This is a genomic window from Cellulosimicrobium sp. KWT-B (assembly GCF_002127155.1).
Taxonomy (GTDB): domain Bacteria; phylum Actinomycetota; class Actinomycetes; order Actinomycetales; family Cellulomonadaceae; genus Cellulosimicrobium; species Cellulosimicrobium funkei.
Genome location: NZ_NEDO01000003.1, coordinates 1 through 115,343 on the forward strand (window position 1 = coordinate 1; position 115,343 = coordinate 115,343).

Below are 115,343 nucleotides of genomic sequence, written 5' to 3' on the forward strand. Positions count from 1 at the left end.
ATACCGAACCCGGAAGCTAAGCCCTTCAGCGCCGATGGTACTGCCCTGGAGACGGGGTGGGAGAGTAGGACGCCGCCGGACAACCCTTCACCGAAGGCCCACCCCACACGGGGTGGGCCTTCGGCATTTCCGCGCCCAGCACGCCGACTCGCTGGTGCCGCAGCACGCCGTGCAGAGCGCGTGCGAGAGCCGCCGACCGGACCGGACGCCACGGCGCGTCGGTCGCCCGGAGGACGTCGGGCTGTCGCATCGCGAGCGGATCGCCGGTGACACGGCAGGAGCCTCGTCGTCCCGTCGTGGGAGGATGGCCTGCGCAAACTTCAGAACGAGAGGGAACCCCGGTGAACGACACCCCCCGTGAGCCCGAGCCGGATCGTCCGTCCGCGGGCGACGACCGCGGCGGTCGCCGCGACCGTGACGGCCGGCAGGACACTCCCCGTGAGGGACGTGGCCGACAGGGCGGCGCGCCGTTGGGCGACCGCCGCGGCGGGCCCGCCCGGGGAGCGGGCCGAGGCGCCGGGGACCAGCGGGGCCGGGGCGAGGGCGGATACCGTGGTCGGCGCGACGACGACCGTGGCCGCCCGGGCGGTGACCGGCCCGCACGGGACGGGGCGAGCCGCGGTACCGGCGGACGCCCGGACCGCGACCGTCGCGACGGGTCTCGCGGCACCGGTGACACCCGGAGCGGCGACCGCTCCGAGCGTCGGGGTGCGTGGGGCGAGCGTGGCGACGCGTCGCGTGGTCCGCGGAGGGAGTACGGCGCAGGCCGTGACGACCGGTCTCGTCCTCGCGACGGTGACAGCGGGTCGCGCCCGTGGCGTGACGGTGCGGACCGTCCGGCGCGGGGCGGCGACGCGGGTCGGGCTCGATTCGACCGCGACTCCGCGGGCGGGCGCCGGGGACCGGGCGGACCGCGCGACGATCGCCGCGGCGGTGACCGTCCCGGCGGTGAGCGCCGAGGTCACGCCCCGCGCGCCGGTGCGGGTCGCGACCGCGAGGGCTTCGACCGCCGTCCCGAGCCCCGGCACCCTGCCGGCCCGGACCTGCCCGAGGACGTGCAGATCTCCCAGCTCGACCGCGCCGCGCGCGGCAGGCTCCGGACGCTGAGCAAGGACACCGCCGAGGTCGTCGGGCGCCACCTCGTCATGGCCGGCCGTCTGATCGACACCGACCCCGAGCTCGCGTACGAGCACGCCCAGGCGGCGGTGCGCCGGGCGGGTCGCGTCGACGTGGCGCGCGAGGCCGCGGGCCTGACGGCCTACCGGACCGGACGGTACGCCGAGGCCCTGCGCGAGCTGCGCACGGTGCGCCGTCTCAACGGGTCCTCGGAGCACCTGCCGATCATGGCCGACTGCGAGCGCGGTCTGGGGCGGCCCGAGCGCGCGCTCGCCCTCGCGTCGTCGGACGAGGCCGCGACCCTGGACGACGTCGGCCGGACCGAGCTGGCGATCGTCGTGAGCGGCGCGCGCGTCGATCTCGGCGAGCTCGACGCCGCGCTCGCGGCGCTCGACAACGTGCCGCCGGTCGGCCGCGGCGGCGAGCTCGGCGCCCGGGTGCTCCAGGCGCGCGCGTCCGTCCTGGAGCTCGCCGGCCGCACGGAGGAGGCCGCCGAGATCCTCGCCGGCATCGACGCGCGCCTGCTGGCGGCCGCGCTCGGCGAGGAGGACGAGGACGTCGTCGTCTACGACCTGAGCGAGGAGCTCGAGGAGGCGGACGAGGGTGCGGACGGCTCGGAAGAGCCCGACGCCACGACCGACGAGCCCGGCGGCGCTCCTGACGCGGACGAGGCCGGGCCGGTGTCGTCCGGCTCGGACGAGCGCGAGACGGACGAGGGCGAGACGGACGGGGGCGACCGGTGAGCGCGGGCCTGCTCGCGAGCGACGTCGCGCTCGCCGACCGCTACGACCTCGCGCTCGTCGACCTCGACGGGGTCGCGTACCGCGGGCACGAGCCGATCGAGCACGCGTCCGAGGGCCTCACGGCCGCGCGGGGGCGCGGGATGCGGCTCGTCTTCGTGACGAACAACGCGTCCCGCGAGCCCGAGTCGGTCGCGGAGCAGCTCACCGGTCTCGACATCCCGACCACGGCGGACGAGGTGATGACCGCGGCGCAGGCTGCAGCGGCCCTCCTGCGGACCCGGCTCGAGCCGGGTGCGCGCGTCCTCGTCGTCGGTGGCGCGGGTCTGCTGACGGCGGTGCGCGAGGCGGGCTTCGTCGTCGTGGCGAGCGCGGACGACGAGCCGGACGCCGTCGCGCAGGGGTTCGCGCCCGAGCTCGGCTGGAGCCAGCTCGCCGAGGCCGCCTACGCCGTCCAGCGCGGTGCCTGGCACGTGGCGAGCAACCTCGACCTGTCCCTCCCGACGGCCCGTGGGTTCGCGCCGGGCAACGGGGCGCTCGTCGGGGCGGTGCGGGCCGCCACGGGCGTGACGCCTGACAGTGCCGGCAAGCCGTCGCCCACGATGTACGGCCTCGCGATCGACCGGGCGGGCGCTCGGGCGCCGCTCGTCGTCGGCGACCGCCTGGACACCGACCTCGCGGGAGCGCGCGCCGGGGGTTACCCCGGTCTGCACGTCCTCACAGGCGTGAGCACCGCGCGGGACGCGATCCTCGCGGAGCCCGGGCTGCGGCCGCACTACGTGGGCGCGGACCTGCGCAGCCTCCTGGAGCCGCACCCCGCGCCCGAGCGCGGCGCCGAGGGCTGGTGGACGTGCGGGGACAGCGCGGCGCGCGTCGACGACGGCGCACTCCGCCTGGACGTGCGCGGCGCGGCGACGATCGACACGGTGCGAGCCGCGGCGTCGGCGGCCTGGGCGGCGGTCGACGACGGCCTGTCGGTCGACCCGGCGAGCGTCCCCGACCTCCCGGTGGGGACGCACTGACGGCACGGGGGGCGGATCACTGCGGCGGCGCACGGCGCGCGGCGTGCTTCCGGCACCGCGCGCGGTCGTCCGTGGGACGCTACCGGTAGCGTGGTCCGCGGTCCCCGGGACGACGCCCCGGGCGACGAGCGACCAGACAGGAGGCAGGACATGTCGGACGGTCCGCAGCGACCCGTGCCCGGTCCGCCTCCGGGCCGCGCGGCCGACCCGGGCGCCGGCGACGCCGAGGGGTCGCTCGAGCCCGTGCTCGCCCGTCTCGCCGAGCTGGACGGCCTCGCGACCACCGACCACGTGGGGGTGCTGGAGGCCGTGCACGACGCGCTGGTCGCCGAGCTGGCCCGCGCGGAGGACTGAGCGTGGGGGAGCGGGACGGCGCCCGGCTGGACGGCGAGCTCGTCCGGCGCGGGCTCGCACGGTCGCGTCGGCACGCGGCGGAGCTCGTCGCGGCGGGCCGGGTGACTCGTGCCGGGACGGTGCTCACCAAGCCGTCGACCGGCGTCAGCCCGGAGGACGTCGTCGAGGTGGCCCCCGACCCGCACGACCCGGGCTACGCGTCCCGGGCCGCGTTCAAGCTCGCGGGCGTCCTCGACGCGCTCGACGCGGTCACGGGTGAGGGCTCGGTGGAGGCGGGGACGCTGCCCCGCGGCCCGGTGGTCGCCGGCGCGCGGTGCCTCGACCTCGGCGCGTCGACCGGGGGTTTCACCGACGTGCTGCTGCGGCGCGGCGCGCGCGAGGTCGTCGCGGTCGACGTGGGCCACGACCAGCTCGTGCCCGCGCTGCGCGCCGACCCGCGCGTCGTCGTGCACGAGGGGCTCAACGTGCGCGACCTGTCGCCCGAGCACGTGGGGGTCGTGCCCGACGTCGTGGTCGGCGACCTCTCGTTCATCTCGCTGGCGATGGTCCTGCCCGCGGTGGCCGGCGTCGTCGGGCCCGGGACGGACCTCCTGCTGCTCGTGAAGCCCCAGTTCGAGGTCGGCCGCGAGCGGCTCGGCAGCGGCGGGGTCGTGCGCGACCCGGCGCTGCACGTCGAGGTCGTCGCCGCGGTCGCGCGGCACGCCGCGCTGGTCGGCCTGCGGCCGCTCGCCGTCGTGCCGAGCCCGCTCCCCGGTCCGAGCGGCAACCGGGAGTACTTCTGGTGGCTGCGCGCGGGCGACCCGGGCCGGGCCGGCGGCGCGGCGTTCGAGGACGAGGCGCTCGAGGGCGCCGCGGCGCAGGCCGTCGCGTGGCAGCCGCGGCCCGGCGGCGGCCCGCCCCCGGTCGTCGCGGTCGCCCGCGCCGTGGCTCCGTCCGTCGAGCTGTCCGCCGAACCGCCCGCCGAGCCGTCCGCCGAGACGTCCGCCGAGACGTCCGCCCGACCTCCCGCCGGGGCCGTCCCGCCACCGGCACCGCACGCCGCACCGGGTGCGACCGAGACCACCGACCGAGCCCTGACCGGAGGAGCAGCGTGACGCGACGCGTCCTGATCGTCACCCACGGCGGCCGCCCCGAGGCGGTCGTCGCGCTGCACGAGGCGGTGAGCGAGCTCGAGCGCGCCGGGTTCGAGGTGACGCTGCACGACGACGACCTCGCGGAGTCGTTCGGCGACCACATGGCGCGCACGCGGGCGCGCGAGGGCGTCGCGGAGTCCGAGGTCGTCATCGTGCTCGGCGGCGACGGCACGATCCTGCGGGCCGCAGAGCTCACCCACGGCACGGGCGTGCCGCTCCTGGGCGTGAACCTGGGCCACGTCGGGTTCCTCGCGGAGAGCGAGCGCGAGGACCTGCGCGCGGCGGTCGGCCGCCTCGCGGCGTTCGACTACACGGTCGAGGAGCGCACGATCGTCGAGGTCCGTGCCTACCTGCCGGGAGAGCCGGAGCCGCTCGTCGGCTGGGCCCTCAACGAGGCGACGGTGGAGAAGGCGCAGCGCGAGCGCATGATCGAGGTCGTGCTCGGCGTCGACGGCCGCCCGCTCTCGTCGTTCGGGTGCGACGGCGTCATCACCGCCACCGCGACGGGGTCGACGGCGCACGCGTTCTCGGCCGGTGGGCCCGTGATGTGGCCCGAGGTCGACGCGGTGCTCGTCGTGCCGCTCGCGGCGCACGCGCTGTTCGCGCGCCCGCTCGTCGTCGGTCCCCGCTCGACGATCACGGTCGACGTGCTGCCGGACTCGGCGTCGTCGGGCGTCCTCACGTGCGACGGCCGCCGCCGCATCGACCTGCCGAACGGCTCGCGCGTCGAGGTGCGGCGCTCGGACACGCCGCTGCGTCTCGCGCGCCTGAGCACGGCGCCGTTCACGGACCGGCTGGTGTCGAAGTTCTCGCTGCCGGTGGTCGGGTGGCGCGAGCGCGCGGCGAGCGTCGCCGCGACGGCGGGCACCACCGCGGAGCGCGCCGCCGCCGCTCCGGGCGGCGCGGGCGAGACGGCCAGGCTCCCGGGCGACGGGGGCACCACGGACGAGGAGGAGTGAGCGTGCTCGAGGAGATCGCGATCGAGAACCTCGGGGTCATCCGGTCGGCGCGCGTCCCGGTCGGCGCCGGGCTGACGGTGATCACGGGCGAGACGGGTGCCGGCAAGACGATGGTCCTCACCGGCCTCGGCCTGCTCATGGGCGGCAAGGCGGACCCGGCGACGGTGCGCCCGGGCGCGGCGAGCGCCGTCGTGGAGGGCCGGGTGCGCGTCGCGGACCGCCCGGCGGTCGCGCAGCGCGTCGACGACGCGGGCGGACAGGTCGACGACGACGGCTCGGTCGTCATCCTGCGCACGGTCGCCGCGGAGGGCCGCTCGCGCGCGCACCTCGGCGGGCGCAGCGTCCCGCAGGGCGTCCTCGCCGAGATCGCCGACGACCTCGTCACGGTGCACGGCCAGTCGGACCAGCTCCGGCTGCGGACCGCGAGCCGACAGCGCACGGCCCTCGACGCGTTCGCCGGGCCGCAGCACGCCGAGCTCCTGGGGCAGTACCGCGAGGCGTGGGCCGAGCGGTCGGCGCTGCAGGCGCAGATCGACGACATCGAGACGCGCGCCGGCGAGCGCGCCCGCGAGGCGGAGCTGCTGCGCCTCGGGCTCGCCGAGGTCGAGCGGGTCGCGCCCCAGCCGGGCGAGGACGTCGAGCTCACCGCGCTCGTCGCGCGGCTCGGGAACGTCGAGGAGCTCCGGGTCGCCGCGCAGCTCGCGCACGACGCCGTCGCGGGCGACGAGGCCGCGGAGCCGCAGGAGAACGCCGTCGTGTCGGTCGACCGCGCGCGCCGCGCGCTCGAGTCGGTGGCCGGGACGGACCCCGCGCTCGCCCGCCTCGCCGAGCGGCTCGCCGAGGTGGGGTACGTGCTGGCCGACGTGGCCACGGAGATCTCGGGCTACGTCGAGGACCTGGCGGCGGACCCGGCGGGTCTCGAGTCCGCGCACGCGCGCCTCGCCGAGCTGGGGACGCTCACGCGCAGCTACGGGGAGACGGTCGACGACGTCCTCGCCTGGGCGAGCGACGCGGGGCTGCGGCTCCTGGACCTGGACGACGGCGGGGAGCGGCTCCAGGCCGCGACGGCGCGCCGCGACGAGCTCGACGCGGAGCTGGACCGGCTCGGCACGGCGATCACGGCCTCGCGCGAGCGGGCCGCCGCCGAGCTCGCCGCGGCCGTGACCGACGAGCTGCGCGGGCTCGCGATGGGCGGGGCGAGCCTCGTCGTGGACGTCGAGCGGGCCGAGGAGCCCGGCCCGTGGGGCGTCGACGCGGTGACGTTCTCGCTCGTCGCGCACGCGGGCGCTCCCGCCCGCCCGCTGGGCAAGGGGGCGTCGGGCGGCGAGCTGTCGCGCGTCATGCTCGCGATCGAGGTCGCGCTCGCGACGGCCGCCGTCGACGGCACCGGCCAGGTGCTGCCCACGTTCGTGTTCGACGAGGTCGACGCCGGCGTCGGGGGCAAGGCGGCCGTGGAGGTCGGGCGGCGGCTCGCGTCGCTCGCGCGGCGCACCCAGGTCGTCGTCGTCACCCACCTCGCGCAGGTCGCCGCGTTCGCGGACGTGCAGCTCGTCGTGACGAAGGCGTCGGGCGAGGGCGACCCGTCGACCGCGGTCACGGTCACCGGTGTGCGCGAGGTCACGGGGGAGGAGCGCGTCCGCGAGCTCGCGCGGATGCTCTCGGGCCAGGAGGACTCCGACGCGGCCCGCCGCCACGCGGTGGAGCTTCTGGAGTCGTCGGTCGTGGGACGATAGGGCACGATGAGACTCACTCTGCGCAAAGCCTCCCTGCCGGAGGCCGGGTCCGGCACGCTCGGCCCGGCCAAGGTCGACGCGCGCACGAAGGCGCTCACGAAGCGGCTCAACCCGGGCGACGTCGCGGTGATCGACCACGTCGACATCGACCGGGTCGCCGCCGACGCGCTCGTCGCCGCGAAGCCGTCCGCCGTGCTCAACGCGGCCAAGTCGGTCTCGGGTCGCTACCCGAACCTCGGCCCCGACGTCCTCGTCGAGGCCGGCATCGTGCTCGTCGACGACCTCGGCCCCGCGATCATGGCGATCCCCGAAGGACGCGTGGTGCGGCTCGACGGCGGCAAGGTCTACCTGGGCGACGACCTCGTCGCCGAGGGCGTGCTGCAGAGCGAGGAGACGGTCGCGCGCAGCCTCGAGGAGGCGCGCGCCAACCTCTCGGTCGAGATCGAGTCGTTCGCCGAGAACACGATGAACTACCTGCGCCGCGAGCGGGACCTCCTGCTCGACGGCGTCGGCGTCCCAGACATCCGTACGTCCATCGAGGGGCGTCAGGTCCTCATCGTCGTGCGCGGCTACCACTACCGCGAGGACCTCGCGACGCTGCGCCCCTACATCACCGAGTACCGCCCGGTGCTCATCGGCGTGGACGGCGGCGCGGACGCGATCCTCGACGCGGGGTGGAAGCCCGACATGATCGTCGGCGACATGGACTCGGTCTCCGACCGCGCGCTGAGCAGCGGCGCGGAGATCGTCGTGCACGCCTACCGCGACGGCAAGGCGCCCGGCCTCGAGCGCGTGCAGGAGCTCGGCGTCGAGCCCGTCGTCTTCCCGGCGACCGGCACGAGCGAGGACATCGCGATGCTCCTCGCCGACGACAAGGGCGCCGAGGTCATCGTCGCCGTCGGCACGCACGCGACGCTCGTCGAGTTCCTCGACAAGGGCCGTGCGGGCATGGCGAGCACGTTCCTCACCCGGCTCCGGGTCGGCGGCAAGCTCGTCGACGCCAAGGGCGTGTCGCGCCTGTACCGGCACCGGATCTCCAACCTCCAGCTCTGGCTCCTGTCGATCGCCGGGCTCCTCGCCGTCGTCGCGGCGCTGTGGTCGACGGCGGCGGGCCAGACGTTCTTCGGGATCGTGGGCGCCCGGTTCGACGACCTCTGGTCGTGGATCGGGACGCTCTTCTCGGGCGGCGGCTGATCCCGCCGGGCCGTCGTGGTCGACGGCCCGCGCACGTGCCTGCGGCCCGTGCCCTCCGGCGGCCAGCGCCGACCCTGACCCTTGCCAGCACGCAGCAGCTCGAACCGAAGGACACCACCGCACAGTGATCGACTTCAGGTACCACATCGTCTCGTTGATCTCGGTCTTCCTGGCGCTCGCCGTGGGGATCATCCTCGGCGCGGGCCCGCTCCAGGGCGCGATCGGCGACCAGCTCACCGGGCAGGTGGAGCAGCTGCGCACCGAGCGCAACGAGCTGCGCGACCAGCTCGACCAGGCGAACGTGACGCTCGGCGACGACGCACGGTACATCGAGGCCGCAGGTCCGCAGCTCGTCGCGGGCTCCCTCGAGGACCGTCGCGTGGCCGTCGTCGACCTGGACGGGGCGGACGACGAGCGCGACGACGCGATCGCCGCGCAGCTCGAGACGGCGGGTGCGTCCGTCGTCGGGCACGTGCGCCTCACGGACTCGTGGACGAGCCAGGACGAGGAGAGCGCGCGGCAGACGGTGGCCGAGGGTCTCGGCGACAAGCTGGGCGATGTCCCGCAGGACGCGACCCCCGAGCAGCGCCTGTCGCGCGCGCTCGCGTTGTCGCTCACCGGGGCGGCGCCGTCGAGCACGGAGGAGCGCAGCCCCGAGGCGCTCGAGCTCGAGGCGCTGCTCGAGCGCTTCGCGCTCGTCGACGTGGTCTCCGAGCAGACGCTGCCGGCGGACGTGGTCCTGCTGCTCGGGGGCTCCGCGCCCTCGCCGGCCACCCCCGCCGCGGAGGGCGAGGAGCCGCCCGCACCCGACACCTACGCGGTCGACATCGAGGTCCAGGTGGCCGTCGCCGCGCAGGAGGTCGCCGGCGCCGCGCTGGTCGCCGGCCCGACGGCGGTCTCGGGCGACGTCGTCTCGACGATCCGCGCGAACGAGGACCTTGCCTCGACCGTCTCGACCGTCAGCGGCATCGAGGCCGAGCCGGGCCGGATCAACGTCCCGCTCGCGCTCGCCGCGCGGCTCGCGGACCAGGTAGGGCAGTTCGGGTTCGAGGAGAGCGCGACGGCCGTCCTCCCGCCCGCGGTCGAGCTCCCGGCGGTGACGCGCACGACGGCGTCCCCCACCGGCGCGCAGGACGCCGCGGCGGACGACACCACGGGTGAACCGGCCGGTGACGGGGCCGACGTCGAGCAGGCCGGCGACGGCGCGGGGGAGGGCTGACGTGGGGCGCGCGCTGCGCACGTTCGCGGCCGCCGGCGTCGCCGCGACGGTGACGGCCGCGGCACGCCGCACGGCCGGGTCGCGCGCGCCCGGGGGCGCGGAGCGATGGACCCGGACTAACCACCGGGGCGAGCCGATCAGCCTGCTCGAGGGCCCGGCCGTGGCCGCCGGCCTCGTCGCCGGCACGCTCGCGGCGGGAGGCGACGCCCGCACGCGCGCGGCGGTCGCCCTCGCGACGGCGAGCGCGGGCACGTTCGGCCTCGTCGACGACCTCGCGGAGGACACGACGAGCCGCACCAAGGGGCTGCGCGGCCACCTCGGCGCGCTCGCGCAGGGTCGGGTCACGACGGGTGCGCTGAAGATCCTCGGGATCAGCGGCGTCTCGCTCGTCGCGGCGGCGGTCGGCACGCGACGCACGGGCGGTGCCTTCGGGCACCTCGTGGACGTGGGCGTGAACGGCGCGCTCATGGCCGGCACCGCGAACCTGCTCAACCTCCTCGACCTGCGGCCGGGGCGCGCCCTCAAGGCCGCCGGCGCGGCGTCGCTCCCGTACCTCGGCACCGCCGCCGCGCCGACGACGGGCGCCGTCCTGGGTGCAGCCGTCGCCGCGGCCCCGGGGGACCTCGGCGAGCGCGACATGCTCGGCGACTGCGGCGCGAACGCGCTCGGTGCCGCGCTGGGCTCCCAGGTCGCGTTCACCGCGCCTCGCCCGGTGCGCTGGCTCGCTCTGGCGGGCGTCGTGGGGCTCACGCTCGCGAGCGAGAAGGTGAGCTTCTCGAAGGTCATCGAGGGCAACGACGCGCTGCGGCGCGTGGACGCGTGGGGCCGGCGCCCGGCGTGAGCGCGCGGGCGGGGCGGCTGCGCGCCGCCACGGGCACCCTGGCGGGCGCCGCCGCGATGATCACGCTCGTGACGATCGCGAGCCGCCTCGTCGGGTTCGCACGGTCGCTCGTGCAGTCCGCCGCCGTCGGCACCGAGGGCGTCGGGTCGGCGTTCACGGCGGCGAACCTCCTGCCGAACGTGCTGTTCGAGGTCGCCGCGGGCGGCGCCCTCGCCGGCTCGGTGGTCCCGCTCCTCGCCGGGCCCATCGCCCGGCGCGCGGGCACCGAGGTCTCGCGCATCGCCTCGGCCCTGCTCGGGTGGACGCTCGTCGTGCTCGTCCCGCTCGGGGCGCTGCTCGCGCTCCTCGCGGAGCCGATCGCGTCCCTCCTCATGCTGCCGAAGCATCCCGAGCTCGTCGACGTCACGGCGACGTTCGTGCGCGTGTTCGCGCTCCAGGTGCCGCTCTACGGGCTCGCGGTCGTGCTCGGGAGCATCCTCCAGGCGCACAAGCGGTTCTTCTGGCAGGCGTTCTCGCCGCTCCTGTCGAGCCTCGCGGTCATCGTCGTCTTCCTCGTGTTCGCGGGTCTGGCGGGGGGCGACCAGAAGGACGTCGCCGCGTTGTCGGGCCAGGCCATCGCGTGGCTCGGCTGGGGCACGACGGCGGGCGTCGCCGTCCTCGCGCTGCCCCTCGTGCTCCCCGTGCACCGGCTGGGCGTCCGCCTGCGCCCCACGCTGCGCTTCCCGGGCGGCGAGGCGGTCCGGGCGCGCAACCTCGCGTTCGCGGGTGTCGGGGCGCTCGTCGCGCAGCAGCTCTCGGTGCTCGCGATCATGGGCGCCGCCTACCGGTTCGGACCGGAGCAGACCTTCCCGACGTACTGGTACGCCCAGCAGGTCTACCTGCTCCCGTACGCGGTGCTGGCGTTCCCGCTCGCGACGAGCACGTTCCCGCGCCTCGCGGAGCACGTCGCGCACGCCCGGCACGACGCCTATCGGCGCCTGCTCGCGACCACGACGCGCACGCTGCTCGTCGTCGCGGGGCTCGGCGTCGCGGCCCTGATCGCCGCGTCGGCGGCCGTCGAGGCGGTCTTCGCCCGCATCGCGACGGGCTCGGTCGACGGGCTCGGGGGAGCGGTCGCCGCGATGGCCGTGGGCATCGTCGGGTTCTCGCTGATCCTGCACCTGTCGCGCGCGCTGTACACGATCGACCGCCAGCGGGTGGCGGTCGTCGTGACCGCCGCGGGCTGGCTCGTCGTCGCGGCGACCGCCTACGTGCTCCCCGCCCTCACGGGCGCCCGCGACCAGGCCGGGGTGCTCCTGCAGCTCGGCCTCGCGACCGCGGTCGGGATGTCGGTCGCGGGCGCGGGGCTGCTCCTCGCGACGCGGCGCCACGCCGGCCCGGAGGCGACGCGCGGCGTCCCGCGCACGCTCGTCGTCGTCGCGGTCGGCGTGGCGCTGGGCGCGCTCGCGGGCTCGGCGCTGTCGAGCGTCCTGCTGCCCGACGACGCGGGCTGGCTGCCCGCCGTCGGCGTCGGCGCCCTCGCGGCCCTCGTCGCGGGCGTGGTCGTGGTCGGCGTCTCGCTCGTCGGCGACCGCGCGGCCCTCCTGGGCGTCCTGCGGCGCGGGACGCCGGGCGCAGGCGACCCGGCGGCTCCCGGGGCGGGCGACGCCGTCGGGCCCACGACGGACACGCCTGCGGGGGACGAGCCCGCGGCGGGCGAACCCACGACGGAGGCACCCGGCGACACGCCGCCGAGGTGACGCGCCCGTGACGCATGCCCGGACGCGCGCCGGGTCGCGCGTCGAGGCGAGGGACACCTCGCCGTGCCGCCCGGTGTGAGCGGGCCGACCCTCGGGTCCGCGTGCCGTCGTCGGGCACGCTGTTAGGATGGAGTTCCGTGGCAGATCACCTGAACCGGCCCTCCTCCCGCCTCAACGCCTCGGGCGCTCGTACCGAGCACCGCACCGCGCACGTCTTCGTCACCGGCGGCGTCGCCTCCTCGCTCGGCAAGGGCCTCACGGCGTCCAGCCTCGGTCGTCTGCTCCGCTCGCGCGGCCTGCGCGTCACCATGCAGAAGCTCGACCCGTACCTCAACGTCGATCCCGGGACGATGAACCCGTTCCAGCACGGCGAGGTGTTCGTCACCGAGGACGGCGCCGAGACGGACCTCGACATCGGCCACTATGAGCGCTTCCTCGACGTCGACCTCGAGGCGTCCGCGAACGTCACGACCGGTCAGGTCTACTCCCAGGTCATCGCGCGCGAGCGGCGCGGCGAGTACCTGGGCGACACGGTCCAGGTCATCCCGCACATCACCGACGAGATCAAGACGCGCATGCGCGCCCAGGCCGGTGAGGACGTCGACGTCATCATCACCGAGATCGGCGGCACCGTCGGCGACATCGAGTCGCAGCCCTTCCTCGAGGCTGCCCGCCAGGTGCGCCACGAGCTCGGCCGGGACGACGTCTTCTTCCTCCACGTGTCGCTCGTGCCGTACATCGGCCCGTCGGGCGAGCTCAAGACGAAGCCCACGCAGCACTCGGTCGCGGCGCTGCGGTCCATCGGCATCCAGCCCGACGCGATCGTGCTGCGCGCGGACCGGGTGGTGCCCGAGCCGGTGAAGCGCAAGATCGCCCTCATGTGCGACGTCGACAACGAGGCTGTCGTCAACGCGATCGACGCGCCGAGCATCTACGACATCCCGCGCGTGCTGCACGCGGAGGGCCTCGACGCCTACGTCGTGCGCCGCCTCGGCCTGCCGTTCCACGACGTCGACTGGGACGGCTGGAGCCAGCTCCTCGAGCGCGTGCACCAGCCCGCCCACCGCGTCGAGGTCGCGCTCGTCGGCAAGTACATCGACCTCCCGGACGCCTACCTCTCCGTCACGGAGGCGCTGCGCGCCGGCGGGTTCGCGAACGACGCCAAGGTCACGATCCGCTGGGTCGCGTCCGACGAGTGCCAGACGCCCGAGGGCGCGGACGACGCGCTGCACGGCGTGGACGCCGTCCTCGTGCCCGGCGGGTTCGGCGTGCGGGGCATCGAGGGCAAGCTCGGTGCGCTGCGCTGGGCGCGTGAGAACAGGGTGCCGACCCTCGGCATCTGCCTCGGCCTGCAGTCGATGGTCATCGAGTACGCGCGCAACGTGCTCGGCATCGACGACGCGTCCTCGACCGAGTTCGACCCGGGCACGTCCCACCCCGTCATCGCGACCATGGAGGAGCAGCTCGCGATCGTCGGCGGCGACGGCGACCTCGGCGGCACGATGCGCCTCGGCTCCTACGAGGCCGCGCTCACCCCGGGCTCGGTCGTCGCGAAGACCTACGGCGCGGAGCGCGTCACGGAGCGCCACCGCCACCGCTACGAGGTGAACAACACCTACCGCAAGCAGCTCGAGGAGGCGGGGCTCGTCATCAGCGGGACGTCGCCCGACTCGTCGCTCGTCGAGTTCGTCGAGCTCCCCGCGGACGTCCACCCGTACTACGTGAGCACGCAGGCGCACCCGGAGTTCAAGTCGCGCCCCACGCGCTCGCACCCGCTGTTCAGCGGCCTCGTCCGCGCCGCGCTCGAGAACCAGGCGGACTGAGTGGCCGGCGAGCACCCGGTCGTGGACGCGCTCGCGCCCCGACCGGTCGTCGAGACGACGCTCGTGCACGAGGGTCGCGTGTTCGACCTGCGGTCCGACGTCGTCGACCTCGGCGACGGCGGCCGCGTCACGCGCGAGTACCTCGACCACCCGGGTGCGGTCGCGATCGTCGCCCTCGACGCGGACGAGCGTGTCCTGCTGCTGCGCCAGTACCGCCACCCGGTGCGGCGCGAGCTGTGGGAGGTGCCCGCGGGCCTGCTCGACGTCGTGGGCGAGGACGGGCGCGTCGCCGCGGCTCGCGAGCTCGCCGAGGAGGCGGACCTGCGGGCGGCCCGGTGGGACGTGCTCGTGGACTACTTCACGACGCCCGGCGGGTCCAACGAGGCGCTGCGGGTGTTCCTGGCGCGCGACCTGTCGCCCGTGCCGGACGACGAGCGGTTCGCGCGCGAGGCGGAGGAGCTCGACATGGAGCTGCGCTGGGTCCCGCTCGACGAGGCGGTGTCCGCCGTCCTGGAGGGCTCGCTGCACAACCCGTCGGCGGTCGTCGGGATCCTCGCGACCGCCACGTCGCGCGCGGGCGGCTGGGCCTCCCTGCGCCCCGCCGACGCGCCGTGGCCCGAGCGCCGCGGGGGCTGACGCGACGTCGCGGGCGGGACGGCGTCGGCACCGAGGACTAGTGTTCTGCGTCGTGCGCGACCACGACGACCTCCCGGAACGTGCCGAGGCGCTCGTGCGCGTCCTCGGGCCGGTCCGCGTGCCCGGGCCCGACGGCCGGGCGGTCGCCCCGCGCGGGCCGCGTGCGGCGGCGCTCGTGGTCGCGCTCGCGCTCGCGGACGGTCGGACGCTCGGCGTGGCCTCGCTCGTCGAGGACCTGTGGGGCCCGGACGCGCCCCAGGACCCGCGCGCCGCGCTGCAGAGCCTCGTGTCGCGCCTGCGGCGGGACGCGGCGCCGGGGACCGTGCTGTCGCGCGCCGGGGGCTACGCGCTCGGCGCGCCGAGCGACCTCGAGCTCGCACGCGGGGCGCTCGCCCGCGCGCGCGGCGCGCTCGCCCGGGCGCGGGAGGGCGGCTGGGCCGCCGACGGCGTCGCCGCGGCCGTCGCCGACCTGCGCGGCGCGCTCGCGTCGTGGACCGACGAGGAGCCCGGCACGGGCGTGCCCGGTCCCGTCGCCCAGGCGCTGCGCACCGAGGCCGCGCGGCTCCGGGCCGGACTGACCGCCGCCCTGCGGTCGGCCGCCGCGGCCGCCGGGGACCCCGTGACCGTGACGGCGCTGGCGTCCGCGGCGCTCGACGAGGACGCGACCGACGAGGACGCCGCGCGCGACCTCATGACGAGCCTCGCGGCGTCGGGCCGGGAGGGCGAGGCGCTCGCCGCCTACGCGCGCCTGCGGCACGCGCTCGTCCGCGAGCTCGGCACCGACCCGGCCCCGGACCTCCAGCAGCTCGCCGCAGACCTGCTCGGCAGGTCGTCGTCCGCGCCCGACGCCCCTCCCGACGCCCCTCCCGACGCCCGGTCCGACGCCTCGCCTGACGCCGTGCCCGGTCCTCGGGCCTCGCGCGGCGGTCCGGGGGACGGCGGGGGACCCCGCCCCGGCGGCGAGCCCCCGGTCGAGCCGGTCGGTCGCACCACGTCCGTGCGCGGCCTGCGGGCGGCGCCGGACGCGCTCGTCGGCCGGGACGAGGACGTCGACGCCGTCCGGGACGCGCTCGCGCGGGCAAGGCTCGTGACCGTCCTCGGCCCCGGTGGTCTCGGCAAGACGCGCCTCGCGCAGGAGGTCGCGCGGCGCACGGCGGCGACCGGCTCGGTCGACCTGGTGGTCGTCGTCGAGCTCGCGGGCGTGCGCTCGGACGCGGACGTCGTCGTGGCGCTGGCCGACGGCCTGGGCATCTCGCCGCCGGCCCGCACCGGGCGGCTCGCCGACCGCCTCGCGGCGCCCGAGCTGCGCGAGCAGGTGCTCGACCGGGTACGCGGGCGCGCGGCGCTGCTCGTGCTGGACAACTGCGAGCACGTCCTCGACGGCTCCGCGCGCTGGGCCGCCGACCTGCTCGGCGCGGCGCCCGGGCTCGTGGTGCTCACGACGAGCAGGTCGCCGCTCCGGCTCGCTGCCGAGCTCGTCTACCCGCTCGAGCCGCTCGGTGCGGCCGCGGGCGACGGTCCCGCCGTGCGCCTCTTCGTCGAGCGTGCGCACGCGGTCCGGCCGGGTGCGAGCCTTCCGCCGGCCGTCGTCGCGCGGCTGTGCGACCGCCTCGACGGGCTGCCGCTCGCCATCGAGCTCGCCGCAGCGCGCGTGCGGACCCTGAGCGTCGAGGAGGTGGAACGTCACCTCGACGAGCGCTTCGCGCTCCTGCGCTCCGGGGACCGGACCGCCCCGGACCGGCACCGCACGCTCGAGGCGGTGATCGAGTGGAGCTGGAACCTGCTGGGCCGGGCCGAGCAGGACCTGCTGTGCCGCGTCGCCGTCTTCCCGGACGGCTTCTCCGCCGAGGCGGCGCAGGCCGTGTCCGACGCCGGGAGCCGGGCGCCGTCGCGGGCGCCGGCCTGGGAGGTCCTCGACGGGCTCGACGGGCTCGTCGCGCAGTCGCTGCTGCGCGTCACCGAGGACGACGGCGTCGTGCGCTACCGGATGCTCGAGACGGTGCGGGAGTTCGGCGCCCTCCGGCTCGAGGCGACCGGGACGACGGCCCCGGCGCGCGAGGCCGTGCAGCGGTGGGCGGCCCGCCTCGCGACGCGGTGCGCCGCCGCGCTCGTGGGCGGGGACCAGGCCGCCGCGGCGACGGACCTGCGCCGCGAGCAGGAGAACCTCGTCTTCGCGCTCCGCGAGGCGGTGCAGGACGAGCGCCCCGACGTCGTCGTGCGCGTGTTCACCGCGCTCACCGGGTCCTGGCTCCTGCTCGGCGTCGAGGACCAGGCCACCGGGCTCGTGGAGGTGGTCCTCGACTCGGTCGTCGGGTGGGACGTGCCGCCCGGCGACGTCCAGCCCGCCGCGCTCGCGCTCGCCGCCGTCGCGGGGGCGAGCGCGTTCGCCCGGCCCGAGCTGACGGCCCGCGCCCTCGGCCGCCTGCGTCGGCTGCTGCGACGCCCCGAGGCCGGGCCGCGGACCCGTGCCCTCGCCCGCCTGCTCACCGTCCGCAGCCCGGAGGAGATGGAGGCGACGCTCGCCGGGCTCCGCGCGTCCGACGACGCGTTCGTGGCGATGCTCGCCGAGTTCACGACGGCGCAGACCGCGGAGAACGAGGGCCGGCTCGCCGAGGCCCGGCGCTGGGGCGAGCGCGCGCACGACCGCGCGGTGGCCCGCGGCGACGTCGCCGCCCGCGCCACCACGGCGATGTTCCTCGCGTCGTGCGCGAGCGAGGCGGGGGACGCCGTGGACGTCGGGCGCTGGGCGCGCGCCGCGCGCGGCCACCTGCGGGCCCTCGGCGCGACGGCGACGCTGCAGCAGCTCGACTGGGTCGAGATGTCGGCCGCGGTGACGCTCGGGGAGACGGAGCGTGCCGAGCGGAAGCTCGCGGCGCTCGCGGGCGCGGTCGAGCACGGTCCCGTGGGCCCGGACGTCCCTGCGGACGTGCGGTCCGTCGTCGCGATGGCGCGCGCGGAGGTCGCGGCGCTGCACGGCGACGACGCCGCCGCCCTCGAGCTCTACGGGCAGGCCGCGGCGTCGTTCGACGGCGACGCGCGCTGGTCGCCCTGGTACGTGCTCCTCGTGTCGTCGTGGCTGGTGCGTCTCGCCGGGACGGGGGCGGGTGCCCGACCAGGGGCGTCCGAGGCTCGGGCGCAAGCCGCGGACGTCGCCGCGGAGCTCCGCGAGGTCGTGCTCGCGATGCACCGGGCCCGGCCGCACTTCGTCGACTACCCGGTCGCCGGGACGGCGTTCCTCGCGCTCGGTGTCGCCGCGGTGCTCGACGCCGGCCGGCACCCGGGGCCGGGAACGGGGGAGGGAGCCCTCCTCGTCGCGCTCGCCGAGCGGATGGGCTCGCGCCAGGACCAGCCCGCGCTGCGGCACGAGAGCGCGTGGGCCCAGGTCGCCGGAGCGGCGGGCGCGGACGCGGCGGAGCGCGCCCGGACGAGGGCTCGCGAGCTGTCCCGCGCGGACCTCGCCCGGCAGGGCTTCGCGCTGCTCGCCGCCGCGGACGCGGTCGACGACCCGACCGCCGCGGGCGGCCCGGACGACGACGGGGCCGGCGCCCGTCGGGGCGCCGACCCCGCCTGACGACGGCTCGGCCGTACGGCGTCAGGCCTTGCGCATGTAGGCCCGCACGGTGAGCGGTGCGAAGACCGCCACGATGACGGCGGCCCCGACGAGCGAGACCACGGCGTCCGAGCCCAGGCTGCCGGTGTTCGCCAGCTCGCGGACCGCGGTGACGAGGTGCGACACCGGGTTCACGGCGACGAAGCCCTGGAGCCAGCCCGGCATCGTGTCGGGCTGCACGAACGCGTTCGACAGGAACGTCAGGGGGAACAGGACGATCATCGAGATGCCCTGCACGCTCGACGCGGTCCGCGCGACGACGCCGAAGAACGCGAAGATCCAGCTCACCGCCCACGAGCAGACGATGACGAGCACGCCCGCGAGCACGACCGCCCCGAGCCCGCCGCCGGGCCGGTAGCCCATGACGTAGCCCATCGTGAACGTGAGCGTCGTCGCGATGAGGTACCGGACGGTGTCGGCGAGCAGCGCGCCGGACAGCGGTGCGATCCGGGCGATGGGCAGCGACCGGAACCGGTCGAACACGCCCTTGTCCATGTCCTCGCGGAGCTGGGTGCCCGTGACGACCGACGTCGTGATGACGGTCTGCACGAGGATGCCGGGGATGATCGTCGGGAGGTAGCTCCCGACGTCGCCCGCGATCGCCCCGCCGAAGATGTACGTGAACATCAGCGTGAAGAGGATCGGCTGGAGCGTCACGTCGAACAGCTGCTCCGGCGTGCGCTTGATCTTCAGCAGGCCGCGGTAGGCCATGGTCAGGGTGTGCTCGGCGGTCGCGCGGAGCGACGGCCGGTCGGCGAGGACGCGGTCGGCGCCCGCCTCGATCCGGCGTCGTGCCGTCGGGACGGCCGGTGCGGTGGTCGTGGTGGTGGTGCTCATCGCAGCGCCGCCTCTCGTGTCGTGGCCGGGCGGTCGCCGCGCGGGCCGGGGCCGGGGTCCGTCGGGCCGGGGTCGTCGTCGGCCGGGGTGTCCGCCGCGGTGCCGTGCCCCGTGAGCGTGAGGAAGACCTCGTCGAGGCTGGGCTTGTCCATGCTCAGCGAGCCGACCTCGATCCGGGCCTCGCGCAGGCGCACGAGGAGGTCGGTCACCGAGCCCGGTCCGGGCACGGGGACGGTGAGCCGTCGGGCCTCGGGGGAGACGGTCGCGGTGAGGCCGAGGGTGCGCTCGACGATCTCCAGCGCGGGCCCCACGTCGTCGCCGTGGGCGAGCGAGAGCTGCAGCGACTGGTCGCCGACGGCGTCCTTGAGGTCGTCCGCGGTGCCCTCCGCCACGACGCGCCCGCGGTCGATCACCGCGATGCGGTCCGCGAGCTGGTCCGCCTCGTCGAGGTACTGCGTCGTCAGCAGGACCGTCGAGCCGCTCGCGACGAGGTCGCGGATCGTCGCCCACATCTGGGCGCGCGTGCGCGGGTCGAGGCCCGTCGTCGGCTCGTCGAGGAAGATGAGGGGCGGCTGGGCGATGAGGCTCGCGGCGAGGTCCAGCCGGCGGCGCATGCCGCCCGAGAAGTTCTTCAGCGGTCGCGACGCCGCCTCGGAGAGCCCGAACGTGTCGAGCAGCTCCGCGGCCTTGCGTCGCGCCTGCCCGCGCGAGAGTCCCAGCAGCCGCCCGAAGATCACGAGGTTCTCCGTCGCGCTGAGCGTCTCGTCGACGGACGCGTACTGGCCCGTCACGCCGATGAGCTGGCGCACCCGGTGGGGGTGCGCGACGACGTCGTGCCCGAACAGGCGGGCCTGCCCGGCGTCGGGACGCAGGAGCGTGGCGAGCATGCTGATGGTCGTCGTCTTGCCGGCGCCGTTGGGCCCGAGGACCCCGTAGACGGTGCCCGTGCGCACGGTGAGGTCCACGCCGTCGACGGCGCGGTGCGCGCCGAAGACCTTCACGAGGCCCTCGGCCTCGATCGCGGGGATGGTCATGTGTCCTCCTGGTCGGTGGGTTCACGACCAGGCTGGACGGGTGGCCTCGCACCGCGCTGTCACGGGAGCGCGGCCCGCTGTCACGCCGCTGTCACGCCGAGGCGCAGCCGTCGTCCTCGGCGGCGCGTGCTAGCGTCGACGGCGGTCGTGAACCGAGCCGAGGAGGTGAGCCCCGTGAACGCTGTGTCCGTACCGGGCGCTCCCTCGCTGCCCACGATCGCGCGACGGCCGTAGCCGTCCCCGGGAGCGCTCGCCGCACCATCGCGAGAGGCGACTCCCATGAGCACCACCACACCTTCTTCCGCACCGACCCCCTCAGACGCCGCGGTCCTCGGCCCGGCGGCAGCGGCGGTCCCGGTCCCGGTCTCGGTCCCTGCCCCGACGACGGCCGAGCGCGCCCTCGTGCTCGGGGGCGGCGGGTCCACCGGCAACGCGTGGCTGATCGGCGTCGTCGCCGGTCTCGCCGACGCCGGGGTCGACGTCACGACGGCCGACCTCACGGTCGGGACGTCGGCCGGCGCCACCACCGCGGCGCAGCTCGCCGGCGCGACGCCCGCCGAGCTCTACGCCGCCGTCGTCGCCGGAGCCCCGCCGCGGCGCGCACCGGTTCCCGGGCGGGACGACCGCCGGGAGCGGACGCGCCAGGCGGCGGACCAGATGGCGCGCACGGCCGCGCTCATCGCCGCGTCGCGCGACGCTGCGGACATGCGGCGCCGGCTCGGCGCCGCGGCGCTCGACCTCCCGGCGGCCTCGGACGCGTCGGCGCAGGAGCGCTGGCGGGCGACGGTCGCGGCGCGCCTGCCGAGCACGTCGTGGCCGCGCCGCGCGCTGCTCCTCACCGCGGTCGACGCGCGGACCGGCGCACCGGTCGTCCTCGGCGCGCACAGCGGCGTCGACCTGGTGGACGCGGTCGCGGCGAGCTGCGCGGGCGGGTTCGCGTACGGCGTCGGGCCGGACCGGTTCATCGACGGCGGGTACCGCCGCAACGAGAACGCCGACGTCGCGGCGGGGTACCGCCGCGTGCTCGTGCTGTCACCGCTGGGCGGCAGGACGCGCACGCCGCGGGAGTGGGGCATGCAGCTCGACGCGCAGGTCGCGGAGCTGCGCGCGCAGGGCAGCGCGGTCGAGACGCTCGTCCCCGACGGGTCCGCCGAGGGGCTCGTGGGACCGCGGGCGATGGACCTGACGCTGCGCCCGGCCGCCGCCCGCGCGGGCCACGCCCAGGGCGTGGAGGCCGCCGACCGCGTCGCGCGCCTCTGGCGCTGATCGCGGGCCCGGTCCGGCGCGTCGTCCCGTCGACGCGCCGGACCCCGGTGTCAGGCGCGCGTGCGGGTCGTGAGGACGACGCGCGTGGACCCGGCGACGAGCAGCGCCGAGCCGAGCATGTGCAGGCCCACGAGCAGCGCGGGCAGGCCCGTGAAGTACTGGACGTAGCCGATCGCGCCCTGGGCGAGCGTGATGGCGAGGAGGATCCACCCGGCGCGACGCACCTCCTGCGGCCCGCGGCGGACGCTCACGAGGTACGCGACGAGGACGGCGACGAAGACCCACACGGCCCACGCGTGGACCTTGCTCATGAGCGCCGGGTCGACGGCGAACCGGTACCCGACCTCCTCGTCACCGCTGTGCGGGCCCGCGCCCGTGACGATCACGCCGAGGACCACGACGACCGCGGTGAGCCCGTACAGCGCCCACGCGAGCGCGCGCGAGCGCGGCGCGACCGTCGGGACGGGCGGACCGTCGCCCTCCCCGGAGCGGTGCAGCAGCAGCAGCGAGACGGACACGAGCGCCGCCGAGACCACGAAGTGGAGCGACACCCAGCCCGGGTGCAGGTGCAGCAGCACGATGACGCCGCCGATGACCGCCTGCGCGGCGACGCCGAGGAGCGGCACGGCGCCCAGGAGCCGGTAGGACAGGACGCGCGAGCGGTCGGTCCACACGAGCACGAGGGCCGCGATCGCGATCACGCTCAGCACCCCGGTGAGCGTGCGGTTCCCGTACTCGACGAACTGGTGGTACGTCGTCTCCGGGTGGAAGCGCGCCGCGAACTGCCCGGGCTCGCACTGCGGCCACGTGGAGCACCCGAGGCCCGAGCCGGTCAGCCGGACGGCGCCGCCGGTGACGATGATGCCGATCTGCGCCACGAGGTTGGCGACGAGCACCGGCCGGGTCCAGCGGCGCAGCGGCGCGAGCCGGTCCGGTCGGGCGACGCCGTCGCCGGCGGGGCGGTCGGTCGTGCCGGGGTCGAGCGCGGGGGGCGGGGTGCTCACGGTCCCACGGTATCGGGACGCGCGCGCAGCCCCGGAATCCTGCGGGTGTGAGATGTGCCCGGGGAGGGTCAGGTCCAGCGGAAGAGCTTGCCCGCGCCCCAGCCGAGCGCGGCGGTCCAGCCCAGCAGCACGACGACCGAGAACGGCGGGACCGAGCCGTCGAGCAGGGCGCCGCGCATCGCCTCGCCGAGCGCGCCCGACGGCAGCAGCAGGGCGACGTGCGCGAGCGGCCCGGGCAGCTGGTCCGCCGGGACGAGCACGCCGCCGCCGACCGTGAGGAGCACGAGCACGAGGTTGGCGACCGCGAGCACGCCCTCGGCGCGCAGCGTGCCCGCGAGCAGCATCGCGAGCGACGTGAACGCCGCCGTGCCGAGCAGGACGGCGAGGAGCGCGGCCGGGATCCCCGCGACGTCGGGCTGCCAGCCGAGCGCGAGCGCGACGGCGGTGATGACGACGACCTGCACGACCTCGACCGCGAGCACGCCCAGCACCTTGCCCGCGAGCAGGCCGCCCCGGCCGAGGGGGGTCGTCGACATGAGGCGCAGCACGCCGTTGCGGCGGTCGAACGCGGTCGCGATGGCCTGCGACGTGAACGCCGTCGACATCACGGCGAGCGCGAGCACGCCCGGCGTCACGAAGTCGACGCGCGACGCACCGCCGGTGTCGAGGTCGACGAAGGACGTGAGCACGAGGCCGAGCAGGAGCATGACGGGCAGGATGATCGTCACGAGCAGCTGCTCGCCGTTGCGCAGGATCATCCGGGTCTCGAACGCCGTCTGGGCGGCGACGCGGCGCCACGCGGGCGCGGCGAGCTCGGTCCCGGCCGGCCCCCGGGCCGCGGCGGTGGCCGACGGCGTCTCGTTCGCGGTCATCGCAGGTGCCGTCCCGTGAGGTCGAGGAACACGTCCTCGAGCGTGCGGCGGCCCACCGTGACGCGCGATGCGAGGACGCCGCGCGCGGCGAGCCACGTCGTCAGCGCGACGAGCGTCGCAGGGTCGGCGGGGCCGGTGAGGGTGTACGAGCCGGGCTGCGGCTCGGCGACGGTCCACGACGCGGGGCCGGGGGCGCCGTCGGGCGAGGCGAGCGCGTCGCGCAGGCCGCCGAGATCGAGGCCGGCCGTCGCCTCGACGCGGACCGTGCGGTCCGTCTCCCCATCGTCCCCGGACTCGAGGAGCTCGCGCGTCGCGCCCGCCGCGATCACCTTCCCGTGGTCGACGACGTACACCTGGTCCGCGAGGTCCTCCGCCTCGTCCATGAGGTGCGTCGTGAGGACGATCCCGACGCCCTCGGCGCGCAGCTCGCGCACGAGCTCCCACACGGCGTGCCGGCTCTGCGGGTCCATGCCCGCGCTCGGCTCGTCGAGGAACACGACCTCGGGCCGCCCGACGATCGCCGCGGCGAGCGCGAGGCGCTGCCGCTGGCCGCCGGACAGGCGCCGGACGGTCGTGCGCGCGAAGCTCTCCAGCCCGAGGCGCTCGGTGAGCTCGCCGACGTCGCGGGGCCGGGCGTACATCGACGCGACGTGCCGCAGCATCTCCAGCGCGCGCACGCCCGTCGGCAGCCCGCCGTCCTGGAGCATGACGCCCACGCGGGGACGCAGCTCGCGCGCGTCGGTCAGCGGGTGCAGCCCGAGCACCTCGACGCGCCCGGCGTCGGGGGAGCGCAGGCCCTCGCAGCACTCGACGGTCGTCGTCTTGCCGGCGCCGTTGGGGCCGAGCACCGCGGTGATCGCGCCGCGCTCGGCGGTGAGGGACACGCCGTCGACGACGGCACGACCGTCGTAGCGCTTGACGAGGTCGTGCACGAGCACGGCGGGGGCGGGCACCCGGCCGATTCTAGGGGGAGCGCGCGCGCCCGCCGACCCGCGCCCGCCCTGGTCGCGCGGGGTGTCGCGTACGCCACATCCGCCGTGTCAGGGCCCCGTCTGAGGGTCGCCTTGCTTGCGCCGGAACAATTAGGGAACAACCATGTTGTCTATATCGAGGGCGCTGCGCGCGCAGGCGTGCCCCCGACCGACCACGGAGGTGAGCATGGGAGCAGGAGCGGTCCGACCGGACGCGCTGCGTACCGTCGCCCCCTCCGGCGCGCCCGCTGCCGACGTCGACCGGCGCACGCGCGAGCGCGTGCTCGAGCTCGTCGCGAGCGCGGGCCCCGTCAGCGCGGCCGACCTCGCCGCGACGCTGGGCCTCACGCCCGCCGCGGTGCGCCGCCACCTCGCCCTCCTCGAGGAGGACGACCTCGTCGCCGTGCACGACGCCGGGCACCCCACCGGGATGCGCGGCCGCCCCGCGCGGCGGTACGTGACGACGTCGGCCGGCCAGGGCGAGCTCAGCGGCACCTACGCCGACCTCGCCGCGCAGGCGCTGCGCTACCTGCGCGACGTCGCGGGACCGGGCGCCGTCGAGCGCTTCGCCCAGGACCGGCTGTCCGAGCTCGCCGACCGCTACGCGGACCGGCTCGACGCGCCGGACGTCGAGGGCCGCGCGGCCCAGCTCGCCGCCGCGCTCGCCGACGACGGCTACGCCGCGAGCGTGCGCCCTGTGCCGGGCACCTCCGCCGTCCAGCTGTGCCAGGGGCACTGCCCGGTGCAGCACGTCGCCGAGGAGTTCCCGCAGCTGTGCGAGGCGGAGGCCCAGGTCTTCGCCAAGCTGCTCGGCTCGCACGTGCAGCGCCTCGCGACCCTCGCGACGGGCGCGCACGCGTGCACCACGAACGTGCCGGTCGGGATCTCCGTCCCGGCCCCCGCACCGCGGGTGGCGCGAGCCGCCCTGGCCCACGACGTCCGGGCGCGGGGGCGCCCGTCGTCGGGCGAGACCTGACCCCGAGGGGCGCCCCGCCCCGCCCGCACGACCTCCCCCGAAGAACCTGTACCGACTGCCCCCGCCCGCAACGACGGACAGTGGAAGGACGACCATGAGCGCTCCCACCCAGGACGCCGCCGGCACGGCCCTGCCGACCGGTGAGAAGCAGACCGACGACGAGATCATCGCCTCGATCGGCGCCTACGAGTACGGCTGGCACGACTCCGACGAGGCGGGCCAGATCGCGCAGCGCGGCCTCGACGAGGACGTCGTGCGCAACATCTCCCGGCTCAAGAACGAGCCCGAGTGGATGCTGAACCAGCGCCTCAAGGCGCTGCGCCTGTTCGGCAAGAAGCCCATGCCGAGCTGGGGCTCCGACCTCACCGGCATCGACTTCGACAACATCAAGTACTTCGTGCGCTCCACGGAGAAGCAGGCCGCCACGTGGGACGACCTGCCCGAGGACATCAAGGAGACGTACGACAAGCTCGGCATCCCCGAGGCGGAGAAGCAGCGCCTCGTCGCGGGCGTCGCCGCGCAGTACGAGTCCGAGGTGGTCTACCACCAGATCAACGAGGAGCTCGAGCGCCAGGGCGTCATCTTCCTCGACACGGACACCGCGCTGCGCGAGCACCCGGAGATCTTCCAGGAGTACTTCGGCACCGTCATCCCGTCGGGCGACAACAAGTTCGCCGCGCTCAACTCGGCCGTGTGGTCGGGCGGGTCGTTCGTCTACGTGCCGCCGGGCGTGCACGTCGAGATCCCGCTGCAGGCCTACTTCCGCATCAACACGGAGAACATGGGCCAGTTCGAGCGGACGCTGATCATCGCGGACGAGGGCTCGTACGTGCACTACGTCGAGGGCTGCACCGCGCCGATCTACTCGTCGGACTCGCTGCACTCCGCGGTCGTCGAGATCGTCGTGAAGAAGAACGCCCGCGTGCGCTACACGACGATCCAGAACTGGTCGAACAACGTCTACAACCTCGTGACCAAGCGGGCGACCGCGGCCGAGGGCGCGACGATGGAGTGGGTCGACGGCAACATCGGCTCCAAGGTCACCATGAAGTACCCGGCGATCTACCTGCTCGGCGAGCACGCGCGCGGCGAGACGCTGTCGATCGCGTTCGCGGGCGAGGGCCAGCACCAGGACGCCGGGGCCAAGATGGTCCACGCGGCGCCCCACACGTCGTCGTCGATCGTCTCGAAGTCGGTCGCGCGCGGCGGTGGCCGCACGTCCTACCGCGGCCTGGTCCAGGTGCTCGAGGGCGCCTCGCACTCGGCCTCGACCGTGCTGTGCGACGCGCTGCTCGTCGACCAGATCTCCCGGTCCGACACCTACCCGTACGTCGACGTCCGCGAGGACGACGTGTCCATGGGGCACGAGGCGACGGTCTCGCGGGTGAGCGAGGACCAGCTGTTCTACCTCATGTCCCGAGGCATGGAGGAGACCGAGGCGATGGCCATGATCGTGCGCGGGTTCGTCGAGCCCATCGCGCGCGAGCTGCCCATGGAGTACGCGCTCGAGCTCAACCGCCTCATCGAGCTGCAGATGGAAGGGTCCGTCGGCTGATATGACCACCACCACCGTTCCCGAAGAGGCCGGTCTGACCACCGACCACTCGCGCGCGCAGGCCGACGGGGCGCACTCCCACGGCGTCGTCGTGCCCCAGGGCTCGCGCGCCGAGCGGCTCACGTCGTTCGACCTCGCCGACATCCCCGTGCCCTCCGGGCGCGAGGAGGAGTGGCGCTTCTCGCCCGTCGCGCGCCTCGCGCCCCTGTTCGACGACACGATCGTCGGGCAGAGCGGCGGCGGCGACGTGCGCGTCACGGTCGTCGAGGCGCCCGAGGTCGAGGTCACGATCGTCGGCCGTGACGACGAGCGCCTCGGCACCGCCGGCAAGCCCGGCGACCGCACGGCCGTGACGGCGTGGAACGCCTTCGAGCAGGCCACGGTCGTCACGGTGCCGAAGGAGGCCGTCGCCTCCGACGTCACCTCGGTCCGCATCGAGGGCCACGGCTCCACGCCGACGGCGAGCCACGTCCTCGTGCGCGCCGAGCGGCACTCCGAGGCCGTCGTCGTGCTCGACCACGTGGGCGCCGCGACGCTCAACGAGACGGTCGAGATCGTCGTCGAGGACGGCGCACACCTCACCGTCGTGTCCGTCCAGGACTGGGCCGACGGCGCCGTGCACGCGTCGTCGCACCGCGCGCGGATCGGGCGCGACGCGCGCCTCAAGCACGTGGTCGTCACGCTCGGCGGCGACGTCGTGCGCGTCACCCCGGACGCGGAGTTCACCGCCGAGGGCGGCGAGGTCGAGATGGTGGGCCTCTACTTCGCCGACGCGGACCAGCACCAGGAGCACCGTCTGTTCGTCGACCACGCCGTCCCGCGCTGCAAGTCCCGCGTGACGTACAAGGGCGCGCTGCAGGGCGAGGGCGCGCACGCCGTGTGGGTCGGGGACGTGCTCATCCGGGCCGAGGCCGAGGGCACCGACACGTACGAGCTCAACCGCAACCTCGTCCTCACGGACGGCGCGCGCGCGGACTCGGTGCCGAACCTCGAGATCGAGACGGGCGAGATCGAGGGCGCGGGGCACGCGTCCGCGACCGGCCGCTTCGACGACGAGCAGCTCTTCTACCTGCAGGCTCGCGGCATCCCGGAGGTCGAGGCGCGCCGCCTCGTCGTCCGCGGCTTCTTCGCCGAGCTCATCCAGGAGATCGGCGTCGCGTCGGTCGAGGAGCGCCTGCTCGAGGCGATCGAGCGCGAGCTGAGCAAGTCCATGTCGATCATCGACGGGAGCGCCGAGCCCGCCGAGGCGACGGCGTGACCGCACAGCCCGCCTGCACGACGTCCGACCTCGGCCCGGAGGAGGCGCTGCGCGTCGAGCTCCCTGCCGAGGACGGGCGCGTCGTCGAGGTCGCGGTCGTGCGCGACGGCGACGGCGGGTGGCACGCGATCTCCGACATCTGCTCGCACGGGGCCGTGTCCCTGTCCGACGGGGAGGTCGAGGGCTGCTTCGTCGAGTGCTGGCTGCACGGCTCGCAGTTCGACCTGCGGACCGGCATGCCGACCGCGCTGCCCGCGATGCGGCCCGTGCCGGTCTACCCGGTGACGGTCGACGGCGAGCAGGTGCTCGTCGACGTCGACCGCGTCGTCGCTCCCACCTGACCCGACCTCCTCTGACCCGGCGCGCCGCGCGCGCCCCCAGCTCAAGAACCTCTTGGAGAACCACTGATGTCCACTCTCGAGATCCGCGACCTGCACGTCAGCGTCGAGACCAAGGAAGGGCCGAAGCCGATCCTGCGCGGCGTCGACCTGACGATCGCCAGCGGCGAGGTCCACGCCATCATGGGCCCGAACGGCTCGGGCAAGTCCACGCTCGCCTACTCGATCGCCGGCCACCCCAAGTACCAGGTCACTGGCGGCACCGTGACGCTCGACGGCGAGGACGTCCTCGCCATGAGCGTCGACGAGCGCGCCCGCGCGGGCCTGTTCCTCGCCATGCAGTACCCGGTCGAGGTCCCCGGCGTCTCCGTGTCGAACTTCCTGCGCACCGCGAAGACCGCGATCGACGGCGAGGCCCCCGCGCTGCGCCACTGGGTCAAGGACGTCAAGGGCGCCATGGAGCGCCTGCGCATGGACGACTCCTTCGCCGAGCGCTCGGTCAACGAGGGCTTCTCCGGCGGTGAGAAGAAGCGCCACGAGATCCTCCAGATGGAGCTCCTCCAGCCGAAGTTCGCCGTCCTCGACGAGACCGACTCGGGCCTCGACGTCGACGCGCTGCGCATCGTCTCCGAGGGCGTGAACCGCGTCCACGAGGCGACCCAGGCGGGCGTCCTGCTCATCACGCACTACACGCGCATCCTGCGCTACATCAAGCCGGACTTCGTCCACGTCTTCGTCGACGGCAAGGTCGCGGAGGAGGGCGGCCCGGAGCTCGCCGAGCGCCTGGAGGAGGAGGGCTACGACCGCTACCTCGGTGGCGCCGTCGAGTCCGCCTCGGCCGCCTCGGCCTGAGCGCTCGCACCACCTGAGGAGACGACCATGACGACCACCGCGCACCCCGCAGGGCAGCACGCCGGTCCGGCGCGCCTGACCGACGTCGAGCTCGCCGCCGTGCGGGCGGACTTCCCGCTGCTCGAGCGCACCGTGCGCGGTGGTCGTCCGCTCGTCTACCTCGACTCCGCGGCCACCGCGCAGAAGCCGCAGGTCGTCCTCGACACCGAGGTCGACTTCTACGAGGAGCGCAACGCGGCCGTGCACCGCGGCGCGCACCAGCTCGCCGAGGAGGCGACGGAGGCGTTCGAGGACGCCCGGGCCGACGTCGCGGCGTTCGTCGGTGCGCGCCCGGGCGAGATCGTCTGGACGTCGGGAGCGACGGCCGCGATCAACCTCGTCGCGTACGGGATCTCGAACGCGACGCTCGGCCGCGGGGGAGAGGCGGCCCGCCGCTTCGCGCTGGCCCCGGGCGACGAGATCGTCGTCACCGAGGCGGAGCACCACGCGAACATCGTGCCGTGGCAGGAGCTCGCGGCCCGCACCGGGGCCGTCCTGCGCTGGTTCGAGGTGGACGACGACGGTCGCGTGCGCGTCGAGGACGCGGCGACCGTCATCACCGAGCGCACGCGCGTCGTGGCCTTCACGCACGTGTCGAACGTGACGGGCGCGGTCACCCCGGTCGAGCCGATCGTGGCCCGGGCGGGCGAGGTCGGGGCGCTCACGGTGCTCGACGCGTGCCAGTCCGTGCCGCACCTGCCGGTGGACCTGCCCGCGCTCGGCGTCGACTTCGCCGCGTTCTCGGCGCACAAGATGCTCGGTCCCACGGGCGTGGGCGTGCTGTACGGGCGGCGCGAGCTGCTCGAGGCGCTGCCGCCCGTGACGACCGGCGGGTCGATGATCGAGGTCGTCACGATGACCGAGTCGTCGTACATGGCGCCGCCGCAGCGGTTCGAGGCGGGCACCCAGCCCGTCGCACAGGTCGTCGGGTTCGGCGCCGCCGCGAAGTACCTGCACGAGCTCGGCATGGACGGCGTCGCCGCGCACGAGCACGAGCTCGCCGCGGAGCTGCTGCGCATCGGGGAGATCCCCGGCGTGCGCATCATCGGCCCGCGCGAGCCGGCCGACCGGCTCGCCGTCGTGTCGTTCGTCGTGGACGGCGTGCACGCGCACGACGTCGGCCAGGTGCTCGACGACGCAGGCATCGCCGTGCGCGTAGGTCACCACTGCGCCCAGCCCCTGCACCGCCGCTTCGGGATCGCCGCGACCGCGCGCGCGTCCGCGTCGGTGTACACCACGCGCGAGGACGTCGACGCGTTCCGGGAAGCATTGGCCGGGGTCCGCGCGTTCTTCTCGGTGGACTGAGAGAGGACCCGATGAGCTCGATCGAGCAGATGTACCAGCAGGTCATCCTCGACCACGCGAAGACCCCGCACGGCCGGGGCCTGGTCGAGGTGGCGGACGGCGCGACGAGCGGCCAGTCGCACCAGGTGAACCCCACGTGCGGCGACGAGGTGACGCTGCGCGTCGAGCTCGCCGGCGGCACCATCGACCGCGTGAGCTGGGAGGGGCAGGGCTGCAGCATCTCGCAGGCGTCCCTGTCCGTGCTCACCGACCTCGTGACGGGGCGCCCCGCCGCGGAGGCCGAGCACCTCGGCGACGTCTTCCGCGAGCTCATGGGCTCGCGGGGCAAGGGCCTCGACGAGGCCGTGGAGGACGAGCTCGGTGACGCCACCGTGTTCACGGGCGTCTCGCGCTACCCTGCACGGATCAAGTGCGCCCTGCTCGGCTGGGCCGCGCTGCGCGACTCGCTCGTCACCTCGGGCGCCCTGAGCACGCCGGGCGACGCATCGACCGCAATGGCTTCCGACGCGGCGCTCGCCGCGCGGGGAACGACGGAGGAGAACCGATGACCACCGAGACCGGCGCGCCCGCCGAGGGCGCCACGCCGAGCCCGCCGAACGTCGCGGACGTCGAGGAGGCGATGCGCGACGTCATCGACCCCGAGCTCGGCATCAACGTCGTCGACCTCGGCCTCGTCTACGGCATCCAGATCGACCAGAACAACCACGCCGTCATCGACATGACGCTCACGTCCGCGGCGTGCCCGCTGACGGACGTCATCGAGGACCAGTCCGCGCAGGCGCTCGAAGGCCTCGTCGACGGCTTCCGCGTCAACTGGGTCTGGATGCCGCCGTGGGGCCCGGAGAAGATCACCGACGACGGCAAGGAGCAGCTCCGCGCGCTCGGCTTCAACGTCTGAGACCACCGCTGCGACCGACGCCGCGTCCCCGTCCGGGGGCGCGGCGTCGTGCTGTTCCCGGCAGGTCGTGCGGTGCCGTTGGTGCCTGCCCGCGGTTCGCCCCTTCCGGTACGTTGACGCGGATCGTCCTGAGTGTTGGGATATGTGCGCCCACACCACTTTTCGGAGGACGACGTGACACAGCAGGACCAGACCGCCGCGGGCGGCTCAGCGCGGCAGGTGCGCTACCGCGGCAGGCATCTCCCGATGGTGGCGGTGGTCATCGCGGCGACGATCGCCACCGCCCTGGCGTACAGCGGCATGGTCCTGTTCGGTCTCGAGGTGGCGCACATGTCGCCGCTCGAGGCGTACGGGCTGGCGGGCTTCCTCGAGATCAGCCTCGTCGCCGTCGCGCTCATGGCGCGCAACGCGGCGCTCGAGGGGCGGCCCTACGGCGTGCTCCTCGCGCTCACGTGGGTGCTCTCGGGGACGTCGGGCCTGTTCGCCGCTCTCCACGAGATCGCCGTCCCGACGGCGAGCACCCCGTACATGGTGGTGTTCCGGTTCGTGCCGCCGCTGGTCGCCGCGCTCATGTGGCACCTCGCCCTCGTGGGGGAGCGGCACATGGTCACGGGCCACACGCTCGAGGAGCGCCGTCGTGAGCTGCGCGTCCACGGGTACGTGTCCGCCCTTGAGCAGTGGCGCGACGCGCGCGCCGACAGCGCTGGCTCGCCGGCGGACCTGCGCAAGGTCCGCGCCGCGCACGAGCGCCAGCGCGCCGCCCGTGACGCCGCGCTCAAGCTGCTGACGGTCGAGGACTTCGAGCGTCGCATGCAGGTCTGGGTCGACCGCCTGGAGGCCGCCGAGCGGCACGGCAACCGGCTCGACCTCATCGGGGCGAGCTCCGCGAAGCGCGGCACCGCGCGGGGAAGGACCGGCGCTGCGGCGTCCGGGGCGCCCGCGCCCGCCGAGGCGCCCGCGGTCGTGGCTGTCGGGGCGGCAGTGTCCGCCGCGACGATCGGCCCGGCTCCGCTCGCCCCCCGGCCCGCGAGCGGTGACGAGTCCGATGCGGTCGAGGCTCTCCCGGCGGTCGAGCCGGCCGACGCCGTGACGCCCGACGCCGTGACGCCCGCCGTCGACGTGCCCGCCACCGACGCGTCCGACGACGTCGCGTCGGACGCCGCGCCGTCGTCCGACCTGCCGGTGCGCGAGGTGACCCGCGAGCTCCCCGCCGCCGAGACGGCTGCCGAGGTCTCCGACGCGGAGACCGCGCAGGAGGCGCGCGCCGCCGAGTCCGCGTTCGAGGCCCTGCCGGACCTCGAGGCGCGGGTGAAGGAGATCTTCGGGCGCACGCGGCCCCTCCCGTGGGAGCAGCCCGTCCCCGAGGAGGAGGCGCAGACGTCGTCGGCTCCGGAGCCCCCGGCCGTGACGGGCCACACGCGCCGCGTGGAGGTCTTCGACCTCCCGCGGCCGCAGGACGTGGAGGTGACGACGGCGGACGACGTCGAGGCGACGCTCGGCGAGGACCCGACCGCCGAGCGCGACCGGCGCATCGTCGAGCTCGCGCGTGAGGGCCTCAACCAGCGCGAGATCGCCCAGCGGGTCTCGGCGTCGCGGTCGACCGTGAGCCGCGTCGTGCGTCGTTACGAGGACCAGCTGGCCGACGAGGCCCGCGAGCTCGCGAACGCCTGAGCCCCCGCCGAACGATCGGCGCCACGACGCCGCGTCCCGTCCGGGGCGTGGCGTCGTGCCGTCCCCACCTCACGTATGGCCGGCGGGTGGCTTTCGCCGTGGGTACCGAGGACCTTGGTCCCGGGGGCGGCTGTGGTCGGACCGCGTCGCCTAGGGTCGGGGCAGGCACCGGTCGCACCCGGGTCGGGGCCTCGACGCAGCCCCGCCTCTCGAAAGTGCTCCCCGTGGCCTCCCTCTCTCAGCCCTCGCCCCACGACGGCCCTCTGGACGGCGATCGGATCGTCGTCGTCGGCGCCGGCATGACGGCCCACCGTCTCGTCGCGGGCCTGCGCTCGCGCGACCCCGAGGGCGCCTGGTCCGTTACCGTGATCGGTGACGAGCCGCACGAGCCGTACGACCGCGTGCACCTGTCCGAGTGGTTCGACGCCCGTGACGTGGAGGCCCTCACCCTGGACCGCGCGATGTGGGGGGACCCGCGCGTCACGCTCGTCACCGGGGACGCGGTCGCGTCGCTCGACCGCACGGCGAGCGTCGTGACGACACGGTCGGGGCGCCAGGTCCACTACGACCGCGCCGTGCTCGCGACGGGCTCGTGGGCGTGGACGCCGCGCGCGGAGGGCACGGACCTGCCGGGCCTGTTCACCTACCGCACGCTGGACGACGTCGAGCGGCTCGCCGAGTGGGTGCGCCTGCGCGAGCGGGCGCTGGGTCGGGCGGTGCGCGGCGTCGTCGTGGGCGGTGGCGTGCTGGGCCTCGAGGCGGCGGCAGCGCTCCAGCGGCTGGGCGCGGAGGCCACGGTCGTGGAGTTCGCCGACCGGCTCATGAGCGTCCAGCTCGACCAGGGCGGCGGCGAGATGCTGCGGCTGCTCATCGAGGACCTCGGCGTCACGGTTCGCACAGGTGCCGGAGCGCACCGGTTCCTGCCTGCGGGCGACGGGTCCGTGGGCTCGGTCGAGCTCACGGACGGCTCCGAGCTGGCGACCGACGTCGTCGTCTTCTCCGTGGGCATCCGGCCGCGCGACAGGGTGGCGCGCGAGGCGGGCCTGGCGATCGGCGAACGCGGCGGCGTCGTCGTCGGCGAGGCGTGCCAGACCTCCGACCCGGGCGTGTGGGCGATCGGCGAGTGCGCGTCGGTCGACGGCGCGTGCGCGGGGCTGGTCGCGCCCGGGAACGACATGGCCGACGTCGTCGTCGACCGCTTCCTCGGCGGCGAGCGCGTGCACCGGCGCACCGACGACGGCACCAAGCTCAAGGGCGTGGGCGTCGAGGCGGCATCGTTCGGCGACGTCAACGCGGTGAGCGCGGGCGCGCTCGAGGTGTCGTTCGTCGACCCGATCCACCGCCGGTACCGCAAGCTCGTGCTCTCGGACGACGCGACGACGCTGCTGGGCGGCGTGTTCGTCGGCGACATCGAGCTCTACTCGGCGCTGCGTCCGCTCCTGGGCCGTCCGCTCGGCGCCGACCCCGCGGCTGTGATCGCGCCCGACGGCGAGGGCCTGGCCGAGACCGAGCTGCCCGACGAGGCCGTCGTGTGCTCGTGCAACAACGTCGACGCCGGGACGGTCCGGGCTGCGGTGACCGAGCACGGTTGCCGGACGATCGGGCAGGTCAAGGACTGCACGACGGCGGGCACGGTGTGCGGGTCGTGCGTCCCGGCGCTCACCAAGCTGCTGAACGGCGAGCTGTCCCGGGCGGGCGTCACCGTCTCGGAAGCGCTGTGCGAGCACTTCGCGATGTCCCGGGCGGCGTTGTACCGCATCGTGCGGGAGGAAGGGCTGCGCACGTTCTCCGAGATCGTCGCGGCGCACGGGACGGGCCGCGGCTGCGCCGTCTGCCGCCCGACGGTCGCGTCGATCCTCTCGACGCTGCGCCGCGGGCACGTCCTCGAGGGCGAGCAGGCCGCGCTCCAGGACACCAACGACCACGTCATGGCGAACCTGCAGAAGAACGGCACCTACTCGGTGATCCCGCGGATGCCCGGGGGCGAGGTGCGTGCGGACCAGCTCCTGGAGTTCGCGAAGGTCGCCGACGAGTTCGGGCTCTACGTGCGCGTGACCGGCGGCCAGCGGCTCGCGATGTTCGGCGCGCGCCTCGACCAGCTCCCGGAGATCTGGCGGCGCCTGACGGCCGTGGGGTTCGAGTCCGGGCACGCGTACGGGAAGTCGCTGCGCACCGTGAAGACGTGCGTCGGGCGTACGTGGTGCCGGTTCGGCGTGCAGGACTCGTCGGCCATGGCGGTGCGGCTCGAGCTGCGCTACCGCGGCCTGCGCTCGCCGCACAAGATCAAGTTCGGCGTCTCCGGGTGCGCGCGCGAGTGCGCCGAGGCCCGTGGCAAGGACGTCGGCATCATCGCGACCCACAAGGGGTGGAACCTCTACGTCGGCGGGAACGGCGGAGCCCAGCCGGCCCACGCCCAGCTCCTCGCCGAGGACCTCGACGACGAGACCCTGGTCCGCTACGTCGACCGGTTCCTCATGCTCTACGTCCAGGAGGCCGACCGTCTCCAGCGCACGGCGCCCTGGGTCGCGGAGCGCGCGGGCGGGCTCGAGGAGCTGCGCCGCGTCGTCGTCGAGGACTCGCTCGGGATCGCCGACGAGCTCGAGGCGGCGATGGCCGAGCACGTGCGCGACTACGAGGACGAGTGGAGCGCGACGCTCGCGGACCCGGCGAAGCTGCGCAAGTTCACTCCGTTCGTCAACGCGCCGGAGGCGGTCGACGGCGACCTCGCGTTCGTCCCCGAACGCGGGCAGGTCCGTCCCGCCGACGAGACCGACGCCGTCGCCTACCCGGACCCCCGCGCGGCGCGCGACGTCGCGCTCGTCGCCGCCCGCGCCGAGCTGGAGGACGTCCGATGAGCACGTTCGTCGACATCTGCGCGCTCGACGACCTCGAGCCCGAGCGCGGGGTCGGGGCCCTCCTGGGCGGGACCCAGATCGCCGTCTTCCGGCTCGCCGACGGCACCGTGCGCGCCGTCCAGCAGCGGGACCCGTACTCCGGCGCCAACGTGATGTCGCGCGGCCTCGTCGGCACGCACCGCGTCACGCTCGACGACGGCACGGAGCGCGACGTCGACACCGTGACCACCCCGATGCTCAAGCAGGTCTGGGACGTCGACACCGGCGAGGTGCTCGACGCCGGGGGCAAGGACCGCAGGCCGCTGGCGGTCTTCGCGGCCGAGGTGCGCGACGGGCGCGTCCTCGTCGCGGGCGTCGCGACCTCGATGCGCGAGGAGGGCGGGACGCGCGACGACGTGAGCGACAGGGGCGTCGTCGGCTGAGGCCCTACTGGCCGGTCCTGCCGTCGATCCGCTCGCGCAGGAGGTCGGCGTGCCCGCAGTGCCGGGCGTACTCCTCGATCCGGTGGACCAGGACCTCGCGGACCGCGACCCGGTCCACGCCGAGCCGCTCCCCGAGGTCCGGGTGCCGCGTCAGCACCGCGTCGGTCGCGGCCTGCTCGCGCGCCAGGTTCGCGTACGCCTCGTCCACCACGCCCTGGTCGGCGACCGCGCCGTCGAAGTCCGCGTCGTGCCCCCCGTACAGCGCCGGCTCGCCGTCGTCGTCGGAGACCCACCCCCGCCACTCCCGCTCCACCTCCGCGAGATGACGGACGAGGCCGAGCAACGACATCGTCGACGGCGGCACGGAGCGCCGTGCGAGCTGCTCGGGGTCGAGGCCCTCGCACTTCATGAGCAGCGTCGTCCGGTAGCTCGCCGTGTAGTCGAGCAGCGTCGCGAGCTCGCCGTCCGGGCTCACGCCGTCGGTGTTGCGCGGGTCCTCGTCCGGGTCCACCCACATGTCCGGGTAGACGGCTGCGCGGGTCCACCGCACGGGCTCGGTCATCGCCCCATGGTCGCGCGCACCGGGGTGCCCCACAAGATCATTCGCCCCGGTCCCAGGCGCTAGGATCGGCCACCGCCGGCAAGGACGCCGGTGCACGACCGAAGGAGTCTCCTCGCCCATGATCGTCGCGTGGGGCGCGCTCGCCCTGCTCACCCTCGTCCATCTCGCCGCCCACCTCCTCGGTGCGGCGACCCTCGCCGACACGTCGCAGTGGTTCCTCATGCCGGTCCTGGCGGGCTGCTTGTGGCTCGCCACGCGGCGCCACGCCGCCGCCGGCCCCGGCCGGCGCTCGCGGCTCGTCCGGCTCACGCTCGTGGCGCTGGGCTTCTCGTGGCTCGGCGACACCGCGCCCGACCTCGCCGACGGCGACACCGCCTTCCTGGTCATGGTCGGGTTCTTCCTCTGCGCCCAGATCACGTACACGATCGCGTTCTGGCCCTACCGTGCGGGCTCCGTCCTGCGCCGCCCGCTCGCGCTCGTGCCGTACGGGCTCGCTCTGCTCGCGCTCGTCGTCGCGTGCGCGCCCGACGCCGGGTCGCTGCTCGTCCCCGTCGTCGTCTACGGCGTGTGCCTCGTGACGATGGCCGTGGTCGCGACGGGCGTCGACCGGCTCGCCGCGGTCGGCGGTGCGGTCTTCCTCCTGTCGGACGCGCTCATCGCGCTGAACGCCTTCGCCCCGTGGTACGACCTGCCCGGGCACAGCTTCTGGGTCATGCTCACCTACGTCGTCGGCCAGGTGCTGCTCGTGCTCGGCGTGCTGCGGCGAGAGCGCGCGGCTGCGCTCCCCGTCGTGACGGCCGCCTCGAGGACGCCGCGCGCGGCGGACGGGTTCCCGGCGTCGGCCTGAGGGCGTGTGCCGGCCGGGGCCTCAGGCGTCGAGCGAGCGGACGACGCGAGCGGGCGAGCCGACGACGACCGTGCGCGGCGGCACGTCCCGGGTGACGACGGAACCGGCCCCGACGACGGCGTCGTCCCCGATCGTCACGCCCGGGAGGACGGTCACGTTCGCCCCGAGCCACACGCTGCGGCCGAGGACGACGCGCGCCGGGTGCATGTCGGCGCGCCGGTCCGGGTCGAGGTCGTGGTTGAGGGTCGTGAGGACGGCGTTGTGCCCGAGCAGGCAGCCGTCGCCCACGACGATGCCGCCCTGGTCCTGGAACCGGGCGCCGGAGTTGATGAACACGTCACGCCCCAGGGTGATGTTCCTGCCGAAGTCGGCGGTGAAGGGCGGGAAGAGGTTCACGGACTCGTGCACGGGCTTGCCGGTCAGCTCCGCGAGCAGCTCGCGGACCCGCTCGGGCGAGCGGTACGCGCCGTTGAGCTCGCCGGCGATGCGCAGCGCCTCCTGGCTCGTGCGGTGCATGACGGCGTGCAGCGGCGAGCCGCCGGGGATCGTCCGCCCGGCGTCCAGCTCGGCCAGCAGGTCGTCCAGGTCCACGGGTTCCTCTCAGCCGGTAGGGGGCGCGGCGGCCGAGGCCGTGGTCGCCGCCCACGACGCGAGGAGGCGCAGCGACTCCTCGGTCGGGGATCCCGGGGTCGCGGTGTACACGGTCATGCCGAGCCCGGGGTCGCCGTGGAGCTCGAGCGTCTGGTAGTGGAGCTCGAGCTCCCCGACGACGGGGTGGCGGAACGTCTTCTGCCCGGCGTAGTGGCGACGCACGTCGTGGGACGCCCACAGCTCGCGGAACCGTTCGCTGCGCGTCGACAGCTCGCCCACGAGCGCCTGGAGCCGCCGGTCGTGCGGGCTGCGGCCGGCCTCGCGCCGCAGGATCGTGACGTTCGTCCACGCCGCTCGGTCCCAGTCGGGGTAGAAGTCGTGGGACGCGGGGTCGAGGAAGATGTGCCGCGAGAAGTTCGCCGCTCCCGCGGAGCCCGCGATCATGGGGGCGTACATCGCGGACCCGAGCGCGTTGGCGGCGACGAGGTCCATGCGGTTGTTCTGGATGAACGCCGGCGCGGTGGTGATCGCGTCGAGCAGGTACTGCAGCTCGGGTCGCACCGGGGTGTCGCCGTGGCCACGCTGCGGGCGTGCGCCGACGGGGTTGGCGGTGCGCGCGAGGTCGAGCAGGTGCTCGCGCTCGGCCGCGTCGAGGAGGAGGGCCCGCGCGACGGACTCGAGCACGGCGTCGGACACGCCCCGCAGGTTCCCCCGCTCGAGCCGCGTGTAGTAGTCGACGCTCACCCCGGCGAGGCGGGCGACCTCGTCGCGGCGCAGCCCGTCGACGCGCCGACGGCCGCCGTACGTCTCGATGCCCGCCTGCTCGGGCGTCACCCGGGCGCGGCGGCTCATGAGGAACTCGCGCACCTCGGAACGGTTGTCCATGGCCTCCACGTCCTTCACGGTAGTGCGGGACGACGGCGCGACGCGCGAGCGGTGCACCCGTCCACGCGGCGCGGCTCCGGTCCGAGCGTCCCGCCGGTCAGAACGTGACGATCGTCTTGAGGGACTCGCGGCGGTCCATCGCGGCGTAGCCCTCGGCGATGTCGTCGAGCGCGACGGCCTGGTCGAACACGCGGCCGGGGTCGATCGCGCCGCTCAGCACCTGCGGGATCGCGTCCTCGAGGTACGCGCGGACGGGGGCGGGCCCGCCGGTGAGCGTGATGTTGCGGCCGAACAGCGAGGCGAAGCCGACGGGGGCGTCGTCGTACTGCGGCACGCCGACGCGACTGATCACGCCACCCGCGCGCACGACGCCGTAGGACTGCTCGTAGGCGGGCAGGTGCCCGACGGCCTCCACGACGACGTGGCTGCCCAGGCCGTCCGTGAGGTCGAGGACCCGCTGCACGCCCTCGGCGCCGCGCTCGGCGACGACGTCGGTCGCGCCCCACTCGCGCCCCAGGTCGGTCCGGGCCTCGTGACGGCCCATGAGGATGATGCGCTCGGCGCCCATGAGGCGTGCGGCGAGCACGGCGGACAGCCCGACCGCGCCGTCGCCGACGACGGTGACGGTCTGGCCCGGCGACACGCGCGCCATGTGCGCGGCGTGGTAGCCCGTGAGGTAGACGTCCGAGAGCGTGAGCAGGGACGGCAGCAGAGGGCTCGTCTCGTCGACGTCCGGCACGGCGACGAGGCTGCCGTCCGCGAGCGGGATGCGCGCGAGCTCGGCCTGCTGGCCGCCGACGTCGCCGGGGTTGCCGTAGAAGCCCCCGTGGGGGCACGCGGTCTGAAACCCGTCGCGGCACACGGCGCACGTGTTGTCCGACCAGGCGAACGGCGCGATCACCAGGTCACCCGGACGGACCGTCGCAACGGCGGACCCGGTCTCCTCCACGACGCCGAGGAGCTCGTGGCCGATCGGGACGCCCTCGTCGCTGCGTCCCATCGAGCGGTAGGGGTGCAGGTCCGAGCCGCAGACGCACGCGCGCACCGCGCGGACGATCGCGTCGGTCGGCTCGAGGATCGTCGGGTCGGGACGGGTCTCGACCCGGACGTCGCCCGCGCCGTAGATGATGGTGGCCTTCATGGAGCTCTCCTCGCTGTGGGGTGCGCTCACCATTCGACACCGCACCCCGGGGCCTGAGGGAGTCCCGCTCCAGCAGGGTTCTGGCAGTACCTGGTTAGGCGCCCGCGGCCGTGCGCTCGTCGTCGACGTGCACCATGACGAGCGCGACGTCGTCCTGGGAGCCGAGCGGTACGAGCTCGGCGAGGAGGGCGTCGAGGAGCGCGTCGGGCGACACAGAGCCGAGCGCCTCGACGCGGGCCGGCAGCTCGTCGAGCACGTCCCGCAATGACCGGTCCCGGCGCTCGACGAGCCCGTCGGTGTAGAGCAGGAGCGTGTCGCCCGGGTCGAGCGACGTCTCGTGCTCGGCGCGCGGGCCGCCGAGCCCGACGCCGAGCATCGGCGAGGGGCGTGCGGTGAGCAGGTGCGCGGTCCCGTCGGCGCGACGCACGACGGGCGGGACGTGCCCGGCGCTCGCCCAGCACACGGCGCGCCGCCCCGTCAGGCCAGGGGTGCCGATGCGTGCGACGGCGACGGTGGACAGCGCCTGGAGCCCGAGCCCTTCCGCGGTGCGCTCGGCGGCGTCGAGCGCCTCGGCGGGACCGGCGTCCGTCGCGAACGCGACCGAGCGCAGCACGCCGCGCAGGTGGGCCATGTGGGCGGCGGCGGCGACGTCGTGCCCGGTCACGTCGCCCACGACGACGGTCGCCTCGCCGTCGGGGTGGACGAACGCGTCGTACCAGTCGCCGCCGACGTGGACCTCCGGCACGGCCGGCCGGTACCGCACGTCGATCGTCAGGCCGGGGATGCGCGGGGGAGGCGTGAGCACGGAGTCCTGGAGGGCGAGCGACGCGCTGCGCTCGCGCGTGATCACGTCCGCGTACCGGTCGACGGACGACCCGAGCAGCAGGGCCTGGTCGACGACCGAGAGCGCGGTGGGGTCCGCCGGGCCGGCCGGGGGCTCGGGCGCCGTCGTCCCGCCGGCCTGCACGACGGACGTCACGTCCTCCGCGCGGTGGACGACGGCCGTGACCCGGCCCGCGGCGTCGAGCACGGGCAGGTTCGTCGTGATCCACCAGCGCTCGGCCCACCCGCCGTCAGGACCGCGCAGGTCGTACCGGTGCGGTCCGATCATCTCGAGACGTCCCGTCCGCGCGACGCGCTCGAGCGACAGCACGACCCGGTCGACGGCGCTCCCGTCCGGCCCGTGGACGGGGAAGACGTCGAGGTAGTGGCGCCCGACGACGGCGCTCGCGGGCGCGCCGATGGTGCGCAGGAGGGACTCGTTGGCGTCGAGGATGGTCAGGTCGGGCGCGAGCACCGCCTTGGGCGCCGTGAGGACCGAGAAGACGGCGTGGTAGTCGACGGGGCCGGCGGCCCCGTCCACGTCCGAGGGCGTGCGGACGCCGCCCCCTTCGTTCTCTGCCACACCTCGAGCCTGCCCCGATCCCGCGCACTCGCAAGGGCGGGCGCAGGCGGAGCGACCCGCCCGGCGCACGACGACGACCGGGCGGGAGGACCGAGCGCTACCCGACGGCCGTCACCGGCGACGCGAGCGGCGTGCCCGACCCGTCGCGGCGCTGGTCGACCGGGGGCAGGTCGACCGACTGCCCGCCCGACCCCGTCGCCCGCGCCGGACCCTGGCCGACCCACGCGAGGATGAGCGCGTCCTCGCCCTTGAGGAACCGGTGCGCGCGGACGCCGCCGGTCCCGCGGCCCTTGCCGGGGTAGAGCTCGTACGGGGTCACCTTGCCGGCGCCGGTCTGGGTCCCGGGGAGCGCGTCGGACGACCCGGCGACGGTGACGACGACGCCGAGGTCGCGCACGTCGGCCGGGACCACGCCGAAGAACGCGACCCGCTGGCCGTCGGCGAGCCGGATGCCGGCCATGCCGCCCGCCGGGCGGCCCTGGGGCCGGACCGCCGACGCGTCGAAGTGCAGCAGGGACGCGTCGCTGGAGACGAACACGAGCTCGTCGGCGTCCGTCGCGGGCGCCGCGCCCACGACGGTGTCGCCGTCCTTGAGCCCGATGACCTCCCACTCGTCGCGGTTGCCCGGGACGTCGCCCGGCGTGACGCGCTTGACGACGCCCTGCGCGGTGCCGAGCGCGAGCGGGGGAGCGTCGGGGTCGAGCGACGCGATGGTCACCGCCTCCTCGCCCGGCTCGAGCGCGACGACCTCGCTGAGCGGGACGCCGCCCGACAGGCTCGGCGCGTTGTCCGTCGGCGGGAGGGCGGGCAGGTCGAGCACGGACACGCGCAGCATGCGGCCCCGGCTCGTGACGAGGCCGACCTCGCGGCGCGCGGTCGTGCGGACGGCGGCGCGCAGCACGTCGTGCGCGGCGCGCGGCCCCGAGCGCGCGGGCTCCGTCTCGTCGCTCGTGCGAGCGAGGAGCCCGGTCGCGGAGAACAGCGCCCAGCACGTGGTGTCGGCGACCTCGAGCGGGACGGCTGCGGTCGTCGTCGGTGCCGCGCCCGCGGACTCCAGCAGGATCGTGCGGCGCGGGGTGCCGTACGTCTTCGCGACGTCGGCCATCTCGCCCGACACCACGGCGCGGAGCCGTGCGTCGCTGCCGAGGATCTCCTGGAGCTCCTCGATCTCGCGGCGCAGCGTCTCCTGCTCCTTCTCGAGCTCGATGCGCGAGAACTTGGTGAGGCGGCGCAGCTGGAGCTCGAGGATGTACTCCGCCTGCGGCTCGGACAGGTCGAACACCGTCTGCAGGCGCCCGCGGGCGGTCGCCGTGTCGTCGGACGAGCGGATCACCTGGATCACCTCGTCGATGTCGACGATCGCGACGAGCAGGCCGTCCACGAGGTGCAGCCGCTCGGACCGCTTGCGCAGGCGGTAGGCCGAGCGACGGCGGACCACGTCGATCCGGTGGTTCACCCAGACCGTGAGCATCTCGCGCAGGCCGAGCGTGCGCGGCTGGCCGTCGACGAGCGCGACGTTGTTCATGCCGAACGAGTCCTCGAGCGGCGTGAACTTGTAGAGCTGCTCGAGCACCGCCTCGGGGTTGAAGCCCGTCTTCACCTCGACGACGATGCGCAGCCCGTGCTCGCGGTCCGTGAGGTCGGTCGCGGCCGTGATGCCCTGGATCTTCTTCGTCTTGACGCCCTCGGCGATCTTCTCGATCACCTTCTCCGGGCCGACGAGGTAGGGCAGCTCGGTGATGACGATGCCCTTGCGGCGCGGCGTGAGGTTCTCGACGCGTGCCGTGGCGCGCGTGCGGAACGTCCCGCGGCCCGTGCGGTAGGCGTCGCGGACGCCGTCGAGGCCGACGATCTTGCCGCCCGTCGGCAGGTCCGGGCCGGGCACGAACCGCATGAGCGCCTCGAGGTCGGCGTCCGGGTGCGCGACGAGGTGGCGTGCCGCGGCGACGACCTCGACGAGGTTGTGCGGTGCCATGTTCGTCGCCATGCCGACCGCGATGCCCGACGCGCCGTTGACCAGCAGGTTGGGGATCGCGGCGGGCAGGACCTCGGGCTGCTGGAGCTTGTTGTCGTAGTTCGGCACGAAGTCGACGACGTCCTCGTCGAGCCCTGCCGTCATCGCGAGCGACGGCGGCGCGAGACGGGCCTCGGTGTACCGGGAGGCCGCGGGGCCGTCGTCGAGCGTGCCGAAGTTGCCGTGCCCGTCGACCAGCGGGAGCCGGAGCGAGAAGTCCTGGGACAGCCGCACGAGCGCGTCGTAGATCGCGGCGTCGCCGTGCGGGTGCAGCTTGCCCATGACCTCGCCGACGACGCGCGCCGACTTCACGTGGGCGCGGTCGGGGCGCAGCCCCATGTCGGCCATCATGTAGAGGATGCGGCGCTGGACGGGCTTGAGGCCGTCCCGCGCGTCGGGCAGGGCGCGCGAGTAGATGACGGAGTAGGCGTACTCGAGGAACGACGTCTCCATCTCCGCCTGGACGTCGACGTCGACGATCTTCTCGTTCACCTCGGCCGGGTCGATCGAGGGGGTCGAGGACTTGCGCGCCATGGGCCTGCGGGCTCCTGCCGTTCGGTGCGCCGCGGTGGCGCGGGGTCTGTGCCGTCGTGGCCGGTGCTGGGCCGGCCGGGGTGCTGCGGGTTCGTGCCGCACGCGAGGGTACGCCACGCGTCCGACACGCTGTGCCACGGCGCCTGCCGCGGCACGTACCGGGACGGTCCTGCCAGGACCATTGTCCTCCCGGCTCGGGCCGGGGTGGCGCAGGCGCACCGCGCGCGCGACCGCATAGCCTGGGGTCGTGGACGACGACGCGCCGGGGCGGGACCCGGACCGGTACCCGGTGGAGTGGGAGGCCGACGTCGTGCTGCGCGACGGGACCACCACCCACGTGCGGCCCATCCGCCCCGAGGACGCCGACGCGCTCCAGCGCTTCCACGTCGGCCAGTCCGAGCGCTCCACGTACCTGCGGTTCTTCGCGCCCATGGAGCGGCTGTCCGAGCGCGACCTCGAGCGCTTCACGCGCGTCGACCACGTGGACCGCGTCGCGCTCGTCGCGGTGCGACCGCGCGACAGCGCCCCCGGGGACGGCGGCGAGGACATCATCGGCGTCGCGCGGTTCGACCGCACCGGACCGGCCGAGGCGGAGGTCGCCTTCAACATCGCCGACTCCGCGCAGGGGCGGGGCCTGGGCTCCGTGCTGCTGGAGCACGTCGCCGCGGCGGCGCGCGAGCGCGGCGTGCGCCGCTTCACCGCCGAGGTGCTGCCGCAGAACGGCAAGATGCTCGCCGTGTTCCGCGAGGCCGGGTACGACGTGCGCCAGCAGATGGACGACGGCTTCGTCCAGGTCAGCGTCGACCTCGACCCCACGGAACGGTCCCGGGCCGTCATGGCGGACCGCGAGCACCGCGCGGAGGCCCGGAGCATGCAGGGGCTGCTGGGCGCCACGAGCGTCGTGCTCGTCGGTCCCGACGCCCCGCTCGACGCGGGCGCGGAGCACGACGGCGAGGCCCTCGACCGCCTGCTGGCGCAGCGTGCGCTCGCCGCGCTCGACCGCAGCGCCGTGACGGTCCACGTCGTGGGTGCCGCGCGCGCGCCGGGGGAGGAGCGGTCGCACGCGTCCCTCGCCGACGTGCCCGGCCCCGTCGACCTCGCCGTCGTCGCGCTGCCGCCGCCCGCGGCGATCGACGCGGTCCGCCGGCTCGCGCGCCTCGAGGTGCGAGGCGTCGTCGTGCTGTCGGCCGGCTTCGCCGAGACCGGGCCGGACGGGCTCGCGCTGCAGCGCGAGCTCCTGCGCGTCGCGCACACGGCGGGCCTGCGCGTCGTCGGGCCCGCGAGCTACGGGCTGCTGCGCACGGGCGACGCGCCCGACCGTCCGGCGCTCGCCGCGACCCTCGCCCACGACCTGCCGGCCCCCGGCGTGGTGGGCCTGTTCAGCCAGTCCGCGCCCATGGCCGTGACGCTCCTCGCGACGACGGCGCGGCGCGGCCTGGGAGTGTCGTCGTTCCTGTCCGCCGGGCACCGTGCCGACGTCTCGGGCAACGACCTCATGCAGTACTGGCAGGACGACGCCGCGACGCAGGTCGTGTGCCTCTACCTCGAGTCCATCGGCAACCCGCGCAAGTTCTCGCGCATCGCGCGCCGCCTCGCGTCGGTCAAGCCCGTCGTCGTGGTGACGGCCGGGCGCTCGGGGCACGTCGTGCCGCCGGGGCACGCGGTCCGCTCGACGCGCGCGCCGCGGCGGACGCTCGAGGAGATGTTGCGGCAGTCCGGCGTCATCCGCGCCGAGAACACGCACCACATGATCGACATCGCCCAGCTCCTCGCGCACCAGCCGCTCCCGGCCGGGCGCCGCGTCGGCATCCTCGCGAGCTCCGCGTCGCTCGCCGCGCTCGTCGCCGAGGCGTCGTCCTCGGCGGGCCTCGTCGTCGCGCGCTCGGACTTCCTGCCCGAGGACGCGTCCGCCGACGAGCTCGCCGCCACGGTCGACGCGCTCTACGCGCCCGACGCGTGCGACGTCGTCGTGGTGGTGCAGGTCCCGGTCGTCGGGCCCCGGCGCGCGGACGTCTCGCGCGCCGTCGCGGACGCGGCCGCCCGCACGGGCCGCACGACCGTGGCGAGCATGCTCGGCCTGCACGGCCTCACCGACGAGCTCTCGGCCCCGGCCCCGGAGGGGCAGAGCGGGGCGGCCCCCGTGCGCGTCCCCGCCTACTCGACGCCGGAGGACGCCGTCGCCGCGCTCGGCGCGGTCGTGCGCTACGCGCGCTGGCGCGAGGCCGACCACGGCACGCCCGTGCGCCCGGCCGGCGTCGACCCGGTGCGGGCGCGCGCGCTCGTCGAGGAGGCGCTCGCCGGTCAGGACGCCGTCGACCTCGACCCGACGACGACGGCGGAGCTGCTCGCGTGCTACGGCGTGCGGGTCTGGCCCGCGCGCCGGGTCCGCACCGCCGACGAGGCGGTCGAGGCGGCGCGCGAGGTCGGCTGGCCCGTGGTGCTCAAGAGCACCGCGGCAGGCCTGCGGCACCGGGCCGACCTCGGCGGCGTGCGGCTGGACATCGCGGACGAGACCGAGCTGCGCTCGGACTTCGCGCAGATGCGCGAGGCGCTCGCGGCCGTGCTGCCGGGCGCCGCCGACGAGCCGTTCGAGGTCCAGGCGATGGCGGACGCCGGGGTCGCGTGCGTGGTCCGCTCGACCGAGGACCAGCTCTTCGGCCCCGTCGTCTCGTTCGGGCTCGCGGGCGACGCCGTCGACCTCCTCGGCGACGTCGCGTACGGCGTGCCGCCCCTGACCGACGTCGACGTCGCGGCGATGGTCCGCTCGGTGCGGGCCGCGCCGCGCCTGTTCGGCTACATGGGCACGCACGTGGTGGCCACGGCCGCGCTCGAGGACGTCCTGGCGCGCGTGTCCGTGCTCGCGGACGACCTGCCCGAGGTCCGCAGCCTCGAGCTGTACCCCGTCGTCGTCTCGGAGCACGGGGCCGCGGTCCTCAGCGCGCGCGTCACGCTCGCCGACGCCCAGCGGGCCGACGCGCTCCGGCGGGCCCTGCCGGGCTGACGGGCCGGCCGCCACCCGCCCAGGGCCCCGACGGCGGGTGGCCCCGGCCCGGCGCCGGATGGGACAATGCGCGGGTGCCCTCTGCTACCTCCAACGCCTGGACCGACCTGACGACCCAGCTCCACCGCGCCGGCTACTACCCGGAGCTCGTCGCGGACGTCCTCGACCTCGCGGTCGCGGGGGAGGAGATCGTCTCGCACCTCGTGCTCCCGGAGACGACGTTCGACGCGACCGAGGTGCGCCGCCACCTCACGGTGCTCGTCCTCACGCCCACGCGGCTCGTCACGGCGCACGTCGACGACCACCCGGCGGACAGCGAGAACCCGTCGGCCTCCGCCGCCGCCACGACCGAGGCGGTGCCCCTGTCCGAGGTGCGGTCCGTCTCGCTCACGCACGTCGTGGCGGAGCCGCACGAGCACCGTGCGGGCGCCGCGCCGCTCGAGGTCACGCTCGCGCTCGGCTGGGGCGCGGTCTCGCGCGTCGACCTCGAGCCCGCCGGCTGCCCCGACCCCGCGTGCGACGCCGACCACGGGCTCACCGGCCAGATCACGCCCGACGACGTCGTCGTCCGCGTGAGCGCCGAGGCGGAGGGCCGCGACGCCGTCCGTGCCGCGGTGGACTTCGCGCGGGCCCTGTCGCGCTCGACCACGCGGCACAGCGCCCGGTGAGCGAGGCACCCGCGGGCGCGCCGACCCCGGTCGCCGACCCGGCGCTCCCTCCGGGCCTGCTCGCGCCGGAGCACGGGACGCACGGCCTCGCGGCCGTCCTGCCCGCCGCCGCGGGCGCGCTCGGCGTCGACCTGACCACCGCCACGGGGCTCGCGAGCGAGACGGCGCGCGGCGCGCTCGACCTGCCGCGCGCCGAGCGCGTGTGCGTCGTGCTGGTCGACGGCCTCGGCCACCTCAACCTCGCCGAGCGCGCGGGGCACGCCCCGTTCCTGCGCTCGCTCCTGCCCGACGCGCGGCCCCTCACCTCGACGTTCCCCAGCACGACCGCCGCCGCGATCGGCGCGTTCGGCACGGGCACCGCGCCGGGCCGCACGGGCATGCTCGGGTACACGCAGCGCAACCCGGTGACGCGCGGCCTCGCCAACATGGTGTCGTGGGAGGGCGCGCCCGCGCCCGCCGAGCTGCAGCGCGAGGAGCCGGTGCTCGCGCGCCTGGCCGGGGCGGGCGTCGCAGTGATGTCGACCGGCCCCGCCCGGTTCGCCGGGTCGGGCATGACGGTCGCCGCGCTGCGCGGCGGCACGTACGCGTCCGCCGAGCCGCTGGCGGGGCGCGTCGACGCGGCCGTCCGCGCGCTGTCCCGGCCCGGTCTCGTCTACCTCTACTGGGGCGAGGTGGACAAGGCGGGCCACCACCACGGCAGCGCGTCGTGGCAGTGGGGCGACGAGCTCGAGGCGCTCGACCGCGAGCTCGCGCGCCTCGTGCGGTCGGTGCCGCGCGGCACGCTCGTGCTCGTCACCGCGGACCACGGCATGGTCGACGTCGACCCGGCGCTGCGCCGCGACGTCGCGACCGACCCCGCGCTCGCCCGCGGCGTCGAGCTCGTCGGCGGCGAGCCGCGCGCGGTCCACGTGTACACCGAGCCCGGCCAGACGGCGGCCGTCGCCGCGCGGTGGCGCGACGTCCTCGGCGACGACGCGCTCGTGCTGGAGCGGGACGAGGTGCTGGCCCGGGGCCTCCTCGGGCCCGACCCCCGGCCCGACGCCGTCGCCGCCGCCGGCGACGTGATGGTCGCGCTGCGGGGGCGGGCGACCGTCGTCGACTCGCGCACCCAGACGCCCGCGTCCCTCACGCTCGTGGGCGTGCACGGCTCGCTCACCCAGCGCGAGATGCGCGTGCCGTTGCTCGTCGCGGCCACCTGACCCGACCGCTTCCCGTCGCGCCGGAGCCACCGGGCGCGGACGCACCGACCGACCTCGCGGAGGACCGCCGATGGCAGAGCTCGTCTTCTTCTCCGGGACCATGGACTGCGGCAAGTCCACCCTGGCGCTCCAGCTCGACCACAACCACGCCGCGCGGGGCCGCCGCGGGCTGATCTTCTCGCGCGACGACCGCGCCGGGTCCGACCGGCTCTCCTCGCGCCTCGGGCTCGAGGTCGTCGCGCGCGAGGTCCACGACGACACCGACTTCTGGTCGCTCGTCACCGCCGAGCCGGTGCCCGTGGACTACCTGGTGTGCGACGAGGCGCAGTTCTACTCCCCGGCGCAGGTCGAGCAGCTCGCGCGCCTCGTCGACGAGACGGAGATCGACGTCTTCGCGTTCGGCATCACGGCCGACTTCCGCACGCGCCTGTTCCCGGGCTCCGCACGCCTCATCGAGCTCGCGGACCGGGTCGAGGTCCTCCAGGTCGAGTCGCTGTGCTGGTGCGGGCGGCGCGCCACGCACAACGCGCGCACGGTGGACGGGCGCATGGTCGTCGAGGGCGACCAGGTCGTCGTCGGGGACGTCCGGGCCGGCTCGGGGGAGATCGGCTACGAGGTGCTCTGCCGGCGCCACCACATGCGGCGCATGACGACGGCGGTCGCGCGCCGGCACGCGACGGAGGACGGCCTGCCGCTCGACCTGCCGCGCTGACGCGCCGCGGGCATCACTCGGGGCGGGCCCCGAACACGATCTCGTCCCAGCTCGGGACCTTCGCGCGCGACCGGTTCTTGCCCTTGCGGGCCTCGCGCGCGGCCGGGGGCCGCACTGTGCTGGAGGCGCCGTCGGCGTCGGACGCCGACGAGGCGTCGTCGTCCGCGCCGGCCTCCCCGGACGGCCCGGTCTGCGGGCGCCCGGGCTCGTCGGGGCCGTCCCCGGTCGCGTCGGCGGCGGCGACCAGGCCCTGCGGGGGCCGGATCGTCGGCAGGTGCACCACGGTCGCGCCCGCGGGCAGGTCGCCGGAGAACCCGCCCTCGTCCTCGTCCTGCTCACGGTTCCGCGGGGCGAGCGGACCGAAGCCCTCGAACGGCTCCTGCCCGACGGCGTCGCCCGCGGGGGCCGGGTCCTTGCGCGGGCGCACGCCGCGCCGCTGGCTCAGGTCGTCGAGCAGCTCGGCCGTCCCGTCGTCGGCGGGCGGTGCGGCCCGCAGGCCGCGGGCGCCGCGCGCGGTCGCGTCCACGTCGAACACCGCCACGGCCCCCGGTGCCGGGTCGCGCGGGGCGTCCGTCCCGGAGAGCCAGCGGGCCTCGTCGTCGAGCGCCTGCAGCGCGCGCGTCGCCGGGTCGTAGGTCCAGCGGGCCGTCCGCTCGCCGGTGCCGGCCTCGAACGTCGCCGTCACGACCCACGGGGAGCCGTGCGCGCGCGCCGCGCTCCACGCGACCGCCGCGGCGTCGACGTCGCGCGCGGCGAGCCGCTGCGCGACGAGCTCGCCCACCGTCGGGGAGTCCTCGTCGTGCCCCGGGCGCAGCCCGCGCACGCGCTCGACGACGTACTCCTGCTCGGCGACGACCGGGCCGGCGAACCGGCGCACGTGCTCGACCCCGAGCCCCGCGGCCTCGGCGACCGCCTCCACGGAGTCCCCGGCCCGCAGCCGGGCCTGGATCTCGCGCGGGGCGAGGTTGCGCTCGCCCTCCGCGCGCAGGTGCTCCAGGTGCGGGCGGTCGCGCCGTACGGCCGCGCGCAGCGCCTCGGTGATGGGCAGCACGAACTGCGCGCCGCCCGTCGCGCGCAGGACGAGGTGCTCCCCGTCCTCGTGCAGTCTCACCAGCTCCAGCTCGTCCATGGACCCTCCCGTGTCGCCGCGCCCGGTGGCGCTCGCGGTGCCGCTCGTATGCCGCTCGTGTGCCGCCCCGGTCGCTCGGCGCCCGGCCGCGTGCCGGACCGCCGTGCGCCGTGGACCGCGACGCCCGCGCCACCGCTCCCTCGAGGGTGCCATCGTCCCATCCCCGAGCGGCGCAGCACGCGCGGTGTGCCGCTCATTCGCACCGGCCCGGCCCGGCCCCGGCAGGCGGCGGCTGGGATGATGCGGGGGTGATCCTCGACCTCGTGCCCGGCGACGCCCTCGAGCTCGGCGGCGTGTTCTTCGCGGCGCTGTCCGGCGGGCTCGCCGCGGTGCGCAAGCGGTTCGACCTCGTCGGCGTCCTCGTGCTCGCGTGGGCCGCGGGGCTGGGCGGCGGGCTCCTGCGCGACGTCCTCATCGGGGCGATCCCGCCCGTCGGCATCTCCGACTGGCGGCTCGTGGCCGTCGCGGCGCTCGCGGGCGTCGTCACGTTCTTCTGGCACCCGCGGCTCGAGCGGCTGCGGCGCAGCATCATCGTGCTCGACGCCGGCGCCCTCGCGCTCTTCGTGCTGTCCGGGACCATGAAGGCCCTGGAGTACGGCGTCGGCCCGCTCGCCGCGGTGTTCGCGGGCGTGCTCACGGGCGTGGGGGGCGGCATCCTGCGCGATCTGCTGACCAACGAGGTGCCGCTGCTGTTCCAGGACAAGCAGCTCTACGCCATCCCGGCGCTCGCGGGGGCCGCGCTCACCGCGGCGCTCGCCGAGGCGGACCTGCTCGGGCCGTTCTCGCAGGCGGCGGTCCTCGCGCTCGTGTTCGGTTTCCGTCTCGTCTCGCTGCGCCTCGGCTGGTCCGCGCCCGGCCCGTGGGAGGGTCGCCGGGCAGGCCGCGGGTCGGGCAGGATGTGAGCCGTGCGCCTCTTCATCGACGACCCCCGGCAGCCCGACGACGTCACCGTGGCCGACCTGCGCGACCTGGCCGAGCGCCTCGCGCGCGAGGCCGGCGAGCTGGTCCGCTCCGGCCGTCCCGACCGGGTCGAGGTGGCCGCGACGAAGTCGACCGCGACCGACGTCGTGACGCGGATGGACGCCGACTCCGAGGCGCTGCTGCGCCGCGGCATCGCCGCCGCCCGCCCCGACGACGCGATCCTCGGCGAGGAGGAGGGCGCCTCGGCCGGGACGTCGGGCGTCACCTGGGTCATCGACCCGGTCGACGGCACGGTGAACTACCTCTACGGCGTCGCGTCGTACGCGGTGTCGGTCGCCGCGGTGGTCGGCCCGCCCGACCCGCTGGAGTGGACGGTGCTCGCCGGGGCGGTGCACTCCGTCGTCGACGACCGCACGTGGACGGCGGGGCTGGGAGCGGGGGCGACCCTCGACGGCCGTCCCGTGCACGTCAACGCCGAGACCGATCTCGGCCAGTGCCTCGTGGGCACGGGCTTCGGGTACGACGCCGACCGTCGCCGCGCGCAGGCCCGCGTGCTGCTCGACGTGCTGCCGCAGGTGCGCGACATCCGCCGCCTCGGCTCGGCCGCGATCGACCTGTGCCTCGTCGCCACGGGCGAGCTCGACCTCTACTACGAGCGTGGTCTCAACCCGTGGGACATGGCCGCGGGAGCGCTCGTCGCGCACGAGGCCGGGGCGCTCGTGACGGGACTGCGGGGTCGCGCCGCGGACCGCGAGATGACGGTCGCGGGACCGCCCGAGGCGGTCGCCCGGCTCGTCCGGATCCTCGAGCACGCGGGAGCGGACTCCGACTCCTGACGGGGTGCCGTGCACCCGTGACCAACGACACCCGGGCGGGTGCCCGGCCACAGGGTGCATCACTCAGGGAAATGGTGCAGAATCCGGGGGCCCACCGGGAACAATTCCGGTGCGCCGCGCATTGATCAGCGTGCAGTGCCACGAACCCCCTCGGGGCACGACACGTCACGGGGTGCCCCCGCACCCCGCACCCGTGCCGCCCGGCACGACCGGCCGTCGCCGGTGGTCCGGACGCGCACAGTCGCGATCGACGATATTCCGGAGAGTGACCCCACAGATGGCAACAGACTACGACGCCCCCCGCAAGAGTGAAGAGGAGCTCAGCGAGGACTCGCTCCAGGAGCTCCAGGCTCGTCGCTCCGACAAGAGCTCGGGCGTCGTTGACGAGGACGAGACCGAGGCGGCCGAAGGCTTCGAGCTGCCCGGTGCCGACCTGTCCGGCGAGGAGCTCTCCGTCCGGGTCCTTCCCCGTCAGGCGGACGAGTTCACGTGCGCGAGCTGTTTCCTCGTGCACCACCGCAGCCAGCTCGCCTACGAGAAGAACGGCCAGCAGATCTGCTCGGAGTGCGCCGCCTGACCCGCCGCGCACCACGGCCGACGGCCGCCGCCCCCTCCCCGGGGCGGCGGCCGTCGTCGTTCGCGGGGCCCGTAGGCAAAGCGGGGCGCGGGCGCGCGGTGAGCGGACGACCCGCCGTCGCGTGCGAGCGGCCGCGCTCAGGCGGCGTGCGCGGCGCGGACCGCGTCCGCCAGGCGCTGCGGGTGCCGGGTCGAGACGAGCCAGTACGGCGTCGGGTCCTGCGGGTCCTCGAGCACGACGTGCACCCCGGTGCGCGCCCACGCGCGCAGGCACACGTAGGCGCGCGCGTCGAGGCGGGGGCCGAGCTGGACGCGCATCGCGTCGGCGTCGAGCGTCGTCACCTGGCCGAGCAGCGACGCCGGGACGTGGGCCCGCCCCGCGCGCAGCTCGCCGTCGGCGACCTCGACGACGGGCGACGTCCACCACAGCGCGGCGACGCCCGCGACGGCGGCCAGGCCGCCCACCCCGAGGGCGACGGCGTGGCTCGCCGGCCACAGGGCGATCCCGAGGACGAGCGCGAAGCCGAGCGCCGCGGCCCAGCCGCCGACGCCCGGGACGAGGCGCTCGCGGTAGGAGGCCGTGCCCGCGGTGCCGGGCGTCCCGGCGGCTCCGCGGGTCGAGGACGGGGTGCTGCGGTCGGCGGCGTCGGTCATGGGTCCATCATCCCAGCCCCGCGCACCGCGGCCGACGTGCTCGCAGCGCGCCGCGCGCACTAGGCTCTGCGGGTGCCGAACCACCAGCAGCCCTCGACCGGCGACGTCGACGTCCTCATCACGCTCCTCGACGACGTCCCCCTGCCCGCCTACGCCCACCCGGGCGACGCGGGAGCGGACCTCGTGACGACCGTCGACGTCGAGCTGGCGCCGGGGGAGCGCGCCGTGGTCCCGACGGGCGTGTCGATCGCGCTGCCCGACGGCTACGCGGCGTTCGTGCACCCGCGCTCGGGTCTCGCGGCGAAGCACGGCCTCACCGTCGTCAACGCGCCGGGGACCGTGGACGCCGGGTACCGCGGCGAGATCAAGGTGACGCTGCTCAACACCGACGCGCGCGAGCCCGTCGTGCTGCGGCGCGGCGACCGGGTCGCGCAGCTCGTCGTCCAGAAGGTCGAGCGGGCGCGGTTCGTGCAGGCCGAGCGCCTGCCCGGCTCGCACCGCGGCGAGGGCGGGTTCGGGTCGAGCGGCGGCTGGACGCCCGCACCCTGACCGGCGCACCCGGCCCGCCGCTGCGCGGGCTAGTGTGGAATCAGTGCGGGGCGAGCGCCCCGTGAGGAGTCCCGGCCGAGTGCCGGGCAGGTGAAGGAGTTCGTCCGTGGGTCTGTTCCGTCGCTCCAGGTCGTCCGAGCCGGCCGAGTCGCCCGAGCCGTCGGGCACGACGTCCGAGCAGGTCGGCGACGGCGCGCCCGCCCCGGAGGCGGCCGCCGAGGCCCCCGCACGCGGCCCGTACGACTCCGCCCAGGTGCCCGAGCGCGGCCCGCGCCTCGACCTCGGCGCGGTGTGGCTCCCCGGCGTGCCGGGCATGGAGCTGCGCATGGAGGTCGACAAGAAGACCCAGCGCATCACGGGCGTGGCGTGCGCGGTCGGTGGCTCCGGGCTCCAGGTGCAGGCGTTCGCCGCGCCGCGCACCGAGGGCATCTGGGACGAGATCCGCGGCGAGATCGCGGCGTCCGTCACCAAGCAGGGCGGCACGGTCGACGACCTGCCGGGCCCGTTCGGGCGCGAGCTGCTCGCGCGCATCCCCGCGCAGACGCCGGACGGCCGCCCGGGCGTGCGGCCCGCGCGCTTCGTGGGCGTCGACGGCCCGCGCTGGTTCCTGCGCGGCGTGCTCACCGGCAAGGCCGCGGTCGACCCGGCCGAGGCGCGCCTGCTCGAGACCGTGTTCGCGAACATCGTCGTCGTGCGCGACCAGAACCCGCGCCCGCCGCGCGACCTGCTCACCCTGCACCTGCCGGGCAAGGGCCCGGAGGCCGCCCCGGCACCGACCCCGGCCGGTGCCCCCGAGACGCCGTCGTTCGACCCGCTGACCCGTGGGCCGGAGATCACGGAGATCCGCTGACATGGTCCCCACCCTGCGTGACGCCTGGCGCACCGCGCTCGCCTCCCAGGAGGAGCTCGCGGCCGACGAGGAGCGCACCGAGGCGGCCCGGCAGAAGGGCTGCCGTGCCGTCGCCGAGCTGCCCAACCGCCGCCGCGCGAAGATCTCCGGCGTCCTGCGGTCCGTCGTGCTCCGCCCGCGCGAGGGCGTGCCGACGGTCGAGGTCGAGCTCTTCGACGGGTCCGGCGTCGTCGACCTCGTCTGGCTCGGGCGCCGCCGGATCGCCGGCATCGAGCCCGGGCGCCGCGCGCTCGTCGAGGGGCTCGTGTGCGACGTCGACGGCCGCCGCACCATCTTCAACCCGCGCTACGAGCTGCTGGCCAAGCCGGGGGAGTGAGCCCGGCGGCCGTCGTGGACGGCCGTGCCGTACGATCCTGCGCACCCGACCCGGCCGCACCGGCCCTCCCGCCGGCGCCGCCCACCCGAGCCCCCGAGGACGCCACGACATGACGAGCAGCAGCGACGCGACCGGCGGCCCCGTGGGCGGCCGCCCCGACCCGGGCCGCGCGCCCGAGCCCGTCGCGCACGACGCCGAGGTGGTCGAGACGGTCGTCGACGACGTCGCGGCGCCCGAGGACGGCCGCGCCCGCGGCGTGCGCGCCCTCGCGGGCGAGGACTTCTCGGTGGCCGACGCGATCGGCGGCGTGCGCGGGCTCGTGGAGTCCGTCGCGCCCGGGCTCGTGTTCGTCGTCGTCTACGTCGCGGCGACCAACCTGCGCTGGGCGCTCGTCACGTCCGTCGCGGCCGCCCTCGTGGCCGTCGCCGCGCGCCTCGTCCAGCGCACGCCCGTGACGCAGGCGTTCGGCGGCCTGCTGGGCGTCGGCATCGGCGTCCTGTGGGCGTGGCGCTCGGGGGAGGCGCAGGACTACTTCGCGTGGGGCCTGTGGACCAACGCCGCGTACCTCGTCGCGCTCCTCGTGTCCGTGGTGGTCCGCTGGCCGCTCGTCGGGCTCGTCGTGGAGGGCTTCCGCAGCGGCTTCGGCGTGGGGACGGCGTCCGGCGGCACGACGGCGGACGCGACCGACGGCGAGCCCCGCGAGGGCGCGGACGTTCCCGCGCCGCAGCCCGCCGAGCCGGCCGCCGGGAGCGCGGGAGAGCCCGGCGCGTTCGCCCGCTGGGCGCGGGCGTGGCGGTCGGACCGCGCGCTCGTGCGCCGCTACACCGCCGCGACGTGGCTGTGGATCGGGCTCTTCGGGGCGCGCCTCGCCGTCCAGGTGCCGCTGTACCTCGACGGCGACGTCGGCTGGCTCGGCACCGCGCGCCTCGTCATGGGGATCCCGCTGTGGGCCCTCGTGCTGTGGCTCACGTGGATCCTGGTGCGCCGCCCCGCGACCGCCGGACCGCGGCCCACGGCGTAGCCGCACCGGCGAGCAGGCCGCACCGTCGCGCGGGCCGCGCTGTCAGAGCAGGTCGCCGCCGAGCTCGGGAGCCTCGACGGGCGCGTCCGGCGCCGTCGGGCCGTCCTCGCCCTCGCCGGCGAGCAGCCGCGCGAGCGCGCCCTCGTCCGCCTCGTTCCCCGTGACGAGCAGGAGCTCGTCGCCGACCTCGAGCGTGTCGTCCGCGCTCGGCGCGATGGGGCGCGTGCCGCGCACGATCGCCGCGAGCACGGTGTCCGCCGGCCAGCGCACCTCGCCCACGCGTCGGCCGAGGAGCGGCGACGACGGCGGCAGCGTCACCTCGAGGATGTCTGCGCCCGACTGGTGGAACGTGAAGATGCGCACGAGGTCGCCCACGGCGACGGCCTCCTCGACCATCGCCGTCATGATGCGCGGCGTGGACACGGCGACGTCGACGCCCCACGACTCGTCGAACATCCACTCGTTCTTCGGGTTGTTGACGCGCGCGACCGTGCGCGGCACGCCGAACTCGGTCTTGGCGAGGAGCGACACGACGAGGTTCACCTTGTCGTCGCCCGTCGCGGCGACGATGACGTCGCACTCGTCGACCTTCGCCTCGGCGAGCGACGACAGCTCGCACGCGTCGGCGAGCAGCCAGTCGGCGTCCGCGACCTGCGCGACGCGCATCGCCGCGGGCTGCTTGTCGACGAGCATGACCTCGTGGTCGTGGCTGAGGAGCTCGCGGGCGATCGAGCGGCCGACGGAGCCCGCCCCGGCGATGACGACGCGCATCACTCGGCCTCGACCTTCGGTGCGTGGGTGAGCTTGCGTTCGACGACGGCGGCCCGCTCGTCGTCCATGAGCACGTGCAGCACGTCGTTCTCCTGCAGGACGGTGCGGTCGGTGACGAGGACGCCGTCGCCGAAGCGGCTGACGAACGCGACGCGCGCCTCGGTCGCGTCCTCGATGGCGCGCACGGTGCGGCCGATCCAGCCGGGGTGGAAGTCGACCTGGGCGAGCCGCACGCGCCCGGACGGGTCGCGGTACTCGTCGGTCGCGCCGAACGGGAGCATGCGGCGCAGCACCTGGTCGGAGGTCCAGCGCACGGTCGCCACGGTCGGGATGCCGAGCCGCTGGTAGATCTCGGCGCGCTGCGGGTCGTAGATGCGCGCGACGACCTTCTCGACGCCGAACGTCTCGCGGACCACGCGCGCGGACAGGATGTTCGAGTTGTCGCCGTCGGAGACGGCGGCGAACGCGTACGCGTCCTCGATCCCGGCCTGCACGAGCGTGTCGCGGTCGAAGCCGACGCCGGTCACCTTCTTGCCCGTGAACTCCGCGGGCAGGCGCCGGAACGCATCGGGGTTCTGGTCGACGACGGCGACCGAGTGGCCGCTCGACTCGAGGGACTGGGCGAGCGTCGCACCGACGCGCCCGCAGCCCATGATCACGAAGTGCACGCACCGAACGCTACCGCCCGCCGGGCCCGCGGGCGCGCACCAGCGCGACCGGGCGCCGTCGGGCATAGCATGTGGCCTCGTGTCGGAGATCGCTGATGCCGCGAAGCGGCTGCTGCTCGGACGGCCTGTCCGTTCCGAGCACCTGGGGCACACGCTGCTCCCCAAGCGCGTCGCGCTGCCCGTGTTCGCGTCCGACGCGCTCTCGTCCGTCGCGTACGCCCCGGACGAGATCCTCCTGACGCTCGCGCTCGCGGGCCTCAGCGCGACGATGATCTCGCCGTGGGTCGGCCTCGCGGTCGTGGTCGTGCTGCTCACGGTCGTCGCGTCGTACCGCCAGAACGTGCGGGCGTACCCGTCGGGCGGCGGCGACTACGAGGTCGCGACGGTCAACCTCGGCCCGACGGCGGGCGTCGGCGTCGCGTCGGCCCTCATGGTCGACTACGTGCTCACGGTCGCGGTGTCGATCTCCTCGGGCGCGCAGTACGCCGCGAGCGCGATCCCCGCGCTGCGCGACCACGAGGCGGCGTTCGCGATCGGGCTCGTCGTGCTGCTCACGCTCGTCAACCTGCGCGGGGTGAAGGAGTCGGGCACCTTCTTCGCGATCCCGGTCTACCTCTTCATGCTCGCGATCGGCACGACGGCGGTCGTCGGCTTCTTCCAGTACGTCACCGGCAACCTCGGCCCGGCGGAGAGCGCGGAGTTCGAGCTCACGGCGGAGAGCGGGTTCGACCAGGGGCTCATGGGCATCGCGGGCGCGTTCCTCGTGGCGCGCGCGTTCGCGTCCGGGTGCGCCGCCCTCACGGGCGTCGAGGCCATCAGCAACGGCGTGCCCGCGTTCCGCAAGCCCAAGTCGCGCAACGCGGCCACGACGCTCGCCCTGCTCGGCGGCATCTCGGCGGCGATGATGCTCTCCATCCTCTTCCTCGCCCGGGCGACGGGCGTGCACTACGCGGAGGACCCGCACGCGCAGCTCTCGCTGAACGGCGAGCCGCTCCCGGTCGACTACGTGCAGCACCCGGTAATCGGGCAGCTCGCGGAGACGGTGTTCAGCGGCGCGCCGATCCTGTTCTACGTCGTGTCCGCCGTGACGGGGCTCATCCTCGTGCTCGCGGCGAACACCGCGTTCAACGGGTTCCCGGTGCTCGGCTCGATCCTCGCCAAGGACGGCTACCTCCCGCGCCAGCTCCACACGCGCGGCGACCGCCTCGCGTTCTCGAACGGGATCATCACGCTCGCGGTCGCGGCGATCGTGCTCATCTGGGCCTTCGACGCCGAGGTGACGCGCCTGATCCAGCTCTACATCGTGGGCGTGTTCGTGTCCTTCACGCTGTCCCAGCTGGGCATGGTGCGGCACTGGACCCGCGCGCTGCGCACCGAGCACCAGCCGCGCGAGCGGTCCCGCATGCGCCGCTCGCGCGTCGTGAACACCGTGGGTCTCGGCATGACGGGCACGGTGCTCGTCATCGTGCTCCTCACCAAGTTCACGCACGGCGCGTGGATCGCGATCCTCGCGATGGCGATCGTCTTCGTGCTCATGAAGTCGATCCGCAAGCACTACGACACCGTGCGCGACGAGCTCGCGCTCGGCGACGACGCCGCGGCCGCCCGCGCGCTGCCGAGCCGCGTGCACGCGATCGTGCTCGTCTCGAAGATCCACCGCCCGACGATGCGGGCGCTCGCGTACGCGCGGGCGTCACGGCCGTCGGTGCTCGAGGCCGTCACCGTCGGCGTCGACGCCGAGGACGTCGAGGACCTCATGCGGCAGTGGGAGGCCCTCGACCTCCCGGTGCCGCTGCGCGTGCTGGACTCGCCGTTCCGCGAGATCACGCGCCCCGTGCTGTCGTACGTGCGGTCGGTCCGCCGCGAGTCCCCGCGCGACCTGGTGGTCGTGTACATCCCGGAGTACGTCGTCGGGCACTGGTGGGAGCAGCTGCTGCACAACCAGAGCGCGCTGCGCCTCAAGGGCCGGCTCCTCTTCACGCCGGGCGTCGTCGTGGCGTCGGTGCCGTGGCAGCTCTCGTCGACGGAGGGGCAGACCGGGCTCGAGGGCGAGGGCTTCCGCCAGCGCTTCACCGGGTACTGATCGCGCCGGCGCGACTCCCGGAGGAGGCCCGGTCCCGACGTCGGGGCCGGGCCTTCGCGCGTCCGCGGCGGGAGCCCGGGGGAGAGTGCGGGGGGAGCGCGCGGGAGAGTCCGGGATACTGGGGGCATGCCGTCCTCCTCGCGTGGTCCTGCCGTGCCCTCCGACCGACCGTCCGACCCCGGCGCGGGTCGTCCCGAGCGCGCGCCGCGCCGGTCCGGCCGACGACCCGGCCGGCAGACCCGGCAGTCGCCGCGCGTGCTCCCTCGACCTGAGGTCGAGGTCGAGCTCGAGGTCGGCCCGGTGGCGCACGGCGGGCACTGCGTGGCACGGCACGAGGGCCGGGTCGTCTTCGTGCGGCACGCCCTGCCGGGCGAGCGCGTGCGCGCCCGCGTCACCGAGGGCGGCGACGCGGCGAAGTTCTGGCGCGCCGACGCGGTCGAGGTCCTCGAGGCGTCGCCCGACCGCGTGCCGTCCGCGTGGCCGGAGGCCGGTCCGGGCGGCGTGGGCGGCGGGGAGCTCGCGCACGTCGCGCTCGGCGCGCAGCGGCGGTGGAAGCGCGACGTCCTCGCCGAGCAGCTGCGCCGCCTCGCGCACGTCGACCTCGACGCGCTTCACCCTCAGGTAGAGGTCGAGGGTCTGCCGGGGGACGACGAGCGCGGCGGCCTCGCCTACCGCACGCGCGTGGACCTCGTGGCCGACGGCGGCGGTCGCGCCGGCATGCACCGCTTCCGCTCGCACACCGTCCTCCCGCTCGACGCCATGCCGCTCGCGAGCGAGGACGTCGCCGACCTCGCGGCGCACGAGAAGGTCTTCACCCGCTCGTGGCGACCGGGCACCCGGATCGAGCTCGTCGCGCCCGTCGGGTCCGCGCCGGTCCTGCTCGTCGACGGCGAGCCCTGGCGCGGGGGCTCTCTCGACCACCGGCCCAACGCGCGGCGCAGTGTCACCGAGCGCGTCGTGCTCGGCGACCGGGAGCACACGTACCGGGTCGCCGCGGACGGGTTCTGGCAGGTCCACCGCGAGGCGCCCGCCGCCCTGACGCGCGCGGTGCTCGACGGCGTCGGCGACGTCGACGGCGCGCGCGTGCTCGACCTCTACTCGGGGGCCGGGCTGTTCACGTCGCCGCTCGCGGCCGCCGTCGGGGACGCGGGCACCGTGCTCGCGGTCGAGGGCGACGAGCGGGCCGTGCGCGACGCCCGGCGCAACGCGCACGGGCTCGACCGGGTCGAGCTACGGCACGGGCCGGTCGAGCAGGTGCTCGCCCAGGACGGGAGCGGCGCGGACGTCGTCGTGCTCGACCCGCCCCGCGTCGGTGCCGGGCGCGCCGTCGTCGAGGCCGTCGTGGGCCGCGAGCCGTCGCGCGTCGTCTACGTCGCGTGCGACCCGGCCGCGCTCGCGCGCGACGTGTCGTACCTCGCGGAGCACGGCTACGGGCTCACCTCGCTGCGCGCGTTCGACCTCTTCCCCATGACCCACCACCTGGAGGCGGTGGCGGTCCTCACGCGCTGACCGCGCGGCGGCGCGGGCGCCCCGCCGCGGGCGCATGATGAGGGGGAGACCCCACGAGCACGGACGGTGAGGCGCGCATGACGAGCACGGCGGCGACGGGGACCCGGACGGACGTCCGGGCGGCGAGCCAGGACGGGCCCGGCGACGGTCCGGACGACGTCCGGGACGTCGTCGGCGTGGGCGTCCTGATGCCGAACGGGCGGCTCGCGGGCCGGAGCTTCGCGTCGCGCGCCGAGGCGGAGGCGTGGGCGCGGCCCGAGGAGGGGGAGCAGGTCGTCGAGCTCAACGTCCTGTGCGACTGCGACCTCTGAGCCGTCGTCGACCCCATATATCTTGACGTCAAGATATATGGGGTATGCTGGTCGCGGTGCAGGTCGCAGCGGGTCGTGGACGAGCCGCCGGCCACCGCCCCGCCCGTCCTCCGGGACGCGGCCGGAGCGGCGCACCGGCCCGGCGTAGTCTGGGCGAAGCCCCCTGAACCATGGCATCCGTGCCACCGTCTCGCCACGAAGGAGCTACGAGTGAGCAGCGTCGACACGTTCGGGTCGAAGGGAACGCTGGAGGTCGGTGAGAACTCGTACGAGATCTTCCGCCTCTCCGCCGTCGAGGGTGTCGAGCGCCTCCCGTACAGCCTGAAGATCCTCGCCGAGAACCTCCTGCGCACGGAGGACGGCGCCAACATCACCGCGGACCACGTCCGCGCGCTCGCGTCCTGGGACCCGGACGCGCAGCCGGACACCGAGATCCAGTTCACGCCGGCGCGCGTGATCATGCAGGACTTCACCGGTGTCCCGTGCGTCGTGGACCTCGCGACGATGCGCGAGGCCGTCGCGGAGCTCGGCGGCGACCCGTCGCGCATCAACCCGCTGGCGCCGGCCGAGATGGTCATCGACCACTCGGTCCAGATCGACGTCGCGGGCCGCTCGGACGCGTTCGAGCGCAACGTCGAGTTCGAGTACCAGCGCAACCACGAGCGCTACCAGTTCCTGCGCTGGGGCCAGACGGCCTTCGACGACTTCAAGGTCGTCCCCCCGGGCACCGGCATCGTGCACCAGGTCAACATCGAGTACCTCGCGCGCACCGTCATGACCCGCGAGGTCGGCGGCGTGCTCCGCGCCTACCCGGACACGTGCGTCGGCACCGACTCGCACACGACGATGGTCAACGGCCTCGGCGTGCTCGGCTGGGGCGTCGGCGGCATCGAGGCCGAGGCGGCCATGCTCGGTCAGCCCGTCTCGATGCTCATCCCGCGCGTCGTGGGCTTCAAGCTCAACGGCTCCATCCCGGCGGGCGTGACCGCGACGGACGTCGTGCTCACCATCACCCAGATGCTGCGCCAGCACGGCGTCGTCGGGAAGTTCGTCGAGTTCTACGGCGCGGGCGTGGCCCAGGTGCCGCTCGCGAACCGCGCGACCATCGGCAACATGAGCCCCGAGTTCGGCTCGACCGCCGCGATCTTCCCGATCGACGGCGTGACGATCGACTACCTGCGCCTCACGGGCCGCAGCGACGAGCAGCTCGCGCTCGTCGAGGCGTACGCCAAGGAGCAGGGGCTGTGGCTCGACCCCGAGGCCGACGGCTACGTCGAGCCCGTCTTCTCGGAGTACCTCGAGCTGGACCTCTCGACGGTCGTCCCGTCGATCGCCGGCCCGAAGCGCCCGCAGGACCGCATCGAGCTCGGCGAGGCGAAGGAGTCGTTCGCGTCCGCGATCCTCGACTACGTCGACGCCCAGGAGGCGGCGCCGTTCACGGGTCTCGACGAGTCGGTCGAGGAGACGTTCCCGGCGTCCGACCCCATCGCCGCCGCCGCGCACGACGACCCGTCCGACCAGCCGGTCGCGCCGGGCCACGCCGACAGCGCGAAGCGCCCGCACAAGGTCGTCCCGGTCACGCTCGAGGACGGCACGACGACCGAGCTCGACCACGGGCACGTCGTCATCGCGTCGATCACGTCGTGCACCAACACGTCGAACCCGTCGGTCATGCTCGCGGCGGCCCTGCTCGCGAAGAAGGCGGTCGACCGCGGCCTCGCGTCGAAGCCGTGGGTCAAGACGTCCATGGCGCCCGGCTCGCAGGTCGTGACGAACTACTACGAGAAGGCCGGCCTGTGGCCGTACCTCGAGAAGCTCGGCTTCCACCTGGTCGGCTACGGCTGCGCCACGTGCATCGGCAACTCGGGCCCGCTCGCCGACGAGATCTCGGCGACGGTCAACGAGCACGACCTCTCGGTCGTCTCGGTCCTCTCGGGCAACCGGAACTTCGAGGGCCGCATCAACCCCGACGTGAAGATGAACTACCTCGCGTCGCCGCCCCTCGTCATCGCCTACGCGCTGGCCGGCACGATGGACTTCGACTTCGACGGCGAGCCCCTGGGCACCGACCCGCACGGCGAGCCGGTCTTCCTCAAGGACATCTGGCCCTCCCCGGAGGAGGTCCAGGCGACGATCGACGCGTCGATCGACCGCGACATGTTCACGAAGGACTACGCGGACGTCTTCACGGGTGACGACCGCTGGCGCGCGCTCGAGACGCCCGAGGGCGACACGTTCGCGTGGGACACCGAGTCGACCTACGTGCGCAAGCCCCCGTACTTCGACGGCATGGGCATGGAGCCGTCGCCCGTCACGGACATCTCCGGCGCGCGCGTGCTCGCGAAGCTCGGCGACTCGGTGACGACCGACCACATCAGCCCCGCCGGTGCCATCAAGGTGGACTCGCCGGCCGGCAAGTACCTCGCGGAGCACGGCGTCGCGCGCCGCGACTTCAACTCCTACGGCTCCCGCCGCGGGAACCACGAGGTCATGATCCGCGGCACGTTCGCGAACATCCGCCTGCGCAACCAGCTCCTCGACAACGTCGAGGGCGGCTACACCTTCAACTTCGTGAAGGACGCGCAGGACACGATCTACGACGCCGCGCAGGACTACGCCGCGCAGGGCACCCCGCTCGTCATCCTGGGCGGCAAGGAGTACGGCTCCGGCTCGTCGCGCGACTGGGCGGCCAAGGGCACGGCGCTCCTGGGCGTCAAGGCCGTCATCACGGAGAGCTTCGAGCGCATCCACCGCTCGAACCTCATCGGCATGGGCGTCCTGCCGCTGCAGTTCCCGGCGGGGGAGAGCGCCGAGTCGCTCGGCCTCGCGGGCACGGAGACCTTCGACATCGAGGGCATCACCGCGCTCAACGACGGCACCACGCCGTCGACGGTCAAGGTCACCGCCACGAAGCCCGACGGCACGAGCGTCGAGTTCGACGCCGTCGTGCGCATCGACACCCCGGGCGAGGCGGACTACTACCGCAACGGCGGCATCCTGCAGTACGTGCTGCGCTCGCTCGTCGCCTGACACGCACGCGCGTCCCGACGGCGCGTCCACCCCGGCCGGGGTGGGCGCGCCGTCGTCGTTCTCCACCAGGCCCTGCGCGGGTGTCGGGAGTCCGGCGTAGCGTCGGTCGCATGACACAGCGGTCGTGGTCGGTCCTGGGCGTCCCGTCGAGCGCGGCCGCCCACGGCCCCGGTCTCGAGAAGGCGCCCGCGGCGCTGCGTGCGGCCGGGCTCGTGGACGCGCTCCGGGCGCGCGGGCTCGTGGTCACCGACCAGGGCGACGTCGAGCCGGCCCGCTGGCGCGCGCACCACGTGCCCGGACGCCTGAACGACGTCGAGCGCGTCGCCGCGGGCGCGGGTCGGGTCCGGGAGGCGGTCCGCGACGGGCTGCGAGGGGGCCACGTCCCCCTGGTGCTCGGCGGCGAGTGCACCGTGACGCTCGGTATCGTCGCCGCGGTGGTGGACGTGCACGACGACTGCGGGCTGGTCTACGTCGACGGCGGGCAGGACCTGTTCACGGTCGCGTCGCACCCCGAGGAGCCCATCGCCGACGCGACGGGCGTCGCGCACCTCCTCGACCTCCCGGGCGCGAGCCCGGAGCTGAGCGCCGTCGGGGCGCGACGACCGCTCCTGGACGCGCGACGGCTCGCGTTCCTCGGCTTCTCCGACGCCGAGGAGGACGAGGACGGCCGCGTCGCCGCGACCCGGGTCCCCGCCGCCGAGGTCTCCGCAGGTCCCGAGGCGGCGGCCCGTCGTGCCGTGGACGGCGTGGGCGGCGGGCCGTTCGTGCTTCACGTGGACGTGGACGTCCTCGACTTCTTCGCGCTGCCCGCCGCCGACGTGCCCGTCTTCGGGCGCGGGCTCGTCCCCGTGGAGCTGGAGCGCGTCGTGCGCGAGGTCGTCTCCGACCCGGACCTCGTCGCGGTCACGCTGGTCGAGTTCAACCCGGACCACGGCGGGTCGACGACGGCCCGCGCGCTGGTCGACCTGCTCGCCCGCGCGCTCGCGCCCGGCTGACGCGGGGTACGGGCACCGAGGCCCGGGCGGGCCGTCAGAGCGGGGCGTCGAGCGTGCGCGTCCGGTCCCACGGCTCGGTCCAGCCGAGCCGGTCGAACAGCGCGTCGAGGATGCCGCCGGTGAAGCCCCAGACGAGGTGCTCGCGCCCGTCGGCCTCCACGAGGAAGCCGGGGCTCTTGTGCACCCGGCGGTCGCGGCGGACCGTCACCGTGCGGCGCCGGCCGGGGTCGAGCAGGTCGGCCACGGGGACCCGGAACACGTGGGCCGACTCGGCGGCGTCGACGGCGCGGACCGGGGTGGGCCGGGCCCACCACCCGAGCACGGGCGTGACGACGTGGTTGCTCACCGGCACGGGCAGCCGACCGAGCGTGCCGAGCACCTCGACGCCGCCCGGGTCGAGGCCCGTCTCCTCCTCGGCCTCGCGCAGCGCGCCGCCCACGGGGCCGTCGTCGTCGGGCTCGAGCCGGCCGCCCGGGAACGCGACCTGGCCCGGGTGGTGGCCGAGCGTCGTCGCGCGCGCGAGCAGGAGCACGTCGAGGTCGGCGGGGACGGCCGCGGCCGGGTGCTCCGCGGGCACCCCGTCGAGGACGCCGAAGAGCAGCAGCACGGCGGCGTCGCGCGCGTCCGGGCGCAGCGTGCCGACGGCGTGGCGCCACGGCTCGGGCCAGGCGCCGCCGTCCCGGGCGAGCGTCGCGAGCTGGGCGCGCGCCGACGCGCGCGCAGCCTCGGGCGGGGTCGTCACCAGCTCACCGGGAGCGGGCGGCCCTCCTCGTAGCCCGCGGCCGACTGCACGCCCACGACGGCGCGGTCCGCGAACTCGGCGAGGCTCGACGCCCCGGCGTAGGTCGCGGAGCTGCGCAGCCCGGACGTGATCTGGTCGAGCAGGTCCTCGACGCCGGGCCGCTGCGGGTCGAGGAACATGCGGCTCGAGCTGATGCCCTCCTCGTACAGCGCCTTGCGCGCGCGGTCGAACGGCGATCCCCCCGCGGTGCGGGCGGCGACGGCGCGCGCCGACGCCATGCCGAAGCTCTCCTTGTAGAGGCGGCCCGTGCCGTCGTCGTGCAGGTCGCCCGGGGACTCGTAGGTGCCCGCGAACCACGAGCCGATCATCACCTGCGAGGCGCCCGCGGCGAGCGCGAGGGCGACGTCGCGCGGGTGGCGCACGCCGCCGTCGGCCCAGACGTGCTTGCCGAGCTCGCGCGCCGCGGCGGCGCACTCCAGCACCGCGGAGAACTGCGGGCGGCCGACGGCCGTCATCATGCGCGTGGTGCACATGGCGCCCGGCCCCACGCCCACCTTGACGATGTCCGCGCCCGCGGCGACGAGGTCGCGCACGCCGTCGGCCGTGACGACGTTGCCCGCCACGACGGGGACGTCCGGGCCCACCGAGCGCACCGCGTCGAGCGCCTGGAGCATCTTGGCCTGGTGGCCGTGCGCCGTGTCCACGACGAGCACGTCCACCCCGGCCGCGAGGAGCTCCTTCGCCTTCGCCGCGACGTCGCCGTTGATCCCGACGGCGGCGCCGACGCGCAGGCGCCCGGCGTCGTCCAGCGCGGGCGCGTAGACCGACGAGCGCAGCGCGCCCTTGCGCGTGAGGACGCCGACGAGCGCACCGTCGCGCGTCACGGGCGCGACCTTGAGGCGAGCGGTGTGGAGCTGCTCGTAGGCCGCCTCGAGCCCGGCACGACCGCCGTCGAGCACGGAGGCGTCGAGGACGAGGGGGTGGTCGGTCATCACCTGGTGGACCTGGGTGAAGCGGTCGACGTCGGCGCAGTCGGCCTCCGTGACCACGCCGACCGGTCGCCCGCCGTCCACGACGACCGCGGCGCCGTGCGCGCGCTTGCCGATGAGCGTGAGGGCGGTGTGGACGGTGTCGTGCGGGCCGACGACGACGGGCGTCTCGATGACGGGGTCCTTGGACTTCACGTCCGCGACGACGTCCGCCACGACGTCGGTCGGCACGTCCTGCGGGATGATCGCGATGCCGCCGCGCCGCGACACGGTCTCCGCCATGCGGCGCCCCGCGACGGCCGTCATGTTGGCGACGACGACGGGGATCGTCGTGCCCGTGCCGTCGGCGGAGGAGAGGTCGACGTCGAAGCGCGACGCGACCTCGGAGCGCGACGGGACGAGGAACACGTCGCCGTAGGTGAGGTCGGTCGCGGGGGACTGTCCGGGCAGGAAGCGCATGGCTCCATCCTACGAGGTCACACCCCGCCGTTGTCCGCAGTGCGGAAGGAGAATTCCACGAACGCCGCGTCCGTGCGTCCGCGGCGCGAGTGTGCGTCAATGACGTGAAGGTCCCGTCGCCCGGCGCACCGCGGCGCAGGTCATCGGCCCGGACGGCCTAGAGTTGTCGGGCTGGTCGCACGGGAACGGAACGGAGCATCTGCATGAGCCTGCTTGGCACGATCACCTCGCCCGAGGACGTGCAACGGCTGACCCCGGGGCAGGCGCGCGAGCTCGCCGCGGAGATCCGGGCGTTCCTCGTCGACTCCGTCTCCCGCACGGGCGGCCACCTCGGCCCGAACCTCGGGGTCGTGGAGCTGACCATCGCGATGCACCGCGTGTTCTCCTCGCCCACGGACACCTTCGTGTTCGACACGGGCCACCAGTCCTACGTGCACAAGCTCCTCACGGGGCGCCAGGACTTCTCCGCGCTGCGCAAGCAGGGCGGGCTGTCCGGGTACCCGTCGCGCGCCGAGTCCGAGCACGACGTCGTCGAGAACTCGCACGCGTCCACCGCGCTCTCGTGGGGCGACGGCATCGCGAAGGCGAACGTCGTGCGCGGCCTCACCGACCGGCACGTCGTCGCGGTCATCGGCGACGGCGCGCTCACCGGCGGCATGGCCTGGGAGGCGCTCAACAACATCGCGGAGAGCCAGGACCGGCGGCTCGTGGTCGTCGTCAACGACAACGGGCGCTCGTACTCGCCCACGATCGGCGGCCTCGCGCACCACCTGTCGACGCTGCGCACCACGCACGGCTACGAGAGCTTCCTGCAGTGGGGCAAGCGCACCCTCAACCGGTCCGGCGCGCCCGGGCGGTTCGCGTACGAGTGGCTGCACGGCCTGAAGAAGGGCCTCAAGGACGTCGTCGCGCCCCAGGGCATGTTCGAGGACCTCGGCATCAAGTACGTCGGGCCGGTCGACGGCCACGATGTCGAGGCCATGGAGCACGCGCTGCGCCGCGCGAAGGCGTACGGCGCGCCCGTGATCGTGCACGCGCTCACCGAGAAGGGCCGCGGCTACACGCCCGCCGAGCAGGACGTCGCCGACCGCTTCCACGCCGTGGGCAAGATCCACCCGGAGACCGGGCTCCCGGTCGCGCCCTCGCGCTTCGGCTGGACGAGCGTCTTCGCCGACGAGATCGTCCAGATCGGGCGCCGGCGGTCCGACGTCGTCGCGATCACCGCGGCGATGCTCGAGCCCGTCGGTCTCAAGCCGTTCTCGCAGGCGTTCCCCGAGCGCACGTTCGACGTCGGGATCGCGGAGCAGCACGCCGCGACGTCGGCGGCCGGCATGGCGTTCGCCGGGCTGCACCCGGTGGTCGCGGTGTACGCGACGTTCCTCAACCGCGCGTTCGACCAGGTGCTCATGGACGTCGCGCTGCACAAGGCCGGCGTGACGTTCGTGCTCGACCGCGCGGGCATCACGGGCGACGACGGCGCGAGCCACAACGGCATGTGGGACATGGCGATGCTGCGCATCGTGCCGGGCCTGCGCCTGGCCGCGCCACGCGACGAGGAGACCCTGCGGACCGCGCTGCGCGAGGCCGTGGACGTCGACGACGCCCCGACGGTCGTGCGGTACCCGAAGGGCGCGCTCTCGGACGCGCTGCCCGCCGTCGAGTCCGTCGACGGCGTGGACCTGCTCGCGGTGCCTGCGGACGCGGGCGACGAGGCCGCCCCCGCCACGGCGGCGCCGGGTGGTCCGCGCCGCGTCCTGCTCGTCGGCCTGGGCTCGATGGCCCGCGTCGCGCTCGACGCCGGGGAGTCGCTCACCGCGCACGGCGTCGACGTCACGGTCGTGTCGCCCACGTGGGTGCTCCCGCTGCCGAGCGCGCTCGTCAAGCTCGCCGGGGAGCACGACCTCGTGGTGACGGTGGAGGACGGCGTCGTGGACGGCGGGGTCGGCGCGCTGCTGGCCCAGCGGGCGCTGGAGTCGGGCGTGCGCACGCCCGTGCACCCGATCGGTCTCCCGGCGCAGTTCCTCGACCACGCCACGCGCGACCAGGTCGTGTCCGCGTACCGCCTCACCGGGGCGGACGTCGCGCGCGACGTGCTGGACGCGCTCGCGGCGCTCGCACGCGGCTGACGACCCGTGCCGCGCACCCGGCTCCCGGGTGCGCAGCCCCGGATGTGCGGACGGCCCGCGGCGCAGGTGCGCCGCGGGCCGTCGCGTCGGTCAGGAGTGGGTGACCTCGACCGCGTGCTCGACGACGGCACGCAGGTCGCCGCCGGACGCCGCGTGCCACGCGCGCTGCCGGGCGGCACCGTTGCCCCCGGACCACAGCCGCCCGAGCAGCTCGGTCACCGCGTCCAGGTCTCCGGCGTCGACGAGCGCGTCGCGCACGTGCGCGACGAGCTGGCCGACGACGTCGTGCGCGGGGGCCGGGCGCCAGGTGAGGGGCGAGACGAGGTCCTCCTCGAGGCCCGAGCGGCCGGCGCGCCAGGACGCGGTGCGCAGGATCTCGGGTCGCAGCTCGGGCGCGGGCGCGCCGTCGGCGGACTCGCGGGCCGCCGTCTCGACGAGACCGCGGGCGAGCGCCGCGAGCAGCGTCGCGGTGTCCGGGTCGAGGCACACGTCCGCGACGCGGATCTCGACCGTGGGGTAGCGCGACGACAGGCGGGCGTCGAAGTAGACCATGTTCTCGTCGAGGATCGTCCCGGTCGCGACGAGGCCGTCGACCGCCGCGCGGTACGCCTCGGGCGAGCCGAACGCGCGCGTCGGGCCCGAGGTGGGCCAGCGCGACCAGACCTGCGAACGGAAGCTCGCGTACCCGCTGTCCTGGCCCTGCCAGAAGGGCGAGTTCGTGCTCAGCGCGAGGAGCGTCGCGAGCCACGGCCCGATGCGGTCGAGCACCGCGACGCCCTCGGTGTCGTCCGCGACGGCGACGTGCACGTGGCAGCCGCTCGTCAGCTGCTCGCGCGCGGTGAGGCCGAACGCGGCGCGCGCCTCGAGGTAGCGCAGGCGCGACACGGTCGTGCCCTCGAACGGCAGGGGAGACGTCGAGAGCGCGGCGACCCGGGCCCCGACGCGGTCCGCGGCCTCCTGGGCGCGACGTCGGCCCTCGCGGATCTCGGTCGCGAGCTCGTCGATCTCGCGGCGCGGGTGCGTCGCCGTCTCGAGCTGCTCCTCCATGAACTCCGACTCCAGCGAGCCGGTGCCCCCGCCCTTGTCGTCCGTGCCGGAGGCCTCGAGGGCCTCGGCCGCGCGGGCGACGGGCTGCCCGTCGTCGCCGACGAGCAGGAACTCTTCCTCGACCCCTACGGTGCGTTTCACCCGGGCAGTCTCACACGGATGCGCGCGGCACGTCCGGCGAGCGTGTGACGGGCGCCCGTGTCGTGCGTCACGACGGCGGCGCGGGGTCCCCGACGGGAGGGCCCGAAGGCTTGTGAAGGTCATCACAAGACCTCCTCGACCGGGGTGCCGAGGGGACGAGGAGCCGCGGAATCCTGCCGTTCCTGCCGGGTCCCGCCCGCCTCGGGACCTAGGTCCCCGGGCGGTCCCGAACGCCTCCGCCGCGGGCTCCGGGAACCTAGCCTGGAGGTGGCGAAGGAGCCCGTCGGAACCTCGGCCGAGGGCCCCCACCCGGGACCTCGCGAGGCCGGCGGGTCCGGCCGGCGCGCGGACCCGCGCGTCAGGCACGAGGGAGGTCCAGATGACCAGCGTTTCCGAGGCAACCGGCACGACGAGCGGCGGCCGCGCGACGGGGGCAGGCGCCGTCGACCCGCAGCGCGACACCGCGCACGTCCCTGCGTGGGAGGGCTTCACCGACGGCCCGTGGCGCGACACGGTCGACGTGCGCGACTTCATCCAGCGCAACTACCGCCCGTACACGGGCGACGCGTCGTTCCTCGCCGGCCCCACGGAGCGCACGACGGGCATCTGGAGCACGCTGTCCGCCATGTTCCCGGAGGAGCGGGAGATGGGGATCTACGACGTGGACACCCACACGCCCGCCGGCATCACGGCGCACGCGCCGGGCTACATCGACAAGGCGCACGAGGTGATCGTCGGTCTGCAGACCGACGCCCCGCTCAAGCGCGCGATCATGCCGAACGGCGGCTGGCGCATGGTCGAGGGCGCGCTGGAGACGTACGGCTACGAGGTCGACGAGACCCTGCGGAAGGTCTTCACCGAGTACCGCAAGACGCACAACCAGGGCGTGTTCGACGTCTACCCGCCGAACGTGCGCGCGGCCCGCAGCTCGCACATCATCACCGGCCTGCCCGACGCCTACGGCCGCGGCCGGATCATCGGCGACTACCGCCGCGTCGCGCTCTACGGCGTCGACGCGCTGATCGCCGCGAAGAAGCTCGACAAGCTCGGGCTCGACACGCAGCCCTTCAGCGAGAAGGTCGTGCGCGAGCGCGAGGAGCACGCGGAGCAGATCCGCGCACTGGGCGAGCTCAAGGAGATGGCGGCCTCGTACGGCTACGACATCTCCGGCCCGGCGACGACGGCCCGCGAGGCCGTGCAGTGGCTCTACTTCGCCTACCTCGCCGCCGTGAAGGAGCAGAACGGCGCCGCCATGTCGCTCGGCCGCACGTCGACGTTCCTCGACGTGTTCATCGACCGCGACCTCGAGGCCGGCCGCATCACGGAGCCCGAGGCGCAGGAGATCATCGACGACTTCGTCATCAAGCTGCGCATCGTGCGGTTCCTGCGCACGCCCGAGTACGACGCCCTGTTCTCCGGCGACCCGACGTGGGTCACCGAGACGATCGGCGGCATGGGCGAGGACGGGCGCCCGCTCGTCACGAAGAACTCGTTCCGGTTCCTCCAGACGCTCTACAACCTCGGGCCGGCCCCCGAGCCGAACATGACGGTCTTCTGGAGCCCGGACCTGCCGCAGGGCTTCAAGGACTACTGCGCGCAGGTCTCGATCGACACCTCGGCCGTGCAGTACGAGTCGGACGAGCTCATCCGCCAGCACTGGGGCGACGACGCGGCGATCGCGTGCTGCGTGTCCCCGATGCGGGTCGGCAAGCAGATGCAGTTCTTCGGCGCTCGCGTGAACCTCGCCAAGACGCTGCTCTACGCGATCAACGGCGGCCGCGACGAGATCTCCGGCAAGCAGGTCTCGCCCGTGGCGGCGCCCGTCGAGGGCGACGTGCTCGACTTCGACGACGTCATGGCGAAGTTCGACGCGACGATGGACTGGCTGGCGGCGACGTACGTCGAGGCGCTCAACTGCATCCACTGGTCGCACGACAAGTACGCGTACGAGCGCATCGAGATGGCGCTGCACGACAAGGACGTGCTGCGGACCATGGCGTGCGGCATCGCGGGCCTGTCCGTCGCGGCGGACTCGCTGTCGGCGATCAAGCACGCGAAGGTCTCCGTCGTCCGCGACGAGCGCGGCCTCGTCGTCGACTACGTCACCGAGGGCGAGTACCCGACGTTCGGCAACGACGACGACCGGGCCGACGCGATCGCCGTCGACCTCGTCGAGCGGTTCATGGCGAAGGTCCGCACGCACCCGACGTACCGTGACGCGGTGCCCACGCAGTCGGTCCTGACGATCACGTCGAACGTCGTGTACGGGAAGGCGACGGGCAACACGCCCGACGGCCGCCGCGCCGGCGAGCCGTTCGCCCCGGGTGCCAACCCGATGAACGGGCGCGACACGCACGGCATGCTCGCCTCGGCGCTGTCGGTGGCCAAGCTGCCGTACGACGAGGCGCAGGACGGCATCTCGCTGACCAACACGGTCGTGCCGAGCGGCCTCGGGCGCACCAAGGAGGAGCAGGTCACCAACCTCGCCGGCCTCCTGGACGCCTACATCGGCTCCGAGGGGTACCACATGAACGTCAACGTGCTGAACCGCGAGACGCTCCTGGACGCCATGGACCACCCGGAGAACTACCCGCAGCTGACGATCCGCGTGTCCGGGTACGCGGTGAACTTCGTCCGCCTCACGCGCGAGCAGCAGCTGGACGTGCTCTCGCGCACCTTCCACGGCGCGCTCTGACGAGCGCTGAGGAGCCAGCCATGACCGTCACCCTTCCCGGCCCCGCCGTCCGCCCGTCGCGCGGGTGCGGCGTCGCCGGGGGCACCCTGCCCGACGACGCCACGCGCCTCGAGGTCCCGGGCGTCCCGACCTCCGCGGCCGAGCCCGCGGCGTCGGGCACGCCCGTGGGCCACGCGCGCCGGGCCGGCGCGGGCCTGGACGGGCTGACGGTCGCGGACGTGGACCGGGCCGACAAGCTCGCGGCGATGCGCGCGGGCGAGCTCGGCTCGGTCCACTCCTGGGAGCTCGTCACCGCCGTGGACGGGCCGGGGACCCGGCTCACCGTGTTCCTCAACGGGTGCCCGCTGCGGTGCCTGTACTGCCACAACCCCGACACGTTCGCGATGAAGGACGGCAGGCCCGTCACGGCGGACGAGCTCCTCGGGCGCGTCCGGCGCTACCTGCCCGTCTTCCGGGCCACCCACGGAGGGCTCACGCTCTCGGGCGGCGAGGTGCTCATGCAGCCCGCGTTCGCGGCGCGCGTCCTGCGCGGTGCGAAGGCGATGGGCGTGCACACCGCGCTCGACACGTCCGGCTTCCTCGGCGCGAACGCGACCGACGCGATGCTCGACGACACCGACCTCGTGCTGCTCGACGTGAAGTCCGGCGACCCGGAGACCTACACGAAGGTCACGAGCCGCGACCTCGAGCCGACCCTGCGGTTCGGGCGACGGATCGCCGAGCGCGGGCTCACCGGCCACGCGCCCGAGGTCTGGGTGCGCTTCGTGCTCGTCCCGGGCCTCACCGACGACCCGGACAACGTCGAGAAGGTCGCCGCGTACGCGGCGTCGCTCAACGCGATCCGGCCCGGCACGGTGACGCGCGTCGAGGTGCTGCCCTTCCACCAGATGGGCCGCGACAAGTGGGACGCGCTCGGGCGCACCTACGAGCTCGACGACACGCCCGCGCCGTCGGCCGAGCTCACCGAGCGCGTGCGCGACCAGTTCCGCGCCCACGGCCTGACGACGTACTGACCCGACCCGCCGACGAGCGCCCGCTCGCCGAGACGTGAGAAGTGGCCCCGGACCGCCGTGCTCCCGGGGCCACTTCTCCCGTCTCGGCGGGTGCGCGCTCCCCGGGGCGGGGTCGGGCCGTAGGGTGCGCGGGTGCCTGCAGCGACCGTCGACGCCCACGACCCCCGATGGACCGACGCCGGGAGGCGGTGGACGGAACGCGTCGCCGCCGCGCTCGCCGACCTCGCGAGCCCCGACGGCACGAGCCCGGTCGTGGTCGAGCACATCGGGTCGACGGCGGTCCCCGGGCTCGCGGCGAAGCCGATCATCGACCTCCAGGTGCGCGTCGCGCCGCTGCCCTCCGAGGCGGAGCTCGACGCCGCGCTCGGGCCGCTCGGGTTCTCGATCGAGCGCGGGGCGCGCCCCGACTCGCCCGGCGTGTACCGGGACGTCCCGCGCCCGGGCGCCGACCCCGCCCCCGAGCTCTACGCCAAGCGCCTGCTCACCCGCCCCGGTGACGAGGGTGAGCCGCCCGTGATCCTGCACGTCCGGCGCCTCGACTCGCCGTTCGCGGCGTACGTCGTCGCGTTCCGCGACTGGCTGCGCGCCGTCCCCGCCGAGGCCGCGGCGTACGAGGCGACGAAGCGCAGCCTCGCCGCGCGCCACGCGGACGCCGACGACTACGACGACTACACGCGCGACAAGACGGCGTTCCTCGACGCGGCGCAGTCCCGGATGGAGCGCTGGACGGCGGAGGCCGGCAGGTCGTCGTGAGGGTGCCGGAGCGTACCTGCGGCCGGGGGCGATACTGTGGTGATACCACGTCGGGAGGTGCGGGATGAGCGGCAACCAGATGGTCGTGCGGTTCACCGAGGACGAGAAGCGCGTCCTCGAGGCGGCCGCGGAGCGCGAGGGGCGCTCGCAGAACGAGATCGTCCGTGAGGCCGTACGACGGTACGGCGCGGAGCGCGACGCCCTCCGTGATCGACTGATCGCCGACGCGATCCGCGAGTACGGACCCGTGCTCGACAAGCTCGCCTGAGGTGGTCGCGTCGCGAGAGGTCGAGTACCTCGAGGTCGGGGACCTGCTCGCGGCGGCGCGCGCGCTGCTCCGGGCGGAGCCGGTCGTCCGCGACTGGGGTGCGCTCGACTCGGCCGTGCATCGTCCTCGCGCCTCGATGTTCGGTGAGGAGGCGTACCCGTCGCTCGACCTGAAGGCGGCCGCGCTGATGCTCTCCGTCGTCCAGAACCACGCGCTCGTCGACGGCAACAAGCGGCTCGGTCTCGTCGCCGTCGTCGTGTTCTACGGCATGAACGGTGTCGCGCTGCGTGCTCCCCACGACGACGTGTACGAGCTGACGATGTCGATCGCCGACGGCTCGACGCACGACGTGACGTACGTCGCCGACTGCCTCGCTCGCTGGCACGCGTGACCGCGCCGCGCGCGGCGCTGCCCGACGTCGCCACCGCTCGGGCGGTCGTCGCGGACGCGGACGCCCTCGCCGCGCTGCTCGCGACCCTCTCCGCCGCGCCCGGGACGGCGCGCGAGCAGGTGCGCGCCGCGTTCGGCGAAAGCCGCGAGGAGAAGGTCCTGGCGCGCCTCGACACCGTCGACGTCGTGTCGCTGCGCGACGTCACGCGCGAGCGCCTGCGGCTCGGGGCGCTCGCGGACGCGGGCGTGCGGACGGTCGGCGAGGTCGCGCGGCTCGGGCGCGACGGGCTGGAGAAGCTCCCCGAGATCGGCCCGCAGACGGCGACGCACCTGCTCGCCGCCGCCGAGCAGGTGGCACGCGCCGTGCGCGAGAGCCTGCGCTTCCGGATCGACCTCACGCCGACGGACCCGGTCGCGACCGCGCTCGTCCAGGCGCTGCACACGCTCGACCAGGCCGACGCCGCCGTCGCGCGCTACGGCGACCAGGTGCGAGCCGCGCTCGCGGAGCACGAGCGCGTGCGCGCCGACGCGCTGGTCGCCGCGAGCGGGCCGCGCCGCCTGCTCGCGTGGGGCGAGCGGCGGCGTCGGGCCTCAGCCGCGATCACGGTGCTCGCCGCGGTCGCCGGGCGGGCGCGGGCCACCGGGCTCGCCGAGGAGGCGCGGCGCGTCGTCGGGCTGCTCGCCGAGCCCGCGCGCCCGTACGACGTCTGGGAGGACTTCCGGCGGCGGTCCGCGGCGTACTACGCCCTGCTCGACGGCGTCGCCCCCACGGGCCGCGACGTCGCCGCCGCGGCCGGGCACCTGCCCGCCGAGCTGGTGGACCGCGTGCAGACGCAGGCGCTCGACGAGTCGCTGCTGACCGTCTCGCTGCGCGGGTACCAGGCGTTCGGGGCCCGCTTCGCGCTCGCCCAGCGCCGCGTCGTCCTGGGCGACGAGATGGGCCTGGGCAAGACGGTGCAGGCCGTCGCCGTGGTCGCGCACCTGGTCGCCGGTGGTGCGACCCATGCGCTCGTCGTGTGCCCGGCGAGCGTGCTGGAGAACTGGGTGCGCGAGCTGCGCGCGCACGCGAGCCTCCCGGTGCACGCCGTCCACGGCGAGGACCGGGAGGAGGCGGCCACGGCGTGGCGCGCTGCGGGCGGCGTCGCCGTCGTGACCTTCGCGGGCCTGCGCCGCGCGGGGACCGAGGCGTTCGCCGCGGCGGCGCCGGCGGTGCTCGTCGTGGACGAGGCGCACTACGTGAAGAACCCGCTCGCGAAGCGGTCGGTGGCCGTCGCGGCCCTCGCGCGGACGACCGAGCACGTGCTGCTGCTCACCGGCACGCCCATGGAGAACCGGGTCGAGGAGTTCCGCACCCTGCTGGGCTACCTCCAGCCCGAGCTCGCGGCACGCCTCGACGCCGCGCACGGGGCCGCCGGCCCCGACGCGTTCCGGCACGCCGTCGCGCCCGCGTACCTGCGTCGCAACGCCGAGGACGTGCTCGAGGAGCTGCCCGAGCTCGTGCAGGTCGACGAGTGGGAGCGGCTCGGCGCGGTCGACGGCGCCGCGTACCGGGAGGCGGTCGCGGCGGGGTCGTTCATGGCCATGCGGCGCGCGGCGTTCGCCGTCGAGCACCCCGAGGACTCGGCGAAGCTGCGCCGGCTCGTCGAGATCGCGCGCGAGGCCGCCGAGAACGGGCGCAAGGTCGTGGTGTTCTCGTACTTCCGGGACGTCGTGGACGTGGTCGTGCGCGCGCTCGGCGACCTTGCGCTCCCGCCCCTCACCGGCTCCGTGCCCGCCCGCACGCGCCAGACGATCGTCGACGACTTCACCGCGGCCGAGGACCCGCGCGTGCTCGTCAGCCAGATCGACGTCGGGGGAGTGGGTCTCAACCTCCAGGCGGCGTCCGTCGTGGTCCTGTGCGAGCCGCAGACCAAGCCCACGACCGAGGCGCAGGCCGTCGCGCGCGCCCACCGCATGGGGCAGGTCGAGACCGTGCAGGTGCACCGCCTGCTCACCGTCGACAGCGTCGACGAGCACCTCGTGCGCCTCCTCGGCACCAAGGCCCGGCTGTTCGACGCCTATGCACGCCGTAGCGCGCTCGCCGAGGAGGTCGCGGGCGCGGTCGACGTGTCCGAGGCGTCGCTCGCGCGCGCGGTGGTCGACGCCGAGCGCGCCCGCCTGTTCGTCGACCCGGCCGTGACGTCGGTCGAGGACGCGCCCGTCGAGGGAGCGCCCGCCGACGGGGTCCCTCCCGCCGGGGCGCTCGGTCACGCGACCGAGGATGCGCCCGCCGAGCACTGACGCGGCCCGGGTGCGCCGTCGTCGCGCTCGTCGCCGGGACGCGGCATAGCGTGGCGTCATGACCGAGACCGACACCTTGCCCCCGCTCACCCCGCTGCGAGAGGACTGGTCGACGGCGCTCGCGGTCGTCGCGCACCCGGACGACATGGAGTTCGGCGCGGCCGCCGCCGTCGCGCGGTGGACCGCGCAGGGCAAGCGGGTCGTGTACTGCATGGTCACGAGCGGCGAGGCGGGGATCGACGGCATGGACCCGGACGAGGCGCGCCGCGTGCGGGAGGCGGAGGAGGTCGAGTCGGCACGCATCGTCGGCGTCGACGAGGTCGAGTTCCTCGGGCTGCCCGACGGCGTGCTCGAGTACGGGCTGCCGCTGCGGCGCGCGATCGCGGGGGCGATCCGGCGCCACCGGCCCGACGTCGTGATCACCGGGAACTACCGCGAGACGTTCCCGGGCGGGATGCTCAACCAGGCGGACCACGTCGCGACGGGGAGGGCCGTCGTCGACGCCGTGCGCGACGCGGGGAACCGGTGGGTGTTCCGCGAGCAGGTCGAGTCCGACGGGATCGAGCCGTGGGGCGGCGTGCGCCAGGTGTGGGTCGCCGCGTCGCCCGACGCCCGGCACGGCGTGGACGTCAGCGCGACCTTCGACGCGGGCGTGGCGTCCCTGCGCGCGCACGCCGCCTACCTCGACGGCCTCGGCTGGGAGGACTTCGACCCGGCGGCGTTCCTCGCGTCGATGAGCGCCCCGACGGGCGAGCGGATGGGCGTGGAGCACGCCGTGGCGTTCGAGCTTCTGCACATGGGTGGAGAGGACTGAGTCACCCCCTGGCCGCCGAGCATGCGGTTGTGGCCCGTCCCGAAGCGGGGACGGGCCACGACCGCATGCTCGGCGGAGCAGGGTCGGTCAGACGAGTGACGCCGCCGGGACGTTGGCGACGCCGTCGGGCAGGAAGCGGCGGCCCAGGACCTTCTCGCTGTAGCCCGTGCGGTCGAGGTACGGCGTGATCCCGCCCAGGTGGAAGCCCCACCCCGCGCCGAGGATCATGCACAGGTCGATCTGCGACGGGCTCGCGACCACGCCCTCGTCGAGCATGAGCCCGATCTCCTGCGTGAGCGCCGTGAGCACGGAGTCGAGGACGCCGGCCTCGTCCAGCGTTCCGTCGCCGCCCGCCGTACCCGTGCCGAAGACCCGCTGGATCGCCGGGTCGACGGGCTTGGGCAGGCCCTTCGGCGCGTCGAGGACGACGGGGATCTGCTCGTCCACGATGCGCTGCAGGCCGGGGGACTCGGGGAACCGGTCGCCCAGGTCCTCGCGCAGCGACGTGAGGACGTGCAGGCCGACGGCCGGTCCGACGAGGTCGAACAGCGCGAACGGCGGCATCGGCAGGCCGAGCGGCGCGACGGCGCGGTCCGCGACCTCGACCGACGTGCCGTTCTCGACCGCCTCGACGATCTTGCCCATGAGCAGGATGAGCAGGCGGTTCACGACGAACCCGGGGCGGTCGGCGACGAGCACGGCCGTCTTGCGGAGCTTCTTCGTCATGGCGAACGCCGTCGCGAGGGCGGCGTCGTCGGTCTTCGCCGCCTGGATGATCTCGACGAGCGGCATCTGGGCGACGGGGTTGAAGAAGTGCATCCCGACGACGCGCTCGGGGTGCTGCAGGTCGGCCGCCATCTCGGTGATCGACAGCGCGGACGTGTTGGTCAGCAGCACGGCCTCGGGCGACAGGACGCCCTCGAGCTCGGCGAAGACCTTCTTCTTGAGCCCGAGGATCTCCGTGACCGCCTCGATGACGACGTCGCAGCCCGCGAAGTCGCCGAGCTCGGTCGTGCCGTGCACGGAGCCGACGATGCGCGCGCCGGTGTCGGCGGACATGCGGCCCGAGCGCACGAGCTTCTCCACGGTGGAGCGGACGTAGCCGAGGCCCTTGTCGACGCGCTCCTGGTCGAGGTCGCGCATGACGACCGGCACCTGGAGGCGCTGGGCGAACAGCAGCGCGATCTGCGCGGCCATGAGCCCCGCACCGACGATCCCGACGCGGGTGACGGGGCGGGCGAGCTTCGCGTCGGGCGCGCCCTGGGGCCGCTTGCCCTTCGAGACGAGCTGGAACGCGTAGACGCTCGCGCGCATCTCGTCGCTCATGATGAGGTCCGCGAGGGCCTCGTCCTCGGCGGCGAACGCCTCCTCGCGCGACGCGGTGCGGGCGGCGGCCACGAGGTCGAGCGCGCGGTACGGGGCGGGGCGCGAGCCCGCGACCACGGCGTCGAGGCGCTGACGCGTCCCGGCGACGACGGCGTCCCACACGGGCTGCGGGTCGAGCTCGCGCCGCTCGACGACGATCTCGCCGCGCAGCACGGCCTCGGCCCAGCGCAGCGAGGACTCGAGGAAGTCGGGCGCCTCGAAGAGCGCGTCGACGAGCCCGATCTCGTACGCCTCCTTCGCCTTGAACGGCTTGTTCGCGGCCGGGCGGGCGAGGATGACGTCCATCGCCTTCTCGACGCCGAGCAGGCGCGGCACGAGGTACGCGCCGCCCCAGCCGGGGACCAGGCCCAGGCCGACCTCGGGGAGCGCGAGCGCACCGGCGTCGGACGCGACGGTGCGGTACGTGCAGTTCAGCGCGACCTCGAGGCCGCCGCCGAGCGCGACGCCGTTGACGAACGCGAACGTCGGCACGCCCATGTCCTGGAGCAGCGTGTACGCGGCGTGCCCGGCGCGCCCGAGGGCGAGCGCGTCGTCGCGCACCTGGACGGCCGCGGCCTGCGTGAGGTCCGCGCCCGCGGCGAGGAAGTACGGCTTGCCCGTGATCGCGACGGCGACGATCTCGCCGTCCGCGGCCCGGCGCCGCAGCGTCTCGAGGGCCGCGTGCAGCTCCGCGAGGCCCTCGGGGCCGAGCGTCGTCGGCTTGGTGTGGTCGAGCCCGTTGTCGAGCGTGACGAGGGCGAGCGTGCCCGTCCCGCCGGGGAGCGCGACGTCGCGCACGAGCGAGTGCGTGACGCGCTCCCCGCGCGCGGCGTCCTTCGTCGCGTCCGCGGAGGTGGTGGGCGTGGTGTCGGTCGGTGCGCTCATCGTCAGTTCTCCGCGGTCTCGAAGGTGTGGCCGGAGTAGTCGGCGTGGTGCGGGTTCTCCCAGATGACGGTGCCGCCCATGCCGAGGCCGACGCACATGGTCGTCAGGCCGTAGCGCACCTCGGGGTGCTGCTCGAACCGGCGCGCGAGCTGCGTCATGAGGCGCACGCCCGACGACGCGAGCGGGTGGCCCATGGCGATGGCGCCGCCGTACTGGTTGACGCGCTCGTCGTCGTCCGCGATGCCGAAATGGTCGAGGAACGCGAGCACCTGGACCGCGAACGCCTCGTTGATCTCGAACAGGCCGATGTCGTCGATCGTCAGGCCCGCGGACGCGAGCGCGCGCTCGGTCGCGGGGACCGGCCCGATGCCCATGACCTCGGGGTCGACGCCCGCGTACGCGTAGGCGACGAGGCGCATGCGCGCCGGGAGCCCGAGCTCGTCGGCGACGTCGCCCGCGGCGAGCAGGCACGCCGTCGCGCCGTCGGTGAGCGGCGAGGCGTTGCCCGCGGTGACCTTCCCGCCGGGGCGGAACGGGGTCTTGAGGTCGCGGATCGAGTCGACCGTGGTGCCGGGGCGGGGGAGCTCGTCGGCCGTGGCCAGGCCCCACCCGAGCTCGGTCGACCGGGTCGCGACCGGCACGAGGTCGGGGGAGATGTCACCGTTCGCGAGGGCCTTGGCGTACTTGGCCTGGCTCGCGACGGCGTACGCGTCGGCACGCTCCTTGGTGAGGTGCGGGTACCGGTCGTGCAGGTTCTCGGCCGTCGCGCCCATGACGAGCGCGGAGGAGTCGACGAGGCGCTCGGCGACGAACCGCGGGTTCGGGTCCGCCCCCTCGCCCATGGGGTGGTGGCCCATGTGCTCGACGCCGCCCGCGACGACGACGTCCTGCGCGCCCACGGCGACGTTCGCCGCGGTGGTCGTGACCGCGGTCATCGCGCCCGCGCACATGCGGTCGATCGCGAAGCCGGGCACCGACTTGGGCAGCCCGGCCAGCACGGCGACGCTGCGGCCGAGGGTGAGGCCCTGGTCGCCGGTCTGCGTCGTCGCGGCGAGCGCGAGCTCGTCGATCCGCTCCACGGGCAGCTCGGGGCGGCGGCGCAGGAGCTCGCGGACCGTCTTGACGGCGAGGTCGTCCGCGCGGGTCTCGGCGTAGATCCCGTCGGGGCGTGCCTTGCCGAACGGGCTGCGGACGCCCTCGACGAAGACGACGTCGCGCACGGGGCGTCGGCGCGAGCGCTGGGTAGCCGCCTGGGTGGGTGCCGAGGTGGGAGAGGGGGCCTCGTTGGCCACGGTCATGGCATCTCCATCCGATGCAGATGGTCGGGACGGCGGTGTCCGGAGCGGCACCGCTCGGGGGTCGTACGTGCGATACACGCTACCGCGGGTATCGGGAAAGCACGAGACCGATGCTACGACATGAAGAGACCCGGTATCGCATCGCGCGATACCGGGTCTCTTCGGGGTTCGGGGTGCTCGGGAGCCAGCGTCAGCGGCTCCCGCGGAGCTTGCGCACGACCTTCTTCGCGGTCGGCAGGCCCTTGTTCCACGCGGAGTACCACATCGAGAACGGCACGTCGACGCTGTGCACGAGCTCGTCGTCGTGCTGGGCGAAGCTGCGCTTGAACTCGCTGATCCCGTCGTTGAGCAGCCCGTTCATGTCGTACCGGACCAGGCCGGCCTGCTGCGCGAGGGTGATCGCGTGCCACTTCACCGGCGCGTTCGCGCGCAGCTTGCGGCCCGCGTCGTTGATGCCGCCGTAGAGCTCGAACGACGTCGTCGCCGACGACACGCACCACACGAACGACACCGGGGCGCCCTCGGAGAAGGCGGCGACGAGCACCGAGTGCTCCCCGAGCTCGCGGTGGATCGCGAGGTAGTACTCGTCGTCGTGCAGCGCGAAGCCCGCGCGCTCGGCGGTCTCGTGGTAGACGTCGAGCACCTGGCGCACCTCGGCCTCGTCCGTCACGCGCCGCACCTCGAGCCCGGTGCGCGCCGCCTTGCGGATGTCGTACCGCGTCGACTTGCCCATGGCCTTCGTCAGCTCGTCCTCGGACCTCGTGAGGTCGAGGATCAGCGTCACCGGGTAGAGGATCGGGTTCGCCGCGGGGCGGGCGTCGGGCAGCGCGAGGTGCGTCCCGACCGGCCAGTCGGGCTCGATCGTGACGCCGACGCCGCCCACCGTCGTCTTGCACCACGCGACGACCGCACGGGTCACGGCGTCGCGCGTCGCGTCGTCGCCCACGCCCGGGCCGGCGCCCCAGCCGTCTCCCGCCGGCGCGATCACGGGCCCGCGGGGCACGTGGCACAGCGCCTTGAACTGCGCCGGGAGGGACCGCACGAGGACCTGCGCCAGGCCGCGGACGCGGCCGTCGCCGTCCACCGCCTCCACGCGGTGCGGGGTCCAGGCGCCCGTGGCCTTGACCTCGCCCCAGCCCCACAGCTGCAGGGGGTGGCCGCCGAGCTCGTTCACCCGGGCGTCCCAGGAGGCTCGGTCGGTGACTGTCCGGATCGTCAGGTTCGCGTCGTGCACGCGGACGACCCTACCCTCCCGCTACCGCTCGCCGGAGCGCTCGAACGCGTCCGCGAGGGGCTCCGCGACGAGCCCCACCTGCCACTCGCGCGCCCCGCGACCGCGCAGGAACGCGGCGATCCCCGCCGCGTCGGCGGGCTCCGGCGGCGTCCAGCACAGGCGCCGCAGGGCGTCGGGCTGGAGCACGTTCTCGACGGGCAGCGCGTACCGCTCGGCGAGCTCCTGCACGACGCCGCGCGCCGCGTCGAGCCGTGCCGCGGCGCCCGGGTCGCGGTCCGCCCACGCGCGCGGCGGGGGCGGGGCGTCCGTGCGCGGCCCGCGCGTGGTCGGCAGCGCGCTCGCGGGCAGCGCGAGCGCGGCGTCGACCGCCCGCTGCCAGTACGCCGCCCGACGGCGCGTGCCCTTGCCGGCGAACGGCGGCAGCTCCACGAGCTGGCCGGCCGTGCGCGGCAGCGCCTCCGCCGCAGCGACGATCGCGCGGTCGGGCAGGACCCGGCCCGGGGCGATGTCGCGGGCCCGGGCCGTCGCGTCGCGGGCCTCCCACAGGCTGCGGACCACGGCCAGGCGCCGCGGGTCGCGCAGCGTGTGCGTGCCGGACGTCCGACGCCACGGCTCGGGCCGCGGGGCCGGCGGTCCCGCGGTACGGACGGCCTCGAACTCCTGCGCCGCCCAGTCCGACTTGCCCGCCTCGTCGAGCCGCTCCCCGAGCGCGCGGCGCAGCGGGACGAGCACCTCGACGTCGAGCGCCGCGTACCGCAGCCAGTCCTCGGGCAGGGGCCGCGTCGACCAGTCCACCGCCGAGTGCTCCTTGGCGAGGCCGAGCCCGAGCACCTCGGCGACCACCGCCGCGAGGCCGACGCGCTCCATCCCCAGCAGGCGGGCGGCGAGCTCGGTGTCGAACACGCTCGCCGGGACGACCCCGTGCTCCGCGAGCCCCGGCAGGTCCTGGGACGCGGCGTGCAGGACCCACTCGGCGTCCCCGACCGCCTCGCGCAGCGGCGACAGGTCAGGCACGGCGACCGGGTCGACGAGCGCGGTGCCCGCGCCCTCGCGGCGCACCTGCACGAGGTAGGTGCGCTGGCCGTACCGGTAGCCGGACGCGCGCTCGGCGTCGGCGGCCACGGGGCCGCTCGCGGCGGCGAACGCCTCGACGACGCGCGCGAACGCGGCGGGCGTGTCGACGACGGGGCCGACGCCGTCGGACGGCTCCGTCAGCGGGGTGACGACGGTCGGGGCGCGCTCCGCCCCGGGTGCGGGGTCGAGCGGAGGGGGAGCGGGTGCTGCGGTCGAGCTCATGAGCCCACGGTATTGCGTCGCGCGGGGGGTCGAGCACCGAGGGGGGTCACGCCCTCGGGCAGCGGCGGCAGCCCGGCGGCCGTGCACAGGAGCTGCGCCCACGCCGCGAGGTGGTCCCCGAGGTCGGCCGTGCCCGGGCCCGGCGCGACGGGCGTCCACGACGCGCGCATCTCGAGCTCGACGTCGTTGTGCTTGCCGGCCAGCGCCCCGAAGCTCTGCGACAGCACGCGCGTGACCGTGCCGCCCTCCGCGCGCACGACGGCGCCCGTGTCGTGCAGGGCGTCCTCGAGCCACGTCCACGCGACCTCGGCGAGCACGTCCTCCGCCGCCATCTCCGGCTCCAGCGTCGCGCGCACGAGCGTCACGACGCGGAACCGGCCCTCCCACGCCTCCTGGCCCGCCGGGTCGTAGAGGACGATGAAGCGCCCCGACGCGAGCTCGGGGTCGTCGGAGCGCGCCGCCTCGACCTCGCCCGTGAGCGCGACCGACCACGGCGCGATCCGGCGCGGGGCGGGGACTTCGCGCAGCGTCACCTCGGGTCGCAGCCGTCGCGCGCCGAGGGCGTCGAGGACGGCACGGAACTCCGGGGGAGCGTCGGTCCCGTGAGGGGTGGTCACCCCGGCACAGTACGAGCGGGAGGGGCGGGAGGGACGCACGCCGCGCGGGTGTCATCGAATCGTGACCCCGACTTCGTCACGATCCCTGCGGGTGACCGGATCGTGGCACCGCCGGGGCGCGACGGCGCCCGAGGACTAGGCTGGCAGCGTATCCATCCCCGGTGCACCCGGCCGCGCGCCCGCGCCCGGCCCGGTTCCGCGCCCTCCCGCGCGCAGCCGTCGTGCGCCGGGACCGACCCTCGAGGAGCAGGGAAGCAGATGTCAGCACGCGCACAGATCGGTGTGACCGGACTCGCCGTCATGGGTCGCAACCTGGCCCGCAACTTCGCCCGGCACGGCTACACGGTCGCGGTGCACAACCGCTCGTACGCCAAGACCGAGTCCCTGATCGCCGAGGCGGGCACCGAGGGTGACTTCGTGCCGTCGGAGTCGATGGCGGACTTCGTGGCCTCGCTCGAGCGCCCGCGCAAGGTCGTCATCATGGTCAAGGCGGGCGCGGCGACCGACGCCGTCATCGACGAGCTCGTGCCGCTGCTGGAGGAGGGCGACATCGTCGTCGACGCCGGCAACGCGCACTTCCCCGACACGATCCGCCGGGAGAAGGCGCTCGCGGCGCTGGGCCTGCACTTCGTCGGCACGGGCGTCTCGGGCGGCGAGGAGGGCGCGCTCAACGGTCCGTCGATCATGCCGGGCGGCACGCGCGAGTCGTACCAGAGCCTCGGCCCGATCCTCGAGGACATCTCGGCGAAGGTCGACGGCGTGCCCTGCTGCACCTACGTCGGGCCCGACGGCGCCGGCCACTTCGTCAAGATGGTGCACAACGGCATCGAGTACGCCGACATGCAGCTCATCGCCGAGGCGTACGACCTGCTCAAGCGGGGGCTCGGCGCGTCCGCGCGGGAGATCGGCGAGATCTTCGCGCAGTGGAACACGGGCGACCTCGAGTCGTTCCTCATCGAGATCACCGCGGACGTGCTCCAGCACGTCGACGCGGAGACCGGCAAGGCGTTCGTCGACGTCGTGCTCGACCAGGCGGAGCAGAAGGGCACCGGCCGCTGGACGGTGCAGAACGGCCTCGACCTCGGCGTGCCGATCACGGGCATCGCCGAGGCGACGTTCGCCCGCGCGCTGTCCGGCTCGGTCCCGCAGCGCGAGGCCGGTCGCGCCGCGCTGCCCGCCGACGCCGCGGCGTGGGACGTGCAGGACCGCGACGCGTTCGTCGAGGACGTGCGTCTCGCGCTCTACGCGTCGAAGGTCGTCGCGTACTCCCAGGGCTTCGACCAGATCGCGGCCGCGTCGGCCGAGTACGGCTGGGACATCGACCGCGGCGCGATGGCCCGCATCTGGCGCGGCGGCTGCATCATCCGCGCGCGCTTCCTCAACCGCATCACCGAGGCGTACGAGCGCGACGCGCAGCTCCCGCTGCTCCTCGCCGACGAGTACTTCACCGGCGCGGTCGGCAACGGCCTCGCGGCGTGGCGTCGCGTGGTGGCGCAGGCCGCCCTCAACGGCGTGCCGACGCCCGCGTTCTCGTCGTCGCTCGCCTACTACGACGGCGTGCGGGCCGAGCGCCTGCCCGCCGCGCTCATCCAGGCGCAGCGCGACTTCTTCGGCGCGCACACCTACCGCCGCGTCGACAAGCCGGGCGTCTTCCACACCGAGTGGTCGGGCGACCGCACCGAGTCCGACGCCTGACGTCCCTCCCCGACGTCCCGACGGCGGTCGTCGCGCTCCGGCGCGGCGGCCGCCGTCGCGCGTCCCGGCCCGCACGTCGTGTCGCGCGCACGTCCTGTCGCTCGGCCGGTCCCCCGCGCGTGACGAGCCGCTCGGCCCGGCCGGCCCGCCGACGTGGCAGGCTAGGCGCGCGGGCCGCTGCGTCGGCCCCGACCCCTGACGACGGACGACACGGAGAACGATGAGCCGCCACCCGCAGGACGCGACCGCGACGAGGATGCTCGCCGACCGGACGGGCACCGACCCGGCCGACTGGTTCCTCGTCTTCAAGGCCCGCTACGGCATGGAGGTCGTGTTCCGCGCGCTCGCCGAGGCCCGGGGCCCGGGCGACGTGGTCACGCAGGTGTTCACGTGCTCGACGGCGGTCGACCCGGTGCTCGTGGCCGGGCTGCGGCCGGTCTACGCCGAGGTGTCCCCGGCGACGGTCGCGATCGACCCCGACCGGCTCGCCGTCGGCCCGGACACGCGGGCGGTCGTGCTGCAGAACACGTTCGGCATCGTCGACGAGGCGGCGGCGCGGCGCCTGCGCGACGCCGCGCGCTCCGTCGGGGCGCTGCTCGTCGAGGACAGCGCGCACTGCGTGGGGCGCCTCGCGCGCGACGCCGACGGCACGCCCGTCGCCGACGTCTCGTTCCACTCGTTCGGCGTCGAGAAGCTGCTGCCCACGCGGTTCGGCGGGGCGGTGTGGGTGAGCCCCGCGCTCGACCCGGCGCTGCGCGCCGCGACGGTGGCGGCGCTCGACGCGCTGCCCGTCGTCGGGCCGCGGCTCGACCTCGCCGCGCGCAGCTTCCGCACCCAGGTGCGCGTGCTCAACCGCCTGCCCGGTGCGGCGGCGGGCAAGGTGCGCGGTGCGCTCACGGCCGTCGGGGCGTACGAGCCGGCGATCGCTCCCGTGGAGAACCGGGGCGGGCTCGCGCACCCGCCGCAGCGCCCGTCCGCGTGGGTCGTGGACCGCATGGTCGACGCGCTGCGGTCCAGCGGCGACACCGAGGCGCGCCGCGCCGACACGGTCGCGGAGTACGTGCGCGGGCTGTCGGGCGTCGTCGAGGTCCCGGCCGGGATCGGGGAGCGCGCGCCGCTCGTGCGGTTCCCGTTCTTCGCGCCCGACGCCGCGACCGCCGACCGTCTGGTCGCCGAGCTCACGGCCGCCGGGTTCTACGTCGGGAAGTGGTACCGGCCGGCGCTGTTCCCGGGCCCGGACGACCCCGCGGTCTACGGGTACACCCCGGGCGACCCCGCGCTCGCGACGACGGAGGACCTCGTCGCGCGCGTCGTGAACCTCCCGACCACGGTGGGCGTCGCGACGGCGAGCCGTCTCGTCGAGGCCGTCCGGTCCGCCCTGGGCTCCTGAGCCCCACGACCAGGCGGTCCGTGACGGCCGACCAGGCGGTCCCGGCGCGTCCGCGACACCGGACGGGCCAGGACCACCTGGTCGGCGTCGCGCCTCCCGCGGTTACGCCGACGGGCGCGAGCGCGCGAACTTCACGTAGTCGAGCGTGTGGCGCAGGTCCACGCGCCACACGTCCAGGCGGCGGCGCAGGCTGCGGTCGGGAGCGTACCGCAGGGTGTGCCACACGCCGTGCTTGCGGGCCTTCTTCACGCGGTGGCGCAGCGACACCGGGACGAGCGCCCGGACGACGGGGTAGGGCACGTTGACCCACAGGCGTGCGTCCGACGTGACCTGCTCGGGCAGCTCGCGCCCGTACACGAGGTCCTCGACGTAGCAGCGCGCGAGGTTGCCGCCGGCGGCCATCGTGTAGAAGCTCGCCGCGCCCTGGCGCAGGTTGACCTCGAGGATCTTGCTGGTGCCGGTGCGGCGGTCGTACATGACGTCCAGGTTCGCGGCGCCGACGTAGCCGAGGCTGTCGAGCAGGTGCCGGACGGACTCCGTGAGCCGGTCGTCCTTCATCGTCACGACGGCGTTGTAGTTCCCGACGAGCTTCGGGTCGTACTCGCCGAGCACGATCTGGGCCGCGGACAGGAACCGCAGGCGGCCGTGGCGGTCGGAGTACGTGTTGACCACGCGCATGACCGACTCGTCGCCCGCGAGGTACTCCTGGACGATGAGGTCGTCCGTGTAGCCGGCGGCGTAGATGCGGCGGCCGACGTCGCGCAGCTCGGCCGCGTCCTGGACGAGGTACACCTTCTTCTTGCCCTCGAACCGCAGGCGCGGGTAGGTGTCGGTGTCGGCCGGCTTGAGGATGAGCGGGTACGGGAAGGGCAGGTCCTCGCCGAAGCCGGGGGCGTCGACGTCGGCCGCCGTGGCGATCACCGTCTCCGGGTGCGGCACACCGAGCTCCGCGCACGTGCGCGCGAAGTCCGTCTTGTTCATGAGGCGCGCGGCCAGGTCCTCGCCGACGAGCGGGATGACGTAGAGGTCCTCGAGCTCGGCCCGGTGGGCGATGACGACGTTCGTGTAGAACTCGATGTTCGCGATGAGCAGGCGCTTGCGGCCCGGGAACTCCTCGGCGAGCTCCCGCAGGACGGCGACGATGCGCTCGGGGTCGTCGAAGTCGCGGTAGGTGCGCACGTCGACGATGCGGGAGTCCGCCGTCTCGCGCAGGGGGAAGCGGCCCAGGGCCAGCGTGCGGACGCCGTACGCCTCGTGCAACGACCTCGCGATGTTGTAGGTGTTGAGGTTGGTCCCCAGGACGATGGGGAGGAACTCGGCGTTGCCGTACGTCATCGCGGAGGGTCGTCCGTTTCTCTGTCGGGTCGGCGGGCGTCCGCCATCCTACGGTCCGCGCGGCCCGCTCCCCGGGACGCGGGCGCCGTAGGATCCACGGGTGACGTCGCGACCGGACCAGGACCACGCCCAGCCCCTCGTCGGAGTGCTCGGAGGTGTCGGGCCGCTCGCCACGGCCTACTTCCTCCAGCTCCTCGTCGCGCTCACGGAGGCCGAGCGCGACCAGGACCACGTCGACGCCGTCGTGCTCAACCACGCGACGATCCCCGACCGCACGGACTTCATCCTCGGGCGGTCGGACGCGGACCCGGGCCCGGTGCTCGCGCGGGACGCGGAGCGGCTCGAGCGCTTCGGCGCCGACTTCCTCGTCATGCCGTGCAACACCGCGCACTACTTCACGCAGCAGGTGCTCGACGCGATCAGCGTCCCGTTCGTGTCCATCATCGACACGACGGTCGACGCGGCGCGGGCGCGGGTCGACGGCCTGCGCGCGGTGGGCCTGCTCGCCACGGCGGGAACCGCGGCGTCAGGGGTGTACCAGGACGCGTTCGCGCGCCACGGGGTCGAGGCGCTCGTGCCCGACGACGCCGACCAGGCGCTCGTGTCGCAGATCATCTACGAGCAGGTGAAGGCGGGGCGGCCGGTCGACATCGAGACGTTCCGCGCCGTCGCGGGCCGGCTCGTCGAGCGTGGGGCCCAGGTGATCGTGCTGGGCTGCACGGAGCTGTCCGTGGTCGCCGTCGACCACGACCTGCTCGCCGACCCGCTCTACCTCGACTCGACCGACCAGCTCGCCCGCGCGACGATCCGCCGCGCCGGGCACCGCGTCCGCGAGGCGTGACCCCGCGGGTCCGCCGACCGCCGGACCGGCCGACGCGCTCGTCGGCCGGACGCGCGGAGGATCAGCCCAGCTCGCTCGTGCCCGAGTAGAGGTGCAGCACGGGGACGTGCAGCTCCTCGCGCGCGCGGGAGGCCCAGTCGGTGTGGAACGTGTCCTCGACCGCGTGCGGGTACGTCACGACGACGATCTCGCGCGCCCCGCCCGACGCGACGGCCGTGCGCAGCGCCGGCAGCGGGTCGTCGTCGACGACGACGCCGTCCGCCTCGCGGCCCGCCGCGCGGAGCTCGGCCACGCTGCGCTCGAGCTGCTCGCTCGCCTCCGCCTTCGCCGTCGTGGGCGAGGGCTCGCGGCCCAGGACCTCGTCCCACGCCTCCTTGAGCTCGCCCACGCTGAGGTGGTCGACGATCCCCGAGATGACGTTGCGCTCCGTGTCCGCCGGGACCAGCACCCGGTAGGCGAGCTGCTCGTCCTGGTGCAGCGACAGGATGTGCTGCACGTCGGCCGGGTTGAGCGTGTCTTCGGTCAGGACGAGGATCGTGTCGGTCACGCGGGTCAGCCTAGCGGGAGGAGCCAGCGCGCGGCGGTCGTACCGGCGGGCGACCCGGGCCGGTCCTCGGGGGCGTGCAGCAGGTGGGCGAGGCGTGCCCCGCGGGGGAGCGCCGTCGTCGTCCCGGGAGCCGGGGCGCCGCCGACGATCCGTCCCGGCCCCGGCCCCGGCCCCACGAGCGTCGGGGTGGTCGTCACGCACAGCTCGTCGACGAGGTCCGCGGCGAGGAGGTCCGCCAGCAGCGACGGGCCGCCCTCGGTGAGCACGCGCGTGAGGCCGCGCCCGGCGAGCGCGGCGAGCCCCGCGGCGAGGTCGAGCGCGTCGTCCGCCGCGTCCTGCCCGACGACGAGCACCCGGTCCGCGGGCACGTCGCCCCGGGCGGTGGCGGCCCCGGCCGGGCCGGTCAGCACGAACGGCGGGCGGTCCGTCCCGGCGAGCGCCGGGGGCACGCGGCCGCTGCGGCTGACGACGGCGAGCTCGAGCGGGGCGTCGTGCAGGTGCCGCAGCCCGCGCGGCCGGCCGAGCGGGGTGTAGCCCTCGGCGCGCGCCGTGCCCGCCCCGACGAGCACCACGTCCGCCAGCGCCCGCAGGACGCGGAACACGCGCCAGTCCGCGTCGTCGTTGATCGACCCCGACCGCTGGTCGGGGCCCCACGCCGCCCCGTCGACGCTCGCGACCATGTTCGCGCGCACGACGCTCGCCCCGCGCACCGGCGTCCCGTAGGCGTAGAGCGCGGCGAGCCGGTCCTCGCGCGGGTCGGGCGGGAGGTGCTCCGCGGCGGGCAGGAGCACGTCGAGCGCGGGGAGGTCGGTGCGCCCGCCGGGCGCGGCCGGCCCGCCGGGCGGGGTGGTGGTCGAGGTCACAGCGGCCAGGCTAGCCGCAGGCGTAGGCTGGATCCTCGTGACTGCGCCCGCCTCCGGTGGTTCCTCGGCCCCGGCAGCCCTCCCCGGCACCGCCCGCGCGTCGGCCTCCGCGCCGACCCCCGGCGGGCCCGTCCGCGCCCTCGCCGACGTCCGGCCCTCGGTACCTCCCGCCCGGCTCCTCGCCGACCTCGTGCCGCCGCGGCACTTCGCCGACGCGCGGTTCTCGACGTACCGCGCCAACGCCGCCTACCCGAGCCAGGCGCGCACCGTCGCGCGGCTCGAGGAGGTCGCGGCCGCCGTCGTGAAGCCCGCGCGCAAGGGGCTGTTCGGCGCCCGGAAGCAGACCGCGCCCGCGGTGTACATGGACGGCGGGTTCGGCGTCGGCAAGACGCACCTGCTCACGTCCCTCGCGCACGCCGTGGGCCTCGACGTCAGCGCGTACGGCACGTTCGTCGAGTACACGAACCTCGTCGGCGCGCTCGGCTTCCGGGCGACGGTGGACGCGCTCGCCACGAAGAAGCTCGTGTGCATCGACGAGTTCGAGCTCGACGACCCGGGCGACACCGTCCTCATGTCCCGGCTCCTGCGCGAGCTCGCGGACCGCGGCGTGGCGCTGGCCGCGACGTCGAACACGCTCCCCGAGGCGCTCGGCGAGGGCCGCTTCGCCGCCGAGGACTTCCTGCGCGAGATCCAGGCGCTCGCGGCCCGGTTCGAGGTGCTGCGCGTCGACGGTGAGGACTACCGGCACCGCGCGGTCGTCACGGACTCCGCGCCGCTGCCCGAGGCCGACGTGGAGGCGGCCGTCACCGGCCGGCCCGGCGCGACCCTCGACGTGTTCGACGACCTGCTCGCGCACCTGTCGCAGGTCCACCCCAGCCGGTACCGGGCGCTGCTCGACGGCGTCGAGGTCGTCGCGCTCACGGGCGTGCACCCCGTCACCGAGCAGTCCGCGGCGCTGCGCCTCGTCGTGCTCGTCGACCGCCTCTACGACCGCGACGTGCCCGTGCTCCTCGCCGGGACCGACGCGTACACGGGGGAGCGGAGCCTGTTCACCGAGGAGATGCTGCGCGGCGGGTACCGCAAGAAGTACTATCGCGCGCTCTCGCGCCTCGGCGCGCTCGCGGAGGACGGCCGCACGGTCGCGCGCGGGGCGACCTGAGCATCACGTCGCGGCGAGGCGCGCCTTCTCGACCGCGACGTCGAAGTCGGCCGGGGGCCACCCGAGGTCGAGGCCGCGCAGCGCGTCGAGCAGGAGCTCGCTCACCGCGAGGCGCGCGAACCACTTCCGGTCGGCCGGCACCACGTGCCACGGCGCGACGTCGGTGCTCGTCCGGTCGAGGACGGCCTGGTACGCCTCCTGGTACGCGGGCCACTTCTGGCGCGAGTCGACGTCGTTCGGGTTGTACTTCCAGAACTTGTCCGGGCGCTCGAGCCGCTCCATGAGCCGCGCGCGCTGCTCCTCGTAGGAGACGAGCAGGGCGACCTTGACGATCGTCGTCCCCGCCGCGGCGACCTCTGCCTCGAAGCGGTTGATCTCGTCGTAGCGCGCCTCCCAGACCTCGGGCGGCACGAGCGCGTCGACGCGCGCGACGAGCACGTCCTCGTAGTGCGACCGGTCGAAGACGCCGATGTGCCCGGGCTCGGGCAGGGCGCGGCGGATCCGCCACAGGTAGTCGTGCCGCCGCTCCTCGGGCGTGGGCACCCCGAACGACCGGTGCGCGACGCCCTGCGGGTCGACGAGCCCCACGACGTGCCGCACGATCCCGCCCTTGCCCGCGGTGTCCATGCCCTGCAGCACGAGGAGCACCGACCGCGACCCGCCCGAGCGGCCCTCGGCGAACAGGCGCTCCTGCAGCTCCGACAGCTCGTCCGCGTGCTGCGCGACGAGGGCCTTCCCGGCGGCCTTGTCGCCCGTGAACCCCGGTGTCGACGCGCGGTCGAACGCCGCGAGGTCGAAGCCCTCCGGCACCCGCAGCGCCTGCTCCGGCGGGACCTCCCAGGCGCCCTCCGCGCCGCCGCCGTGCGTGGCCTTCGTCTTCGTCGTCGTCGCCATGGGCGCGAGCGTAGTCACCCGCGCGCCAGGACGGCGACCGAACGCGCGGGCAGGTCGACGTGGTGCCGGCCCGCCCGGGTCGCGGGGTCCCAGGCGGCGAGCACGCGCGGCGTGCCGCCGAGCGCGAGCCGCAGGCGCCGCGGGGCGTCCCCGAGGTTCACCGCGACCGCGACGGTGCGCCGGTCGACGACGAACGCAGGCCCGCCGTGCGGGGCGGCGCCCGTCGTCGGCTCCTCGCCGGCCGCGTCGTCGTCCGGGCCGCCCGGGCCGTGGACGCGCACGAGCGCGAGGTCGCCCGAGCGCACGTCGGGTCGCGACCGCAGTGCCACGAGGTCCCGGTACCAGGCGAGCAGGCGCGCGTGCTCGCCGCGCTCCCGCTCGGACCAGTCGAGGACGCTCGCGTCCCGCGTCGAGCGGGCCTGCGGGTCGGGCACGGGGTCGCCGCCGCCCCACCCGTGGTCGGCGAACTCGGCCGCCCGGCCCGCGCGGATGGCCTCCGCGAGCTCCGGCTCGGCGTGGTCCGTGAAGAACTGCCACGGGGTGGACGCGCCCCACTCCTCGCCCATGAACAGCATCGGCGTGAACGGCGACACGAGCACGAGCGCCGCGGCCGTCGCGAGGCCGCCGCCGTCGAGCGTCGCCGACGTCCGGTCGCCGTGCGCGCGGTTGCCGACCTGGTCGTGGTTCTGCGCGCTCACGACGAACGCGTGGCCGTCGGTCCCGGCGGGGACCGGGTGGCCCCAGTCGCGCCCGCGGAACGTCGAGAACGTGCCGTCGTGCACGAACACGCCCGTGAGCGCCTTGCGCAGCACCGCGACCGAGCCGAAGTCGACGTAGTAGCCCTGGCGCTCCCCGGTGAGCAGCGCGTGCACGGCGTGGTGGACGTCGTCCGCCCACTGCGCGCGCATCCCGCGCCCGCCCTGCTCCACGCCCGTCACGGTCGCCGGGTCGTTCTCGTCCGACTCGGCGACGAGCGTCAGCGGCCGCCCGAGCTCCTGCTCCACGCGGTCCACGCGCCGCGCGAGCTCCGCGAGGAGGTGCGTCGGGGAGTCGTCGACGAGGGCGTGCACCGCGTCGAGCCGCAGCGCGTCCACGTGGAACTCGACGAACCACCGCTCGGCGTTGTCGATCACCCACTCGCGCACCTCCCGGCTGCCCGGGCGGTCGAGGTTCACGGCCGAGCCCCACGGGGTCGTGTGCGCGTCCGTGAAGTACGGGCCGAACTCCGGCAGGTAGTTCCCCGACGGGCCGAGGTGGTTGTAGACGACGTCGAGCACCACCGCGAGCCCCCGGGCGTGCGCGGCGTCCACGAACCGCTGGAGCGCGCGCGGGCCGCCGTACGGCTCGTGCACCGCGTACAGGTGCACGCCGTCGTAGCCCCAGCCGCGCTCGCCGCCGAACGCCGCGACCGGCAGGAGCTCGACCGCGCCGACGCCCAGCGCCACCAGGTGGTCGAGCCGGTCGATCGCCGCGTCGAGCGTGCCCTGCGGCGTGAACGTCCCGACGTGCAGCTCGTAGAGCACCTCGCCGCGCACGTCGCGGCCCGGCCACGCGGCGTCCGTCCAGGCGAACGCCGGGTCGAACGTGCGGCTCGGCCCGTGCACCCCGTACGGCTGCCACGGGCTGCGCGGGTCCGGCCGGCCCGGACCGCCGTCGACGGAGTACCCGTAGTCCGTGCCCCACGGCAGCTCGTGGTCGTACCCCCACCAGCCCGGCACGTGCGCCCCCACGAGGCGCAGCGGGAGGCGCTCGGCGCCCTCGAACGTGCCCGAGCCCTGCTCCGGCAGCAGGAGCTCGACGCTGCGCGCCGTCGGCGCCCACACCACGGGCCGCGGCCCCGGCACGGCGAGCAGGGGCGTGGCCTGGGGTGCGGGGACGCGCGGGGGCGGGACCGGTGCGCCCGCCGTCATGGTGCGCCCTCGCCCGTCGCCGCGGCGCTCGCGGCGGAGCCCGGCGCGACGAGCAGCGCGACCGGCAGGTCGGCGAGCAGGTCCGCGACGCGGACGGTCCCGGCCGGGTGCTCGCGCCCGGTGAGCACGTCGACCCACGCGCCCGTGCCCGCGGGGAGCGCGACGACGTGGTCGCGCCACCCGCCGAGGCGGTCGACCGTCCCGGCGAGCCGGGTCGCCACCGTGACGACGTGCGCGACGGCCACGTCGTCCGTGCGGTCGCCACCGGACGCGTCGGCGGTCGCGGGCGCGCCGGCAGGGACGCCGGCCGGGGCCGTGCGCGCGAACGCGAGCGCGCACGGCGTCGACGACGCGACGGGCGCGTACCCGGCTCCGTCGCCGACGAACGCGGCGGCGAGGGCGCGGCGCACGCGCAGGGCGCGCGCCGTGACGAGCAGCTTCTCGTCCGCGAGCGTCCGCGCGGGCGCCCCGCCGTCGAGCCGCGCGAGGCGCTCGGTGAGGTCGTCGACGTCCACGGGGCGGCGGTTGTCCGGGTCGACGAGCGTGGGCGCGTACGACTCGGCGCCCTGGTAGACGTCCGCGACGCCCGGGGCCGTGAGCCGCGTGAGCGTGATCCCGAGGCTCGCGGCGCGCAGCTCCTCGCGGTGCTCGCGCGCCCACCGGGCGAACGCCCCGGTCACGGCGGGGTCGGCGAGCGCGCGGCGGGCGAGCTCGGCGACGGCCTCCTCGTACGCCTCGTCCGGGCTCGTCCACGACGTCGCGACCTTCGCCTCGCGCAGCGCCTTGCGCAGGTAGTCGACGAGCCGGTCGGGAGAGATCGCGGCCTCGGACGTGCCGCCGGGCGCGTCGTCCGGCGTGGTCGCGTCGGGGAGCCAGGTCCCGGCCACGGTCTGCCACAGCAGGTTCTCGGCGAGACCGTCGACGAGGACCCCGCGGTAGGGGGCGGTCGCCGCGCGCACCTCGTCGACGAGCCGCGACCACGCGCCCGCGTCCTCGGACAGCACGCCGAGGGCCGCGCGCGTGTCCTCGCCGCGCTTGGTGTCGTGCGTCGACCCGGCCGTGAGGGCGTGCGGGGTGAGCGCGGCGAACCGCTGCGCGAACGCGTGCCAGTCGTGCACGCCGAGGCTGAACCGGTCCGGCTCGCCCCCGACCTCGCACAGGCTCACGAGCTCGGTCCAGCGGTAGAACGCCGTGTCCTCGACGCCCTTCGCCGTCACGGCCCCGCACACCTGCTGGAAGCGCACGACGAGCTCGTCGCGGCGCGCCTCGCGCCGTCGTCCCGCGCTGCCGACCTCGCGGCCGAGCACGAGGTCCACGACGACGGCGAGCGTCTCCGCGCGCTGCGGGTCGAGGTGCGCGCGGGCGCGCTCGGCCGCCTCCTCGACCGCCCGGACCGCCTCGTGCCGCGGCGGGGTGCCCGGCACCACGTACGCCCGGTAGCGGTCGAACGCGACGAGCAGCTCGCGCAGGCACTGGTGCAGGCCGCGCCACGTGTGGTCGCGCAGGCGCGGGTCGTCGTGGCAGACGGCGGCCGCCAGGTCCGTGAGCCGGTGCACCTCCGCGTAGAGCGGCCCGGCGACGACCTCGCGCTTCGCCTCCTCGACGAGCGCGCCGAGGCCGCCGGGAGGCGCGCCCGTGAGGCGCGTCATCACCGCGTCGAGGCCCGACCGGCCGCCCGGGTCGACGAAGAGCTGCTGCAGACGCCACGCGACGTCGTAGCCCGTCGTGCCGACCGTCGCCCAGTCGGGCGGCACCTGCTCCTCGCCCGCGAGGATCTTCTCGACGACGACCCACGCGCCGTCGGTGCGGTCCGCGAGGCGCTGGAGGTACTGCGCCGGGTCCGCGAGGCCGTCGGGGTGGTCGATGCGCAGGCCGTCGACGACCCCGGACGTGACGAGGTCGAGCACGAGCGCGTGCGTCGCGTCGAAGACCTCCTCGTCCTCGACCCGGACCGCGACGAGCGACCCGACGTCGAAGAACCGGCGGTAGTTGAGCTCCTCGTCGCCCACGCGCCAGTAGGCCAGCCGGTAGTGCTGGCGCTCGACGAGCTCCGCGAGCGGCAGGTCCTCCGTCCCGGCGCGCACGGGGAACACGTGGTCGTAGTAGCGCAGCACGCGCCGTGGCCCGGGCGTGCCCGGGACCTCGACCTCGTCCAGCACGAGCTCGCCCGCAGCGAGCACGTCGCCGAGGCGCGCGCCGAGGACGGGCATGAGGACCGCGCCCTCGCCCGCCGACCAGTCGACGTCGAACCACCGGGCGTACGGGGAGTCGGAGCCCTCCTCCAGGACCGACCACAGCGCACGGTTGTGCCACGCGGGCGTGGGGACCGCCATGTGGTTCGGGACGACGTCGAGCACCATGCCCAGGCCCGCGTCGCGGGCCGCGGCCGCGAGCCGGCCGAGGCCCTCGCGCCCGCCGAGCTCGTCGCTGATCCGCGTGTGGTCGACGACGTCGTACCCGTGGGTCGACCCGGGCGCCGCCTGGAGCACCGGCGAGAGGTAGAGGTGCGTGACGCCGAGGGTCGCGAGGTACGGCACCTGGCGCGCGGCGGCGTCGAACGTGAGGTCGGGACCGAGCTGGAGCCGGTACGTCGAGACCGGGACGCGGGGCGGCGCGCCCGGCGTGCCGACGGGGGAGACGGCGGTCATCGCAGCGGCGGGCGGGTCAGGACGATGACGCTGCGGCCCGTCACGGACACGGTCTCCCCGGGCTGCAGCACCTCGCCGACGTCGACCGTGCCGTCGGTGTCCAGCACGACGTCCCAGCTCTCCCCGTACGCCGCCGGCGGCACGGTGAAGTCCAGGTCCTCGGAGTGCGCGTTGAGCAGCAGCAGGAACGAGTCGTCGACGATCGGCTCGCCGCGCCGGTCCTGCTCGGGGATCGCGTCGCCGTTGAGGAACACCATGACGGTGCGCGCGTAGGCGTGGTCCCAGTCCTGCTGGTCCATGCGCGAGCCGGTGATGTCGAGCCACTCGATGTCCGGGAGGTCGTCCGGACCCTCGGGCGTGCCCGGCTCCGCGCCGTCCTGCCGGCCCACGAAGAAGCGCCGCCGGTGCAGCACGGGGTGGTCGCGGCGCAGCCAGACGACCCGGCGCGCGAAGTCGAGGAGCGCGGCCCGCTCGTCGTCGAGGCCCTCCTCGCCGCCCCAGTCCATCCAGGTGATCTCGTTGTCCTGGCAGTAGCCGTTGTTGTTGCCGCGCTGGGTGCGCGCGATCTCGTCGCCGTGCGCGAGCATGGGCACGCCCTGCGACAGCAGCAGCGTGGCGAAGAAGTTCCGGCGCTGGCGCGCGCGCAGCGACCGCACGTCGGGGTCGTCCGTCGGGCCCTCGGCCCCGCAGTTCCAGGACCGGTTGTGGCTCTCGCCGTCGTTGTTGTCCTCGCCGTTCGCCTCGTTGTGCTTCTCGTTGTAGGACACGAGGTCGTTGAGCGTGAAGCCGTCGTGCGCGGTGACGAAGTTGATCGAGGCGATGGGCTTGCGCCCGCCGTGCTCGTAGAGGTCGGACGAGCCCGTGAGGCGGCTCGCGAGCTCGGGCAGCGTCGAGGGCTCGCCGCGCCAGAAGTCGCGCACCGTGTCGCGGTAGCGCCCGTTCCACTCGGTCCACAGGGGCGGGAAGCCGCCCACCTGGTAGCCGCCGTCGCCGAGGTCCCACGGCTCGGCGATGAGCTTGACCTGGGAGATGACCGGGTCCTGCTGCACGATGTCGAAGAACGCCGAGAGGCGGTCGACCTCGTGGAACTGGCGCGCGAGCGTGGCCGCGAGGTCGAAGCGGAACCCGTCCACGTGCATCTCGGTCACCCAGTACCGCAGCGAGTCCATGATGAGCTGGAGCACGTGCGGCGAGCGCATGAGCAGCGAGTTGCCCGTGCCGGTCGTGTCGAAGTAGTGCGCCTCGTCGCCGTCCACGAGCCGGTAGTAGGCCTTGTTGTCGATGCCGCGGAAGCTCAGCGTCGGGCCGAGGTGGTTGCCCTCCGCGGTGTGGTTGTAGACCACGTCGAGGATGACCTCGATGCCGGCCTCGTGCAGCGCCTTGACCATGGTCTTGAACTCCATGACCTGCTGCCCGCGCGTCCCGTGGGCGGCGTACCCGTTGTGGGGCGCGAAGAACCCGATGGTGTTGTAGCCCCAGTAGTTCGACAGCCCCTTCTCGACGAGCGTGGGGTCGTTGACGAACTGGTGCACGGGCATGAGCTCGACCGCCGTGACGCCCAGCGTCACGAGGTGCTCGACGACGGACGGGTGCGCCATCCCCGCGTAGGTGCCGCGCAGCTCGTCGGGGACGTCCGGGTGGAGCATCGTCATGCCCTTGACGTGCGCCTCGTAGATGACGCTGTCGTGGTAGTCCCGGTTCGGTGGGCGGTCGTGGCCCCAGTCGAAGAACGGGTTGATGACGACCGACATCATCGTGTGCCCGGCCGAGTCGTCGTCGTTGAGCGGGGGAGCGGGCGGGGGCGCGTCGTCCTCCTCGCCCTCGGCGGGCTCGTCCGCCTGCGCGACCTCGTCCGCGTCGGCGAAACGGTAGGAGAACAGCGACTCGTCGCCGTCGATCTGCCCCTCGATCGCCTTCGCGTACGGGTCGAGCAGGAGCTTCGCCGGGTTGCAGCGGTGGCCGTTCGCGGGGTCGTAGGGGCCGTGCACGCGGTAGCCGTAGCGCGTGCCGGGGCCCTTGCCCGGGAGGTAGACGTGCCAGACGTGCGCGTCGATCTCCTGGACGTCGACGCGGGTCTCGGTGCCGTCGTCGTCGAAGAGGCAGAGCTCGACGCGCTCGGCGATCTCGGAGAACAGCGCGAAGTTGGTCCCCGTGCCGTCGTACGTGGCGCCGAGGGGGTAGGGGTGGCCTGGCCAGGTCTGCATGTCCCTGAGGATGTCACGGGGTCCTGTTCGCTGTCGTCGCAGGAGGCCCCTCGGTGACGCGATCGATCTCGACCGGGGTCTCCGGCCGCGATCAGGGCAGTAATAGTGTGCCAAGCGGCGATCGACCTGGTGGTCGCCCCGCCCGTGCAGCGCACCGACGCGCCCGGAGGCGGACGGTCGTGCATCGCGCGGGCGGACCTGGTAGACCCGTGCCATGAGCACCCACGCACACCACCGCGACGACCTCAACCAGTCCGACATCGCGTCCGCCCGGCTGTCCCCGCGCCGCGAGGACGAGGGAGAGGGGTCCGGCGACGTGCTCACCGGGGGAGACGCGACGAAGGCGCCGCAGTCGCTCTCGGAGAACGAGCGCCGGCCCATCGACGGCGCGTCGTCGGGCACGTCCTGGGACGACCCGGACGAGCTCTAGGACGTTCGCGCGCGGCCCTCAGTCGACGCGCGGCAGGCGGTCGGCGTCGACCGCGATGAGCCGTGGCATCCCCGCGGGGGCGACGGCGCTGAGGGCGAGGTAGCGCGCCTCGGCCCGGTGCAGGCGGATGTGCTCGTCGACGGTCCAGTCGGGACCGTTGGTGAGCGGCATGCCGCACGAGCAGTCGATGGTGACGCGCCCGGCGGCGTCCTCGCGGACCTGCCCGATCGTCACGTGCTCCGACCGCGCGTCCGCCTTGGCGCGGCGCATGGTCGCGCTCACGGGCTCGGGCCGGTGGGCCTGGGGCGGGGGCGAGGCGGGTGCGTCGGTCACGGGCTCCGAGCCTAGACGCCGCCGGGACCTCGCCGCACCCGCCGTCGCGGCCCGTCTCAGTGGGTGTGCGCGAGCCCGAGCTCGTGCGCCCGCTCGTGCTCGCGCTCGGCGGCCTCGCGGGCGGCGATGCGCGCCCGGACCTCCTCGCGCCGCAGGGGCGGGACCGTCGTCGGCGGGTTCCGGCGTTCGGGCAGCTCGTCGAGCAGGCGCGCGACGATCGCGGTCACCTCGTCGACCGCACGCTCGAACGGCTCCTCGGTCGCGGCGCTCGTGCGCTGGATGCCCGTGACCTTCCGGACGAACTGGCGCGCAGCCGCCTCGATTTCCTCGTCGGTCGCGGGCGGCTCGAGGCCGCGCAGGGTCGTGATGTTCCGGCACATGCCTCGACGCTACGTGCGTGTGAGGAGCGCCACAAGAGTGACCGGGGTCAGGCGAGCCGGGCCGTCACCGCGAGGTGCTCGCCCGCCTCGACCCGCACGTCCGCCACCCGCACCCCCGGCGGCAGGTCGGCCGCGAGGTCGACGTGGCGCCCCTCGACCTTCGCCAGCTCGCCGCGCGCGACCACGAGCAGCGCCGCGACGACGGGGTTGCGGCTCGACAGCTCGAGGTCGCGGACGGTGAGCACCATGCGCGCGTCGACCTCGGCGGTGCCGGTCGCGCGCACGCTCGCCGAGAGCAGTCCCTTGCGCACGCGGGCGAACGCCTGGAGCGACACCGTGCGCGGCCCTGTCGCGACGAGGTCGACGTCGAGCGAGGCCAGCGTGAGGCCGATGTTCTGCAGCTCGGTGGCGACGATCCTCCGGGCGGTCGCGAGGACCGCCTCGCGCGGGGCGGAGACGCGGACGTGCCCGCCGAGGGGCGCGGCGTCGTCGGGCTCCACGCCCTCGACGGCGAGCGACCCGTCGGCGCCCTCGACCCAGCGGAAGCGCAGTCCCTCGATCTCGGCCGTGACGTCCACGGGGACGTCGTCGACCAGGAGCGGGTGCGCGTCGACCCGGAGTCGGCGCACCACCGCGTCCTCGCGCGAGCGGACGTGCTCGACGTCGACCGTCGGGGAGGTGCTGCGCCCGGACGAGGAGGCGGGGCGGTCTGCCCCGACCCGGACCCGGACACCCGTGAGGTCGACGTCGAGGCGAGAGACGTCCGCACCCTCGAGGTCGGCGTCGAGCCGGACGGCCGCCGTGCCCTCGACCTCGGGGCCCAGCGTGTCGAGGACGGCCGGCCGCAGGCGTGCGAGCAGCTCGGGGGCGGTCGTGGGACGCGGGGCCGCGCCGAGCGGCAGGACGTCGTGGGCGGGGCGCTGGTCGGGCATGCGCCGAGAGTAGACGACGAAGGCCGCCCCGGCGCCGGGACGGCCTTCGAGTGGTGGGCGATACTGGGATCGAACCAGTGACCTCTTCCGTGTCAGGGAAGCGCGCTACCGCTGCGCCAATCGCCCGGGTGCTGCATACGAGGTGGAGATGGGATTCGAACCCACGTATACGGCTTTGCAGGCCGCTGCCTCGCCTCTCGGCCACTCCACCTTGAGACGCGTCCTCTCATGCTCCCGGGGGAGCGGGCCAGAGAGTGGGCCTCCGAGCGGATGACGGGACTCGAACCCGCGACCCTCACCTTGGCAAGGTGATGCTCTACCAACTGAGCCACATCCGCGCGGCCGGTCCGTCGGGGGCTCTCACGAACCCCGTGGTGATCGGCGCGAAGCACATACTAGCCGACTTCCGCCCGGACCCGTGCATCCGGTCCAGGTGATGGTCGGCGCGAGAGAGGCCGCTCCGGACGGTGCCGGGGCGGCCTCTCTCGTCGTGCTCGTGGGCGATACTGGGATCGAACCAGTGACCTCTTCCGTGTCAGGGAAGCGCGCTACCGCTGCGCCAATCGCCCCAGAGGGGTGGTGCTGTTGCGAGGTGGAGATGGGATTCGAACCCACGTATACGGCTTTGCAGGCCGCTGCCTCGCCTCTCGGCCACTCCACCGCGACCTGCCCTCCGCCACCACGAGGGCGGCAGGAGAGTGGGCCTCCGAGCGGATGACGGGACTCGAACCCGCGACCCTCACCTTGGCAAGGTGATGCTCTACCAACTGAGCCACATCCGCGCGGCCGGACCCTGGAGCTTCGAGGAGTGTTTCCCCCGGCCCTCCGGCGTTCCGGCGCGTCCCAGACATTAGTCCACGTTCGCGTCCGGCGTCCAACCGGCCCCGCCGAGCCCGCGGTCGGTGCTCGGGGGCCGGGGTCCGGGCGGAGGGTGCGCCCTGGGTAGCGTGGTCCCGTGCCAGGACCTGGGAGAACACCCGCGGCGGGGTTCGCTCGCTTCGCCGGGCGCGCCGCGAGCGGCGTGCTCGAGTGCGTCGACCTCCGGCGCGAGCCGGAGCGGCTGGCCGACGACGGGCCGTGGTTCGTGGTCGCCGACTTCGACGACCCCGCCCGCGGCGGCCGGGCGCGCGCGTGGCGGTTCGCCGAGCGGCTCGCCCCGTCGGACCTGGACGCCGCCACGCCCGCGGGAGCAGCCGACCCGTGGCGCGGGCCCGACCCGACCGCGTGGCGCAGCTCCCTGGACCGGGCCGGCTACGAGGCCGCCGTCGCGCACGTGCGCGACGAGGTCCGGGAGGGCGAGGTCTACCAGGCGAACGTCTGCCGCGTGCTGGCGGCCCCTCTCGTCGGCCCGGGTGGCGTCGAGCCCGACGCCCGGGCCCTCGCGCGTCGTCTCGCCCGGGGCAACCCCGCTCCCTACGGGGGCGTCCTGCACGTGCCGGCGGGGTCCGGCGTCGACCCGGTGTGGGTCGTCAGCGCCTCGCCCGAGCTGTACCTCCGGGTCGCGGGGGGCACGGTGACGTCCGGACCCATCAAGGGCACCGCGCCCACCCCCGGAGGGCTCACGGCCAAGGACCGGGCCGAGAACGTGATGATCACCGACCTCGTGCGCAACGACCTCCAGCGCGTGTGCGACCCGGGGACCGTCGAGGTCACGGACCTGCTCGCGGTCGAGCCGCACCCCGGTCTGGTCCACCTCGTGAGCACGGTGACAGGACGCCTGCGCGCCGGGCTCGCGGGGTCGGCCGCGCTGTGGCCCGCGCTGCTCGAGGCCACCTTCCCGCCCGCGTCGGTGTCCGGGGCGCCCAAGTCGTCCGCGCTGCGGATCATCGACGCGCTGGAGCCCGTGCCGCGCGGCCCCTACTGCGGCGCCGTCGGCTGGGTCGACGGCGACGAGGCCGTGCTCGCCGTCGGGATCCGCACCTTCTGGTGGTCCGACGGCGTCCTGCGCTTCGGCACGGGTGCTGGGATCACCTGGGGTAGCGACCCTGCGCGCGAGTGGGAGGAGACCGAGCTCAAGGCGCGCCGCCTCGTCGGCCTCGCCTCGGGCACACTGGAGCCATGAGCACCCCTGCCGCCACGACACCGACGTCCGCGAGCACCACCGAGAACCTCGTGATCTGGGCCGACGGACGCCTCGTGGCGCCCGGCGAGGTCGCGCTCAGCGCGGTCGACCACGGCGTGACCGTCGGGGACGGCGTGTTCGAGACGTGCGCCGTGTTCGACGGCCGCGCCTTCGCGCTCACGCGCCACCTGCGCCGGCTCGCGCGGTCCGCCGCCGGGCTCGGCCTCGACGCGCCGGACGAGCGCCGCGTGCTCGACGGCGTCGAGGCGGTGCTCGCCGAGGCGGACGCGCGCACGCGTGCCGGCGCCGGGCCGGTGGGCCGGCTGCGCATCACGGTGACGGCCGGCGTCGGGCCGCTCGGGTCCGGGCGCACCCCCGGCGAGCAGACCGTCGTCGTCGCGGTCGGCCCGGCGGTCATCCGTCCCTCCGGCCGCGCGGTGCGGTCGCCCTGGACCCGGAACGAGCGCTCCGCCGTCGCCGGGCTCAAGACGACGTCGTACGCGGAGAACGTCGTGGCGCTCGCCGACGCCGTGGGCAAGGGCGGCGACGAGGCGCTCCTCGCGAACACGGCCGGCGACCTGTGCGAGGGCACCGGGGCGAACGTCTTCGTCGAGCGCGGGGGCGAGCTCGTCACCCCGCCCCTGTCCTCGGGCTGCCTCGCGGGCATCACGCGCGAGCTGCTGCTCGAGTGGGCGGCGGAGGACGGTCTGCCCGCGCGCGAGGCGCGTCCCGGCGAGCTCCCGTTCGCCGTGCTCGACGAGGTGACCGCGGGGGAGTCGGCGCTGCTGCTCACCGGCTCCGTGCGCAACGTCCAGCCGGTGACCTGGCTCGACGGCGCGGACGTGGCCGCGGGGGAGCTCTCCGTGGCGGCGCGAGACCTGTTCGAGCGGCGTCGTCGCGAGCGTCTCGACCCCTGAGGGCGGCCGGTTTTTCGATCCGGTCCGTTTCAGGCTAGTATCGACCACGCACTCGGGCGATTGGCGCAGTGGTAGCGCGCTTCGTTCACACCGAAGAGGTCACTGGTTCGAACCCAGTATCGCCCACCGAGCAGAGGCCGTCCCCGCACCCGCGGAGGCGGCCTCTTTCGTGTCCCGGTGCGCCGGCGGCCCGAGGATCCACGTCGGGACCCGTTCGCCCCCGTTGTGCCGTGCAGCGCCTCGGGAGGTTCACCGCGTGCTGAGCCCTCGCGGGTCCCGGGCCGGCGGCGGTCGTCGCGAGTCAGCCGGTCGTGGCGTCCGGCTCGCTCGGCGTCCGGACCTCCAGCCCGACGCCGGCTCCCGCGGCCTGGTCGGCCAGGTGCTGCCACGCGGCGGCGTCCGGGACGGCGCCGGGCAGCGGGGTGACGGTGATCATGCGGTCCGCGACCTCGACGTCGTCCACGCCGAGCTCGAACGCCCCGCGGATCAACGGCGCCAGGACCGCCATGTCCGCGTCGGGCGAGAGGTGTGCCACCAGAGGTCTTGTCGCCGGAGTGCCCGGGTCGCGGTCCTCGTCCCACCACCCGCTACGTCGTCGCCAGGCCGAGGGCCGCGAGCGTCGGCGCGGGGCGCCGTCGCGCGGTGGGGCGTCGTCCTCGGTTCGCGGGTGAGAGGTCCACGGTGTTCGTCCTCCGGCGTGCACGTGCGGGTCCGGACCCATCCTCGACCGGTTCGCGTTCGCGGGCCAGCACGGTAGCGCCGACGTCGAGGTCCCTCGCCCGGTGCGAGCCGGGACGATGCCTCCTAGGGTTCGAGGCATGTCGAGCAGGGGAACGTACGTCCTGGCCTCCGTGTCGCGTACGGTGCGCACCGTCGAGCTGGTCGCCGCGGCGGGCGCGCTGCGCCTCGCCGAGCTGGCCGCGTCTCTCGGGGTGAGCCGTCCGGGCGCGTTCCGCATCGCCCAGACCTTGGTCGCCCACCGGTGGCTCGTGCAGGGTGAGGACCGCCGGTACCGGATCGGGCCCGCGGCGCGGGACCTCGCGGACGCCACCGAGCCCGTGCGGGACGACACGAGGGGCGGGTGAAGCCCTGCCCGATCTCACTATGTGAGCGTTCCCATCGCACACGTGCACCGGATGAAACCGGACGAAGGGTGCTCGAAAAGCACGCATCCCCGTCCGAACCGCGCAAGCCGCCGGATCCTGGTCGAGCGTCCAGCCTGCACCGATCCCCGCAGCGGTGCACAGTGCTCGCGGGACCCGGTGCGGGCAGCGGCCCGCAGGCGTCCCCGCAGCAGCGACGGTGTCCTCGCCGGCAGCGCCCGGACCGCCTCGGCCGCGGTCGGCGAGGAACGGTCGTGGCGGTCGTGCTCACGGTGCCCCGGAGACCGTGAGGACGGACGGTCCTCCTCCGTGCGCAGGGGGCAAGGAGGAGGACCGGTCACCGCCGCAGCGCGGCGACGAGCCGGGCGATGTCCGCGCCGATGCGGTCCACGACCCGTCGGTGGACCTCCTCGGGGCGCCCGTACGGGTCTTCCACGTCGGGCGCCTCGCGCGTGAGGTCGACTCCTGCTCGTGCGCGCGGCGCGACGCCGAGCACCTCGGTGAGCCGCTCGGCGTCGTCCGCCCGGCCGGGCCACGGGCCCACGCGCTCCGCGAGCGCCGAGAGCTCCGTGAACAGCAGCGACCTGCGCAACGCCGACGGCGCCACCTCGAGCACGGCGGCCCGGTGACGGCGGGTCATCGCGAGCACCACGTCCGCGGACGCCACCAGTGCGGCGTCGAGGGGGCGGGCCACGAACCCCGAGGGGTCCAGGCCGCGGTCCTCCAACAGGCGCGCCACGGGAGGGGCGACCGGGGCACCGACGACCGCGGCGGTGCCGGCGCTGGCGACGTCGACGGAGCCGTCGAGCGCAGCGGTAAGCAGGAGCTGGGCCGCGGGAGACCGGCAGATGTTGCCGGTGCAGACGACGAGGACCGAGAGCACCGTTCATCCTTCCTGCGGTCGAGGGTCTGGGTAATGTAGCGCGGGCGACGGCCCCGTGACGGGGTCGTGTCATCGGGGGCGAGTCGCGGGGGGCGGCATGGTGCACGACGGGTGGGGCCCGGGATGGTCCGGGGCGGCGACGGTGGTCGCGTCCGACGAGGCCCCGGTGGCCGAGCGCGGACGACCCGCGCGGCGGGCGTCGACCGGGCGACGGCCGTCCCGGCGGACCCGACGACGGGTGGCGGCGGTCGTGGCGCTCGTGGTGGTGCTGGTCCTCGTCTGGATCGCCTGGCTCGTCGCGGACGTGCTGCGCGCCCGTGCCGCGCTCGAGGACGTCGCGGCCCGGCTCCCGGGTCTCCAGGAGCAGGTGCGCGCCGGGGAGGACGCCGGCCGGTCCGTCGACGAGGTGCGTCGGTCCGCGGCCGTCGCGGCCGCCGCGACGCACGGCCCGCCCTGGGTGGTGGCGCGCGCCCTGCCGTTCGTCGGCGACGACGCGCGGGCCCTGGGGGACGTGACGAGCGCCGTCGACCGGGTCGCGCAGGACGCGCTGCCGCGGCTCGCCGACGCCGTGGCGATCGCGTCGCCTGCGGTCGTCGCGCCGTCGGGCGGTGCCGTCGACCTTGCCCCGCTGGTCGAGGCGCGCGACGGCGTCGTGGCGGCCGACCGGGCGGTCGCGGCGTCGTTCGCGAGCGTCGCGAGCATCGACACGTCGACGCTCGTGGGCCCGCTCGCGTCGGCCGTGGACGACCTCCGCGACGAGCTCGGGGACGTCGCCTCGCAGACGGCGACCGCCGCGCGCGCGGTCGAGCTCGTCCCGCCGATGCTCGGGGCCGACGGCACCCGCGACTATCTCGTGCTCGTGCAGAACAACGCGGAACCGCGCGCGACCGGCGGGATCGCGGGCTCGGTGCTCCATCTCCGTGCGGAGTCGGGCGGCGTCGAGCTCGTGGACGTCCGTGCGGGGAGCGACCTCGGTACGGACCAGAGCGTCGTCGAGCTGAGCGGCGCGGAGGCGGCCCTGTTCGGCGACGACCTCGGCCGGTACATGCTCAACGTCACCTCGACGCCCGACTACCCCCGCGCGGCGCGCGTCGCGCGCGAGGCGTGGGCCCGCCACACCGGTGAGGACGTCGACGGCGTGCTGGCCGTCGACCCCGTCGCGCTCGCCGGGGTGCTGGGCGCGGTCGGGCCCGTCGTCGTCACGACGCCGGGGGGAGAGGAGCTGCGCCTCACGGGGGACGACGCCGCGGGCTACCTCCTCAACGGCGTCTACCGGGACTACGACGACCCGGCGGAGCAGGACCAGGTGCTGGGGCTCGTGGCGCGCCAGGTGTTCGCCGCGCTCACCGCGGGCACCGCAGACCCCGCGGGGGTCGTCGAGACGCTCGCGCAGTCGGCCCGGGAGGGTCGGCTGCTCGTCTGGTCCGCGCGCAGCCCGGAGCAGGAGCGTCTCTCGGGGACGGTGCTCTCCGGCGAGCTGCTGGGCCGGCGCCCCGCGGCGGGCGGCGAGCCGACCTCCCCGGTGGTGGGCGTCTACCTCAACGCGACGACGGCGTCGAAGACCGGGTACTACCTCGACTCGAGCGTCGCGCTCGACGACGTGACCTGCCGGCCCGACGGCTCCCAGGCGTTCACGCTCCGCGTCACGCTCACGTCGACCCTCTCCGCGGACGCGGCGGCCGAGCTCCCGGAGTACGTCCTGGGCGCGGGCGGCGACGGGACGATCCGCACCAACCTCCTCGTCTACGCGCCGGCCGGCGGAGGGATCCGCGGGTCGTCCGGCGCCGACGGCGACCCCGGGCTCTTCGCCCAGGTGCACGACGGCCTCGTGGTCGGAGGCCGGACCGTCGCGCTCGCCCCCGGGGGGTCGGCGACCTACGCGTACGAGGTCGTGAGCGGTCGGAACCAGCGCGGTGATGTTTCCGTGAGGAAAACTCCTGGTGCCAGGCATGAGACAACGGCCCTCTCCGCTACCGGGTGCCCGTGAGGTGTGTTCTTCTGGAGAGGCACACGGCGGGGGCCCGTGCGCACGGACGGCGCGGTGACGACGTCCACGTCAGGCTCCCGCACCAGTCGACAGGGCAGGGGGCCTCTGACATGAAGATCCGATACGCCGCGACCACGCTCGTCCTCGCCGCCGCGCTCGCCGCGGCTCCGGCCGTCGCCAACGCCTACGAGGCCGACGAGTACGAGGTGGGCGTCTCCACCACCACACCCGCCGTCGGGGAGTCGTTCACCGTCACGGTGGGCGGCCCGGCCGGGAACCCGACGATCACGCTGACGATCTCGTCGCCCGACGTCCCGGACGGCGCGATCACCATCGCGGGCACGAAGGCGCTCACGAAGAGCACCACCGACGGGTTCGCCTCCTTCGAGGTCACTCTGTCGCAGCCGGGCACCTACTCCCTCGTGGCGACCGACGCGGACGGCACGGTGCTCTCCAGCCAGCAGATCGTCGCCGTCCCGGCGGACGGCGCGGGCAGCGGGAGCGGCTCGGGCTCCGGCGCGGCCGGTGGCTCCGCGGGCAGCGGCTCCACCTCGGGGGGCGGCGGGCTCGCGCAGACCGGTTCCGACGACGTGCTGCTCCTCGGCGGAGCAGCGCTCCTCGTCGCCGGCGGCGCGACCGCGGTCGTCGTCGCGCGGAGCCGCCGCCGGTCCACCGGCACCCAGGCCTGACGGGGGTGCCCGCTCCGGCGGGCACTCCCTCGGGCCACCCCGGTCGTCCGACGACCGGCCGTCGCCGTGACGAAGACGTCCCGGTCCGCGACGGAGACACTCGCCAGGCCACCGCTTGGACGGTGGCGCGAGCGCGCCCCCGGGCAGCCGCGCCGTCGGACCTCGCGTGCGCCGCCAGGACGTCGCAGGGGGCACCATGACGTTGGAGAAGGACCACGAGATCGGCACGGTCGAGCGGGAGGGTGCGGGCACGCCCGCAGACGTGCCGGCGTTCGACACCGGGCAGCTCGTCCGGATCGCCCTGGGCGCGTACCGACGCCCGGGCTGGAAGGCGCGGCTGTCTCGCCGCGTTGCGGCGGTCGACGCGCTCGCCATCTCGGCGGCGATCGCGACCGCCTATCTCGTCCGGTTCGACGGGATCGACGGGACGGTCCTGGACCTCCAGTACCTCGCCATCTCCGTCGGCCTGCTGGTCGGCTGGTGGTGCGCGCTGCGGGCGGCGTTCTCCCGGGACAGCCGCAGCCTGGGCTCGGGGGCGCCGGAGTACGCGCGCGTCGTCAACACGACCGTCGCCGTGTTCGGAGTCGTCGCGATCGCGGCCTACCTGTTGCGCTACGACCTCGCCCGCGGCTACGTCGCGATCGCGCTCCCCGTCGGCCTGGTGCTCCTCGTGCTGGGCCGCTGGGCGGTACGGCGCCGGCTCGTGAGCCTGCGTCGGCGTGGCCGCTGCCGCTCCCGGAGCCTCGTGGTCGGTGGCCGCGACGGCGCCGCGCACCTCGTCGAGCGGCTGCGCGAGGCCGCGGACAGCGGGTACGAGGTCGTCGGCGCCTGCGTGCCCGGCGGACCCGTCGAGCCGCACGAGAGGGTGGCGGGCGTGCCCGTCGTCGGAGAGGTGTCCGACACCGCCCGTCTCGTCGAGCCGCTCCGTGCCGACACCGTCATGGTCACCGGGTCCGACCTCGTCACGCCCCGGACCGTCAAGCGCCTCGCGTGGGACCTCGAGCCCTGGGGTGCCGACCTCGTGCTCGCCCCCGCGCTCACGGACGTCGCAGGCCCGCGCATCCGGACGCGCCCCGTGGCGGGGCTTCCGCTGCTCCACGTCGAGGCGCCCGGATACTCCGGTCCGCAGCACGTGCTCAAGCGTGCTTTCGACGTGGTCGGGGCGCTCTGCCTCATCGTGCTGTTCTCCGTGCCGCTGCTCCTCACGGCGGTCGCGGTCCGGCTCACGAGCCGCGGCCCGGTGCTGTTCACCCAGGAGCGGGTCGGGCTGCGCGGCGAGCCCTTCACGGTGCTCAAGTTCCGCTCGATGGTCGTCGACGCCGAGGAGCACCTCGGGGACGTCCTCGGGGCCGACACGGTCGGGGTGTTCTACAAGCCCAGGCAGGACCCGCGCGTGACCCGGGTCGGCGCGTTCATCCGCCGCTACTCGATCGACGAGCTCCCGCAGCTCTTCAACGTGCTGGGCGGGTCCATGAGCCTCGTCGGACCGCGCCCGCAGATCGCGCTCGAGGTCGACCAGTACGACGACGAGATCGGCCGTCGGCTGCTGGTCAAGCCGGGGCTCACGGGTCTGTGGCAGGTGTCGGGGCGCAACAACCTCACGCTGGAGGAGAGCGTCCGGCTCGATCTCTACTACGTGGAGAACTGGACGGTGACGGGAGACCTGCTCATCCTGCTGCGGACGCTGCGAGCGGTGGTGGGTCGTGACGGCGCCTACTAGCCGACGGGTCGTCATCACGCAGCCGTACGTCCCCGCCTACCGCGAGAGGCTGCTCGGCCTCGTGGTCGAGGGCCTCGCCGAGGTCCGGGTGGACACGCACGTCTTCTACGGCGGCGACGTCGAGCAGATGCGGCGCCGTCGAGAGCGCGGCGACCTGGTCGAGCCACCCTGGGCGACGGAGGTGCCGGTGCGCACCGTGCGGGTCGGGAGAGGTGGCCGGCATCTGCTCCGCCGTGTCGTCCCGCCGGGGTGGCGCGACGCCGTGCTCGTCACCGAGATGCAGGCGGGCAACCTGGACGCGCTCTCGGCGGCGCTCCGCGGGAGGCCGTACGTGACGTGGGGCCACGGCGCGTCCTACACGGCGGACGAGGTGGGCCTCGCGGAGCGCTGGGAGGCGTGGCTGAACCGCCGGGCGCGGCACGTGCTCACCTACACCGACGCGGGCAGGCGGCACGTCGTCGAGACGGCCCGCGTGCCGGCCGACCGGGTGACCTCGTTCGGGAACAGCACGGACACCCGGACCCTCCGCCGCGAGCGGGACGCGCTCGACGCGGGAGCGGTCGACGCGTACCGGGCGGCCGTGGGTCTGCCGGCGGACGCGCGCGCCGCGCTCCTGCTCGGTGCGCTGAACGAGCACAAGCTGCCGGAGCTGGTCGTCGAGACCGCCCGGACCGTGCTCCGGCGCGACCCGGCAGCCTGGCTGCTCGTGGCCGGCGAAGGGCCCGCCCGGGGCCTGTTCGAGGGCCTGGCCGCCGAGACCGGACGCGTCGTCCTGCTGGGGCAGGTCGACGCGCGGGGGACGGCGCGCGCGGCGGCCGTGTCGCGGGTGCTGCTCAACCCGGGACGGGTCGGGCTCGTCGCGGTCGACGCCCTGGTGCTGGGCCTGCCGGTGCTCACGAGCGACGCCGGGCGGCACGCACCGGAGATCGAGTACCTCACCGAGGGCTCCGACCTCTTCACGGTCCCCGCGACGCCCACCGACCTCGCGGACGCCTGGCTGCGTCTCACGGCACAGGACCGTCGCCCGCGCACCGACGGCGAGGTGCCGTCGACGGAGGCGGCGGCCGAGCGGATCGTCCGCGCGGTGCACGCGGTCGTGATGGAGGCGGCATGAGGGTCGTGCACTACTACGCCAGGTTCCTGGCCCACCCGTCGGGCGTGACCGAGTCGATCGAGAACTGGGTACGGCAGGCCCACCGGGCGGGCCGGGAGGTCGTGGTCCTGTGCGCGAGCGTCCCCGACCCGCGCGAGCTGCCCACCGACCTGCGGGGGTGCGTCCGGACCGTCTCCCACGTGGGGCGCGGACGCACGAGCTGGGTGCCGACCGGCCTCGCCGGCGAGGTGGGCGAGGGGGACGTCCTCTACCTCCACGAGGGCTGGGTCCTGAGCAACGTCGCGGCGGCGCGCAGCGCCCGGGCGCGCGGCGCCGTCGTCGTGCTCATGCCGCACGGCGTCTACGAGCCGGGCGTCACGACGCGCCTGCGCGACCTCGCCGGCGCGCGACGGGCCGCGGAGGCCTCCGTCGTGCGTCGGGCCGACTGGCTGCACGTCTTCTACGCGTCCGAGGGCCCGCTCGCGGACGGCGTGGCGGGCGGCCGGTCCGGGGACACGCTCGTGCTGCCCAACGGCGCACCGTCCCCGGCCGAGGTGCCCCGGTGGGTGGGCGGGGGCGACTACTTCTTCTGGATGGGACGGTACGACCCCGACCACAAGGGGATCGACAACCTCCTGCGCCGCTGGGCCGAGCTGCCCGCGCCGCGCCCGCGCCTCGTGCTCGCGGGCCCCGACTTCCGGGGCGGTCGTGAGCGGACCGCTCGACTGGTCCGCGACCTCGGGCTCGGTGACTGCGTGGAGCTGCGCGGGAACGCGCGGGGCGAGGAGAAGTGGCTCCTCGTCACG

Annotated in this window: 98 protein-coding genes and 7 tRNA genes (1 of these 105 running past the window's edge); 64 read left to right on the plus strand and 41 right to left on the minus strand. The window is 75.0% G+C overall.

Translation table 11 applies throughout. The features are described from left to right. Window positions 1-1,055 precede the first annotated feature (1,055 nt). From B9L22_RS09870 to B9L22_RS09930, 13 genes are all read left to right on the plus strand, one after another. A complete protein-coding gene (locus B9L22_RS09870; RefSeq protein WP_086150271.1) occupies window positions 1,056-1,859 on the plus strand; it encodes a hypothetical protein in 804 nt (267 codons plus the stop codon). Then, window positions 1,856-2,878 (plus strand): HAD-IIA family hydrolase, encoded by a 1,023-nt coding sequence (locus tag B9L22_RS09875; protein ID WP_086150272.1) that lies wholly within the window; start codon window positions 1,856-1,858, stop codon window positions 2,876-2,878. The genes B9L22_RS09870 and B9L22_RS09875 overlap by 4 nt, the downstream gene beginning before the upstream one ends. A 150-nt stretch (window positions 2,879-3,028) precedes the next feature. Next, window positions 3,029-3,232 (plus strand): hypothetical protein, encoded by a 204-nt coding sequence (locus B9L22_RS09880; protein WP_086150273.1) that lies wholly within the window; start codon window positions 3,029-3,031, stop codon window positions 3,230-3,232. 2 nt (window positions 3,233-3,234) lie between these two features. Further along, window positions 3,235-4,326 carry a TlyA family RNA methyltransferase gene (locus B9L22_RS09885; protein WP_369824823.1) on the plus strand — a complete coding sequence of 364 codons (1,092 nt, stop codon included), beginning with the start codon at window positions 3,235-3,237 and terminating at the stop codon, window positions 4,324-4,326. Continuing rightward, window positions 4,323-5,324, plus strand: a complete 1,002-nt coding sequence (locus B9L22_RS09890; RefSeq protein WP_034650767.1) for an NAD kinase — start codon at window positions 4,323-4,325, stop codon at window positions 5,322-5,324. Before B9L22_RS09885 ends, B9L22_RS09890 begins: the two co-directional genes overlap by 4 nt. A 2-nt stretch (window positions 5,325-5,326) precedes the next feature. Next, window positions 5,327-7,057, plus strand: a complete 1,731-nt coding sequence (recN, locus tag B9L22_RS09895) for a DNA repair protein RecN (protein ID WP_043658037.1) — start codon at window positions 5,327-5,329, stop codon at window positions 7,055-7,057. A gap of 6 nt (window positions 7,058-7,063) precedes the next feature. Beyond that, complete coding sequence (gene steA / locus B9L22_RS09900; protein WP_021482582.1) at window positions 7,064-8,251, plus strand: putative cytokinetic ring protein SteA; 1,188 nt, start codon at window positions 7,064-7,066, stop codon at window positions 8,249-8,251. Window positions 8,252-8,375: 124 nt separating this feature from the next. After that, window positions 8,376-9,470 (plus strand): copper transporter, encoded by a 1,095-nt coding sequence (locus B9L22_RS09905; RefSeq protein ID WP_086150274.1) that lies wholly within the window; start codon window positions 8,376-8,378, stop codon window positions 9,468-9,470. Window position 9,471: 1 nt separating this feature from the next. Then, window positions 9,472-10,311, plus strand: a complete 840-nt coding sequence (locus B9L22_RS09910) for a hypothetical protein (protein ID WP_233139976.1) — start codon at window positions 9,472-9,474, stop codon at window positions 10,309-10,311. Beyond that, window positions 10,308-12,050 carry a murein biosynthesis integral membrane protein MurJ gene (gene murJ / locus B9L22_RS09915; protein ID WP_233139978.1) on the plus strand — a complete coding sequence of 581 codons (1,743 nt, stop codon included), beginning with the start codon at window positions 10,308-10,310 and terminating at the stop codon, window positions 12,048-12,050. Before B9L22_RS09910 ends, murJ begins: the two co-directional genes overlap by 4 nt. A 137-nt stretch (window positions 12,051-12,187) precedes the next feature. Beyond that, window positions 12,188-13,873: a CTP synthase gene (locus B9L22_RS09920; RefSeq protein WP_085388057.1), complete on the plus strand. Its 1,686-nt coding sequence runs from the start codon at window positions 12,188-12,190 to the stop codon at window positions 13,871-13,873. Then, window positions 13,874-14,509 carry an NUDIX hydrolase gene (locus tag B9L22_RS09925; protein WP_086150275.1) on the plus strand — a complete coding sequence of 212 codons (636 nt, stop codon included), beginning with the start codon at window positions 13,874-13,876 and terminating at the stop codon, window positions 14,507-14,509. It begins immediately after the preceding gene. Between the two features lie 52 nt (window positions 14,510-14,561). Next, the gene (locus B9L22_RS09930; RefSeq protein WP_143317234.1) at window positions 14,562-18,080 is read left to right on the plus strand and encodes a BTAD domain-containing putative transcriptional regulator; all 3,519 of its coding nucleotides are present in this window, start codon (window positions 14,562-14,564) and stop codon (window positions 18,078-18,080) included. A gap of 21 nt (window positions 18,081-18,101) precedes the next feature. Here the strand turns inward: B9L22_RS09930 and B9L22_RS09935 are convergent, their stop codons facing one another. Together B9L22_RS09935 and B9L22_RS09940 are read right to left on the minus strand one after the other, a co-directional pair. Beyond that, window positions 18,102-18,956, minus strand: a complete 855-nt coding sequence (locus B9L22_RS09935) for an ABC transporter permease (RefSeq protein ID WP_086150277.1) — start codon at window positions 18,954-18,956, stop codon at window positions 18,102-18,104. Further along, complete coding sequence (locus tag B9L22_RS09940; RefSeq protein WP_086150278.1) at window positions 18,953-19,990, minus strand: ATP-binding cassette domain-containing protein; 1,038 nt, start codon at window positions 19,988-19,990, stop codon at window positions 18,953-18,955. Before B9L22_RS09940 ends, B9L22_RS09935 begins: the two co-directional genes overlap by 4 nt. A 279-nt stretch (window positions 19,991-20,269) precedes the next feature. Here B9L22_RS09940 and B9L22_RS09950 point away from each other — a divergent pair, with 279 nt between their 5' ends. Further along, window positions 20,270-21,256: a patatin-like phospholipase family protein gene (locus tag B9L22_RS09950; RefSeq protein WP_198947275.1), complete on the plus strand. Its 987-nt coding sequence runs from the start codon at window positions 20,270-20,272 to the stop codon at window positions 21,254-21,256. Between the two features lie 50 nt (window positions 21,257-21,306). Here the strand turns inward: B9L22_RS09950 and B9L22_RS09955 are convergent, their stop codons facing one another. From B9L22_RS09955 to B9L22_RS09965, 3 genes are all read right to left on the minus strand, one after another. After that, complete coding sequence (locus B9L22_RS09955; RefSeq protein WP_086150281.1) at window positions 21,307-22,260, minus strand: COX15/CtaA family protein; 954 nt, start codon at window positions 22,258-22,260, stop codon at window positions 21,307-21,309. A 68-nt stretch (window positions 22,261-22,328) separates the two neighbouring features. After that, window positions 22,329-23,132, minus strand: a complete 804-nt coding sequence (locus tag B9L22_RS09960; RefSeq protein ID WP_034656080.1) for an ABC transporter permease — start codon at window positions 23,130-23,132, stop codon at window positions 22,329-22,331. Further along, window positions 23,129-24,085 carry an ABC transporter ATP-binding protein gene (locus B9L22_RS09965; RefSeq protein WP_086150282.1) on the minus strand — a complete coding sequence of 319 codons (957 nt, stop codon included), beginning with the start codon at window positions 24,083-24,085 and terminating at the stop codon, window positions 23,129-23,131. The genes B9L22_RS09960 and B9L22_RS09965 overlap by 4 nt, the downstream gene beginning before the upstream one ends. Window positions 24,086-24,290: 205 nt before the next feature. Between B9L22_RS09965 and B9L22_RS09970 the strand changes: the two genes are divergently transcribed. The 11 genes from B9L22_RS09970 to B9L22_RS10020 all read left to right on the plus strand — a co-directional run bounded on the left by B9L22_RS09970 (window position 24,291) and on the right by B9L22_RS10020 (window position 36,272). Next, window positions 24,291-25,079, plus strand: coding sequence for a metalloregulator ArsR/SmtB family transcription factor (locus B9L22_RS09970; RefSeq protein WP_076404969.1), 789 nt, complete (start codon window positions 24,291-24,293; stop codon window positions 25,077-25,079). 94 nt (window positions 25,080-25,173) lie between these two features. Further along, on the plus strand, window positions 25,174-26,634 hold the full coding sequence (gene sufB / locus B9L22_RS09975; RefSeq protein ID WP_021480877.1) for a Fe-S cluster assembly protein SufB: 1,461 nt from the start codon (window positions 25,174-25,176) through the stop codon (window positions 26,632-26,634). 1 nt (window position 26,635) lies between these two features. Next, window positions 26,636-27,892: a Fe-S cluster assembly protein SufD gene (gene sufD, locus B9L22_RS09980; protein WP_034656076.1), complete on the plus strand. Its 1,257-nt coding sequence runs from the start codon at window positions 26,636-26,638 to the stop codon at window positions 27,890-27,892. Next, window positions 27,889-28,233, plus strand: a complete 345-nt coding sequence (locus tag B9L22_RS09985) for a non-heme iron oxygenase ferredoxin subunit (RefSeq protein WP_021480875.1) — start codon at window positions 27,889-27,891, stop codon at window positions 28,231-28,233. The genes sufD and B9L22_RS09985 overlap by 4 nt, the downstream gene beginning before the upstream one ends. Window positions 28,234-28,299: 66 nt before the next feature. Then, window positions 28,300-29,082 carry a Fe-S cluster assembly ATPase SufC gene (gene sufC, locus B9L22_RS09990; protein ID WP_021480874.1) on the plus strand — a complete coding sequence of 261 codons (783 nt, stop codon included), beginning with the start codon at window positions 28,300-28,302 and terminating at the stop codon, window positions 29,080-29,082. 27 nt (window positions 29,083-29,109) lie between these two features. Further along, window positions 29,110-30,426 (plus strand): cysteine desulfurase, encoded by a 1,317-nt coding sequence (locus tag B9L22_RS09995; protein WP_086150283.1) that lies wholly within the window; start codon window positions 29,110-29,112, stop codon window positions 30,424-30,426. 11 nt (window positions 30,427-30,437) lie between these two features. Next, window positions 30,438-30,974, plus strand: coding sequence for a Fe-S cluster assembly sulfur transfer protein SufU (gene sufU, locus B9L22_RS10000; RefSeq protein WP_086150284.1), 537 nt, complete (start codon window positions 30,438-30,440; stop codon window positions 30,972-30,974). Next, window positions 30,971-31,324 (plus strand): metal-sulfur cluster assembly factor, encoded by a 354-nt coding sequence (locus B9L22_RS10005; protein WP_021480871.1) that lies wholly within the window; start codon window positions 30,971-30,973, stop codon window positions 31,322-31,324. Before sufU ends, B9L22_RS10005 begins: the two co-directional genes overlap by 4 nt. A 174-nt stretch (window positions 31,325-31,498) precedes the next feature. Then, complete coding sequence (locus tag B9L22_RS10010; protein WP_143317236.1) at window positions 31,499-32,995, plus strand: helix-turn-helix domain-containing protein; 1,497 nt, start codon at window positions 31,499-31,501, stop codon at window positions 32,993-32,995. Between the two features lie 299 nt (window positions 32,996-33,294). Then, on the plus strand, window positions 33,295-35,850 hold the full coding sequence (nirB, locus tag B9L22_RS10015) for a nitrite reductase large subunit NirB (RefSeq protein ID WP_086150640.1): 2,556 nt from the start codon (window positions 33,295-33,297) through the stop codon (window positions 35,848-35,850). Beyond that, window positions 35,847-36,272 (plus strand): nitrite reductase (NAD(P)H) small subunit, encoded by a 426-nt coding sequence (locus tag B9L22_RS10020; protein ID WP_086150286.1) that lies wholly within the window; start codon window positions 35,847-35,849, stop codon window positions 36,270-36,272. Before nirB ends, B9L22_RS10020 begins: the two co-directional genes overlap by 4 nt. A gap of 4 nt (window positions 36,273-36,276) precedes the next feature. Here B9L22_RS10020 and B9L22_RS10025 read toward each other — a convergent pair whose 3' ends face one another. Beyond that, window positions 36,277-36,834, minus strand: coding sequence for a DinB family protein (locus tag B9L22_RS10025; protein WP_086150287.1), 558 nt, complete (start codon window positions 36,832-36,834; stop codon window positions 36,277-36,279). 118 nt (window positions 36,835-36,952) lie between these two features. On the opposite strand from B9L22_RS10025, the gene B9L22_RS10030 reads away from it, so the two are divergent. Then, a complete protein-coding gene (locus B9L22_RS10030; protein ID WP_086150288.1) occupies window positions 36,953-37,681 on the plus strand; it encodes a lysoplasmalogenase in 729 nt (242 codons plus the stop codon). 21 nt (window positions 37,682-37,702) lie between these two features. On the opposite strand, the gene B9L22_RS10035 is transcribed toward B9L22_RS10030, so the two are convergent. The 5 genes from B9L22_RS10035 to B9L22_RS10055 all read right to left on the minus strand — a co-directional run bounded on the left by B9L22_RS10035 (window position 37,703) and on the right by B9L22_RS10055 (window position 44,251). Then, window positions 37,703-38,272 carry a DapH/DapD/GlmU-related protein gene (locus tag B9L22_RS10035; protein WP_086150289.1) on the minus strand — a complete coding sequence of 190 codons (570 nt, stop codon included), beginning with the start codon at window positions 38,270-38,272 and terminating at the stop codon, window positions 37,703-37,705. Between the two features lie 9 nt (window positions 38,273-38,281). After that, window positions 38,282-39,157, minus strand: a complete 876-nt coding sequence (locus B9L22_RS10040) for a helix-turn-helix transcriptional regulator (RefSeq protein ID WP_086150641.1) — start codon at window positions 39,155-39,157, stop codon at window positions 38,282-38,284. A gap of 97 nt (window positions 39,158-39,254) precedes the next feature. Further along, on the minus strand, window positions 39,255-40,298 hold the full coding sequence (locus B9L22_RS10045) for an alcohol dehydrogenase catalytic domain-containing protein (protein WP_194216269.1): 1,044 nt from the start codon (window positions 40,296-40,298) through the stop codon (window positions 39,255-39,257). Window positions 40,299-40,392: 94 nt separating this feature from the next. Then, a complete protein-coding gene (locus B9L22_RS10050) occupies window positions 40,393-41,703 on the minus strand; it encodes a PP2C family protein-serine/threonine phosphatase (RefSeq protein ID WP_158097189.1) in 1,311 nt (436 codons plus the stop codon). Between the two features lie 97 nt (window positions 41,704-41,800). Further along, window positions 41,801-44,251 carry a DNA topoisomerase (ATP-hydrolyzing) subunit A gene (locus B9L22_RS10055; RefSeq protein WP_086150291.1) on the minus strand — a complete coding sequence of 817 codons (2,451 nt, stop codon included), beginning with the start codon at window positions 44,249-44,251 and terminating at the stop codon, window positions 41,801-41,803. Between the two features lie 247 nt (window positions 44,252-44,498). On the opposite strand from B9L22_RS10055, the gene B9L22_RS10060 reads away from it, so the two are divergent. The 4 genes from B9L22_RS10060 (at window position 44,499) to B9L22_RS10075 (ending at window position 49,831) form a co-directional block, all read left to right on the plus strand. Then, window positions 44,499-47,252, plus strand: coding sequence for a GNAT family N-acetyltransferase (locus B9L22_RS10060; protein WP_086150292.1), 2,754 nt, complete (start codon window positions 44,499-44,501; stop codon window positions 47,250-47,252). A 74-nt stretch (window positions 47,253-47,326) separates the two neighbouring features. Then, window positions 47,327-47,920 carry a DUF5998 family protein gene (locus B9L22_RS10065; protein WP_043652060.1) on the plus strand — a complete coding sequence of 198 codons (594 nt, stop codon included), beginning with the start codon at window positions 47,327-47,329 and terminating at the stop codon, window positions 47,918-47,920. After that, a complete protein-coding gene (locus B9L22_RS10070; RefSeq protein ID WP_086150293.1) occupies window positions 47,917-49,119 on the plus strand; it encodes an alkaline phosphatase family protein in 1,203 nt (400 codons plus the stop codon). Before B9L22_RS10065 ends, B9L22_RS10070 begins: the two co-directional genes overlap by 4 nt. A 70-nt stretch (window positions 49,120-49,189) precedes the next feature. Then, the gene (locus B9L22_RS10075; RefSeq protein ID WP_021482148.1) at window positions 49,190-49,831 is read left to right on the plus strand and encodes a thymidine kinase; all 642 of its coding nucleotides are present in this window, start codon (window positions 49,190-49,192) and stop codon (window positions 49,829-49,831) included. A gap of 13 nt (window positions 49,832-49,844) precedes the next feature. Here B9L22_RS10075 and sepH read toward each other — a convergent pair whose 3' ends face one another. After that, window positions 49,845-50,960, minus strand: a complete 1,116-nt coding sequence (gene sepH / locus B9L22_RS10080) for a septation protein SepH (protein WP_086150294.1) — start codon at window positions 50,958-50,960, stop codon at window positions 49,845-49,847. Between the two features lie 248 nt (window positions 50,961-51,208). Here sepH and B9L22_RS10085 point away from each other — a divergent pair, with 248 nt between their 5' ends. From B9L22_RS10085 to B9L22_RS10095, 3 genes are all read left to right on the plus strand, one after another. After that, a complete protein-coding gene (locus B9L22_RS10085) occupies window positions 51,209-51,862 on the plus strand; it encodes a trimeric intracellular cation channel family protein (RefSeq protein WP_085388037.1) in 654 nt (217 codons plus the stop codon). 3 nt (window positions 51,863-51,865) lie between these two features. Then, complete coding sequence (locus tag B9L22_RS10090; protein ID WP_233139979.1) at window positions 51,866-52,717, plus strand: inositol monophosphatase family protein; 852 nt, start codon at window positions 51,866-51,868, stop codon at window positions 52,715-52,717. A 277-nt stretch (window positions 52,718-52,994) separates the two neighbouring features. Beyond that, the gene (locus B9L22_RS10095) at window positions 52,995-53,294 is read left to right on the plus strand and encodes a DUF4193 domain-containing protein (protein ID WP_021483601.1); all 300 of its coding nucleotides are present in this window, start codon (window positions 52,995-52,997) and stop codon (window positions 53,292-53,294) included. A gap of 137 nt (window positions 53,295-53,431) precedes the next feature. On the opposite strand, the gene B9L22_RS10100 is transcribed toward B9L22_RS10095, so the two are convergent. Continuing rightward, window positions 53,432-53,947 carry a DUF3093 domain-containing protein gene (locus B9L22_RS10100; protein ID WP_086150295.1) on the minus strand — a complete coding sequence of 172 codons (516 nt, stop codon included), beginning with the start codon at window positions 53,945-53,947 and terminating at the stop codon, window positions 53,432-53,434. Window positions 53,948-54,019: 72 nt separating this feature from the next. Here B9L22_RS10100 and dut point away from each other — a divergent pair, with 72 nt between their 5' ends. From dut to B9L22_RS10120, 4 genes are all read left to right on the plus strand, one after another. Next, window positions 54,020-54,496, plus strand: a complete 477-nt coding sequence (dut, locus tag B9L22_RS10105; RefSeq protein WP_034652386.1) for a dUTP diphosphatase — start codon at window positions 54,020-54,022, stop codon at window positions 54,494-54,496. 106 nt (window positions 54,497-54,602) lie between these two features. Then, window positions 54,603-55,346: a DUF3710 domain-containing protein gene (locus tag B9L22_RS10110; protein ID WP_061268206.1), complete on the plus strand. Its 744-nt coding sequence runs from the start codon at window positions 54,603-54,605 to the stop codon at window positions 55,344-55,346. Between the two features lies 1 nt (window position 55,347). Next, complete coding sequence (locus B9L22_RS10115; RefSeq protein ID WP_034652381.1) at window positions 55,348-55,722, plus strand: OB-fold nucleic acid binding domain-containing protein; 375 nt, start codon at window positions 55,348-55,350, stop codon at window positions 55,720-55,722. A 109-nt stretch (window positions 55,723-55,831) separates the two neighbouring features. Next, window positions 55,832-56,743, plus strand: coding sequence for a DUF3159 domain-containing protein (locus tag B9L22_RS10120; RefSeq protein ID WP_086150296.1), 912 nt, complete (start codon window positions 55,832-55,834; stop codon window positions 56,741-56,743). A gap of 42 nt (window positions 56,744-56,785) precedes the next feature. On the opposite strand, the gene B9L22_RS10125 is transcribed toward B9L22_RS10120, so the two are convergent. Both B9L22_RS10125 and B9L22_RS10130 read right to left on the minus strand, forming a co-directional pair. After that, window positions 56,786-57,514 (minus strand): TrkA family potassium uptake protein, encoded by a 729-nt coding sequence (locus B9L22_RS10125; RefSeq protein WP_051028145.1) that lies wholly within the window; start codon window positions 57,512-57,514, stop codon window positions 56,786-56,788. After that, on the minus strand, window positions 57,514-58,167 hold the full coding sequence (locus tag B9L22_RS10130) for a TrkA family potassium uptake protein (RefSeq protein WP_031316042.1): 654 nt from the start codon (window positions 58,165-58,167) through the stop codon (window positions 57,514-57,516). Before B9L22_RS10130 ends, B9L22_RS10125 begins: the two co-directional genes overlap by 1 nt. Window positions 58,168-58,261: 94 nt before the next feature. Here B9L22_RS10130 and B9L22_RS10135 point away from each other — a divergent pair, with 94 nt between their 5' ends. The 5 genes from B9L22_RS10135 (at window position 58,262) to B9L22_RS10155 (ending at window position 66,110) form a co-directional block, all read left to right on the plus strand. After that, on the plus strand, window positions 58,262-60,265 hold the full coding sequence (locus B9L22_RS10135) for an APC family permease (RefSeq protein WP_034652378.1): 2,004 nt from the start codon (window positions 58,262-58,264) through the stop codon (window positions 60,263-60,265). Window positions 60,266-60,520: 255 nt separating this feature from the next. After that, a complete protein-coding gene (locus B9L22_RS10140) occupies window positions 60,521-61,774 on the plus strand; it encodes a class I SAM-dependent RNA methyltransferase (RefSeq protein ID WP_233139982.1) in 1,254 nt (417 codons plus the stop codon). A 77-nt stretch (window positions 61,775-61,851) separates the two neighbouring features. After that, the gene (locus B9L22_RS10145) at window positions 61,852-62,085 is read left to right on the plus strand and encodes a hypothetical protein (protein WP_086150298.1); all 234 of its coding nucleotides are present in this window, start codon (window positions 61,852-61,854) and stop codon (window positions 62,083-62,085) included. 210 nt (window positions 62,086-62,295) lie between these two features. Further along, window positions 62,296-65,115, plus strand: coding sequence for an aconitate hydratase (locus B9L22_RS10150; RefSeq protein ID WP_076404955.1), 2,820 nt, complete (start codon window positions 62,296-62,298; stop codon window positions 65,113-65,115). A gap of 110 nt (window positions 65,116-65,225) precedes the next feature. Then, window positions 65,226-66,110 (plus strand): arginase family protein, encoded by an 885-nt coding sequence (locus tag B9L22_RS10155; protein ID WP_086150299.1) that lies wholly within the window; start codon window positions 65,226-65,228, stop codon window positions 66,108-66,110. 34 nt (window positions 66,111-66,144) lie between these two features. On the opposite strand, the gene B9L22_RS10160 is transcribed toward B9L22_RS10155, so the two are convergent. Further along, complete coding sequence (locus tag B9L22_RS10160; RefSeq protein ID WP_086150300.1) at window positions 66,145-66,852, minus strand: CoA pyrophosphatase; 708 nt, start codon at window positions 66,850-66,852, stop codon at window positions 66,145-66,147. Further along, the gene (locus B9L22_RS10165) at window positions 66,849-68,300 is read right to left on the minus strand and encodes a GuaB1 family IMP dehydrogenase-related protein (RefSeq protein WP_043654636.1); all 1,452 of its coding nucleotides are present in this window, start codon (window positions 68,298-68,300) and stop codon (window positions 66,849-66,851) included. Before B9L22_RS10165 ends, B9L22_RS10160 begins: the two co-directional genes overlap by 4 nt. 203 nt (window positions 68,301-68,503) lie before the next feature. On the opposite strand from B9L22_RS10165, the gene dxs reads away from it, so the two are divergent. Then, the gene (gene dxs / locus B9L22_RS10170) at window positions 68,504-70,426 is read left to right on the plus strand and encodes a 1-deoxy-D-xylulose-5-phosphate synthase (protein WP_086150301.1); all 1,923 of its coding nucleotides are present in this window, start codon (window positions 68,504-68,506) and stop codon (window positions 70,424-70,426) included. A gap of 90 nt (window positions 70,427-70,516) precedes the next feature. On the opposite strand, the gene B9L22_RS10175 is transcribed toward dxs, so the two are convergent. Continuing rightward, window positions 70,517-71,614, minus strand: coding sequence for a glutamate--cysteine ligase (locus B9L22_RS10175; RefSeq protein WP_228485322.1), 1,098 nt, complete (start codon window positions 71,612-71,614; stop codon window positions 70,517-70,519). A gap of 379 nt (window positions 71,615-71,993) precedes the next feature. Here B9L22_RS10175 and pflB point away from each other — a divergent pair, with 379 nt between their 5' ends. From pflB to B9L22_RS10210, 7 genes are all read left to right on the plus strand, one after another. Continuing rightward, window positions 71,994-74,309: a formate C-acetyltransferase gene (pflB, locus tag B9L22_RS10180; protein WP_086150303.1), complete on the plus strand. Its 2,316-nt coding sequence runs from the start codon at window positions 71,994-71,996 to the stop codon at window positions 74,307-74,309. A 20-nt stretch (window positions 74,310-74,329) separates the two neighbouring features. Next, complete coding sequence (gene pflA / locus B9L22_RS10185) at window positions 74,330-75,322, plus strand: pyruvate formate-lyase-activating protein (protein WP_086150304.1); 993 nt, start codon at window positions 74,330-74,332, stop codon at window positions 75,320-75,322. Between the two features lie 132 nt (window positions 75,323-75,454). Next, entirely contained in the window at window positions 75,455-76,075 is a 621-nt protein-coding gene (locus B9L22_RS10190; protein WP_086150305.1) for a GrpB family protein, read from the plus strand. A gap of 64 nt (window positions 76,076-76,139) precedes the next feature. After that, complete coding sequence (locus tag B9L22_RS10195; protein ID WP_085388029.1) at window positions 76,140-76,343, plus strand: ribbon-helix-helix protein, CopG family; 204 nt, start codon at window positions 76,140-76,142, stop codon at window positions 76,341-76,343. Window position 76,344: 1 nt separating this feature from the next. Continuing rightward, entirely contained in the window at window positions 76,345-76,734 is a 390-nt protein-coding gene (locus B9L22_RS10200) for a type II toxin-antitoxin system death-on-curing family toxin (protein WP_086150306.1), read from the plus strand. After that, window positions 76,731-79,013, plus strand: a complete 2,283-nt coding sequence (locus B9L22_RS10205) for a DEAD/DEAH box helicase (protein WP_086150307.1) — start codon at window positions 76,731-76,733, stop codon at window positions 79,011-79,013. The genes B9L22_RS10200 and B9L22_RS10205 overlap by 4 nt, the downstream gene beginning before the upstream one ends. Before the next feature lie 58 nt (window positions 79,014-79,071). Next, on the plus strand, window positions 79,072-79,827 hold the full coding sequence (locus B9L22_RS10210) for a PIG-L deacetylase family protein (protein WP_086150308.1): 756 nt from the start codon (window positions 79,072-79,074) through the stop codon (window positions 79,825-79,827). A gap of 87 nt (window positions 79,828-79,914) precedes the next feature. Here the strand turns inward: B9L22_RS10210 and B9L22_RS10215 are convergent, their stop codons facing one another. The 5 genes from B9L22_RS10215 to B9L22_RS10235 all read right to left on the minus strand — a co-directional run bounded on the left by B9L22_RS10215 (window position 79,915) and on the right by B9L22_RS10235 (window position 86,522). Next, window positions 79,915-82,077: a 3-hydroxyacyl-CoA dehydrogenase NAD-binding domain-containing protein gene (locus B9L22_RS10215; RefSeq protein ID WP_086150309.1), complete on the minus strand. Its 2,163-nt coding sequence runs from the start codon at window positions 82,075-82,077 to the stop codon at window positions 79,915-79,917. Window positions 82,078-82,079: 2 nt separating this feature from the next. Continuing rightward, on the minus strand, window positions 82,080-83,375 hold the full coding sequence (locus B9L22_RS10220; RefSeq protein ID WP_086150310.1) for a thiolase family protein: 1,296 nt from the start codon (window positions 83,373-83,375) through the stop codon (window positions 82,080-82,082). A 190-nt stretch (window positions 83,376-83,565) separates the two neighbouring features. After that, window positions 83,566-84,609, minus strand: coding sequence for a peptidoglycan bridge formation glycyltransferase FemA/FemB family protein (locus B9L22_RS10225; RefSeq protein WP_233139984.1), 1,044 nt, complete (start codon window positions 84,607-84,609; stop codon window positions 83,566-83,568). Window positions 84,610-84,630: 21 nt separating this feature from the next. Continuing rightward, window positions 84,631-85,905 carry a ribonuclease D gene (locus tag B9L22_RS10230; RefSeq protein WP_086150311.1) on the minus strand — a complete coding sequence of 425 codons (1,275 nt, stop codon included), beginning with the start codon at window positions 85,903-85,905 and terminating at the stop codon, window positions 84,631-84,633. Then, window positions 85,902-86,522, minus strand: a complete 621-nt coding sequence (locus tag B9L22_RS10235) for a DUF3000 domain-containing protein (protein WP_034655857.1) — start codon at window positions 86,520-86,522, stop codon at window positions 85,902-85,904. Before B9L22_RS10235 ends, B9L22_RS10230 begins: the two co-directional genes overlap by 4 nt. A gap of 258 nt (window positions 86,523-86,780) precedes the next feature. Here B9L22_RS10235 and gndA point away from each other — a divergent pair, with 258 nt between their 5' ends. Then, a complete protein-coding gene (gene gndA, locus B9L22_RS10240; protein WP_086150312.1) occupies window positions 86,781-88,217 on the plus strand; it encodes an NADP-dependent phosphogluconate dehydrogenase in 1,437 nt (478 codons plus the stop codon). Window positions 88,218-88,437: 220 nt separating this feature from the next. Beyond that, window positions 88,438-89,607 carry a DegT/DnrJ/EryC1/StrS family aminotransferase gene (locus B9L22_RS10245; protein ID WP_086150313.1) on the plus strand — a complete coding sequence of 390 codons (1,170 nt, stop codon included), beginning with the start codon at window positions 88,438-88,440 and terminating at the stop codon, window positions 89,605-89,607. Window positions 89,608-89,709: 102 nt separating this feature from the next. Here the strand turns inward: B9L22_RS10245 and B9L22_RS10250 are convergent, their stop codons facing one another. After that, window positions 89,710-90,942, minus strand: coding sequence for an ATP-grasp domain-containing protein (locus B9L22_RS10250; RefSeq protein ID WP_085388020.1), 1,233 nt, complete (start codon window positions 90,940-90,942; stop codon window positions 89,710-89,712). Between the two features lie 100 nt (window positions 90,943-91,042). Here B9L22_RS10250 and B9L22_RS10255 point away from each other — a divergent pair, with 100 nt between their 5' ends. Further along, window positions 91,043-91,783: an aspartate/glutamate racemase family protein gene (locus tag B9L22_RS10255; protein ID WP_086150314.1), complete on the plus strand. Its 741-nt coding sequence runs from the start codon at window positions 91,043-91,045 to the stop codon at window positions 91,781-91,783. 61 nt (window positions 91,784-91,844) lie between these two features. Here B9L22_RS10255 and B9L22_RS10260 read toward each other — a convergent pair whose 3' ends face one another. Then, the gene (locus B9L22_RS10260) at window positions 91,845-92,330 is read right to left on the minus strand and encodes a hypothetical protein (RefSeq protein ID WP_086150315.1); all 486 of its coding nucleotides are present in this window, start codon (window positions 92,328-92,330) and stop codon (window positions 91,845-91,847) included. A gap of 5 nt (window positions 92,331-92,335) precedes the next feature. Beyond that, window positions 92,336-93,193 carry a dihydrofolate reductase family protein gene (locus B9L22_RS10265; RefSeq protein WP_086150316.1) on the minus strand — a complete coding sequence of 286 codons (858 nt, stop codon included), beginning with the start codon at window positions 93,191-93,193 and terminating at the stop codon, window positions 92,336-92,338. A gap of 37 nt (window positions 93,194-93,230) precedes the next feature. Between B9L22_RS10265 and zapE the strand changes: the two genes are divergently transcribed. Continuing rightward, a complete protein-coding gene (gene zapE, locus B9L22_RS10270) occupies window positions 93,231-94,352 on the plus strand; it encodes a cell division protein ZapE (protein ID WP_086150645.1) in 1,122 nt (373 codons plus the stop codon). 3 nt (window positions 94,353-94,355) lie between these two features. On the opposite strand, the gene B9L22_RS10275 is transcribed toward zapE, so the two are convergent. The 4 genes from B9L22_RS10275 to glgX are packed head-to-tail and all read right to left on the minus strand — an operon-like array spanning window position 94,356 to window position 102,008. Further along, window positions 94,356-95,246 carry a polyphosphate kinase 2 family protein gene (locus B9L22_RS10275; protein WP_086150317.1) on the minus strand — a complete coding sequence of 297 codons (891 nt, stop codon included), beginning with the start codon at window positions 95,244-95,246 and terminating at the stop codon, window positions 94,356-94,358. 14 nt (window positions 95,247-95,260) lie between these two features. Then, window positions 95,261-97,156 (minus strand): malto-oligosyltrehalose trehalohydrolase, encoded by a 1,896-nt coding sequence (gene treZ / locus B9L22_RS10280; protein ID WP_086150318.1) that lies wholly within the window; start codon window positions 97,154-97,156, stop codon window positions 95,261-95,263. After that, window positions 97,153-99,804, minus strand: coding sequence for a malto-oligosyltrehalose synthase (gene treY, locus B9L22_RS10285; RefSeq protein ID WP_086150319.1), 2,652 nt, complete (start codon window positions 99,802-99,804; stop codon window positions 97,153-97,155). The genes treZ and treY overlap by 4 nt, the downstream gene beginning before the upstream one ends. Next, complete coding sequence (gene glgX, locus B9L22_RS10290) at window positions 99,801-102,008, minus strand: glycogen debranching protein GlgX (protein WP_086150320.1); 2,208 nt, start codon at window positions 102,006-102,008, stop codon at window positions 99,801-99,803. Before glgX ends, treY begins: the two co-directional genes overlap by 4 nt. 214 nt (window positions 102,009-102,222) lie before the next feature. Between glgX and B9L22_RS10295 the strand changes: the two genes are divergently transcribed. Beyond that, entirely contained in the window at window positions 102,223-102,438 is a 216-nt protein-coding gene (locus B9L22_RS10295) for a hypothetical protein (RefSeq protein WP_021482368.1), read from the plus strand. An 18-nt stretch (window positions 102,439-102,456) separates the two neighbouring features. Here the strand turns inward: B9L22_RS10295 and B9L22_RS10300 are convergent, their stop codons facing one another. The 9 genes from B9L22_RS10300 to B9L22_RS10340 form a co-directional block, all read right to left on the minus strand. Next, window positions 102,457-102,771 (minus strand): hypothetical protein, encoded by a 315-nt coding sequence (locus B9L22_RS10300; protein ID WP_306303318.1) that lies wholly within the window; start codon window positions 102,769-102,771, stop codon window positions 102,457-102,459. A gap of 56 nt (window positions 102,772-102,827) precedes the next feature. After that, window positions 102,828-103,151 (minus strand): DUF2277 domain-containing protein, encoded by a 324-nt coding sequence (locus tag B9L22_RS10305; RefSeq protein ID WP_086150321.1) that lies wholly within the window; start codon window positions 103,149-103,151, stop codon window positions 102,828-102,830. Between the two features lie 47 nt (window positions 103,152-103,198). Next, window positions 103,199-104,083 (minus strand): hypothetical protein, encoded by an 885-nt coding sequence (locus B9L22_RS10310; RefSeq protein WP_086150322.1) that lies wholly within the window; start codon window positions 104,081-104,083, stop codon window positions 103,199-103,201. A 51-nt stretch (window positions 104,084-104,134) separates the two neighbouring features. After that, window positions 104,135-104,209 (minus strand) — tRNA-Val (locus tag B9L22_RS10315). A gap of 14 nt (window positions 104,210-104,223) precedes the next feature. Next, a tRNA-Cys gene (locus B9L22_RS10320) sits at window positions 104,224-104,294 on the minus strand. 54 nt (window positions 104,295-104,348) lie between these two features. Continuing rightward, window positions 104,349-104,421: transfer RNA gene (locus tag B9L22_RS10325), tRNA-Gly, on the minus strand. Window positions 104,422-104,580: 159 nt separating this feature from the next. Beyond that, window positions 104,581-104,652 (minus strand) — tRNA-Val (locus B9L22_RS10330). A gap of 21 nt (window positions 104,653-104,673) precedes the next feature. Next, window positions 104,674-104,744: transfer RNA gene (locus B9L22_RS10335), tRNA-Cys, on the minus strand. A gap of 48 nt (window positions 104,745-104,792) precedes the next feature. Further along, window positions 104,793-104,865 (minus strand) — tRNA-Gly (locus tag B9L22_RS10340). A gap of 173 nt (window positions 104,866-105,038) precedes the next feature. Here B9L22_RS10340 and B9L22_RS10345 point away from each other — a divergent pair. The 3 genes from B9L22_RS10345 to B9L22_RS10355 all read left to right on the plus strand — a co-directional run bounded on the left by B9L22_RS10345 (window position 105,039) and on the right by B9L22_RS10355 (window position 107,188). Then, window positions 105,039-106,145 (plus strand): anthranilate synthase component I family protein, encoded by a 1,107-nt coding sequence (locus B9L22_RS10345; RefSeq protein WP_086150323.1) that lies wholly within the window; start codon window positions 105,039-105,041, stop codon window positions 106,143-106,145. Further along, window positions 106,142-107,062, plus strand: coding sequence for an aminotransferase class IV (locus B9L22_RS10350; protein WP_086150324.1), 921 nt, complete (start codon window positions 106,142-106,144; stop codon window positions 107,060-107,062). The genes B9L22_RS10345 and B9L22_RS10350 overlap by 4 nt, the downstream gene beginning before the upstream one ends. Window positions 107,063-107,116: 54 nt before the next feature. Next, a tRNA-Val gene (locus B9L22_RS10355) sits at window positions 107,117-107,188 on the plus strand. 175 nt (window positions 107,189-107,363) lie between these two features. Here B9L22_RS10355 and B9L22_RS10360 read toward each other — a convergent pair. After that, a complete protein-coding gene (locus B9L22_RS10360; protein WP_086150325.1) occupies window positions 107,364-107,597 on the minus strand; it encodes a hypothetical protein in 234 nt (77 codons plus the stop codon). A gap of 283 nt (window positions 107,598-107,880) precedes the next feature. On the opposite strand from B9L22_RS10360, the gene B9L22_RS10365 reads away from it, so the two are divergent. After that, the gene (locus B9L22_RS10365; RefSeq protein WP_158097190.1) at window positions 107,881-108,147 is read left to right on the plus strand and encodes a helix-turn-helix domain-containing protein; all 267 of its coding nucleotides are present in this window, start codon (window positions 107,881-107,883) and stop codon (window positions 108,145-108,147) included. Window positions 108,148-108,502: 355 nt separating this feature from the next. On the opposite strand, the gene B9L22_RS10370 is transcribed toward B9L22_RS10365, so the two are convergent. Then, on the minus strand, window positions 108,503-109,048 hold the full coding sequence (locus B9L22_RS10370) for a hypothetical protein (RefSeq protein WP_086150327.1): 546 nt from the start codon (window positions 109,046-109,048) through the stop codon (window positions 108,503-108,505). Window positions 109,049-109,286: 238 nt separating this feature from the next. Here B9L22_RS10370 and B9L22_RS10375 point away from each other — a divergent pair, with 238 nt between their 5' ends. The 5 genes from B9L22_RS10375 to B9L22_RS10395 all read left to right on the plus strand — a co-directional run. After that, window positions 109,287-111,035, plus strand: a complete 1,749-nt coding sequence (locus tag B9L22_RS10375) for a DUF4012 domain-containing protein (RefSeq protein ID WP_158097191.1) — start codon at window positions 109,287-109,289, stop codon at window positions 111,033-111,035. A gap of 110 nt (window positions 111,036-111,145) precedes the next feature. Then, window positions 111,146-111,724, plus strand: coding sequence for a hypothetical protein (locus B9L22_RS10380; RefSeq protein WP_086150329.1), 579 nt, complete (start codon window positions 111,146-111,148; stop codon window positions 111,722-111,724). A 196-nt stretch (window positions 111,725-111,920) separates the two neighbouring features. Beyond that, window positions 111,921-113,444: a sugar transferase gene (locus tag B9L22_RS10385; RefSeq protein WP_086150330.1), complete on the plus strand. Its 1,524-nt coding sequence runs from the start codon at window positions 111,921-111,923 to the stop codon at window positions 113,442-113,444. Then, window positions 113,428-114,558, plus strand: a complete 1,131-nt coding sequence (locus B9L22_RS10390) for a glycosyltransferase (RefSeq protein WP_086150331.1) — start codon at window positions 113,428-113,430, stop codon at window positions 114,556-114,558. The genes B9L22_RS10385 and B9L22_RS10390 overlap by 17 nt, the downstream gene beginning before the upstream one ends. Next, window positions 114,555-115,343: the 5' portion of a glycosyltransferase family 4 protein gene (locus B9L22_RS10395; protein ID WP_086150332.1), read on the plus strand. The gene runs 315 nt beyond the window's last position; the window shows 789 of its 1,104 coding nt (coding positions 1-789); it begins with the start codon at window positions 114,555-114,557; its stop codon lies off the right edge, out of view. The genes B9L22_RS10390 and B9L22_RS10395 overlap by 4 nt, the downstream gene beginning before the upstream one ends.

Bases quoted from the DNA above. Each gene is read 5' to 3' on its own strand.
- B9L22_RS09880 (WP_086150273.1), top strand. From the start codon at position 3,029: ATGTCGGACGGTCCGCAGCGACCCGTGCCCGGTCCGCCTCCGGGCCGC.
- steA (WP_021482582.1), top strand. From the start codon at position 7,064: ATGAGACTCACTCTGCGCAAAGCCTCCCTGCCGGAGGCCGGGTCCGGC.
- B9L22_RS09935 (WP_086150277.1), bottom strand. From the start codon at position 18,956: ATGAGCACCACCACCACGACCACCGCACCGGCCGTCCCGACGGCACGA.
- B9L22_RS09940 (WP_086150278.1), bottom strand. From the start codon at position 19,990: ATGACCATCCCCGCGATCGAGGCCGAGGGCCTCGTGAAGGTCTTCGGC.
- B9L22_RS09950 (WP_198947275.1), top strand. From the start codon at position 20,270: ATGAGCACCACCACACCTTCTTCCGCACCGACCCCCTCAGACGCCGCG.
- B9L22_RS09960 (WP_034656080.1), bottom strand. From the start codon at position 23,132: ATGACCGCGAACGAGACGCCGTCGGCCACCGCCGCGGCCCGGGGGCCG.
- B9L22_RS09970 (WP_076404969.1), top strand. From the start codon at position 24,291: ATGGGAGCAGGAGCGGTCCGACCGGACGCGCTGCGTACCGTCGCCCCC.
- sufB (WP_021480877.1), top strand. From the start codon at position 25,174: ATGAGCGCTCCCACCCAGGACGCCGCCGGCACGGCCCTGCCGACCGGT.
- sufD (WP_034656076.1), top strand. From the start codon at position 26,636: ATGACCACCACCACCGTTCCCGAAGAGGCCGGTCTGACCACCGACCAC.
- sufC (WP_021480874.1), top strand. From the start codon at position 28,300: ATGTCCACTCTCGAGATCCGCGACCTGCACGTCAGCGTCGAGACCAAG.
- B9L22_RS09995 (WP_086150283.1), top strand. From the start codon at position 29,110: ATGACGACCACCGCGCACCCCGCAGGGCAGCACGCCGGTCCGGCGCGC.
- sufU (WP_086150284.1), top strand. From the start codon at position 30,438: ATGAGCTCGATCGAGCAGATGTACCAGCAGGTCATCCTCGACCACGCG.
- B9L22_RS10005 (WP_021480871.1), top strand. From the start codon at position 30,971: ATGACCACCGAGACCGGCGCGCCCGCCGAGGGCGCCACGCCGAGCCCG.
- nirB (WP_086150640.1), top strand. From the start codon at position 33,295: ATGACGGCCCACCGTCTCGTCGCGGGCCTGCGCTCGCGCGACCCCGAG.
- B9L22_RS10020 (WP_086150286.1), top strand. From the start codon at position 35,847: ATGAGCACGTTCGTCGACATCTGCGCGCTCGACGACCTCGAGCCCGAG.
- B9L22_RS10025 (WP_086150287.1), bottom strand. From the start codon at position 36,834: ATGACCGAGCCCGTGCGGTGGACCCGCGCAGCCGTCTACCCGGACATG.
- B9L22_RS10030 (WP_086150288.1), top strand. From the start codon at position 36,953: ATGATCGTCGCGTGGGGCGCGCTCGCCCTGCTCACCCTCGTCCATCTC.
- B9L22_RS10040 (WP_086150641.1), bottom strand. From the start codon at position 39,157: ATGGACAACCGTTCCGAGGTGCGCGAGTTCCTCATGAGCCGCCGCGCC.
- B9L22_RS10045 (WP_194216269.1), bottom strand. From the start codon at position 40,298: ATGAAGGCCACCATCATCTACGGCGCGGGCGACGTCCGGGTCGAGACC.
- B9L22_RS10055 (WP_086150291.1), bottom strand. From the start codon at position 44,251: ATGGCGCGCAAGTCCTCGACCCCCTCGATCGACCCGGCCGAGGTGAAC.
- B9L22_RS10075 (WP_021482148.1), top strand. From the start codon at position 49,190: ATGGCAGAGCTCGTCTTCTTCTCCGGGACCATGGACTGCGGCAAGTCC.
- sepH (WP_086150294.1), bottom strand. From the start codon at position 50,960: ATGGACGAGCTGGAGCTGGTGAGACTGCACGAGGACGGGGAGCACCTC.
- B9L22_RS10095 (WP_021483601.1), top strand. From the start codon at position 52,995: ATGGCAACAGACTACGACGCCCCCCGCAAGAGTGAAGAGGAGCTCAGC.
- B9L22_RS10100 (WP_086150295.1), bottom strand. From the start codon at position 53,947: ATGACCGACGCCGCCGACCGCAGCACCCCGTCCTCGACCCGCGGAGCC.
- B9L22_RS10115 (WP_034652381.1), top strand. From the start codon at position 55,348: ATGGTCCCCACCCTGCGTGACGCCTGGCGCACCGCGCTCGCCTCCCAG.
- B9L22_RS10120 (WP_086150296.1), top strand. From the start codon at position 55,832: ATGACGAGCAGCAGCGACGCGACCGGCGGCCCCGTGGGCGGCCGCCCC.
- B9L22_RS10125 (WP_051028145.1), bottom strand. From the start codon at position 57,514: ATGCGCGTCGTCATCGCCGGGGCGGGCTCCGTCGGCCGCTCGATCGCC.
- B9L22_RS10130 (WP_031316042.1), bottom strand. From the start codon at position 58,167: ATGGGCTGCGGGCGCGTCGGTGCGACGCTCGCCCAGTCCCTCGAGTCG.
- B9L22_RS10145 (WP_086150298.1), top strand. From the start codon at position 61,852: ATGACGAGCACGGCGGCGACGGGGACCCGGACGGACGTCCGGGCGGCG.
- B9L22_RS10155 (WP_086150299.1), top strand. From the start codon at position 65,226: ATGACACAGCGGTCGTGGTCGGTCCTGGGCGTCCCGTCGAGCGCGGCC.
- B9L22_RS10165 (WP_043654636.1), bottom strand. From the start codon at position 68,300: ATGCGCTTCCTGCCCGGACAGTCCCCCGCGACCGACCTCACCTACGGC.
- dxs (WP_086150301.1), top strand. From the start codon at position 68,504: ATGAGCCTGCTTGGCACGATCACCTCGCCCGAGGACGTGCAACGGCTG.
- pflB (WP_086150303.1), top strand. From the start codon at position 71,994: ATGACCAGCGTTTCCGAGGCAACCGGCACGACGAGCGGCGGCCGCGCG.
- pflA (WP_086150304.1), top strand. From the start codon at position 74,330: ATGACCGTCACCCTTCCCGGCCCCGCCGTCCGCCCGTCGCGCGGGTGC.
- B9L22_RS10195 (WP_085388029.1), top strand. From the start codon at position 76,140: ATGAGCGGCAACCAGATGGTCGTGCGGTTCACCGAGGACGAGAAGCGC.
- B9L22_RS10210 (WP_086150308.1), top strand. From the start codon at position 79,072: ATGACCGAGACCGACACCTTGCCCCCGCTCACCCCGCTGCGAGAGGAC.
- B9L22_RS10215 (WP_086150309.1), bottom strand. From the start codon at position 82,077: ATGAGCGCACCGACCGACACCACGCCCACCACCTCCGCGGACGCGACG.
- B9L22_RS10220 (WP_086150310.1), bottom strand. From the start codon at position 83,375: ATGACCGTGGCCAACGAGGCCCCCTCTCCCACCTCGGCACCCACCCAG.
- B9L22_RS10230 (WP_086150311.1), bottom strand. From the start codon at position 85,905: ATGAGCTCGACCGCAGCACCCGCTCCCCCTCCGCTCGACCCCGCACCC.
- gndA (WP_086150312.1), top strand. From the start codon at position 86,781: ATGTCAGCACGCGCACAGATCGGTGTGACCGGACTCGCCGTCATGGGT.
- B9L22_RS10245 (WP_086150313.1), top strand. From the start codon at position 88,438: ATGAGCCGCCACCCGCAGGACGCGACCGCGACGAGGATGCTCGCCGAC.
- B9L22_RS10250 (WP_085388020.1), bottom strand. From the start codon at position 90,942: ATGACGTACGGCAACGCCGAGTTCCTCCCCATCGTCCTGGGGACCAAC.
- B9L22_RS10275 (WP_086150317.1), bottom strand. From the start codon at position 95,246: ATGGCGACGACGACGAAGACGAAGGCCACGCACGGCGGCGGCGCGGAG.
- treZ (WP_086150318.1), bottom strand. From the start codon at position 97,156: ATGACGGCGGGCGCACCGGTCCCGCCCCCGCGCGTCCCCGCACCCCAG.
- treY (WP_086150319.1), bottom strand. From the start codon at position 99,804: ATGACCGCCGTCTCCCCCGTCGGCACGCCGGGCGCGCCGCCCCGCGTC.
- glgX (WP_086150320.1), bottom strand. From the start codon at position 102,008: ATGCAGACCTGGCCAGGCCACCCCTACCCCCTCGGCGCCACGTACGAC.
- B9L22_RS10295 (WP_021482368.1), top strand. From the start codon at position 102,223: ATGAGCACCCACGCACACCACCGCGACGACCTCAACCAGTCCGACATC.
- B9L22_RS10305 (WP_086150321.1), bottom strand. From the start codon at position 103,151: ATGTGCCGGAACATCACGACCCTGCGCGGCCTCGAGCCGCCCGCGACC.
- B9L22_RS10310 (WP_086150322.1), bottom strand. From the start codon at position 104,083: ATGCCCGACCAGCGCCCCGCCCACGACGTCCTGCCGCTCGGCGCGGCC.
- B9L22_RS10350 (WP_086150324.1), top strand. From the start codon at position 106,142: ATGAGCACCCCTGCCGCCACGACACCGACGTCCGCGAGCACCACCGAG.
- B9L22_RS10365 (WP_158097190.1), top strand. From the start codon at position 107,881: ATGTCGAGCAGGGGAACGTACGTCCTGGCCTCCGTGTCGCGTACGGTG.
- B9L22_RS10380 (WP_086150329.1), top strand. From the start codon at position 111,146: ATGAAGATCCGATACGCCGCGACCACGCTCGTCCTCGCCGCCGCGCTC.
- B9L22_RS10385 (WP_086150330.1), top strand. From the start codon at position 111,921: ATGACGTTGGAGAAGGACCACGAGATCGGCACGGTCGAGCGGGAGGGT.